This is a genomic window from Actinocorallia herbida, assembly GCF_003751225.1.
Classification (GTDB): Bacteria; Actinomycetota; Actinomycetes; order Streptosporangiales; family Streptosporangiaceae; genus Actinocorallia; species Actinocorallia herbida.
In genome coordinates this window covers 8,056,528-8,166,769 of the sequence record NZ_RJKE01000001.1, presented here as the reverse complement: position 1 = coordinate 8,166,769, position 110,242 = coordinate 8,056,528, and the positions used below count along the sequence as shown (strand labels likewise).

Annotated in this window: 118 protein-coding genes and 1 tRNA gene (2 of these 119 running past the window's edge); 59 read left to right on the top strand and 60 right to left on the bottom strand. The window is 71.9% G+C overall.

Annotated features, from left to right (window positions below):
• Positions 1-47: the beginning of a DUF4230 domain-containing protein gene (locus tag EDD29_RS37090; RefSeq protein ID WP_123668866.1), read on the bottom strand. 640 nt of this gene lie to the left of the window's left edge; 47 of the gene's 687 nt are visible here — the first part of the coding sequence; it begins with the start codon at positions 45-47; its stop codon lies beyond the left edge, outside the window.
• Positions 48-128: 81 nt separating this feature from the next.
• Between EDD29_RS37090 and EDD29_RS37085 the strand changes: the two genes are divergently transcribed.
• A complete protein-coding gene (locus EDD29_RS37085; protein ID WP_211360129.1) occupies positions 129-428 on the top strand; it encodes a DUF3817 domain-containing protein in 300 nt (99 codons plus the stop codon).
• A gap of 95 nt (positions 429-523) precedes the next feature.
• Here the strand turns inward: EDD29_RS37085 and EDD29_RS37080 are convergent, their stop codons facing one another.
• Both EDD29_RS37080 and EDD29_RS37075 read right to left on the bottom strand, forming a co-directional pair.
• Entirely contained in the window at positions 524-1,738 is a 1,215-nt protein-coding gene (locus EDD29_RS37080; protein WP_123668864.1) for a hypothetical protein, read from the bottom strand.
• 51 nt (positions 1,739-1,789) lie between these two features.
• Complete coding sequence (locus EDD29_RS37075; RefSeq protein WP_123668863.1) at positions 1,790-2,572, bottom strand: ATP-binding cassette domain-containing protein; 783 nt, start codon at positions 2,570-2,572, stop codon at positions 1,790-1,792.
• Positions 2,573-2,801: 229 nt separating this feature from the next.
• Here EDD29_RS37075 and EDD29_RS37070 point away from each other — a divergent pair, with 229 nt between their 5' ends.
• Together EDD29_RS37070 and EDD29_RS37065 are read left to right on the top strand one after the other, a co-directional pair.
• Entirely contained in the window at positions 2,802-3,701 is a 900-nt protein-coding gene (locus tag EDD29_RS37070) for a co-chaperone YbbN (protein WP_246053197.1), read from the top strand.
• 123 nt (positions 3,702-3,824) lie between these two features.
• Entirely contained in the window at positions 3,825-5,237 is a 1,413-nt protein-coding gene (locus tag EDD29_RS37065) for an NAD-dependent malic enzyme (protein ID WP_123668862.1), read from the top strand.
• 16 nt (positions 5,238-5,253) lie between these two features.
• Here the strand turns inward: EDD29_RS37065 and EDD29_RS37060 are convergent, their stop codons facing one another.
• The 4 genes from EDD29_RS37060 to EDD29_RS37045 all read right to left on the bottom strand — a co-directional run bounded on the left by EDD29_RS37060 (position 5,254) and on the right by EDD29_RS37045 (position 7,799).
• A complete protein-coding gene (locus tag EDD29_RS37060; protein WP_246053196.1) occupies positions 5,254-6,240 on the bottom strand; it encodes a zinc metalloprotease in 987 nt (328 codons plus the stop codon).
• A 69-nt stretch (positions 6,241-6,309) separates the two neighbouring features.
• Complete coding sequence (locus EDD29_RS37055) at positions 6,310-6,555, bottom strand: DUF3039 domain-containing protein (RefSeq protein WP_211360402.1); 246 nt, start codon at positions 6,553-6,555, stop codon at positions 6,310-6,312.
• A 97-nt stretch (positions 6,556-6,652) separates the two neighbouring features.
• Complete coding sequence (locus tag EDD29_RS37050) at positions 6,653-7,231, bottom strand: YqgE/AlgH family protein (protein WP_123668860.1); 579 nt, start codon at positions 7,229-7,231, stop codon at positions 6,653-6,655.
• Between the two features lie 124 nt (positions 7,232-7,355).
• Entirely contained in the window at positions 7,356-7,799 is a 444-nt protein-coding gene (locus tag EDD29_RS37045; protein WP_148086221.1) for a hypothetical protein, read from the bottom strand.
• Here EDD29_RS37045 and EDD29_RS37040 point away from each other — a divergent pair.
• The 3 genes from EDD29_RS37040 to EDD29_RS37030 all read left to right on the top strand — a co-directional run bounded on the left by EDD29_RS37040 (position 7,783) and on the right by EDD29_RS37030 (position 10,767).
• Complete coding sequence (locus tag EDD29_RS37040) at positions 7,783-8,193, top strand: hypothetical protein (protein ID WP_148086220.1); 411 nt, start codon at positions 7,783-7,785, stop codon at positions 8,191-8,193. The two genes, EDD29_RS37045 and EDD29_RS37040, sit on opposite strands and share 17 nt — an antisense overlap.
• Before the next feature lie 44 nt (positions 8,194-8,237).
• Complete coding sequence (locus EDD29_RS37035) at positions 8,238-8,924, top strand: hypothetical protein (RefSeq protein WP_123668857.1); 687 nt, start codon at positions 8,238-8,240, stop codon at positions 8,922-8,924.
• A gap of 112 nt (positions 8,925-9,036) precedes the next feature.
• Entirely contained in the window at positions 9,037-10,767 is a 1,731-nt protein-coding gene (locus EDD29_RS37030; RefSeq protein WP_123668856.1) for a DEAD/DEAH box helicase, read from the top strand.
• Here EDD29_RS37030 and EDD29_RS37025 read toward each other — a convergent pair.
• Positions 10,753-12,435, bottom strand: coding sequence for a DUF1349 domain-containing protein (locus tag EDD29_RS37025; protein WP_123668855.1), 1,683 nt, complete (start codon positions 12,433-12,435; stop codon positions 10,753-10,755). The two genes, EDD29_RS37030 and EDD29_RS37025, sit on opposite strands and share 15 nt — an antisense overlap.
• Before the next feature lie 110 nt (positions 12,436-12,545).
• On the opposite strand from EDD29_RS37025, the gene EDD29_RS37020 reads away from it, so the two are divergent.
• Positions 12,546-13,865: a sensor histidine kinase gene (locus EDD29_RS37020; RefSeq protein ID WP_123668854.1), complete on the top strand. Its 1,320-nt coding sequence runs from the start codon at positions 12,546-12,548 to the stop codon at positions 13,863-13,865.
• A complete protein-coding gene (locus EDD29_RS37015) occupies positions 13,862-14,524 on the top strand; it encodes a response regulator transcription factor (protein ID WP_211360128.1) in 663 nt (220 codons plus the stop codon). The genes EDD29_RS37020 and EDD29_RS37015 overlap by 4 nt, the downstream gene beginning before the upstream one ends.
• On the opposite strand, the gene EDD29_RS37010 is transcribed toward EDD29_RS37015, so the two are convergent.
• On the bottom strand, positions 14,521-15,096 hold the full coding sequence (locus EDD29_RS37010) for an isochorismatase family protein (RefSeq protein ID WP_123668853.1): 576 nt from the start codon (positions 15,094-15,096) through the stop codon (positions 14,521-14,523). The genes EDD29_RS37015 and EDD29_RS37010 overlap by 4 nt on opposite strands.
• A 12-nt stretch (positions 15,097-15,108) precedes the next feature.
• On the bottom strand, positions 15,109-16,404 hold the full coding sequence (locus EDD29_RS37005; RefSeq protein ID WP_281280979.1) for a nicotinate phosphoribosyltransferase: 1,296 nt from the start codon (positions 16,402-16,404) through the stop codon (positions 15,109-15,111).
• A 73-nt stretch (positions 16,405-16,477) separates the two neighbouring features.
• Between EDD29_RS37005 and clpS the strand changes: the two genes are divergently transcribed.
• From clpS to EDD29_RS36980, 5 genes are all read left to right on the top strand, one after another.
• On the top strand, positions 16,478-16,768 hold the full coding sequence (clpS, locus tag EDD29_RS37000) for an ATP-dependent Clp protease adapter ClpS (RefSeq protein ID WP_123668851.1): 291 nt from the start codon (positions 16,478-16,480) through the stop codon (positions 16,766-16,768).
• Positions 16,768-17,301: a DUF2017 domain-containing protein gene (locus tag EDD29_RS36995; RefSeq protein WP_211360127.1), complete on the top strand. Its 534-nt coding sequence runs from the start codon at positions 16,768-16,770 to the stop codon at positions 17,299-17,301. The genes clpS and EDD29_RS36995 overlap by 1 nt, the downstream gene beginning before the upstream one ends.
• 76 nt (positions 17,302-17,377) lie before the next feature.
• A complete protein-coding gene (locus tag EDD29_RS36990) occupies positions 17,378-17,800 on the top strand; it encodes a M67 family metallopeptidase (RefSeq protein ID WP_123670917.1) in 423 nt (140 codons plus the stop codon).
• 122 nt (positions 17,801-17,922) lie between these two features.
• Positions 17,923-18,195, top strand: a complete 273-nt coding sequence (locus EDD29_RS36985) for a MoaD/ThiS family protein (RefSeq protein WP_123670916.1) — start codon at positions 17,923-17,925, stop codon at positions 18,193-18,195.
• A 3-nt stretch (positions 18,196-18,198) separates the two neighbouring features.
• Positions 18,199-19,146 (top strand): PLP-dependent cysteine synthase family protein, encoded by a 948-nt coding sequence (locus EDD29_RS36980; protein ID WP_123668849.1) that lies wholly within the window; start codon positions 18,199-18,201, stop codon positions 19,144-19,146.
• Between the two features lie 64 nt (positions 19,147-19,210).
• Here EDD29_RS36980 and EDD29_RS36975 read toward each other — a convergent pair whose 3' ends face one another.
• Entirely contained in the window at positions 19,211-20,092 is an 882-nt protein-coding gene (locus EDD29_RS36975; RefSeq protein WP_170201734.1) for a DUF3825 domain-containing protein, read from the bottom strand.
• A 63-nt stretch (positions 20,093-20,155) separates the two neighbouring features.
• Here EDD29_RS36975 and EDD29_RS36970 point away from each other — a divergent pair, with 63 nt between their 5' ends.
• The 5 genes from EDD29_RS36970 (at position 20,156) to rdgB (ending at position 23,951) form a co-directional block, all read left to right on the top strand.
• Positions 20,156-20,947 (top strand): thioesterase family protein, encoded by a 792-nt coding sequence (locus EDD29_RS36970; protein ID WP_123668847.1) that lies wholly within the window; start codon positions 20,156-20,158, stop codon positions 20,945-20,947.
• A 72-nt stretch (positions 20,948-21,019) separates the two neighbouring features.
• Entirely contained in the window at positions 21,020-21,844 is an 825-nt protein-coding gene (gene murI / locus EDD29_RS36965) for a glutamate racemase (RefSeq protein WP_123668846.1), read from the top strand.
• 25 nt (positions 21,845-21,869) lie between these two features.
• A complete protein-coding gene (locus EDD29_RS36960) occupies positions 21,870-22,613 on the top strand; it encodes an MBL fold metallo-hydrolase (RefSeq protein ID WP_123668845.1) in 744 nt (247 codons plus the stop codon).
• A 22-nt stretch (positions 22,614-22,635) separates the two neighbouring features.
• Positions 22,636-23,355: a ribonuclease PH gene (gene rph / locus EDD29_RS36955; RefSeq protein WP_123668844.1), complete on the top strand. Its 720-nt coding sequence runs from the start codon at positions 22,636-22,638 to the stop codon at positions 23,353-23,355.
• Positions 23,352-23,951, top strand: coding sequence for an RdgB/HAM1 family non-canonical purine NTP pyrophosphatase (gene rdgB, locus EDD29_RS36950; protein WP_123668843.1), 600 nt, complete (start codon positions 23,352-23,354; stop codon positions 23,949-23,951). Before rph ends, rdgB begins: the two co-directional genes overlap by 4 nt.
• Before the next feature lie 490 nt (positions 23,952-24,441).
• On the opposite strand, the gene EDD29_RS45070 is transcribed toward rdgB, so the two are convergent.
• The 6 genes from EDD29_RS45070 to bcp form a co-directional block, all read right to left on the bottom strand.
• Positions 24,442-25,371 carry a sensor histidine kinase gene (locus EDD29_RS45070; protein WP_170201733.1) on the bottom strand — a complete coding sequence of 310 codons (930 nt, stop codon included), beginning with the start codon at positions 25,369-25,371 and terminating at the stop codon, positions 24,442-24,444.
• Complete coding sequence (locus tag EDD29_RS36935) at positions 25,368-26,282, bottom strand: MEDS domain-containing protein (RefSeq protein WP_123668842.1); 915 nt, start codon at positions 26,280-26,282, stop codon at positions 25,368-25,370. Before EDD29_RS36935 ends, EDD29_RS45070 begins: the two co-directional genes overlap by 4 nt.
• A gap of 168 nt (positions 26,283-26,450) precedes the next feature.
• Positions 26,451-27,404, bottom strand: a complete 954-nt coding sequence (locus EDD29_RS36930) for a sensor histidine kinase (protein WP_123668841.1) — start codon at positions 27,402-27,404, stop codon at positions 26,451-26,453.
• Positions 27,404-28,258, bottom strand: coding sequence for an MEDS domain-containing protein (locus EDD29_RS36925; protein WP_170201732.1), 855 nt, complete (start codon positions 28,256-28,258; stop codon positions 27,404-27,406). The genes EDD29_RS36930 and EDD29_RS36925 overlap by 1 nt, the downstream gene beginning before the upstream one ends.
• Positions 28,259-28,458: 200 nt before the next feature.
• Positions 28,459-28,532 (bottom strand) — tRNA-Leu (locus EDD29_RS36920).
• 40 nt (positions 28,533-28,572) lie between these two features.
• Positions 28,573-29,058 (bottom strand): thioredoxin-dependent thiol peroxidase, encoded by a 486-nt coding sequence (gene bcp, locus EDD29_RS36915; protein WP_123668839.1) that lies wholly within the window; start codon positions 29,056-29,058, stop codon positions 28,573-28,575.
• A 104-nt stretch (positions 29,059-29,162) separates the two neighbouring features.
• Between bcp and EDD29_RS36910 the strand changes: the two genes are divergently transcribed.
• Positions 29,163-29,498 carry a DUF3618 domain-containing protein gene (locus tag EDD29_RS36910; RefSeq protein ID WP_123668838.1) on the top strand — a complete coding sequence of 112 codons (336 nt, stop codon included), beginning with the start codon at positions 29,163-29,165 and terminating at the stop codon, positions 29,496-29,498.
• 7 nt (positions 29,499-29,505) lie between these two features.
• On the opposite strand, the gene EDD29_RS36905 is transcribed toward EDD29_RS36910, so the two are convergent.
• From EDD29_RS36905 to EDD29_RS36890, 4 genes are all read right to left on the bottom strand, one after another.
• Positions 29,506-30,768: a family 4 glycosyl hydrolase gene (locus EDD29_RS36905; RefSeq protein ID WP_123668837.1), complete on the bottom strand. Its 1,263-nt coding sequence runs from the start codon at positions 30,766-30,768 to the stop codon at positions 29,506-29,508.
• Positions 30,765-31,814, bottom strand: coding sequence for a carbohydrate kinase family protein (locus EDD29_RS36900; RefSeq protein WP_123668836.1), 1,050 nt, complete (start codon positions 31,812-31,814; stop codon positions 30,765-30,767). The genes EDD29_RS36905 and EDD29_RS36900 overlap by 4 nt, the downstream gene beginning before the upstream one ends.
• A gap of 16 nt (positions 31,815-31,830) precedes the next feature.
• Positions 31,831-33,018: an amino acid deaminase/aldolase gene (locus tag EDD29_RS36895; RefSeq protein WP_123670914.1), complete on the bottom strand. Its 1,188-nt coding sequence runs from the start codon at positions 33,016-33,018 to the stop codon at positions 31,831-31,833.
• A gap of 70 nt (positions 33,019-33,088) precedes the next feature.
• The gene (locus EDD29_RS36890) at positions 33,089-33,952 is read right to left on the bottom strand and encodes a CE1 family esterase (RefSeq protein WP_123668835.1); all 864 of its coding nucleotides are present in this window, start codon (positions 33,950-33,952) and stop codon (positions 33,089-33,091) included.
• Positions 33,953-34,092: 140 nt separating this feature from the next.
• Here EDD29_RS36890 and purU point away from each other — a divergent pair, with 140 nt between their 5' ends.
• From purU to EDD29_RS36855, 7 genes are all read left to right on the top strand, one after another.
• Complete coding sequence (purU, locus tag EDD29_RS36885; protein WP_123668834.1) at positions 34,093-34,935, top strand: formyltetrahydrofolate deformylase; 843 nt, start codon at positions 34,093-34,095, stop codon at positions 34,933-34,935.
• 54 nt (positions 34,936-34,989) lie between these two features.
• A complete protein-coding gene (locus EDD29_RS36880) occupies positions 34,990-35,607 on the top strand; it encodes a YdeI/OmpD-associated family protein (protein WP_123668833.1) in 618 nt (205 codons plus the stop codon).
• Between the two features lie 92 nt (positions 35,608-35,699).
• Positions 35,700-36,302, top strand: coding sequence for a DUF6286 domain-containing protein (locus EDD29_RS36875; RefSeq protein WP_123668832.1), 603 nt, complete (start codon positions 35,700-35,702; stop codon positions 36,300-36,302).
• Positions 36,302-36,826, top strand: coding sequence for an alkaline shock response membrane anchor protein AmaP (locus EDD29_RS36870; protein WP_123668831.1), 525 nt, complete (start codon positions 36,302-36,304; stop codon positions 36,824-36,826). Before EDD29_RS36875 ends, EDD29_RS36870 begins: the two co-directional genes overlap by 1 nt.
• Positions 36,827-37,153: 327 nt before the next feature.
• Positions 37,154-38,299 (top strand): glycine cleavage system aminomethyltransferase GcvT, encoded by a 1,146-nt coding sequence (gene gcvT, locus EDD29_RS36865; RefSeq protein ID WP_123668830.1) that lies wholly within the window; start codon positions 37,154-37,156, stop codon positions 38,297-38,299.
• Positions 38,296-38,682: a glycine cleavage system protein GcvH gene (gene gcvH, locus EDD29_RS36860; protein ID WP_123668829.1), complete on the top strand. Its 387-nt coding sequence runs from the start codon at positions 38,296-38,298 to the stop codon at positions 38,680-38,682. Before gcvT ends, gcvH begins: the two co-directional genes overlap by 4 nt.
• Positions 38,679-39,938 (top strand): serine hydroxymethyltransferase, encoded by a 1,260-nt coding sequence (locus tag EDD29_RS36855; protein ID WP_123668828.1) that lies wholly within the window; start codon positions 38,679-38,681, stop codon positions 39,936-39,938. The genes gcvH and EDD29_RS36855 overlap by 4 nt, the downstream gene beginning before the upstream one ends.
• 86 nt (positions 39,939-40,024) lie before the next feature.
• Here the strand turns inward: EDD29_RS36855 and EDD29_RS36850 are convergent, their stop codons facing one another.
• Positions 40,025-40,864, bottom strand: a complete 840-nt coding sequence (locus EDD29_RS36850; RefSeq protein ID WP_123668827.1) for a helix-turn-helix domain-containing protein — start codon at positions 40,862-40,864, stop codon at positions 40,025-40,027.
• A gap of 62 nt (positions 40,865-40,926) precedes the next feature.
• Between EDD29_RS36850 and EDD29_RS36845 the strand changes: the two genes are divergently transcribed.
• A complete protein-coding gene (locus EDD29_RS36845) occupies positions 40,927-41,508 on the top strand; it encodes a TIGR03086 family metal-binding protein (RefSeq protein WP_123668826.1) in 582 nt (193 codons plus the stop codon).
• Positions 41,509-41,653: 145 nt separating this feature from the next.
• On the top strand, positions 41,654-42,211 hold the full coding sequence (locus tag EDD29_RS36840; RefSeq protein WP_123668825.1) for a 3'-5' exonuclease: 558 nt from the start codon (positions 41,654-41,656) through the stop codon (positions 42,209-42,211).
• A 64-nt stretch (positions 42,212-42,275) separates the two neighbouring features.
• Here the strand turns inward: EDD29_RS36840 and EDD29_RS36835 are convergent, their stop codons facing one another.
• The 8 genes from EDD29_RS36835 to EDD29_RS36805 all read right to left on the bottom strand — a co-directional run bounded on the left by EDD29_RS36835 (position 42,276) and on the right by EDD29_RS36805 (position 51,658).
• Positions 42,276-43,283, bottom strand: a complete 1,008-nt coding sequence (locus EDD29_RS36835; protein WP_123668824.1) for a polyprenyl synthetase family protein — start codon at positions 43,281-43,283, stop codon at positions 42,276-42,278.
• A 14-nt stretch (positions 43,284-43,297) separates the two neighbouring features.
• Complete coding sequence (locus EDD29_RS36830) at positions 43,298-45,631, bottom strand: terpene synthase family protein (RefSeq protein WP_123668823.1); 2,334 nt, start codon at positions 45,629-45,631, stop codon at positions 43,298-43,300.
• A gap of 74 nt (positions 45,632-45,705) precedes the next feature.
• Positions 45,706-47,094 (bottom strand): family 2B encapsulin nanocompartment shell protein, encoded by a 1,389-nt coding sequence (locus tag EDD29_RS36825; protein WP_123668822.1) that lies wholly within the window; start codon positions 47,092-47,094, stop codon positions 45,706-45,708.
• A gap of 112 nt (positions 47,095-47,206) precedes the next feature.
• Complete coding sequence (locus EDD29_RS47905) at positions 47,207-48,058, bottom strand: hypothetical protein (RefSeq protein ID WP_211360126.1); 852 nt, start codon at positions 48,056-48,058, stop codon at positions 47,207-47,209.
• Entirely contained in the window at positions 48,055-48,804 is a 750-nt protein-coding gene (locus tag EDD29_RS36815; RefSeq protein WP_123668821.1) for a bestrophin-like domain, read from the bottom strand. Before EDD29_RS36815 ends, EDD29_RS47905 begins: the two co-directional genes overlap by 4 nt.
• 105 nt (positions 48,805-48,909) lie before the next feature.
• Positions 48,910-50,232, bottom strand: a complete 1,323-nt coding sequence (locus tag EDD29_RS36810) for a M50 family metallopeptidase (RefSeq protein ID WP_123668820.1) — start codon at positions 50,230-50,232, stop codon at positions 48,910-48,912.
• Between the two features lie 104 nt (positions 50,233-50,336).
• Positions 50,337-50,891, bottom strand: a complete 555-nt coding sequence (locus tag EDD29_RS45065; RefSeq protein WP_148086218.1) for a hypothetical protein — start codon at positions 50,889-50,891, stop codon at positions 50,337-50,339.
• Positions 50,879-51,658: a bestrophin-like domain gene (locus tag EDD29_RS36805; RefSeq protein WP_123668819.1), complete on the bottom strand. Its 780-nt coding sequence runs from the start codon at positions 51,656-51,658 to the stop codon at positions 50,879-50,881. The genes EDD29_RS45065 and EDD29_RS36805 overlap by 13 nt, the downstream gene beginning before the upstream one ends.
• 220 nt (positions 51,659-51,878) lie before the next feature.
• On the opposite strand from EDD29_RS36805, the gene cds1 reads away from it, so the two are divergent.
• Entirely contained in the window at positions 51,879-52,946 is a 1,068-nt protein-coding gene (cds1, locus tag EDD29_RS36800) for an L-cysteine desulfhydrase Cds1 (protein ID WP_246053595.1), read from the top strand.
• A gap of 23 nt (positions 52,947-52,969) precedes the next feature.
• On the opposite strand, the gene EDD29_RS36795 is transcribed toward cds1, so the two are convergent.
• The gene (locus EDD29_RS36795; protein WP_123668817.1) at positions 52,970-53,293 is read right to left on the bottom strand and encodes a hypothetical protein; all 324 of its coding nucleotides are present in this window, start codon (positions 53,291-53,293) and stop codon (positions 52,970-52,972) included.
• A 152-nt stretch (positions 53,294-53,445) separates the two neighbouring features.
• Complete coding sequence (locus EDD29_RS36790) at positions 53,446-54,516, bottom strand: hypothetical protein (RefSeq protein ID WP_123668816.1); 1,071 nt, start codon at positions 54,514-54,516, stop codon at positions 53,446-53,448.
• A gap of 224 nt (positions 54,517-54,740) precedes the next feature.
• Here EDD29_RS36790 and EDD29_RS36785 point away from each other — a divergent pair, with 224 nt between their 5' ends.
• Positions 54,741-56,030, top strand: coding sequence for a M50 family metallopeptidase (locus EDD29_RS36785; RefSeq protein WP_123668815.1), 1,290 nt, complete (start codon positions 54,741-54,743; stop codon positions 56,028-56,030).
• Positions 56,031-56,034: 4 nt separating this feature from the next.
• Here the strand turns inward: EDD29_RS36785 and EDD29_RS36780 are convergent, their stop codons facing one another.
• Positions 56,035-57,585 (bottom strand): ATP-dependent DNA ligase, encoded by a 1,551-nt coding sequence (locus EDD29_RS36780; protein WP_246053195.1) that lies wholly within the window; start codon positions 57,583-57,585, stop codon positions 56,035-56,037.
• Positions 57,586-57,696: 111 nt separating this feature from the next.
• Here EDD29_RS36780 and EDD29_RS36775 point away from each other — a divergent pair, with 111 nt between their 5' ends.
• The gene (locus EDD29_RS36775; protein ID WP_148086217.1) at positions 57,697-58,476 is read left to right on the top strand and encodes a hypothetical protein; all 780 of its coding nucleotides are present in this window, start codon (positions 57,697-57,699) and stop codon (positions 58,474-58,476) included.
• 318 nt (positions 58,477-58,794) lie between these two features.
• Here EDD29_RS36775 and EDD29_RS36770 read toward each other — a convergent pair whose 3' ends face one another.
• From EDD29_RS36770 to EDD29_RS36760, 3 genes are read right to left on the bottom strand one after another with little or no spacing between them, the layout of a single operon-like run.
• A complete protein-coding gene (locus EDD29_RS36770) occupies positions 58,795-60,012 on the bottom strand; it encodes a PQQ-dependent sugar dehydrogenase (protein WP_123668812.1) in 1,218 nt (405 codons plus the stop codon).
• Positions 60,013-60,052: 40 nt separating this feature from the next.
• A complete protein-coding gene (locus EDD29_RS36765; RefSeq protein WP_123668811.1) occupies positions 60,053-61,486 on the bottom strand; it encodes an integrin alpha in 1,434 nt (477 codons plus the stop codon).
• Positions 61,483-63,177 carry a serine/threonine-protein kinase gene (locus EDD29_RS36760; protein WP_246053594.1) on the bottom strand — a complete coding sequence of 565 codons (1,695 nt, stop codon included), beginning with the start codon at positions 63,175-63,177 and terminating at the stop codon, positions 61,483-61,485. Before EDD29_RS36760 ends, EDD29_RS36765 begins: the two co-directional genes overlap by 4 nt.
• An 82-nt stretch (positions 63,178-63,259) precedes the next feature.
• Here EDD29_RS36760 and EDD29_RS36755 point away from each other — a divergent pair, with 82 nt between their 5' ends.
• Positions 63,260-63,877 (top strand): 4'-phosphopantetheinyl transferase family protein, encoded by a 618-nt coding sequence (locus EDD29_RS36755; protein WP_123670913.1) that lies wholly within the window; start codon positions 63,260-63,262, stop codon positions 63,875-63,877.
• Here the strand turns inward: EDD29_RS36755 and EDD29_RS36750 are convergent.
• Entirely contained in the window at positions 63,864-64,520 is a 657-nt protein-coding gene (locus EDD29_RS36750; RefSeq protein WP_246053194.1) for a TetR/AcrR family transcriptional regulator, read from the bottom strand. The genes EDD29_RS36755 and EDD29_RS36750 overlap by 14 nt on opposite strands.
• Before the next feature lie 82 nt (positions 64,521-64,602).
• On the opposite strand from EDD29_RS36750, the gene EDD29_RS36745 reads away from it, so the two are divergent.
• Both EDD29_RS36745 and EDD29_RS36740 read left to right on the top strand, forming a co-directional pair.
• The gene (locus EDD29_RS36745; protein WP_123668809.1) at positions 64,603-66,036 is read left to right on the top strand and encodes a flavin-containing monooxygenase; all 1,434 of its coding nucleotides are present in this window, start codon (positions 64,603-64,605) and stop codon (positions 66,034-66,036) included.
• 61 nt (positions 66,037-66,097) lie between these two features.
• Complete coding sequence (locus EDD29_RS36740) at positions 66,098-66,793, top strand: dienelactone hydrolase family protein (RefSeq protein WP_123668808.1); 696 nt, start codon at positions 66,098-66,100, stop codon at positions 66,791-66,793.
• 73 nt (positions 66,794-66,866) lie between these two features.
• Here the strand turns inward: EDD29_RS36740 and EDD29_RS36735 are convergent, their stop codons facing one another.
• Both EDD29_RS36735 and EDD29_RS36730 read right to left on the bottom strand, forming a co-directional pair.
• Complete coding sequence (locus EDD29_RS36735) at positions 66,867-68,315, bottom strand: AAA family ATPase (RefSeq protein ID WP_123668807.1); 1,449 nt, start codon at positions 68,313-68,315, stop codon at positions 66,867-66,869.
• Positions 68,316-68,423: 108 nt separating this feature from the next.
• Positions 68,424-69,011 (bottom strand): TetR/AcrR family transcriptional regulator, encoded by a 588-nt coding sequence (locus tag EDD29_RS36730; RefSeq protein ID WP_123668806.1) that lies wholly within the window; start codon positions 69,009-69,011, stop codon positions 68,424-68,426.
• A gap of 57 nt (positions 69,012-69,068) precedes the next feature.
• On the opposite strand from EDD29_RS36730, the gene EDD29_RS36725 reads away from it, so the two are divergent.
• On the top strand, positions 69,069-69,719 hold the full coding sequence (locus EDD29_RS36725) for a TetR/AcrR family transcriptional regulator (protein WP_123668805.1): 651 nt from the start codon (positions 69,069-69,071) through the stop codon (positions 69,717-69,719).
• An 81-nt stretch (positions 69,720-69,800) separates the two neighbouring features.
• Here EDD29_RS36725 and EDD29_RS36720 read toward each other — a convergent pair whose 3' ends face one another.
• The 4 genes from EDD29_RS36720 to EDD29_RS36705 form a co-directional block, all read right to left on the bottom strand.
• On the bottom strand, positions 69,801-70,199 hold the full coding sequence (locus EDD29_RS36720) for a hypothetical protein (protein WP_123668804.1): 399 nt from the start codon (positions 70,197-70,199) through the stop codon (positions 69,801-69,803).
• Positions 70,196-70,492: a hypothetical protein gene (locus EDD29_RS36715; protein ID WP_123668803.1), complete on the bottom strand. Its 297-nt coding sequence runs from the start codon at positions 70,490-70,492 to the stop codon at positions 70,196-70,198. Before EDD29_RS36715 ends, EDD29_RS36720 begins: the two co-directional genes overlap by 4 nt.
• Positions 70,493-70,657: 165 nt before the next feature.
• The gene (locus EDD29_RS36710; RefSeq protein ID WP_123668802.1) at positions 70,658-70,987 is read right to left on the bottom strand and encodes a carboxymuconolactone decarboxylase family protein; all 330 of its coding nucleotides are present in this window, start codon (positions 70,985-70,987) and stop codon (positions 70,658-70,660) included.
• Positions 70,984-71,991: a nitroreductase/quinone reductase family protein gene (locus tag EDD29_RS36705; RefSeq protein WP_123668801.1), complete on the bottom strand. Its 1,008-nt coding sequence runs from the start codon at positions 71,989-71,991 to the stop codon at positions 70,984-70,986. Before EDD29_RS36705 ends, EDD29_RS36710 begins: the two co-directional genes overlap by 4 nt.
• A 69-nt stretch (positions 71,992-72,060) precedes the next feature.
• Here EDD29_RS36705 and EDD29_RS36700 point away from each other — a divergent pair, with 69 nt between their 5' ends.
• On the top strand, positions 72,061-72,654 hold the full coding sequence (locus tag EDD29_RS36700) for a TetR/AcrR family transcriptional regulator (RefSeq protein ID WP_123668800.1): 594 nt from the start codon (positions 72,061-72,063) through the stop codon (positions 72,652-72,654).
• A gap of 7 nt (positions 72,655-72,661) precedes the next feature.
• On the opposite strand, the gene EDD29_RS36695 is transcribed toward EDD29_RS36700, so the two are convergent.
• Together EDD29_RS36695 and EDD29_RS36690 are read right to left on the bottom strand one after the other, a co-directional pair.
• On the bottom strand, positions 72,662-73,054 hold the full coding sequence (locus EDD29_RS36695; RefSeq protein ID WP_123668799.1) for an SCP2 sterol-binding domain-containing protein: 393 nt from the start codon (positions 73,052-73,054) through the stop codon (positions 72,662-72,664).
• Between the two features lie 18 nt (positions 73,055-73,072).
• Entirely contained in the window at positions 73,073-74,458 is a 1,386-nt protein-coding gene (locus EDD29_RS36690) for an AarF/UbiB family protein (protein WP_123668798.1), read from the bottom strand.
• 99 nt (positions 74,459-74,557) lie between these two features.
• On the opposite strand from EDD29_RS36690, the gene EDD29_RS36685 reads away from it, so the two are divergent.
• Positions 74,558-75,964: an ABC1 kinase family protein gene (locus EDD29_RS36685; RefSeq protein ID WP_123668797.1), complete on the top strand. Its 1,407-nt coding sequence runs from the start codon at positions 74,558-74,560 to the stop codon at positions 75,962-75,964.
• A 7-nt stretch (positions 75,965-75,971) separates the two neighbouring features.
• Here the strand turns inward: EDD29_RS36685 and EDD29_RS46585 are convergent, their stop codons facing one another.
• The gene (locus EDD29_RS46585) at positions 75,972-76,622 is read right to left on the bottom strand and encodes an aggregation-promoting factor C-terminal-like domain-containing protein (RefSeq protein ID WP_211360125.1); all 651 of its coding nucleotides are present in this window, start codon (positions 76,620-76,622) and stop codon (positions 75,972-75,974) included.
• Positions 76,623-76,677: 55 nt separating this feature from the next.
• Positions 76,678-77,868 (bottom strand): M20 metallopeptidase family protein, encoded by a 1,191-nt coding sequence (locus tag EDD29_RS36675; protein WP_342774464.1) that lies wholly within the window; start codon positions 77,866-77,868, stop codon positions 76,678-76,680.
• 239 nt (positions 77,869-78,107) lie between these two features.
• On the opposite strand from EDD29_RS36675, the gene EDD29_RS36670 reads away from it, so the two are divergent.
• The 10 genes from EDD29_RS36670 to EDD29_RS36625 all read left to right on the top strand — a co-directional run bounded on the left by EDD29_RS36670 (position 78,108) and on the right by EDD29_RS36625 (position 87,728).
• A complete protein-coding gene (locus EDD29_RS36670) occupies positions 78,108-78,911 on the top strand; it encodes an MlaE family ABC transporter permease (protein WP_123668795.1) in 804 nt (267 codons plus the stop codon).
• Positions 78,912-78,923: 12 nt separating this feature from the next.
• Complete coding sequence (locus EDD29_RS36665; protein WP_123668794.1) at positions 78,924-79,778, top strand: ABC transporter permease; 855 nt, start codon at positions 78,924-78,926, stop codon at positions 79,776-79,778.
• Positions 79,775-80,836, top strand: coding sequence for an MCE family protein (locus EDD29_RS36660; protein ID WP_123668793.1), 1,062 nt, complete (start codon positions 79,775-79,777; stop codon positions 80,834-80,836). Before EDD29_RS36665 ends, EDD29_RS36660 begins: the two co-directional genes overlap by 4 nt.
• Entirely contained in the window at positions 80,836-81,957 is a 1,122-nt protein-coding gene (locus tag EDD29_RS36655) for an MCE family protein (RefSeq protein WP_123668792.1), read from the top strand. The genes EDD29_RS36660 and EDD29_RS36655 overlap by 1 nt, the downstream gene beginning before the upstream one ends.
• Positions 81,957-82,973, top strand: a complete 1,017-nt coding sequence (locus EDD29_RS36650; RefSeq protein ID WP_123668791.1) for an MlaD family protein — start codon at positions 81,957-81,959, stop codon at positions 82,971-82,973. The genes EDD29_RS36655 and EDD29_RS36650 overlap by 1 nt, the downstream gene beginning before the upstream one ends.
• Positions 82,970-83,980: an MCE family protein gene (locus EDD29_RS36645; RefSeq protein WP_123668790.1), complete on the top strand. Its 1,011-nt coding sequence runs from the start codon at positions 82,970-82,972 to the stop codon at positions 83,978-83,980. The genes EDD29_RS36650 and EDD29_RS36645 overlap by 4 nt, the downstream gene beginning before the upstream one ends.
• A complete protein-coding gene (locus tag EDD29_RS36640; protein ID WP_170201729.1) occupies positions 83,977-84,972 on the top strand; it encodes an MCE family protein in 996 nt (331 codons plus the stop codon). Before EDD29_RS36645 ends, EDD29_RS36640 begins: the two co-directional genes overlap by 4 nt.
• Complete coding sequence (locus tag EDD29_RS36635; protein ID WP_170201728.1) at positions 84,969-86,261, top strand: MCE family protein; 1,293 nt, start codon at positions 84,969-84,971, stop codon at positions 86,259-86,261. Before EDD29_RS36640 ends, EDD29_RS36635 begins: the two co-directional genes overlap by 4 nt.
• 17 nt (positions 86,262-86,278) lie before the next feature.
• A complete protein-coding gene (locus EDD29_RS36630) occupies positions 86,279-87,184 on the top strand; it encodes a hypothetical protein (RefSeq protein ID WP_123668787.1) in 906 nt (301 codons plus the stop codon).
• Between the two features lie 88 nt (positions 87,185-87,272).
• Positions 87,273-87,728, top strand: a complete 456-nt coding sequence (locus tag EDD29_RS36625; RefSeq protein ID WP_123668786.1) for a MarR family winged helix-turn-helix transcriptional regulator — start codon at positions 87,273-87,275, stop codon at positions 87,726-87,728.
• 52 nt (positions 87,729-87,780) lie between these two features.
• On the opposite strand, the gene EDD29_RS36620 is transcribed toward EDD29_RS36625, so the two are convergent.
• Both EDD29_RS36620 and rpsD read right to left on the bottom strand, forming a co-directional pair.
• Positions 87,781-88,668 (bottom strand): TauD/TfdA dioxygenase family protein, encoded by an 888-nt coding sequence (locus EDD29_RS36620; RefSeq protein WP_123668785.1) that lies wholly within the window; start codon positions 88,666-88,668, stop codon positions 87,781-87,783.
• Between the two features lie 204 nt (positions 88,669-88,872).
• Positions 88,873-89,481, bottom strand: coding sequence for a 30S ribosomal protein S4 (gene rpsD, locus EDD29_RS36615; protein ID WP_123668784.1), 609 nt, complete (start codon positions 89,479-89,481; stop codon positions 88,873-88,875).
• A 61-nt stretch (positions 89,482-89,542) separates the two neighbouring features.
• Between rpsD and EDD29_RS36610 the strand changes: the two genes are divergently transcribed.
• Positions 89,543-90,316: a DUF2470 domain-containing protein gene (locus tag EDD29_RS36610; protein WP_246053192.1), complete on the top strand. Its 774-nt coding sequence runs from the start codon at positions 89,543-89,545 to the stop codon at positions 90,314-90,316.
• Positions 90,317-90,498: 182 nt separating this feature from the next.
• Here EDD29_RS36610 and EDD29_RS36605 read toward each other — a convergent pair whose 3' ends face one another.
• The 4 genes from EDD29_RS36605 to EDD29_RS45985 all read right to left on the bottom strand — a co-directional run bounded on the left by EDD29_RS36605 (position 90,499) and on the right by EDD29_RS45985 (position 94,990).
• Entirely contained in the window at positions 90,499-91,077 is a 579-nt protein-coding gene (locus tag EDD29_RS36605; protein ID WP_148086216.1) for a hypothetical protein, read from the bottom strand.
• Between the two features lie 316 nt (positions 91,078-91,393).
• Positions 91,394-92,572 carry a trans-sulfuration enzyme family protein gene (locus EDD29_RS36600; protein WP_123668781.1) on the bottom strand — a complete coding sequence of 393 codons (1,179 nt, stop codon included), beginning with the start codon at positions 92,570-92,572 and terminating at the stop codon, positions 91,394-91,396.
• 119 nt (positions 92,573-92,691) lie between these two features.
• A complete protein-coding gene (locus EDD29_RS36595) occupies positions 92,692-93,474 on the bottom strand; it encodes a lysophospholipid acyltransferase family protein (RefSeq protein WP_123668780.1) in 783 nt (260 codons plus the stop codon).
• Positions 93,475-93,586: 112 nt separating this feature from the next.
• On the bottom strand, positions 93,587-94,990 hold the full coding sequence (locus tag EDD29_RS45985) for an NAD(P)/FAD-dependent oxidoreductase (RefSeq protein WP_170201727.1): 1,404 nt from the start codon (positions 94,988-94,990) through the stop codon (positions 93,587-93,589).
• Between the two features lie 151 nt (positions 94,991-95,141).
• Between EDD29_RS45985 and EDD29_RS36585 the strand changes: the two genes are divergently transcribed.
• The gene (locus EDD29_RS36585; protein ID WP_211360124.1) at positions 95,142-95,918 is read left to right on the top strand and encodes an iron-containing redox enzyme family protein; all 777 of its coding nucleotides are present in this window, start codon (positions 95,142-95,144) and stop codon (positions 95,916-95,918) included.
• Between the two features lie 208 nt (positions 95,919-96,126).
• Positions 96,127-97,572 (top strand): WS/DGAT/MGAT family O-acyltransferase, encoded by a 1,446-nt coding sequence (locus tag EDD29_RS36580; RefSeq protein WP_123668779.1) that lies wholly within the window; start codon positions 96,127-96,129, stop codon positions 97,570-97,572.
• 29 nt (positions 97,573-97,601) lie between these two features.
• Here the strand turns inward: EDD29_RS36580 and EDD29_RS36575 are convergent, their stop codons facing one another.
• The 3 genes from EDD29_RS36575 to EDD29_RS45975 all read right to left on the bottom strand — a co-directional run bounded on the left by EDD29_RS36575 (position 97,602) and on the right by EDD29_RS45975 (position 98,887).
• Positions 97,602-98,276 (bottom strand): uracil-DNA glycosylase, encoded by a 675-nt coding sequence (locus EDD29_RS36575; RefSeq protein ID WP_123668778.1) that lies wholly within the window; start codon positions 98,274-98,276, stop codon positions 97,602-97,604.
• 156 nt (positions 98,277-98,432) lie between these two features.
• Entirely contained in the window at positions 98,433-98,741 is a 309-nt protein-coding gene (locus EDD29_RS45980; RefSeq protein WP_170201726.1) for an ATP-binding protein, read from the bottom strand.
• Positions 98,738-98,887: a hypothetical protein gene (locus EDD29_RS45975; RefSeq protein WP_170201725.1), complete on the bottom strand. Its 150-nt coding sequence runs from the start codon at positions 98,885-98,887 to the stop codon at positions 98,738-98,740. Before EDD29_RS45975 ends, EDD29_RS45980 begins: the two co-directional genes overlap by 4 nt.
• Positions 98,888-98,946: 59 nt before the next feature.
• Between EDD29_RS45975 and EDD29_RS45970 the strand changes: the two genes are divergently transcribed.
• Positions 98,947-99,141 carry a hypothetical protein gene (locus EDD29_RS45970; protein WP_170201724.1) on the top strand — a complete coding sequence of 65 codons (195 nt, stop codon included), beginning with the start codon at positions 98,947-98,949 and terminating at the stop codon, positions 99,139-99,141.
• A gap of 167 nt (positions 99,142-99,308) precedes the next feature.
• Positions 99,309-99,740, top strand: coding sequence for an N-6 DNA methylase (locus EDD29_RS36565; protein ID WP_281280978.1), 432 nt, complete (start codon positions 99,309-99,311; stop codon positions 99,738-99,740).
• 455 nt (positions 99,741-100,195) lie between these two features.
• Here EDD29_RS36565 and EDD29_RS36560 read toward each other — a convergent pair whose 3' ends face one another.
• Positions 100,196-101,725, bottom strand: a complete 1,530-nt coding sequence (locus EDD29_RS36560) for an N-acyl-D-amino-acid deacylase family protein (protein ID WP_123668777.1) — start codon at positions 101,723-101,725, stop codon at positions 100,196-100,198.
• 149 nt (positions 101,726-101,874) lie between these two features.
• On the opposite strand from EDD29_RS36560, the gene EDD29_RS36555 reads away from it, so the two are divergent.
• The 4 genes from EDD29_RS36555 to menC all read left to right on the top strand — a co-directional run bounded on the left by EDD29_RS36555 (position 101,875) and on the right by menC (position 106,293).
• A complete protein-coding gene (locus EDD29_RS36555; RefSeq protein WP_123668776.1) occupies positions 101,875-103,230 on the top strand; it encodes a serine hydrolase domain-containing protein in 1,356 nt (451 codons plus the stop codon).
• The gene (locus EDD29_RS36550; RefSeq protein WP_246053191.1) at positions 103,220-104,302 is read left to right on the top strand and encodes a M20 family metallopeptidase; all 1,083 of its coding nucleotides are present in this window, start codon (positions 103,220-103,222) and stop codon (positions 104,300-104,302) included. Before EDD29_RS36555 ends, EDD29_RS36550 begins: the two co-directional genes overlap by 11 nt.
• A gap of 109 nt (positions 104,303-104,411) precedes the next feature.
• The gene (locus EDD29_RS36545) at positions 104,412-105,194 is read left to right on the top strand and encodes a GNAT family N-acetyltransferase (protein ID WP_123668775.1); all 783 of its coding nucleotides are present in this window, start codon (positions 104,412-104,414) and stop codon (positions 105,192-105,194) included.
• Complete coding sequence (menC, locus tag EDD29_RS36540) at positions 105,181-106,293, top strand: o-succinylbenzoate synthase (protein WP_123668774.1); 1,113 nt, start codon at positions 105,181-105,183, stop codon at positions 106,291-106,293. The genes EDD29_RS36545 and menC overlap by 14 nt, the downstream gene beginning before the upstream one ends.
• A gap of 27 nt (positions 106,294-106,320) precedes the next feature.
• Here the strand turns inward: menC and EDD29_RS45965 are convergent, their stop codons facing one another.
• Both EDD29_RS45965 and EDD29_RS45960 read right to left on the bottom strand, forming a co-directional pair.
• A complete protein-coding gene (locus EDD29_RS45965; protein WP_170201723.1) occupies positions 106,321-106,473 on the bottom strand; it encodes a hypothetical protein in 153 nt (50 codons plus the stop codon).
• Positions 106,467-106,904, bottom strand: coding sequence for an ATP-binding protein (locus tag EDD29_RS45960; protein ID WP_170201722.1), 438 nt, complete (start codon positions 106,902-106,904; stop codon positions 106,467-106,469). The genes EDD29_RS45965 and EDD29_RS45960 overlap by 7 nt, the downstream gene beginning before the upstream one ends.
• 102 nt (positions 106,905-107,006) lie before the next feature.
• Here EDD29_RS45960 and EDD29_RS45955 point away from each other — a divergent pair, with 102 nt between their 5' ends.
• From EDD29_RS45955 to EDD29_RS36525, 3 genes are all read left to right on the top strand, one after another.
• Positions 107,007-107,822: a helix-turn-helix domain-containing protein gene (locus tag EDD29_RS45955; protein WP_170201721.1), complete on the top strand. Its 816-nt coding sequence runs from the start codon at positions 107,007-107,009 to the stop codon at positions 107,820-107,822.
• A 5-nt stretch (positions 107,823-107,827) separates the two neighbouring features.
• Positions 107,828-108,004 (top strand): DUF397 domain-containing protein, encoded by a 177-nt coding sequence (locus EDD29_RS36530; RefSeq protein WP_123668772.1) that lies wholly within the window; start codon positions 107,828-107,830, stop codon positions 108,002-108,004.
• Positions 108,005-108,073: 69 nt separating this feature from the next.
• Positions 108,074-109,669 (top strand): helix-turn-helix domain-containing protein, encoded by a 1,596-nt coding sequence (locus tag EDD29_RS36525; RefSeq protein WP_123668771.1) that lies wholly within the window; start codon positions 108,074-108,076, stop codon positions 109,667-109,669.
• Between the two features lie 312 nt (positions 109,670-109,981).
• On the opposite strand, the gene EDD29_RS47900 is transcribed toward EDD29_RS36525, so the two are convergent.
• A protein-coding gene (locus tag EDD29_RS47900; RefSeq protein WP_281280977.1) for a DUF397 domain-containing protein crosses the window boundary here: on the bottom strand, positions 109,982-110,242 show its 3' portion. Its footprint extends 87 nt past the window's final position; the window shows 261 of its 348 coding nt (coding positions 88-348); the start codon falls outside the window, past its right edge — the gene reads right to left on this strand; it ends in the stop codon at positions 109,982-109,984.

Sequence of the window (110,242 nt, the reverse complement as noted above, 5' to 3'; positions counted from 1 at the left end):
GACTCCTTGTCCGATCTGTCTGCCCGCTCTGATTTCGTGGGGTTCATGGGTGAAGTCTCCCCGCCCCGGGGCACGCTCATTCAGGGGTCGGATGACCATCTCGTGATCATGGCCCTACCTTGGGACCCGTGATCCGTGTCTTTCGTTACGTCTCCCTGGCCGAGGCGACCTCGTTCCTGCTCCTGCTCCTCGTCGCGATGCCGCTGAAGTACCTCGCGGACCTCCCGATCGCGGTCTCCATCGTCGGCGCCGCCCATGGCGCCCTGTTCATCGCCTATGTCGGGCTGGTCGCGCTGTGCTTCCGGCCGCTCCGCTGGAGCCTGGGCAAGGCCTTCCTCGCCCTCGTCGCCTCGGTCCTGCCCGTCGCGCCGCTCTTCGTCGAGAAGCACTGGATCAAGGAGCCCGTCGCCGGGATCGCCAAGGCCTGACGGCGCGCGGCGCCGGTAAGGACAATGTCACCTCCAGGACAGTGCCGGCCGAAGCGCGACGGCACCGCAAGGACAGGGCGGGCCGGGCCGTCGCGTCACATGAAGTGGGCGCGGCCCAGCTCGCAGGCGCGGAAGAAGCGGTAGTTGCGGGCGAACCACTCGCGCCGCTGTCCCTCGGCCCAGTGCCCGAACGGGGTGACGGGCCGGACGGGCATCGGCTCGTCCAGCAGCCAGGACACCACCTGGGCCTGGTAGCCCGCCGAGGCGGCGGAGCCCGGACCCGTGCGGCAGCCGCCGAGCGCCGCGCCGAGCTCGCGCACCACCCGGCGCTCGTAGCCGGGGGAGAGGTCGGCGAGGTGGAAGCCGACGGTCCCGCGCCCGATCCGGACCGGCTCGCCGCCCGGGATCTGCTCCATCCGCTTGATCGCCCCAGGGGTTCCCGCCAGCCGGGTCGCCAGCGGGGCGATCGCCGCGCCGAGCGTCGGCAGGGCCTCGCGCAGCGCCGGGTGCACGCACACGCTCACCGGCCACTCCCGGCAGACGTAACTGGGCTGCGCGGGCTCGGCGACGACCCCGCCCGCGGCCTCCAGCCAGGCGGTGCAGCCGAGCACCGCGCCGAGCGCGAGCCCGACCGGGCCCAGCAGCCGGGACCGGCGGGTGAGCCACGCGGTGTAGGCGAGCACCAGGGCCAGGGCCAGGCCCGCGGCCCAGCCCGCCTGCGCGGCAGGGACCCCGACGAGCAGGTCCTCGAACGGATCGACGGGGCCCAGTCTGGCCGGTGGCAGCAGCGCCCACGCCGGGGCGGGCCGGAACGCGCACCACGCCCAGGCCGCGGCGGCCACCGCGGGCACCGCGGCCGCGCGCGGCCAGATCCGCCCCACCAGGTATCCGGCGACGACGAGCAGCCCGGTGGCGCCGGCGCCCGCGGCGACCGCCGCGGCCTGCGCGGCGCCGAAGCCCCCGTCGCCGAGCAGTCGGCCCGCCACCAGTGCCCAGCCGCACAGGTGCGCGGCGAGGGCGACGACCAGCAGCAGGGCCAGGTCGTGCAGGGGCGCGGCGGCCGGGGAGCGGGCGGCGAGCGAGCGCAGGTAGTCCAGCCGCCTGCCGCGCACCCCCGTCCAGGCGGCCAGGGCGGCGGCGGCCGGCCCCGCCCACCGCACCGAGGCCTCGGCCGCGCGGACCGTGCCGTCCCAGTCGTGCAGGCCGACCGGCAGCGACCGCCAGCCCGCGACCGCGCCGATCCCGGCGAGCGCGGGCAGCGCGACGAGCAGCGACCAGCGCTGCGCGTCGACCCGCATCACCCGGGCCACGCGTGCGATCCGTGCGGGCCGTACCGCCCGAGCCAGGTCACTCACGCCGCGTCAGCCGATGGGCAAAGGGGCCTGGCCGCGGACGGCGCCGGGAAGGGGCCGGCGCGGAGCGCCGCCCTGTGCCGCGGCCCTCGCCGCCGCCCCCGGTTCCACGGGAGAGGGGGAACGGGAGAGCGAGGGGGCCGGGGCGCGGTCCGCGGGGGTGAGGCGGCAGTGGTGCAGCACGAGGACGCTGTCGCACCAGGGGCTGAGCGGGCCGGTCTCGGCGGCGGTGACGACCACGGTCGGCGCGGCCGCGGCGATCAGGGGGCCGAGTTCGGCGGCCTGAGTGTCGGAGAGGCCCGCGAAGGGCTGGTCGAGGAAGGCGATGTCGGGCTCGTGCACGCACGCCGCGGCGAGCCCGGCGCGCACCCGGAGGTCGGGAGGCAGGGAGCTGAGCGGCCAGGTGGCCACGTCCCGCAGGTCGAGGCCGTCGATGACCTTCGCGACGGACGTCGCGGGCCGGCGCTGGTAGTAGGCCGCGTAGGCGACGAAATCGCCGACCGTGGAACTGGCGGCCCAGGGGGACTCGGCGGGCAGGAACCCGATTCGGGAGCGCAGAAGCCGCAGGCCGCCCCGGGTGCCGGAGTCGTGGCCCAGCACCTCAAGGCGGCCGGTGTGCGGCCGGCGCAGTGTCGCGAGCGTGGCGAGCAGGTCCGACGTGCCGGAGCCGGCGGGGCCGGCGATCCCGACCGCGCCTTCCGGCAGGCCGAAGGAGACAGGCCGCAGCACCCACCGTCCCCCACGGCGGACGCCCAGTCCCTTCGCCACGATCGCGGATGTCTCCACGATCACTTTCTGTTTCCCCCTGAGTTCTCGGCGACGCGTGACGGGCTGGCGGCATTCCGGCGTCATCCCCAGGCGGCCGGGCCTTTTGCCGTCGCAACACGCATCGACAGCGGAACTATAACGGTCCTTTGGTATCGCTGTCAGCAGCCTTTTGGTCACTCGCCGCAATGTCCGCTGTGTGACCGGGCCGCGCCGACGCGTTCGGGTTCCCGCCCGCATGAGGCAGGATGGACCCATGCAGAAGCGTGATTTCTCCCTGCACGGCGCCGTCGACCTGGGTGCCCGCGCGGCGGCGGCCAAGAGGCAGCAGGAGCGCGCCGAGCGGCCGGCCGGGCCGGGCGGCCAGTACCTGATCGAGGTGAACGACGCGACCTTCGGGTCCGAGGTCGTCGAGCGGTCCATGCGCGTACCCGTGATGGTGGCGTTCGTGGTCGACAAGGAGCCGTCGTGCGACGCGCTCATGGGCGATCTGGAGAAGCTGGTCGCCGAGGGCGCCGGCTCCTGGCTGCTCGCCCGGGTCGACATCGAGGTCAACCAGCAGCTCCAGGGCTACCTCCAGCAGATGCGGGTGCAGCGCCTGCCGTTCGTCGGCGTGGTGGTGCAGGGGCAGATGATGCCCTTCCTCAACAGCGTCCCGCCGGAGGCGGAGCTGCGCACCGCCCTCAGCGAGCTGTTCGCCGCGCTCAAGGAGCAGGGCCTGATGGGCGACGCGCCCGCCGGGGGCGAGGAGCCCGCCGAGGAGGCGGAGCCGGTCGACCCCGCGCACGCCGCCGCCGAGCAGGCCCTGGCCGGAGGCGACTTCGAGGCCGCCGCGACGGCGTTCCGCGAGGTGCTCGCCGCCGACCCGCGCGACGAGGTGGCCAAGCGCCGCCTCGCCCTCACCGAGCTGACCATCCGGGTCCAGGGCTACGACTCCGAGCGCGTGGAGTCCGACCCCCTGGCGGCGGCCGACGTCCAGCTCCTCCAGGACGACGCCGAGGGCGCCTTCGCCCGGCTCGTCGCGGTGGTCCGCACGACCGCGGGCGACGACCGCGACGCGGCGCGGGTGCACCTGCTCGCGCTGTTCGAATGCCTGCCGAGCGATGATCAGCGCGTAGCAAAGGCGAGGCGGGCTCTGCAAGCCGCGTTGTTCTGAAATTTTCGCAATTTTTTGCGGTCGCTTACATCCGCTCGCCTTGACGGCGTATTCTCAGGAGAGCCCTGACATGTCAGAAGGCATGTCAGGGCTCGTTCTTTTCTCTGGCATGAGGAGTCACACGTGGGCGCGCCGAGCGTGTCATATTCGATCACGGTCCGGTTGGAGGTCCCCGCGGGCGGCAGGGCCGTCAGCGGGATCACCCACCACGTCGAGCACGCGGGCGGCGTCGTCACCGCCCTCGACGTCAACACCGCGGCCACCGACATGCTCGGCATCGACGTGACCATCGCCACCCGGGACACCGCGCACGCCGAGGCGATCGTCGGGGTCATCGAGGGCATCGAGGGCGTGAAGGTGCACAAGGTCTCCGACCGCACCTTCCTGATGCACCTCGGCGGCAAGATCGAGATGAAGTCCAAGGTGCCGCTGCGCAACCGCGAGGAACTCTCGATGGCCTACACGCCGGGCGTGGCGCGGGTCTCGATGGCGATCGCGCGCAACAAGGAGGACGCCCGCCGCCTGACGATCAAGCGCAACAGCGTCGCGGTCGTCACCGACGGCTCGGCCGTGCTGGGCCTGGGCAACATCGGCCCCGAGGCCGCCATGCCGGTCATGGAGGGCAAGGCGGCGCTGTTCAAGCGGTTCGCCGGGATCGACGCCTGGCCGATCTGCCTGGACACCCAGGACCCCGACGAGATCGTCCGGATCGTCCAGTGCATCGCGCCGGGCTTCGGCGGGATCAACCTCGAGGACATCTCCGCGCCCCGCTGCTTCGAGATCGAGGCCCGGCTGCGCGAGCTGCTGGACATCCCGGTCTTCCACGACGATCAGCACGGCACCGCGATCTGCGTGCTCGCCGCGCTGACCAACGCGCTGCGGGTGGTCCGCAAGGACCTGTCCCAGGTGCGGATCGCCATGGCGGGCGCGGGGGCCGCGGGCACCGCGATCCTCAAGCTGCTGCTGCACGCCGGCGCCCGGGACGTCATCGTCTGCGACATGCACGGAGCGGTCCACGCGGGCCGCGCCGACCTCGACGAGTCGCTCGGCTGGATCGCGGCGAACACCAACGCCGCGGGCTACGACGGCGACCTCAAGGGCGCGGTGAAGAACGCCGATGTGTTCATCGGCGTGTCGGCCCCCGGCATCCTCGACGGCGACGACATCGCGGGCATGGCCTCGGACGCGATCGTGTTCGCGCTGGCCAACCCCGAGCCTGAGGTCAGCCCCGACGAGGCGCGGGAGCACGCCGCGGTGGTCGCCACCGGCCGCAGCGACTACCCCAACCAGATCAACAACGTGCTGGCGTTCCCCGGGGTCTTCCGCGGCCTGCTGGACGGCGGGGCCCGGGTCGTCAACCGGGACATGCTGGTGGCCGCGGCGCGCGCCCTCGCCGGTGTGGTGACCGACGCCGAGCTCGGCCCGAACTACATCGTCCCGAGCGTGTTCCACCCGGACGTGACCACGGCGGTGGCCGCGGCCGTGCGCGAGGCGGCGGGCGGCGGCACCGAGCCCGTCGAGGAGCCTTCGGCCTGATCCCGGGCGCGGGCCGCTAGCGCAGCGAGCCCGCGCCGCCGTTGCGGTAGGCGGTCCAGCTGCGCCGCAGCCGGTCGGCCTGGCCCCGGGTGAACTCCTTCATGCAGGCGTCGTAGCTGTAGTCCATGTAGTTGTGCACGGGGTCGGCGCCGGGCGTCGTGCAGGTGTCCTTGCCTTCCGGGCACCCGTCGGACGCCGTCGCCTGGTCGGGCGTGTCGGCGACCCCGTCGCCGGGCGCGTTGCAGCCGTTCTCGAACGTGTGGAACAGGCCGAGCCAGTGGCCGACCTCATGGACCGCGGTGAACCCCAGGTCGTAGTTGGCGTAGGTGCCGCGCGGCATGCTGCGATGGTCGATGACGACCCCGTCGAGGGCCGGCTTGTCCTTGACGGTCTGGGGGAACGTCGCGTAGCCGAGGACGGCCTGGCCGACGTCGGCGCTGTACAGGTTGAGGGTGCCCGTGCCGCCCTTGCGCAGCTGGGGCTTGTAGGCGGTCTCATGCCCTATCGGATCGCGGAACCAGGCGGCGTTGACCGTGGTGTCGGTGGAGGCCAGCCGGAACCGGAAGCCGGTGTCGACGCCGCCGCGCACGCCGCCGTAGGCGTCGTTGAGGATGCGGATCTGGGCGTTGATGGTGGCCGCGGTCGGCCGTCCGGTGGCGGTGCCGTCGGGCGCGAGGACGTGGAACGCGACGGGTACGGTGATCCGCGCGGCCGCGGGCCGGTTGGGCCGGTCGGGCCGCCGGAAGGGCGCGCGGAGGGCGAGATCGGCGAGCATCTCGCGGACCTGCGCCGGGGTCGGGTCGACGGTGTCGCGGGGGCGCAGCGAGGTGTCCAGCGCGGGTCTGGCGGGCCGCGCGGGCACGGGCAGGTCGACCGCGGGGCGGAAGCAGTCTCCGGCGGAGGGCGCGGACCGCACCGGGTCATCGCCGGGATTCGCGTTCGCCGTGCCTCCGGTCAGCGCCAGTGCCGTCACCGAGACCATCGCCGCCAGGCGTCGCCGCATCCGTCCCCCGAACCGTGTGCTGATTGGCGGTCCAGCGTAGCGGTCGGGGGACGTTGCGTGTTGAGATGATTACTCTTTGTTGTTGTCGCCGCCGCCGGGGGCCATGCCCTCGTAGATCTCCTTGCACTCGGGGCAGACCGGGAACTTCTTCGGGTCGCGGTTGGGCACCCAGACCTTGCCGCACAGCGCGATGACCGGGGTGCCGGTCAGCGCGCTCTCGGTGATCTTGGCCTTCTTGACGTAGTGCGCGAAGCGTTCGTGGTCGCCGTCTCCGTGGGAGAGATCCGGGCGGACGTCGGCATCCGGCTTGATCATGGTCCCGGTGCCGCCCTGGCCCGGCGTGAAAGTCGGCTCACTCATGCGTTCAGTTTAGGGCGGGTCGGCGGGGTTGGTTCAGCGTCGGCCGGAGGGGTCAGTTCAGCGTCGGGTCGTCGGGGAAGGTCGCGAGGAAGGCCAGCTCCCCGCCCTGCCGGTGCAGGACGCGCCGCCACAGCTCCGCTGGCTCGGCCGAGAAGACGTCCGCGGTCTGCCCCGAGACCACCAGCCACGCGTCCTCGGCGATCTCCGACTTGAGCTGGTCGCGGCCCCACCCGGCGTATCCGGCGAACACCCGGAACTGCGCGGCCGAGTCGGCCAGCAGCGCGGGCGGGCTGTCGAGGTCGACCAGGCCGACCCGGGCCACGGCCGGAATCCCCTCCAGCGGGCGCCAGCCGAGCGGCTCCCCGGTGCCCGGCACGTGCGCGAGGGCGAGGGCGCTGTCGAGGGCGACGGGCCCGCCCTGGAACACCACGTCCTCTCCGCCGCCGGCCAGTTCGGCCCACGGTGGCAGGATCCGGCCCACCCTGACCTCGGTCGGCCGGTTGAGGACGACGCCGACCGTCCCGTCCTCGGGCCCGTGGTCGACCACCAGGACCACGCTGCGGCGGAAGTTCGGGTCCTCCAGCATCGGGGTGGCCACCAGCAGTCGGCCGGGCCGGATGTCGTCATCCATGGCCTCCATCATCTCTTGTCCCACAAGTCCAGGACACGCCGGTCCAGCAGTGGGCACGCCAAGCAGCCCCCGCAACGCGGGCGTAAGCCGCACAATGGGGGGTAAAGAAACGATCAATTGATGCCTAGGGGAGGCGCGGGATGCAGCCGGTCAGGGCGATCATTGCGGCGATCTTCATCGTGATCGGGGCCTTGATCATGATCCCCGCGTTCATGAACGACAACGACACGTCGAACGCCTCGGGCACGCCCAGTCCGTCGGGCGCGACCTCGTCGGCCGATCCGTCGGCCGATCCGACGGCGACGTCGACGAAGCCGCCGACCAAGAAACCCTCGGGCACCCCCTCGGCGACGCCGACGAAGACCCCCTCGAAGTCGCCCTCCACGTCGCCGACCAAGGACCCGGAGCCGACGAAGTCGCAGTCTCCGGCGCCCGCCCCGTCGGCGACCAAGCCCCCGGCGTCCGCGACCCCGTCGGCGAGCCAGACCAAGCCCCCCGCGGCCCCGCAGCCGACGACCCAGGCCGGCGGCATCGTCGTGGCGTTCGGCGGCATGGACTGCCCGGCCAAGGACATCACCGTCCGGGTGACCAACGAGGGCGCCGAGAGCCAGGGGTACTCGATCACGAAGAACGGCGGCCTCGTGCTCGCCGACCGGCTCGGCGCCGCCGCGTCCCGGACGAGCGAGGTCCGCCTCACCGAGGACAAGAACGTCGTCGTCCGGGTCACCCAGGACGGCAAGACGATCAAGAGCCGCACCTACAAGCTCAACTGCGCGAAGGGCGGCGGCGCCAAGCCTTCGGAGAAGCCGGAGCGGCTGCCGGAGACCGGCGCGGACTCGAGCACCCTCGTCGCCCGGGTGGCGACGGGCGCGGCGTCGATCATCACCGGCGCGATCATCCTGTGGTGGGGCGGGTTGTGGCCGCGCCGCAAGGAGGGAATGTTCGGCCCCGATCGCGGGTAGGCGACCCGGTGTGATCGGTCGATCACGTTCCGGGGGAGGTCGCGGTGTTCGGGGAACTGCTGCTGCTCGCCGTGGCCGGGGACGGTCCGGGGACCGCGCTTCAGGCCACGTTCGGCGAGGTGCGATGCCCGGACCGCGTGGTGGAGGTCCAGGTCGTCAACCCGGGCGGCGCCGACGCGTTCTACGAGCTGCGGACCGGCGACCAGGTCCTGCGCACGGAGTTCATCGCGGCGGGCACCCGGCTGGACAGCCGGGTCTTCCTCACCGGCGACGGGGTCCCGCTGCGCATCTCGGTCCACGACGGCCAGGGCGCCGAGATCGGCGCGGCCGAGCGCACCGCGTACTGCGGCACCGCCGCGACCGAGCCCTCCGCGCCCGCGCAGGAGGCGGCCCAAGCGCCTGAGGCGCCCGCAGAGACCGTGCCGGTCCCCACCGGGGCGTCGCCCCAGGGTCCGGCCGAAGAGGGCGCTGCTCCCCAAGAGGAGGCCCCGGAAGGGGAGGCGGCGAAGGGTGGCGAGCCCGGGAAGGCCGAAGGCGAGGGCGGGGGCAAGGGCAAGCCCAATGCCCGTCCTGACGAACTGCCCTATACCGGCCAGGACACCGCGGCCATGGGACGGACGGGCGCGGCGATCCTCCTCACCGGAGGACTCCTTTTCTGGTACGGCAGGCTGTGGCCCAGGACGTCGGCGAGGCCCTGTGCGCCGGGCGCTCCGCGCAGGCGCGGCGCCTGACCGAGGGCCCCGGGAAGGCGCGGCGTGAGATCCCGCACGCTTCAAGTCGGCCCGCATTGTCGGTGGGGGTCGGTAGCCTCTCTGGATCGTGAGTACCTTTGCCGCCTCCAACATGCCCCCCGCCTACCCCGAGAGGGCCGCGTGGGGCACCGCGGGGTCGCTGCGCGCCTGGCAGCAGCAGGCGCTGGAGCTCTACTTCCGCGACGTCCCGCGCGACTTCCTCGCCGTGGCGACCCCCGGTGCGGGCAAGACGACCTTCGCGCTGCGCCTCGCCCGTGAGCTGCTCGACCGCCGGGTCGTCCAGAACCTCACCGTGGTCTGCCCGACCGAGCACCTGAAGCGCCAGTGGGCGGAGTCCGCCGCGCGTGTCGGCATCAAGATCGACCCCGAGTTCACCAACTCCCAGGGCAAGGTGGGCAAGGAGTTCCACGGCGTCGCCGTCACCTACGCGACGGTCGCGGCCCGGCCCGCGCTGCACCGCAACCGCACCGAGATGCGCAAGACGCTGATCATCATGGACGAGGTCCACCACGCGGGCGACGGCCTGTCGTGGGGCGACGCGGTGCGCGAGGCGTTCGAGCCCGCGGCGCGCCGGCTGTCCCTGTCGGGCACCCCGTTCCGCACCGACATCAACCCGATCCCGTTCGTGGAGTACGAGGAGGGCCCGGACGGCATCCGCCGCAGCCGCGCCGACTACACCTACGGCTACGGCCCGGCGCTGTCCGACGGCGTCGTCCGTCCGGTGATGTTCATGGCGTACGCGGGCGAGATGCGCTGGCGCACCCGCGCGGGCGACGAGATCGCCGCGAGCCTCGGCCAGCCGATGACCCAGGACCAGAACGCGCAGGCGTGGCGGGCCGCGCTCGACCCCAAGGGCGACTGGATCCGGCAGGTCATCGCCGCTGCCGACAAGCGGCTGACCGAGATCCGCAAGGGCATGCCGGACGCCGGTGCGATGGTCATCGCCTCCGACCATGAGGCGGCCCGCGCCTACGCCAAGATGATCCGCGGGATCACCGGGCAGGGCGCGACGATCGTCCTGTCCGACGACCCGAACGCCAGCAAGAAGATCAAGCAGTTCGGCGACTCGGAGGACCGCTGGCTGTGCGCGGTCCGGATGGTCTCCGAGGGCGTCGACATCCCGCGCCTGGCCGTCGGCGTCTACGCCACCTCGACCGCGACGCCGCTGTTCTTCGCCCAGGCGGTCGGCCGCTTCGTGCGCGCCCGCAAGCGCGGCGAGACGGCGTCGGTGTTCCTGCCGAGCGTGCCGACCCTGATGGGGCACGCCGCGGAGATGGAGACCGAGCGCGACCACGTGCTGGACCGCAAGCAGCGCGAGCAGGACGGCCTGGACGACGACGCGCTCGCCGAGGCCAACCGCAAGAACGACGGCGCCGACCTCTCGGAGGAGATCCCCTTCGAGACGATGGAGGCCAGCGCGACCTTCGACCGGGTGCTGTTCGACGGCGGTGAGTTCGGCGTCGGCGGGGAGATCGGCTCGGAGGAGGAGCAGGACTTCCTGGGCATTCCGGGCCTGCTGGAGCCCGAGCAGGTCACCGCGCTGCTGCGGCAGCGCCAGGCCGAACAGGTCGCCGCACAGCGCAAACGCGGCAGCGACGCGGCGGCCCCCAAGGAGACCACCGCGTCCGAGGACCTCCGCACGCTGCGCACCGAGCTGAACGGCCTGGTCGGCGCGTGGAGCCACCGCACGGGCAAGCCGCACGGCGTCGTGCACACCGAACTGCGCCAGGCGTGCGGCGGGCCCGCCGTCGCCCAGGCCAGCGAGGCGGACATCAAGCGCCGGATCGACAAGATCCGCGAATGGGCCTCACGCCGCGCCTGACGCCCCCCGCCGCGCCGCGCGCAGGGCGAGCCCGAGCGCGAGGCCGGTGAACGCGAGCAGGACGGCCAGGCCCGCCCACGGAGCCAAGGGCAGGTATCCGTTCGCGGGGGAGTACAGAGCCGTCACCTGCGGGTAAGGCGGGAGGCTCTGCTGCGCGGCCATGCCCGCCGCGGGCGTGACCCGCAGCAGCCAGGACGCGGCCCCCGCGGGCAGCACCCCTGTCGTGGCGAGCGCGTAGGGCAACGGCAGCAGCGCCGCGCCCGCCGCCGCGCCGCGCCATCCGCCGCCCAGCAGCACCGCCAGGCAGCCCGCGAGCACCGCCGCCGCGGCACAGACCATCGCGCACCCCACGACCACCCGCGCTTCGGTGCCTACGGGCACCGCCACCATCGCCGTCCCCCGCGCGATCCCCGGTCCGGCCCAGACCGCCGCGGCACCGCCGAGCAGCCCCACCGCGGCCCCGACGGCGCCCAGCACCGCGGCACGTGCCCTGAGGCGCGCTCGGACCGCGCCGGTCCCCGTCCCCCCGGCGTGCGCCGCAGGAGAGCCGCCCGGCGCGATGCCGCCCGGCCGCGCGGGGGCGTGACCGGCGGGCGCGAGGCTTTCCGGCGTCATGGCCGGGAAGGGGCCTTCGAGGCTCACCCCGGATGCGGCGGGACGCGCGGTGGGGGAGCCCTCGGAGCGGGCCGGGGGCTCGGCGGGGGACGGGGCCGGGCGGGAGGTGAAGGCGGCGGCCGCGCCGATGAGGACGAGGAGGGCCGGGAGGGCGCCGGTGAGGAGGGATTCGAGGCGGCGGCCCGCTTCGGTCGGGGTGGGGGCGATGTCGCCGGAGCCGGAGACCTTGAGGGCGGCGGGGGACTCGACGAGGCCCGGCGGGTTGGTTCGGCGTTCCCAGTCGGTGACCGCGCCGGCGCCGCCCACCTGGGTGGCGGTCCAGGTCCGCGTGAGGTCTCCGGAGGTCGTGACGGAGTCGAAGAGGCCGACGGCCTGGGTGAAGCGGACCTGGGTCGTGGCGGGGCCGAACGAGCGCGGCACGACGGTGAGGTCGCCGGGGGACGTCGTGAAGAGCCCGATGGGCACGTCGTCCGGCAGGCCGGGGAGGCGGGCGGAGCCCACGGGGTGCCAGGTCCGTCCGTCGGGGGACTCCTCGGCGGTGAGGAGGTCGCCGGAGCGGGTGAGGCGCAGCCAGCGGGGCAGCTCGGCGGGGCTCGGGCTGCCGGGCTCGTCGGCGGTGAAGGAATGCTGGAAGCGGACTCCGTGGTTTCCGGTGAGCATCACGGCCGCATAGGGGGCGCCGGGTTCCAGGGACGCCTTCACGAGGAGGCCCGCCTTGGCCCAGGGGACGAGGCCGGAGACGATCCGGTCGTGCCGGGGCGGCGGGTAGGTGATCGTCCCGGTGAAGGACGAGAGGCGGGCCGTCATGGAGCCGTCGCCGTGGAGGGTCCGGTGGGCGAAGGTGAAGGCGTCGGTCACGGAACGGCCGTCAGGGGTGCGCGGAGCTTGAGGGCACGGTGTCTCGACCGTCCCTTCGGAGCAGGTGGAGCGGTCGGTCCAGGCCAGGAAGGGGCCAACGAAGGCGGTGAGCGCAAGCGCGCACACGAGGGCGACGACGTAGCGGCGCGTCCGGAAGAACTCGGAGAAGGCGGCGTGGAGCGGAGTGGGTGGCATGGACGGTTTTCTAGGGAATCGCCCGTGACGCCGGCCGAACGGAGGCCGTCATCCCCGTGTTAGGTCGGACCGGGCATCCTGGGGGAAACCGACCAGCGAGGGGGTGGCCGATGCGGGCTCTGACCGACCGCCCGGTCCGGGGGCGCTTCACGCTCCTGTACGGGCTGCTCTTCTTCGCGTCCGGGGCGGTGCTCCTGGCCGTCGCGAACGCGGTGGTGCTGGGCACGTCGCCGCGCTCGGAGAGCGTTCCGGCCTTCGGCCCGCCGACGCGGCCGGTCGAGGAGGCCGCGCTGCTGCGGGAGCGCCTGGCCGCGATGGGCGCCGACCAGGACCGGCGGCTGCTGTTCGGGTCGTTCGTCGCGCTCGTGCTGCTCGCCCTGGCGTCGGTGCTGCTCGGCCGGATCGCGGCGGGCCGGGCGCTGGCGCCGCTCCGCGCGATCACCGCGGCGACCCGGCGGGTGTCGGCCGACACGCTGCACGAGCGGCTCGCGGTCGCCGGGCCGCACGACGAGGTCAAGGAGCTCGCCGACACCATCGACGGCCTGCTGGCGCGGCTGGAGGAGGCGTTCGCCGCGCAGCGCAGGTTCGTCGCCGACGCCTCGCACGAGCTGCGCACCCCGCTCACCACGATGCGCGCCGCCCTCGACGTGGCCTCCGCCAAGCCGCAGGTCGCCGCCCAGACGCTGGTGCTCGCCGGGCGGATGCGCGCCGAGCTGGACCGCACCGACGGCCTCCTGGACGGCCTCCTCGTCCTCGCCCGCGCCCAGCACGGCGCGCTGGAGGGCACGGCCCGCGCCGACCTGGCGCGCGAGGCGGCCCGCTCCCTCGCCGACCGGTCCGCCGCCCTCGACGGCCTCGTGGTCACCGCGACCCTGGACCCGGCTCCGGTTCGCGGCGACGCCGCCCTGCTGGCCCGGCTCGTCGACAACCTCGTGGACAACGCCGCCGCCCACACCCCGTCCGGCGGCGCGGTCCGCGTGACGACGGGCCGGACCGGCGCGGCCGCCCATCTCACCGTCGAGACCGACGGCCCCGTGCTCGTCCCGTCGGAGGTCGCCGAACTCGTCCGCCCCTTCCGTCGTCTGGGCCCGGCCCGCACCGGCGGCTCCGACGGCGGCTCAGGTCTCGGCCTCGCCATCGTCGCCGCCGTCGCCGCGGCCCACGGCGGCTCTCTGAGCCTCACCCCCCGCCCCGAAGGCGGCCTCCGCGCAACCGCCGCCTTCCCCGCCACGAACCCCCCACCCGCCCCCGCACAAGACGCCTCGCCCGCAGACGTGGTGCCCCCTGCGGGGAGCGCGGAGCCTGCCGAAGGCGCTTCGCGTGCCGGCGCGGTGCCCCCCGCTGGGAGCGCCGTGTCCTTCCGCGGCGAAGGCGCTTCGGGTGGGGACGGGGCGTCGGGGGAGGGGGCGTCGGGGGAGGGGGCGCGGTGAGGGTGCTCGTGGTCGAGGACGCGCGGACGCTGGCCGAGGTGGTCGTCGAGGGGCTGCGGGATCAGGGGATGGCCGTCGACGTGGCCTATGACGGGTTGGCGGGGGCCGAGAAGATCGCGGTGCACCGGTACGACGTCGTCGTGCTGGACAGGGATCTGCCCGGACTGCACGGAGACGTGCTGTGCCGGATGGCGGCCGCCGAGGCGGATCCGCCGATGGTGCTCATGCTCACCGCGGCGGGGGAGCCCGGCGACCGGGTGCGCGGGCTCGCCCTCGGCGCGGACGACTACCTGGCCAAGCCGTTCCACTTCCCCGAGCTGGTCCTGCGGGTCAGGGCGCTCGCGCGGCGCCGGCCGCGGGCCAGGCCGCGGGTGCTGCGGGCCGCCGGGATCGACCTCGACCCGCTGGCCAGGACCGTCCGGCGCGACGGCGTGCCGGTGGAGCTGTCGGTGAAGGAGTTCGCGGTGCTCGCGGCGCTGCTCGCCGAGGCGCCCGGCTTCCTCAGCGCCGAGGACCTCCTGGAACGGGTCTGGGACGAGCACGCCGACCCGTTCACCAACACGGTCGCGGTCACCGTGGGGCGGCTGCGCCGCAAGCTCGGCGCGCCGCCCGTCATCACCACGACCCCCGGCGTCGGCTACCGGATCGGCGACGCCTAGCGGACGACCGGCTCCCCGGTGAGGGTGACGCCCTCGGTGCGCAGGAGCTCCAGGGCGCGCTCCGTGGTGTCGGCGGAGACGCCCGCGGTGAGGCCGAGCAGGACCGTCGTGTCCAGGCCCGCGCGCGCGGCGTCCTCGGCGGTCGCCCGGACGCAGTGGTCGGTGGCGATCCCGACGACGTCGACCGCGGTGACGCCGTGCCCGGAGAGCCAGTCGCCGAGCGAGGTGCCGTCGTCGGTCGCGCCCTCGAACCCGCTGTAGGCGGCGGAGCTGCGGCCCTTGGAGAACACCGCCTCGATGCCGCCGAGCGCCAGCGCCGGGTGGAAGTCGGCGCCGTCCGTCCCGATGACGCAGTGCGCGGGCCAGGTCGCGGCGTAGTCGGGCTGCTCGGAGAAGTGCTCGCCCGGGTCGAGGTGGAAGTCGCGGGTGGCGACGATGTGGGCGTAGTCGCCGCCGTGGGCCGCGACGTGCGCGGAGATCGCGGACGCGACCTCCGCGCCGCCGTTCACCGCGAGGGATCCGCCCTCGCAGAAGTCGTTCTGGACGTCGACGATGATCAGAGCGCGGGACATGGGTCCTCTCCCTTACACGAGGAGCGTGGGCAGGGCTGGGTCGCCCTTCGACAGGTGCAACGCGTGGGCGGGCAGCTCCGATAGCGCCCGGCGGTGGCGCTCGCGCGCCTCGGTGAGCGGTTCCCGGCCGACGATCTCCCCGTCCCGCACCAGCGGCACCTGGAGCGGCCGGTCCTCGGGGGTGAGCCCGGCCTCGGTGACCGTGACGAGCTCGGCGGTGGCGACCCCGTCGGCGAAGCGGCGGTGGGCGTGCTTGCGGCCGCCCCGGCTGGGCTTGCCGGGCGACGCCTTGGCCACCGGCTTCAGTTCCCCTGAGGAGTCCTCGCGGGCGACGAGCTTGTAGACCATCGACGCGGTGGGCGCGCCGGAACCCGTCACGAGGGACGTGCCGACGCCGTACCCGTCGCAGGGCGCGACGGCGAGGGCGGCGATGGAGTACTCGTCGAGATCGCCGGTGACGACGATCCGGGTGCCCGGCGCGCCGAGGGCGTCGAGCTGGGCTCTGACCTCCTCGGCGACCACCCGCAGGTCGCCGCTGTCGATCCGGACCGCGCCGAGGTCCGGCCCGGCCAGCTCGACGGCCAGCTTCACCGCCTCGGGGACGTCGTAGGTGTCCACGAGAAGCGTCGTGCCCGGTCCCGCGGTGGCGAGCTGCGCCGCGAAGGCCGCCCGCTCGTCGTCGTGCACGAGGGTGAACGCGTGCGCGGCGGTCCCGGCCGTCGGGACCCCGTAGGTGCGCCCGGCCTCCAGGTTGGACGTGGTGGCGAAGCCGCACAGGTAGGCGGCGCGGGCGGCGGCGACGGCGGCGCGCTCGTGGGCGCGCCGCGACCCCATCTCGATCAGCGGCCGGTCGCCCGCGGCCTGCGTCATCCGGGACGCGGCGGCGGCGATCGCGCAGTCGTGGTTGTAGATCGACAGGGCGAGCGTCTCCAGGACGACGGCCTCCGCGAATGGCCCCTCGACGCGCAGGATCGGCGATTCGGGGAAATAGCAGTCGCCCTCGGCATAGCCCCACACATCGCCGGAGAAGCGGAAGTCGGCGAGCCAGGCCGCGGTGTCGTCGTCGACGACCCCGGTGGCGGTGAGGAACGCGAGATCCGCCGCGTCGAACGTGAAACGTTCCAACGCGTCGAGGAATCTGCCGGTCCCGGCGACGACGCCGTAGCGCCGCCCGCGGGGCAGCCTCCGGGCGAAGACCTCGAAGACCGACCGCCGCGCCGCCGTGCCGTCGCGCAGGGCGGCCTGGAGCATGGTCAGTTCATAATGATCGGTGAGCAGCGCCGTGCCCACGCCAGGTCCGACGTTCACACCGGCAGCGTAACGGGCAGGGTCTCGAAGGCCGTGCGCCCGGTAGGTTCGTAGGGAGGGGAGGGAGTTTCCGATGAGCACCGCGCCCGCCGAATTGCACAGATCCGACGCGGACGAGGATGTCCGGCCGGATCTGCCCTGGTTGACCATAGTTTGGAATGATCCGGTCAATCTGATGTCGTACGTGACGTACGTCTTCCAGTCGGTCTTCGGCTACGCCCGGGAGAAGGCGGAGAAGCTCATGATGGACGTGCACCACAAGGGCCGGGCCGTCGTGGACTCCGGCACCCGTGAGGAGATGGAGCGCAACGTCGAGGTGCTGCACTCCTACGGCCTGTGGGCCACCGTGAAGCGGGACGACTAGTGACCGGATTCCGGCGGACGCCCGACGGCGGTCTCTCCCTGCGCCTGGAGCAGGTCGAGGGACAGGTGATCGAGAACCTCCTCGGCCAGCTCGGCCAGCTCTACGACGAACTGCCCAAGGGCGATCCCGGCCTCGCCGAGCTGGGCATCTCCGAGAGCACCGAGGCCCCCGACGATCCCGTCCTCGCCCGGCTCTTCCCCGACGGCTACCGCGACGACGACGACGCGTCAGGCGAGTTCCGGCGCTACACCGAGGCGTCCTTGCGCGACGGCAAGGAGCGGGACGCCGCCACGGTGCTCAAGTGCCTCGCCCAGGGCGCCGAGATGCGGCTGGACGACGAGCAGGCCCACTCCTGGCTCCGCGCCCTGAACGATCTCAGGCTGGCCCTCGGCACCCGGCTGGAGATCACCGAGGACGACCGGGAGCGCTTCGAAGAGCTGGACATCGGCGATCCCGCGTATGCCATGTTCGTCACGTACCACTGGCTGAGCGAGCTCCAGGACGGGCTCGTCCAGTGCCTTTTCCAGGACTGACCGGCCCCGGGCGGGGGAAGCGGCGAGGCCCGCCCGGCCCCCGGAGGCGGCGGGACGCCTGGGTAATATGCGGCTCATGCTGACCGTTACCCGCGACATCGTCGACAAGATCGTGGCGCACGCCCGCGCCGACCACCCCGACGAGGCCTGCGGCGTGGTGGCGGGGCCGCTGGGCTCCGACCGCCCCGAGCGGTACGTGCCCATGGAGAACGCCGAGCGGTCGCCGACCTTCTACCGGTTCGACTCCCTGGAGCAGCTCAAGGTCTGGCGGGAGATGGACGACCGGGACGAGGAGCCCGTGGTGATCTACCACTCGCACACCGCGACCGAGGCCTACCCCTCCCGGACGGACATCTCCTACGCGTCGGAGCCGAACGCGCACTACGTTCTGGTGTCCACCCGGGAAGAAGATGACGCCGAGTTTCGTTCGTACCGGATCGTGGAGGGCGTCGTCACGGAGGAAGAGGTCCAGATCGTGGATGTTTACGAAGCTGGGTAAACTCGTCGTCATGGTCCAGAGCTTCCTGTTCGCCCACTCGCGTGCCGAGGTCGTCTACGACTGTCGGTGAGCGTTCGTCCCGACAACCCGTTAAGCGACTTTTGTGAATGGAGATCACCGAGATGGCGATCGAGGTCCGGATCCCGACGATCCTGCGGAACCTCACCGACGGCGCGAAGGCCGTCGAGGGCAAGGGCTCCACGCTGGACGAGCTCTTCGCCGACCTTGACGCGGCGCACCCCGGTCTGCGCGCCCGCCTGGTCGACGAGAAGGGCCTGCGCCGGTTCGTGAACGTGTACCTGAACGACGAGGACGTGCGCTTCCTCGGCGGGCTGACGACCGAGGTCTCCGACGGCGACACGGTCACCGTGCTCCCCGCCGTCGCCGGCGGCTGAGCCGTGCGTTACGAGTCGCTGATCGACGCGCTGGGCCACACCCCGCTCGTCGGCCTGCCGCGTCTTTCGCCCTCCGCCGAGGTGCGGATCTGGGCGAAGCTGGAGGACCGCAACCCGACCGGGTCCATCAAGGACCGGCCGGCGCTGCGGATGATCGAGCAGGCCGAGAAGGACGGGCTGCTGACGCCCGGCTGCACGATCCTCGAGCCGACCTCGGGCAACACGGGCATCTCCCTGGCGATGGCCGCGAAGCTCAAGGGCTACAAGATCATCTGTGTGATGCCGGAGAACACCTCCTCCGAGCGCCGGCAGCTGCTGCGCATGTGGGGCGCGGAGATCATCTCCTCCCCGGCGGCGGGCGGCTCCAACGAGGCGGTCCGGGTGGCCAAGGGGCTCGCGGCCGAGCACCCCGACTGGGTCATGCTCTACCAGTACGGGAACGAGGCCAACGCCCGCGCCCACTACGAGACCACCGGCCCCGAACTGCTCGCGGACCTGCCGACGATCACCCATTTCGTCGCGGGTCTCGGCACCACCGGCACCCTCATGGGCACCGGGCGGTACCTGCGCGAGAACGTCCCGGACATCAAGATCGTCGCCGCCGAACCGCGGTACGGCGAGCTGGTGTACGGGCTGCGCAACGTGGACGAGGGCTTCGTGCCCGAGCTGTACGACCCGACCGTGCTGACCACGCGGTTCTCCGTCGGCTCGCACGACGCGCTGCGCCGCACCCGCGAACTGCTGGAGTCCGAGGGGATCTTCGCCGGGATCTCCACCGGCGCGGTCCTGCACGCCGCGCTCGGCATGGCGGCCAAGGCCGTCAAGGCGGGTGAGCGGGCGGACATCGCGTTCGTCGTCGCCGACGGCGGCTGGAAGTACCTCTCCACCGGGGCCTACGAAGGCACCCTGGAAGAGGCCGAGGCGAGGATCGACGGCCAGCTCTGGGCGTGATCGGGCTTCACCGAGGCGTCAAGGACCCGCCGTGCGCGCACCGCGTCGGCGGGTTCCGCCTTTCTCAGGCGGCGATCCAGTCGGCGAGCCGTGAGACGAGCCGGGCCCGGGCCCGCGCGACATCGAGGGCCAGGATCGCGGTGCCCCGGTAGACCTGCCCGTCGAGGGCCGTGACCAAGGCGACGTCCACCGAGTCGGGCGCGCTGAGCGCGAGCGGCAGCAGCAGCCGCACCTTCTCGGCGGCCGGGTCCCAGGCGGGCACCGCCCAGCGCGGGTCGCGCCGCGCCCGCTCCTCGGCCCGCCGCACCGCGCCCTCCATGACGAGGCCCGCGAGGTAGGGGTTGGTGCGCAGTTCCCCCGGCAGGACCGCGACCGACTCCCGGTTGTCCAGCAGCGCGCGGGGATGCACGACGAGCGGGTGCCGCCAGTCGTAGACGAGTTCGGAGGGGTCGGCGGCGTAATCGGCGCGTCCGGGCGGCTCGGGGAAGTGGTCGGCGATCCGCGGATCGCCCTCGGCGACCCAGCCCTGGAGGGCCCAGGGGGCGCCGTCGGCGCTGACGCCGGGCAGGCACAGCCCGTAGACCGTGGCGTCCTCGGTGGTGACGAGGCCGGTGTCGAACACGCTGCGCGATCCGTCGGCGGCGACCGCGACCCGGCGCTGGGCGTGCAGCCGCTCGTAGGTCTGCTCCACGTACTCGCGCAGCAGCCACGTCTCGTCCCTGCCGTGGACCGTCCACGGCTCGGGCGCGGCGACCCGGGCCAGCCTGTCGAAGCAGTCCTCGACGGTGGTCCCGTCGATGCGCAGAGGGCCGATCTCCACCTGTTCGTACAGCGCGCGGGCGGGTCGGACAGGGCGCGCGGCGGAGGCGGAGGCGGAGGACGGAGGGTCGCCCAGCAATCGTCCGAAGTCCGGGAACGACGAGGGCTTCGACTCGTGCAGCGTCACAGGGGCCAGGCTAACGGATCTCGCTTTCGTCCGAGATTTATGCGGTATGTAGGCTTACCTGCCATGACGACCTACCACGAGGCGACCTCGGTCACCCCCCTGGGCGAAGGCAAGTACGCCGCTCGCCTGGCCGAGGAGTACAGCTTCGGCGAGGCGGTCAACGGCGGCTACCTGATGGGCGTGCTCCTGCGCGCCGCGGTCGCCGAGTCCCCGCACGCCCACCCCCTGACGACCGCCGCGAGCTTCCTGCGACCCGGCCAGCCGGGCCCCGCCGAGATCGTCGTCGAGACCCGCAAGACCGGCAGGACCGCGGCCACCTCGCGGGTGTCGCTCACCCAGCACGGCCGCCCGATCGTCGACGCCATGGTCACCACCGGCACCCTCGACCCGGCCTCCGAGCCCGCCTACCAGGGCGCACGCCCCGCCATGCCGCCCGTCGAGGAATGCCGCCCGTCCGGTCACGACACCAGCGGCTTCGTCGCCCAGGTCGACATGCGCTTCGACCCCGCGGTCATGGGCTGGCTGGACGGTGAGCCCAGCGGCCGCCCCGAGATGCGCGCCTACTTCCGGCTCGCCGACGGCGCCGACCCCGACCCGTACGTCCTCGCGATCGCCCTCGACGCGCTCGTCCCCGTCGTCGCCAACACCGGGCACACCGGCTGGTCCCCGACCGTCGACCTCACCTGGCATCTGCGCGCCCTGCCCGCGCCCGGCTGGCTCACCGTCCATGGCTCGGGACGGCTCGTGCGGGACGGCTGGAACGACGAGGACGTGGAGATCTGGGACTCCGCGGGCACCCTGGTGGCCCAGAGCCGACAGCTCGCCCGGACGGCCAGGGCCCGTACCCGTAAGTAACACCAACATGTCAGGCACATGTATTGAGCGTCACACAATGTGCTTCGGCCAGTTCGCATAGCCTAGGGCGTCATGTCAGACGCGCCTATCGGAATCTTCGACAGCGGCTTCGGCGGGCTCACCGTCGCACGGGCCGTCCTCGACCAGTTGCCAGGGGAGCCGATCCTCTATCTCGGCGACTCGGCGCGTCAGCCTTACGGTCCGAGGCCCATCGCCGAGGTCCGCGAGTACGCCCTGGAGATGCTGGACCAGCTCGTCCGCGAAGGCGTCAAGATGCTCGTCATCGCCTGCAACAGCGCGAGCTCGGCCATGCTGCGGGACGCCCGCGAGCGGTACGCGGGAATCCCCGTCGTCGAAGTGATCTTCCCCGCGGCGCGGCGGGCCGTCGCCGCAACCCGCAACGGCAAGGTCGGCCTCATCGCCACCCACGCGACGGTCACCAGCCGCGCCTACGACGATGCCTTCGAGATCGCGCCGCACATCGAACTCACCAGTGTCGCCTGCCCCAGATTCGTGGAGTTCGTCGAGCGGGGGGTGACGATGAGCCCCGAACTGCTCGACGTCGCCCGCGCTTATCTGGCTCCCATCATCGAGGCGGGGTGTGACACTCTGATTCTGGGTTGCACCCACTATCCGCTGCTGACCGGGGTGATCTCCTACGTGGTAGGCGACGGCGTCACCCTCGTCTCCAGCGCCGACGAGACCGCAAAAGACGTCTACCGACTGCTGCACGACAGGGGTATGGCCCGCGCGGAGGCCGCCGCCCCACCCGTCCACCGGTTCCGCGCGACCGGCGATCCCGACGTGTTCTCCGCGATAGGAAGACGGTTCCTAGGGCCGGTGATCGGTTACGTGGAGTCCCCGTCCGACACCAGCGTCTTCCGCCTCACCCCATGACCCACAGCCAGTAGAGGAGCTCCCCGTGCGGGTGACCGTCATCGGCTGCTCTGGCAGCTTCCCGGGGCCGGACAGCCCCGCCTCCTGCTATCTCTTCGAGGACGAGGGCTACTCGCTGCTCCTCGATTTCGGCAACGGCGCGCTCGGCGCGCTCCAGCGCCACCACGACCTTTACGGCATCGACGCCATCGCCATCTCCCACCTGCACGCCGACCACTGCATGGACCTGTGCGGCTACTACGTCGCGCGCAAGTACTGTCCGGCGGGGGAGAAGCCGCGCATTCCGGTCTACGCGCCGCCGGCGGCCGACAAGCGGATGGCCGAGGCCTACGATCTGCCGATCAACCCGGGCATGACCGACACCTTTGATTTCACCCCGCTCGCCCCGACCCTGCACGCGGGGCCGTTCGAGATCACGGTCAGGCCCGTCAACCACGTCATCGAGTCGTACGGCTTCCGGATCACGTCGAACGGCAAGTCCGTCGCCTACTCCGGTGACACCGGCCGCACCGACGTGCTCGTCGACCTCGCCCGCGACGTAGACCTCTTCCTGTGCGAGGCGTCCTTCCTCGACGGCGACAACCCGCCCGACCTGCACCTCAGCGCGCGCGAAGCCGCCGAGTACGCGGCCCGTGCGGGGGCCGGAAGGCTCGTCCTCACCCACCTGGTGCCGTGGAACGACTCGGAACGCTCGATGGTCGAGGCGAAGGACGCGGACTACTCCGGACCTATCGACCTCGCCCGCAGCGGAGCCGTCTACCGGCTCTGATCCCGGCGGTAGGGTGGGCGGTATGCCTCGCCCTGACGGTCGTGTGAACGACCAGCTCCGTCATGTCCGTATCCAGCGCGGCTGGCTCGACCATGCCGAAGGCTCGGTACTCGTCGAGTTCGGCGGCACCAGGGTCCTGTGCGCCGCCTCGGTCCAGGACTCGGTGCCGCGCTGGCGTCGCGACAGCGGCATGGGCTGGGTGACCGCCGAGTACGCGATGCTGCCGCGCGCCACCAACACCCGCAACGACCGCGAGTCCGTCAAGGGCAAGCTCGGCGGCCGCACCCAGGAGATCTCCCGGCTGATCGGCCGCTCCCTGCGGGCCTGCGTGGACTTCAAGGCGCTCGGCACCAACACCGTCACCATCGACTGCGACGTGCTCCAGGCCGACGGCGGCACCCGCACCGCGGCGATCACCGGCGCCTACGTGGCGCTCGCCGACGCCGTCACCTGGATGCGCGACAAGCGCCTCACCAAGGGCGACCCGCTGCTGACCTCGGTGAGCGCGATCAGCGTCGGCGTCGTCGAGGGTGAGGCCCGCCTCGACCTCTGCTACGCCGAGGACGTCAAGGCCGACACCGACATGAACGTCGTCTGCACCGGCGACGGCCGCCTCATCGAGGTCCAGGGCACCGCGGAAGGCGTCCCCTTCTCGCGCGAGGAGCTCAACCAGCTCCTCGACCTGGCCCAGCTCGGCTGCGCCGACCTCACCATGATGCAGAAGGAAGCCCTCGCCCGATGACGACGCTGGTGCTGGCCACTCGCAACCAGGGCAAGGTCGTCGAGCTCCGTGATCTCCTCACCGCCTTCGACGTCGTCGGCCTGGAGTCCTTCCCCGACGCCCCCGAAGTCCCCGAGACCGAGCTGACCTTCGCCGGCAACGCCCTGCTCAAGGCCCGCGCGATCGCCGCCCACACCGGCCTGACCGCGGTCTCCGACGACAGCGGCCTCTGCGTCGACGCGCTCAACGGCATGCCCGGAGTCCTCTCCGCCCGCTGGTCGGGCCGTTACGGCACGGCCGCGCCGGAGGGCGTGGACCGCGCGAACCTCCACCTCCTCCTGGACCAGCTCGCCGACGTCCAGGACTTCGACCGCGCCGCCCACTTCGTCTGCGCCGCGGCCCTCGTCCACCCCGACGGCCGCGAAGAGGTCTTCGAAGGCCGCATGGAAGGCCGCGTCATCCGCGCCCCCCGCGGCGCCAACGGCTTCGGCTACGACCCCATCTTCGAGGTCGCCGGCCAGGGCCGCACCGCCGCGGAGCTGGCCCCCCACGAGAAGTCGGCCCTCAGCCACCGAGGCCACGCCTTCCGTGCCCTGGCCGCCTCCCTGGGCGCCTGACCTCCCGCTCTCCACGCCGACCCCGTCCCTCCCCAGGACGGGGTCGACGCGTCTCCGCACAACGCCCGTGTCTGATCATGCCCGCCATGTCACGATCAGTGCTCGGTGGATCATGCGCGGGGAGGCGTAATGACGGGCACGCTCGGGCTGCGGGCTGCGGGCTGCGGGCTGCGTCTGCGGAGGGCTGGGCGATGGAGGCCGTCATCCCGGTGCGGGGCGGGCACCGGTCGCTGCGAGAACCGCGGGCCGGGGAGGTCATCGAAGATCCTGGAAGAAGGCGGTGGACCCGCCGCCGACGATCACCCTGACCGATGGTTCGAACCGGCGGCACCCCTTCGGGCGATGGCTGCGCGCGCACGCCGTGCGAGGTCGCGGGACCGTCCGGCGATCTTCACCAGCCTGTGGAAGTCGGTTCTTTCGCTCGTGAGCCCGTCCTCGGATCCGGACCGGGACCCGCCCGCCGCGTCGGTGCGGCTGCGGCCGGAGGACGTCAGTCGGTGAGGCTGGAGCGCAGGCGGACCTGGGTGCCGTTGTAGCCCGCGCGGATTTCGACGAGGTCGACGAGCATGCGGGCGCTCCAGAGGCCGAAGCTCGGGGCGTTGGCCGACTCCGGGGGGAGGTAGCTCTCCAGTTCGTCGGGGTGCCAGAGACCTATGTCGGCTATTTCGCAGAAGGCCAGGTCGTCGGTGTGCCAGAAGGTGATCTGGACGGGTGGGGTGCCGTGGGTGAGGGCATTGGTGGCGATCTCGTTGACGGCGGTGACGAAGCGGCCGGTGGCGAGGGGGGACATGGCGATGCGGGTGCAGTGGTCCTTGACGAAGGCGCGCATGCCGGCGAGGTCCGGGGAGGTGACGGCGCGGCGGACCGCGTTGTCGGGGATGGGGGACAGAGGGGTCTTGTCCACCCGGGAGTTGTAGAGGTCGGTGTGCTCGTAGGCGTCGTTGTAGGCGGGGAAGAGGCCGCCGTCGAGGAGCTTGGGGTGGGTGCGGCGGGCTTCCGCCTCGATGTCCTCACCGATGACGCGGCGGTCGTAGGAGCAGATGACGCTGACGCCGCGATTGTCGAAGACCGTGTTGACGAGGGACTCGTAGCGGCCCCATTCGCGGGCCTCCCAGGAGGCGCGGCCCTGCCAGGCGACCTCGGCCAGGGCACGGACGGGGCGGCCTTCGGCGGCGCGGACGATGTCCATGTACTGGGCGATGGTACGGACGGGGTGGCGGTAGAAGTCCTCGGCCGGGGCGAAGACGGAGATGACGTCGCCCAGCACGTCGCGGACCGCGGTGTAGCAGCGGCGCGGGATCGCGGCGATGATCATCGCGTCCTCGGCCAGGCCCTCCCGGACGTAGGGGACGGCGGTGGCGAGGTACTCCTCGTCCTTGCCGTACAGGAGCGCCTGGTGCAGGAGTTCCTTCCCGCTCACATCGTCCTCCAGCCCTTGCCGCGGGTGATGCCGGGGAACAGGTGGAAGCCCACCATCCGGATGACGTTCTCGAGGTCCGGGGTCGGATTGTCCAGGACGAGTCCGTTGCCGCGGGTGAGTTCCAGCGCGTGTGCGCCGAGCATTTTCAGGGCTCCCAGGTCGATGAACTTCAGTCTGCCCAGCTCCAGGTGCACCTCGGCGCGCGGGGTGCTGACCGTGGTCAGCGCCTTGGTGAAGACAGGGTGCCGGGCGCTGTCGATCTCGCCTTCGAGGCGCAGGCCGTGCGGGGCGTAGGTGCGGACCATGCGCAGCACGCCGTCGTCGTAATCGGGGTTCACTTCGACTAGGACCTCGTGGTGATTCTGCAACGCGTTGAGCGCGTCCGCCGAACGGGCGGCGCGCATGTCTACCTGGCAGACGGCCATCGCCTGCGTGCTGGGCCCGACGAGGCACTCCATCGCGCCGTCGCAGGCCAGCATGAATTCCATACCGCCGGGCAGGGCGGCCGCCCAGGTCATGTCGGCGGTGATCCGGATCGCGCGGAACCTGCCTTCGAAGGCGCGGTGGATCTCGCGTTCCAGGGTCTTGCCGAGCATCTCGGGGTCGGCGCGGCCATGCCGGGCGCAGGCCTGCCGCCACGGGATCACCTCGAGGTGTCCCGCCTCGGCGAACGGCCTGGCGTCGATGTTGTGCCTGTCCAGTAGGCCGGGCAGGTACTGCGGCGCCGTGTCGGTGACGCAGACGACGCGCTGGGCGGCGCTCAACCCGTCGAAGACGAAGTCGCCCATGACGCGGTGTTTCTCGTCGGGGTGGGTGGAGGCGAGCCATGCGTGGTCGCCCGGGCGCAGGTCGCCCACCGACCGGACCGTGCTCCAGCCGGGGCGAGGCGTTCCGTACTCAGTTACGTCCATGGTGCTCCGCGGTGGTCCGCGATGTGCGTGCTGGGTCGTCTGTGGTAGCCGTTGGTGTCGACCAGACTACGCCGCCGGACGGAACCTCGCGGGCAGAGTGACCGGTTCTGTGGATTTCTTCCTCCGGGTATCTGAAAAGTTCCTCTTGCGGGAGGAAGAACCTTCACGTCAGACGGGGAGGCGCAGTCCGTCGGCCCGGCAGACGGGGGCGTGGATGCGCACCCGGGTACCGTGCGGGCCGGTGCGCACCTGGACCGCGCCCGAGAGCATCCGCACCGCCCACAGCCCGAGCTTCGCCCGCTCGTGCGGACGGGGCGGGACGTGTCCGGTGTGCTCGGGGCCGTCGGGCGCCCAGGTGCCTTCGTCGGAGACCTCGCAGACGAGTCCGCCGGCCTCGGGCCACATCCGCAGCGTCACCGGGGGTTCGCCGTGGTCGAGCGCGTTGGTCGCGACCTCGGTGACCGCGACGAGCAGCTGGTGCAGGAGCGCGCCGCCGAGGCCGTGCCGCCGCGCGTGCACGCTGACGAGGGCGCGCAGGTCGCGCAGGTCGCGGGAGCGGACGGCGACGAGCGCGGAGTCGCGGGGCGCGGGCTCCAGCGGCTGGCGGTCGGCCGAGGACAGATAGTCGTGCGGGTCCTGGAAGGCGGGGTTCGGCCTGCGCTCGGTGCCTTCGGCGAGCTCCGGGTGGGTGAGCTTCGAGGTGCGCAGGAGGTGCTCGGGCAGCCGCCGGTCGTAGGCGCACAGGATGTGCGCGCGGGTGTCGGCGAACAGGAGGTTGACGAGCGCCTCCACCCGCTGCCACTCCTGGTTCTCCAGCGGGGTGCGGGCGTCCCACATCTGCTCGCCCAGCAGCCGGATGCCGCCGCCCGACCCCGTCTCGCGCTCGGCGAGGTCGAGGATCCGCGCGACGATCCGGGCGGGGTGCTGGTAGAAGGCGGCGGAGTCGATGTAGGTGATCGCCCCGTCGTGCGCGGCGAGTTCGCGGCGCAGCAGATCGGTCTTGCCGACGGTGACGGCGAGGACGGGCACGTCGTCCCGGACGCCGTCGCGCAGGAAGGGGACGGCCGCCGCGAGGAACGCCTCATCGTCCGGATAGGGCAGGGCCGCGTGTGTAAGAGACATCAGCTGTCACCAAGCTCGATTCCGGGCAGCCTGGTGCGGCCGACCACGTCGATGACGGAGCGCACGACCGGGTCCACGTGGCGCAGGATGACCCGGCACCGGGGGCCGCGCCTGCGGGTGAACCCGGTGAGTTCCTTGAACGCGTCGAGGCTGACGAACGTGACCTCGGCGAGGTCGAGTTCGAACGTCTCGGCTTCGCGGGGGAGGTTGTCCAGCGCCTCGCCGAAGCGGATGCGGCGCGAGTCGTCGATCTCGCCGCGCAGGTGGAGGCCGACCGGTCGGAACGTGCGCGTGATGGTGAGTTGCGGGTCGTCGAAGTCGGGGTTGGGCAGGACCCTGACCTCGTGGTGGGAGTCCAGGAGGCCGTACTGGCCGCCGCGGCACTGCCGCACGTCGGTCTGGCAGATCGCGGTGACCGAGACGCTCGGGGCGACCCTGGCGTTGAGGCGCTGCTCGCAGAAGTCGATCCGGGAGTCGCCGAACGGCTGGGCGAGGGCCCAGGAGTTCTCCGCGGTGATGCGGATGCCGCGGAACTCCTGTTCCTCCGCCTTGGCGATCTCGTCGGCGAGGGTGCCGAGCAGCTTGTTCGGGTCGAACATGCCCTTGGTGAGGCAGGCCTCGCCGATCGGGATCAGGGTGAGCAGGCCGAGCCGTACCTGGTGGGAGAGGTCATGCCCGTACAGGCCGGGGAGCTGCCAGTGCTCGGCGTCCGTGACATAGATGATCTTGTCGCGGATCTCCAGGCCGTCGGCGATCCAGGGGCCGATGACGCAACCCTGCTCCTCGTCGGAGGCGTAGGGGAACCACGCGTGGTCGCCGGGCAGAAGATCTCTGACCGGCCGGAAGACCTGCATGGCGTTCCGCATCCTTAACCGCGCCCCCACGACGTCGATCCACCCAGGGTACGCGTCGGGACCGCGATGCGTCCCGCCGATATTTCACATATTGACGGTCGTGCGTCCGGCGTCCGATCCGGGTTCCGCCCGCGGCTGGCCGGACCCGGCCGCCGACGCGAAAGGCGGCTCCGCCGATGCGCGATGCCGCCTCTCCGAGGTGGGGCCGGTGGGACTCGAACCCACAACACGACGGACCTAAACCGCCGGCCTCTGCCAATTGGGCTACGGCCCCTTCGGGAGCCCCGACGATATCAGCGGGACGCCCGAGGTGTTCAGAGGGCGAGTTCCCGCCGGATCCGGGCGACGTGCCCGGTGGCCTTCACGTTGTAGTACGCCTTCTCGACCTTGCCTTCGGCGTCGATGACGAACGTGGACCGGATGACGCCGACGGTGACCTTCCCGTAGAGCTTCTTCTCGCCGTAGGCGGAGTAGGCCTGGAGGACCTCCTTGTCGGGGTCCGACAGGAGCGGGAAGGTGAGGCCGTCGCGTTCGGCGAACTTGGCGAGCTTGGCGGGGGCGTCGGGCGAGATGCCGACGACCTTGACGCCGGCCTCGGCGAGCGCGGGGAGGGCGTCCTCGAAGTCGACGGACTCCTTGGTGCAGCCCGGTGTCATGGCGGCGGGGTAGAAGTAGAGGATCACCCGGTCGCCCCGCAGGGAGGACAGAGTGAAGGGCTTGCCTTCCGCGTCGGTGAGGGTGAAGTCCGGAGCTTCATCGCCTGGTTCGAGACGATTTGTCACCTTGGATCCTTTCGCCATGAGTGCCGCCGGTCCAATTTACCGGGCCTCGCGGCGGCACGCGCTGGTGCGACCTGCGAGACTGATCGACACACCTGACACTACGCCGAACATGGGGACGCGGGATGGCCGACAGGAATCCTGACCTGATCAAGCAGGAGATCGAAGGGGAGCTGGCAGACCTCGCGCGCAATGTCGACGCGCTGGCCAAACGCGTCGCGCCCGCCGCGATCGTGCACCGGACGGGAGAGCGCGCCCGCGAGGAGATCACCCATGTCGCCCAGGCGCTCGGCTCCGTCGTCTCGCCGAAGGAGGGGCAGGAGTCCCCGATCTCGGAGGAGCAGCGCAAGCGGCTGCTCATCGTCGGCGGCGCGATCGCCGCGGGCGTCACGCTGCTGCTGGTGCTCGGCTCGCGCCGCTCGGCCAAGCGGACGCGGCTGGAACTGACCCTGCCCCTCTGAGCACGCCTCAGCGGAACTGCGGCAGATCGGCGGCGTGCGCCGCCAGGCCCTCGGTGAGGATCGCCTCGGCCGCCCGCTTGCCCGGCACGAACGGATGCGCCATCAGCGCCTGGAGCGCCACCGCGCGGTCGCCGGTGGTCGCCGCCCGCGAGGCGAGCCGCTCGTAGCACGCGGCCGCCTGGGTGAGGCCGCGCACCGGCAGCGGAAGGTCGCCGACGGGCAGCGGCGCCGCGCCCCGGGCGTCCACCAGGCAGGGCATCTCCACCACGGTGTCCGCGGCCAGCGACGGGATCGCACGCCCGGTGTTCGGCACGTTGAGCACCATCCTCCGGCCCTCGTCCCCGGCGATCGCGCAGATGACGTCGATCGCGAACTCGCCGTGCTCCCCGCCGCCCCGCTCGCGTGACGGGTCGGGATCGGCCTTGCGTGACTCGGCTTCGACCTGGGCGTAGAACGCGGGGAGCGTCCCCATGATGTCCTGCGCTCGGGTGGTGCCCTTCTTGCGCAGCTCGGCGACGACCTCGTCATGGAAGAAGTAGTACTTGGCGTAGGAGTTGGGGAGGAATCCCAGTGCCTTGCCGAGGTCGGCCATCCGGGAAGGGTCCCGCCAGGGCGTCGCGCCGCCGTCCGGGGGCTCCAGCGCGGCGAGCAGGGGCGCGAGGTCGAGGGGCATGCCGCGGTGGCGGACGGTGTCGGCCCAGGTCAGGTGGTTCAGGCCGATCCAGTCGGGCTCCAGCCCTTCGAGGCCGAGGAGGTCCTCCCACATCTCGGTGTCGCCGACGCTCTGGTCGCACAGGCCGAGGAAGCGGCGCCCCGGGAAGCGCTGGAGCACCGCGTCGGTGACGACGCTGGTCGGGTTGGTGTAATTGACGATCCAGGCGTTCTCGGGCGCGAGCTCGGCGAGCTCCAGCAGCACGGGCACCGACCGGCAGGCCATGAGGAACCCGCCGGGCCCTGCCGTCTCCTGGCCGACGACGCCGTGCCCGAGCGGGATCGCCTCGTCGAGGTGGCGGGCGGGCATCCCGCCGGGGCGGAACGTCGTGAAGACGAAGTCGGCCCCGTCCAGGGCGGTCTTCAGCGCCGGATGCTCGGTGACCCGGCACAGGCCCTTGAGCATGCCGCGGGCGAGCCGCGCCATCAGCTCCATCGCCGGGACGTCCGGGTCGTGGAAGGCGAGTTCGGCGCCGCGCAGGTCGTCCGCCCGGTGCAGCACCCCGCGCACGACCCCCGGCAGGTAGCCGCTTCCCGCGCCCACGACGGCGATCTTCACTGGCGTCCTCTCAGGGTCGGCTGGGCCCGCGCGACGGACTCGGGCCCGCGGTCCAGCTCGGAATCGGGGATGTGCTCGACCACGAACGCGTAGTTCTCCAGCACCTCGCCGGGGACCTCTCCGGTCTCCCCGAACGCGGCGATCTCGCCCCAGCAGGGCGCGCCGAGCGAGCCGCTGTAGTGCCGCACCGACAGGCCCGCGCACAGGTTGGCGAACCGCAGCCGCTGCGGCAGCCCCCACCCGGCGAGGGTGCCGTAGACGAACGCGGCGCAGAACACGTCGCCCGCGCCCGTCGGGTCGAGCGCGTCGACCGGCAGCGCGGGCTCGGCGGCGCGCTCCCGGCCGTGCGCGGCGAGCGCGCCCTCGGCCCCGCGCTTGACGACGACGGTCGGCACGAGCCGGGCCAGGTGCTCCAGCGCGGCGGAGGGGGTCGAGGTCCGGGTGTAGGCCATCGCCTCGACGGCGTTGGGCAGGAAGATGTCGACGTGCCTGAGCCGGTCGAGCACGTCGGCCGACCAGGTCTCGGTGGGATCCCAGCCGAGGTCGGCGACCACGAGGCCGCCCGCGGCGCGCAGCTCCACCGCCCACGGCGGCACGGGCTGGGCGATGTCGATGACGCAGGTCCTGGCCGGGGGCGGGGCGCCCACGGGCGCGAGCGGCGGGAGCGGATTGACGTACGTGACCATGCTGCGGTCGGCGTCGTAGGCGAGCGAGACGGTGACGGGGCTCGACCAGCCCGGCATCCGCCGGGACCAGGCGAGGTCGACGTTCTCCTGCTCGGCCAGGGTGTCCCAGAGATAGGTGCCGAAGATGTCGTCGCCGAAGGCCGCGGCGAGGCCGACGCGCAGGCCGAGCCGGCTCATCGCCACCGCCATGTTGGCGACGCCGCCGGGGGCCGAGCCCAGGCCGTCGGTGATGACCTCGCCGCCGGGAGGGGGCGGACCGGGCAGCCCGGTGAAGATCATGTCCATGTAGACCTGGCCGGACAGGAAGACGTCGAGGCCCGCGGTGGTCGGCTCGGGGCGCCCGCCGCACGGGTCGCTCATCGGCCCACCTCCGGCGTTAAAGGAAGGTCTGTCCCTCGCCACGATAGGTCGGGACGGTGCGAACGGTGCGCTCGCCCGAGATCAAATGTACGGCCTCGAACCGCTCGCACAGTTCGCCGGCCTTGGTGTGCCGGAACCAGACCCGGTCGCCGATCTCCAGCCGGTCGGCGGCGGCCCCGGTGAGCGGAGTCTGGACCTCGCCCGCGCCCTCCAGCGCGGTGAACTTCAGGCCGGGCGGCAGGTACGGCTGGGGCAGGCGCAGCGCGTCGGCGGGGCCGGACGCCAGGTAGCCGCCGCCGAGGCAGGTCGCGACGCCCGGGCCGGGCCGCCGCACGACGGGCAGCGCGAACAGCGCGGCGGGGATGCCGTGGAACGCCGTGTAGTGGTCGAAAAGGTGCGGGTGGAAGAGCCCGGAGCCCGAGGCGACCTCGGTGATCGCCCGTTCCGCGACGGTCCACTCGACGCTGCCGGTGCCGCCGCCGTTGACGAACTCGACGTCGGCGACCTCGCGGACCCGCCGGACGATCTCGCCGCGCCGGGCCGCGAGCTCGAGCCTGGACCGCGACTGCATGGCCCGGATGATCCGCGCCCTGGCGGGCTGCCCGGCCGGTGCGTCGCCGACCCCGGCGATCTGCGACTCGTAACCCATGATGCCGACCAGCCGCAGGTTCGGCCGCTTGGCGATCTCCTCGGCGAACGCGCGGGCCTGGGCCGGCGTGACGATCGGGGACCGCTGCGCGCCGACCTTGATCCGGCCGCCGAGCACCCGGTATCCGGCGTCGATGTCCATGCACACCCGGATCGGGTGGCCGTCGGACGGCATCAGTTCGAGGTGCTCGACGCAGTCCACCATCAGGGTGACGACGGAGGCGGCGTGCTCGTCGTCGGCGAGCCTGCGCAGCGCGCCGCGGTCGGCCGTGGGGTAGGCGACGAGGATGTCGTCGCTGGTCCCGTGCGCGGCGAGCCAGAGGGCCTCGGGCAGCGTGAACGCCATGATCCCGGCGAACCCGTCCATCTTCAGGACCTCGTCCAGCAGCGCCCGCACCCTCACGGACTTGCTGGCGACCCGCACGGGTTTGCCCCCCGCCCGGCGCACGAGGTCGGCCGCGTTCGCGCGGAACGCGTCGAGGTCGACTATCGCGAACGGCGCGTCGAACGCGGCGGTGGCCGCGTCATAGCGCGCCTTGAGCTTCAGGGGGTCCATGCCGTCCAGCCTGCCACAGAACATGAAACGTGAAAAGACTTCATGTCCATTTCGCCCAGTGGGGCGCCGGTCACAGGGCCGCGAAGAACCTCCACAGGTCCCGGGCGGCGTTCTCGGGCCAGACATGTCCGCCGCCGTGCGGGCAGAACCGGACGGCGATCCCCTTCCGCTTCCCCGCCCGGCACCCCTTGTCGGACGTCAAGGCCGCAATGCCCGCGGCCTTCCGGAAGAAGGTGACGGCCTTCGACACCGGCGCGTACGGCCGGGAGTCGTCGAAGTCCCGGCGTCCCCCGCCCTGGAACGGCACCGACGTGTCCTTCCGCCCGTGCACGATCATCGCCGACACCGGCCGCTCCGGCTCGCACCCGATCACCAGTGACGCCGACACCACCCCGATCCCCTTGACCCGTCCCGGCCCCTCGCACGCCAGCCGGTAGGCCATCCCCCCGCCGTTGGAGAACCCCGCGACGAACACCCGCTCCGGGTCGGCGACGCCCGCCCTGACCAGGCGGTCGATCAGGGTGCGCAGGAAGCCCGCGTCGTCGGCCTTGGCGACCTTGGCCGGGCCGCAGCAGGGACCCGCGTTCCAACTGCGCAGGAAGCCCTCCGGGTAGGCGACGAGGAAGCCTTTGTCGTCGGCCACCGCGTCGAAGCCGGACTCCTCCTGGAACCGCTCCGCGGTGGAGGCGCCACCGTGCACGGCGAGCACCAGCGGCAGCGGCCCGTCGAAGTTCCGCGGCACGCGCAGGCGGTACTCGCGGTCGCGGAATCCGGGCTGGTCGAGCCGCATGACGTGCGTGCCCTGCGAGACGGGGATGCCGCCGCGCTCGGCAGACGGCGTGCGCGGTCCGGGATCCTCGAGCTGTCCGATGTCACCGCCGGAACAGGCGGTCAAGACCGAGCAGAGCAGAACCAGTGCCGTAAGTCGCTGCATACGTGGTGAATCTAGCGCCTACCGGCCGGGCCGTCCGGGGGTCCGCGACCAGCGCATAGACTCGGGGGCTTACGTGCGGCCGCGGAGTCGGGGCGGGACGCCCCGCGTTCGAGCCGGCCGAATCGAGCAGGCTGTGAGGGTTGGGCTTGAGTTACATCCTGGCGCTGTCGTGTCCGGACCGGCCCGGGATCGTGGCGGCGGTCTCGGGGTTGCTGGCCGAGAAGGGCTGCAACATCCTGGAGAGCCAGCAGTATGGGGACCAGTCGACGGGGCGGTTCTTCCTGCGGGTGCAGTTCGACGCACAACTGCCGTTGGGCGAGCTCCAGACTCTGCTGGCGCCGATCGCGACCGAGTTCGCCTTCGACTGGCACCTCGGGGACGCGGCGAGCCGGATGAAGGTGCTGATCATGGTGTCCCGGGAGGGGCACTGCCTCAACGACCTGCTGTTCCGGGTGCGGTCGGGGCTGCTGGACATCGACGTCGTCGCGGTGGTGTCCAACCATCCGGACATGCGGCCGCTCACCCAGTCGTACGGGATCGACTACCACCACCTGCCCATGTCGATGGGGAAGGCGGCGCAGGAGGCCGAGATCCTGACCCTGGTGCAGCACTACCGGGCCGATCTCGTCGTGCTCGCGCGGTACATGCAGATCCTCACCGACGACCTGTGCGCGAAGCTCCAGGGCCGGGTGATCAACATCCACCACTCGTTCCTGCCGTCGTTCAAGGGCGCGAAGCCCTATCACCAGGCGCACGCCCGGGGCGTCAAGCTGATCGGCGCGACCGCCCACTACGTCACGCCCGACCTGGACGAGGGGCCGATCATCGAGCAGGAGGTGGGGCGGGTCGACCACACCCAGACGCCCGAGGACCTGCGCCGGGTCGGCCGCGACATGGAGTGCCTGGCGCTCGCCCGCGCGGTGCGCTGGCACGCCGAGCACCGGGTGGTGCTGAACGGCGACAAGACCGTCGTCTTCCGCTGACCGATCCGCGCCGGCGACCCGGAACTGTCGTACCCCGCGGCTAGCGTCGGGGGCATGGACGGGGAGACGGGTGTGCGGGAACAGGCGGCCGGGGCGGCGGGCGGCGATGGCCTGCCGACGCTGGAGTTCGCGACGGCGGCGGATTTCGAGGCGTGGCTGGAGGCCGAGCACGGCACGGCCGCCGGCGTCTGGATCAAGGTCGCCAAGAAGGGCAGCGGCGTCGCCTCGGTGACCACGGCGGAGGCGCTGGACCACGCGCTGTGCTTCGGCTGGATCGACGGCCAGCGCAAGGCCCTGGACGCCGTGCACTTCCTCCAGAAGTACACCCCGCGCCGACCACGCAGCCGCTGGTCGAAGATCAACACCGAGAAGGTGGCGGCCCTGGAGGCGCGCGGCCTGATGCGTCCGGCGGGCCTGGCCCAGGTCGAGGCGGCGAAGGCGGACGGCCGGTGGGCCGCGGCGTACGCGCCGCAGTCGAGCCGGGAGGTGCCGCCCGATCTCCAGGCGGCGCTCGACACCGAGCCGGAGGCCGCGGCCTTCTTCGCCACGCTGAGCTCGCAGAACAGGTTCGCGATCGTCTTCCGGATCGAGGAGGCGAAGCGCGCCGCCACCCGTTCCGCCAGGATCGAGAAGTTCGTCCTGATGTTGAAGGAGGGTAAGACGCTCCATTGAGGGGCGGGCGGGCCGGTCCGGCACCCGGCTTTTCTTGATCATGGACCTGTCGGGCATGCCTCAATACGGCCGGGCCGTTACTGTGCGTGTCCATGGCTGAGACGCTGGTCACAGAGCTGTTCGGGGATACCGCCCTGCGCAGGCAGACCCGGCTGCGGGCGGAGGAGGAGTTCCAGCCGCGCCGGACCGTCGCCGCGCTCTTCACCGCCGCGGCCACCGCCGCACTGTGCGCGGCGGCGGCTGCCGAGATCGTCGCGCGAAGACACGGGATGCACGCGGTGCCGCCGGAGTTCGTCGAGGCGATCGCCGCCGATCTGCGCGCGACGCCCTGGGCCGATCCGTCCGTGGCGGCCACGGGCTGGGGGATGCTGCTCGGCGGCCTCGCGCTGCTCGCGCACGCCGTCTGGCCCGCCCGCCGCCCGATGGAGGCGATCGGCGCGGCGGATCCGGGGAGCTCGGCGGCGCTGAGCCGCGACGCGCTCGCCAGGTCCGTGGAGAACGCGGCGTGCGGCGTGGCAGGGGTCACCGGCGCGCACGCGGTGATCGGGCGCAGGATCGAGCTGGAGATCGCCACCGGGTACCGCAACCCGGGCAATCTCGCCGATCTCGTGCGCCGGGCGGTCATGTCCCGGCTCGGCGAGATCGAGCCGGTGCGCGACCGTCCGCTCGCCCTCTCCGTGGTCTGGCGGCGCTGATGGCGCGCCCCGGACTCCTGCTGACCGGCTTCGCGCTGTGCGCCGCCGGCGGCCTCGTGCTGCGCCTGTGCGCCGACGGCGGCGCCAAGCCCGTCCTCGGCGCGGACCTCGCGTCCTTCGCGGCCGACCACGCCTGGTTCTGGCCGCTCGTCACCGCCGTGCTGACGGTCGCCGCGGGCGCCGGGCTGTACTGGCTCGTCACCGAGGGGCGGGCCGCCGCGCTGCGCAGGTTCCCGCTCATGCGCGGCGCCCGCCGGGTGCGCACCCGGGCGGCCCTGGCCGACCTGACCTCCGAACTCCAGGACCTGCCCGGCGTCAAGGAGGTCGAGCTCAGGCTGACCGGTTCGCGGTCTCGCTCCCGGCTCGTCCTGCACGTCTCGTGCGAGGAGAGCGCCGACCTCGGCCTGCTGCTCGGCATGATCCGGGAGGCCCCGCTCGCCCGCTTCCGCGAGGCCGTCGGCCTCGTCGGCCTGCACTCGGTCGTCAGATTCCGCCTCGTCTACCACGAGACCCGCCTCGCCTGACGGGCGCGGCGGGCCGGAAAGCGGCCGAAGGTCGTTAAAGAGTGCTCTACCGGTATTTGCCGGGTTCGCAGGTGTCTCGGGGGAGAGTGCTCCGTATCGTTCATAGCAAGTCGCTCCTCACGGAGTGACGGAAGCGAGGAGAGGGGACTTCGATCATCCGAGACGAACTGGCTGGACCTTCTGCTTGAGACCGGCGCCGCGGAACCGTCCGCGCCGCCGGTCTCGCCACGGCGATAGAGTGCGGGGGCAGGTCACGGGCCCCATACCCGTGGATGGGACGATGGGTTCCGTCCGACGCACTCACGGTCACCAAGGAGCCAGCCCACCGTGTCCGCCACCTCTTCGGCAGAGCCCGCCAAGACCACGCCGCTTCTGGAGATCCACCGGGAACTCGGCGGTACCCTCGTCGACTTCGCGGGCTACCTCATGCCGCTGCGCTACGGCTCGGAGACCGTCGAGCACAACGCGGTGCGGACCGGTGCCGGGATCTTCGACATCTCCCACATGGGTGAGATCTTCGTCACCGGCGCCCAGGCCCCTGAGGCCCTCGACCACGCGCTCGTCGGCACCCCTTCCGGGCTGACGAACGGCCGGGCCCGCTACACCATGATCGTCAACCCCGAGGGCGGGGTGCTGGACGACCTCATCGTCTACCGCCTCAGCGACCACGGGTTCATGGTCGTCGCCAACGCCGCCAACCGCGAGGTCGTCGCCGCCGAGCTGACGGAACGGGCCAAGGGCTACGAGGCCACCGTCTCGGACGATTCCGACTCCTGGGCGCTGATCGCCGTCCAGGGCCCGAAGTCCGCCGAGATCGTCGCCCGCCTCACCGACGCCGATCTGTCCGGCCTCAAGTACTATGCGCTGGTCAGCGGCACCGTCGCGGGCCGGTCGGCGTTCATCGGGCGCACCGGCTACACCGGGGAGGACGGCTTCGAGCTGTTCGTCGCCGCCGAGGACGCGGCCCCCCTGTGGCGGGCGCTCACCGAGGCGGGCGGGGCCGACCTCGTCCCCTGCGGGCTGTCCGCCCGCGACACCCTCCGGCTCGAAGCCGGAATGCCGCTGTACGGGCATGAGCTGACCGCTCAGACCACCCCGTACGACGCCGGTCTCGGCCGCGTCGTCCGGCTGGAGAAGGAATTCGTGGGGCGGGACGCCCTCGCCGCGGTCGCCGAGGCCGGACCGGAGCACGAGCTGGTCGGGCTGGTCGCCGTGGGGCGCAGGGTCCCGCGCGCCGGATACGCCGTGATCGGCGAGGACGGCGAGCCGTGCGGCACCGTCACCAGCGGGGCGCCGTCGCCGACCTTGGGCAAGCCGATCGCGCTGGCCTCGGTCCGGAGGGGCGCCCGGCCCGTCGCCGTGGACATCCGCGGCAAGCACGAGGCGGTCGACGTGGTCGACCTGCCGTTTTACCACCGTGAACACCGCCCTGCCGGGGCCGGTGAGGATCGCAACAAGAGGACGAACAAGTGAGTGTTCCTGAGCAGCTCCGTTACACCGAGGAGCACGAGTGGGTCTCCGGCCTGGAGGGTGAGGACGGCGTCGTGACCGTCGGCATCACCGACTACGCCGCCGACGCCCTCGGCGACATCGTGTTCGTTCAGCTGCCCGAGGAAGGCCAGTCCGTCACGGCGGGAGAGCCGTGCGGCGAGGCCGAGTCGACCAAGTCGGTCTCCGACATCTACTCGCCGCTGTCCGGCGAGATCGTCGCGGTCAACCAGGCGGTCGTCGACGACCCGGGCATCATCAACGCCGACGCCTACGGCGAGGGCTGGCTGTTCCGCATCAGGATCGACGAGGACCAGCCGGACCTGCTCGACGCGGAGTCCTACAACAAGATCATCGAGGAAGCATGAGCACCCTTTTCCAGCATCTGTCGGACGTCGACCCCGAGGTCTACGACGCGGTCCGCGCTGAGCTGGGCCGGCAGCAGCACACCCTCGAGATGATCGCGTCGGAGAACTTCGCCCCCGTCTCCGTCCTTGAGGCGCAGGGCTCGGTCCTCACCAACAAGTACGCCGAGGGCTACCCCGGCAAGCGCTACTACGGCGGCTGCGAGTACGTCGACGTCACCGAGCAGCTCGCGATCGACCGGGCCAAGGCCCTGTTCGGCGCCGAGCACGCCAACGTCCAGCCGCACTCGGGCGCCCAGGCCAACACCGCGGTCTACTTCGCGCTGCTCGACCACGGCGACACCATCCTCGGTCTCGACCTCGCGCACGGCGGCCACCTGACGCACGGCATGCGCATCAACTACTCCGGCAAGTTCCTCAACGTGGTGCCCTACCACGTCAGCCCCGAGGACGGCCGGGTCGACATGGCCGAGGTCGCGGCGCTCGCCGCCGAGCACCGGCCGAAGATGATCGTCGCGGGCTGGTCGGCCTACCCCCGCCAGCTGGACTTCGCGAAGTTCCGGGAGATCGCCGACTCCGTGGGCGCGCTGCTGTTCGTGGACATGGCGCACTTCGCGGGCCTGGTCGCGGCCGGGCTGCACCCGTCGCCCGTGCCGCACGCCGACATCGTCACCACCACCACGCACAAGACCCTCGGCGGTCCGCGCGGCGGTCTGATCCTCGCCCGCGAGGAGCTCGGCAAGAAGATCAACTCCGCGGTGTTCCCCGGCATGCAGGGCGGCCCGCTGGAGCACGTGATCGCAGCCAAGGCCGTCGCGCTGAAGATCGCCGGGTCCGAGGAGTTCAAGGAGCGCCAGCAGCGCACCGTCGAGGGCGCGAAGATCCTCGCCGAGCGCCTCCTGGCCGACGACGCCGCCAAGGCGGGCGTCAAGGTCCTCACCGGCGGCACCGACGTGCACCTGGTCCTGGTCGACCTGGTCGACTCCGAGCTGACCGGCCGCGACGCCGAGGACCGCCTGCACGGGATCGGCATCACCGTCAACCGGAACGCCGTCCCGAACGACCCGCGCCCCCCGATGACCACCTCGGGCCTGCGCATCGGCACCCCGGCCCTGGCCACCCGCGGCTTCACCGCCGACGACTTCACCGAGGTCGCCGACATCATCGCGCTGGCCCTCCAGCCGGAGTTCGACGCCGAGTCCCTCGCGGCCCGCGTCAAGGCCCTGGCGGACAAGCACCCGCTCTACCCCGGCCTGTAAGCCCCGAGAGCAGTTCCACCCGCGCCCCGTCCGGACCCTTCCGGGCGGGGCGCGGCCCTTTGCGGGGCCGGGCGCCCGAACACCGATCAGCCTCGCGGCGAGGCGGCGGCCGAGTACCTGGCGGGGCTCTCGCCGACCGCGCCGGTGAAGTCGCGGATGAGGTGGGACTGGTCGGTGTAGCCGAGGTCGGCGGCCAGAGCGGGCCAGTCGATGCCGGCGCCCGCGGCGGCGCGCTGGGCGACCTCGTGAAGGCGGGCGCGGCGCAGCACCCACTTGGGGGAGGCGCCCACGTACTCGGCGAAGAGCCGCTGGAGGCCCCGGACGGAGAGGCCCGCTTCGTCCGCGGCGTCGTCCACCCGGACGAGGGACGGCTCGGCGGTGAACCGGGCGACGAGTCCGGCGGCCCGGACTGCCTGCGGATCGGGTTCGGCGGGAAGCAGCGGGCCCAGGAAGGACTCGGCGTCCGCTGTCATGTCCGCCAGGTCGGTCCTGGCCTGGACGGCGGCGTTGACGGCCAGGACGGAGGGGCCGAAGACCGCGGCGGCGTCGATCCTCCGGTCGGCGAGATCGGCGACGGGGCCGTCGAGCAGGGCGCGGAAGGCTCCGGGCCGGAACTTGACGCCCAGTACATGTCCCGCCCCGTTCAGACGCCGGACGAACACGCTCCGGTCGACGCCGTACACGAACGGCCCCTCCGGCTCGAAGGCCAGGTGGACGTTCGGGTGGCTCAGCACCTTGGCGTCATAGGGCTCGGCGACCCGCCACCGCACGCACCAGTGGTGCTCCACGAACGCGGCGAGGCCCGGATCCGGCGGCCGCTGGTCGAGTGCGATGTGCCGGGCCATCTCGGCGGGGCGCACGACCCCGCGCGCCTCCCGCAGTCCGCGCCCACCAGTCCCCGCCTGCGGGTTCGCCGTCTCTGCCATCGCCCCAGGCTATGTCGCGTTTGTCCAAGACCGCAGGGGAACACGTGATTAACCTCGAACACATGAACGAAGATCTCTTCAAGGCCATCGCAGAGACCGCCGCCGAGGCCGCCCGGGTCGCGGCGCTCGTCCCGCAGGACGCGCTCGGCGGCCCCACCCCGTGCACGGAGTTCGACCTGCGCACCCTGGTGAACCACTGGATCCTGTGGGGCTCGCACGCCCTGGAGCACCGCGCGCTGCGCCAGGAGCTCCCCGAGGCGCTCACCGAGGTGGACTTCACCGCGACCCCGTCCTGGCGCGCGGACTTCGCCGCGGCCCTCGACCGCGCCGTCGCCGCCTGGTCGCGGCCCGAGGTCTGGGAAGGCGACATCACCTCCGGCGCGGGCGCTACCCCGGCCCCTCAGATCGCCGCCCTCCTCTTCGCCGACCTGGCCCTGCACACCTGGGACGTCGCCCGTTCCGTCGGAGCCGACCTCGACCTCTCCGACCCCGCCGCCGCCCTCCTGCACACCGGCGTCGCCGAAGTCGCCGAGATGTACCGCCAATACGACGGCTTCGCCGCCCAAGTCCCCCTCCCGGAAACCGCCTCCCCCCTGCACAAGGCCCTGGCCGCCTCCGGCCGCGACCCCGGCTGGACGGCCTGAACCGGCGGACCCGGTCTCCGGCACGGGGCGCGGCCACCGCCGTGCTCCCGGACCCGGAGCGCCGTCGTCGCGGGGCCCGGAACGGGTCTCCTGGGGGACCCTGGTCCCTGGTCCGGCCGTCGGCCGCGGTTCTAGCGTCTCCCGTATGGGAGCGCTGCTGCTGAACGTGGTGGACGTCGAGGCGACCTGCTGGCCGGGCCGGATGGCACCGCCGGGTGAGACCGCCGAGATCATCGAGATCGGCGTCTGCGTGGTGGACCTGGCCGCCGGGGTGCGGCTCGCCCGCGACCGCCTCCTGGTCCGGCCCGGACGCTCCCGAGTGTCGCGGTTCTGCACGGAGCTGACCGGGCTGTCCGCCGCGGACCTCGCAGCGGCCCCGCCCTTCGGGTGGGGGTGCGCGGAACTCGCGCGCGCCCACGACGCGGGGCGGCGGCCGTGGGCGAGCTGGGGCGGGTTCGACCGGGAGATCTTCCGGAGCCAGTGCGCAAGGGACGGCGTGCCCTACCCCTTCTCGGACCGGCACACCGACGCCAAGGCGGTGTTCGCCGAAGCGCACGGGCTCGGGCACCGCCCGTCGCGGCCCGAGGCGCTGCGGCTCGCCGGCCTCACCGGCGACGGGACCGAGCACAGGGGCGCCGACGACGCGTGGAACGCCGCCGCGCTGGTGCTGCACCTCGCGGCGCTCGGCAGGTGGCCCGGTTGAGAAAAGGGGAGGACGGAGGGCGGCTGGGGGTCGGGGGCGCCGCGCTCCGTCCGGCTCGGGGGTACTAGCGGGTGCGGTCGGTGGCCAGGTGGGTGAGGGTGATGAGGGAGGCGGTGGGGGCGGGGGCGAGGGTGAGGGCGGTGAGGGTGGCGGTGGCCTGGTTGCGGAGCTGGGCGAGGCGGTCGAGGGTCCAGGAACGGCCGCCGGCGGCTTCGACGAGGCGGGCCAGGTGGGCGGGGTCCTGGGGGGCGGGGGAGTGGTAGGACTCGGCGAGGGCGGCGGCGGTGCGGGTGCCCGCGGTGAGGGCGGCGACGACCGGGAGTGACTTCTTGCGGTTGAGAAGGTCGGAGTGGGCGGGTTTGCCGGTGGCGGCCGGGTCGCCCCAGATGCCGAGGAAGTCGTCCATGTACTGGAAGGCGAGGCCGAGGTGCTCGCCGAACAGGCCGAGGGAGGCGATCTGCTCAGGGGTGCCGCCGCCCGCGGTCGCGCCCAGCGCGCAGGCGCAGCGGACCAGGGCGCCGGTCTTGTTCACCGCCATCGCGACGCACTCCGAGAGGGTGACGTCGGTGCGCGACTCGAAGGTGAGGTCGGAGTTCTGGCCGTCGAGGAGGTCGAGCACCGCCGAGGTGACCATCCGGGCGGGCAGGCCGTTGGACGCGACGAGCTCGATCGCCAGGGCCAGCAGGACGTCCCCGGTGAGGACCGCGGGACCGTTCCCGAAAAGGTGCCAGGCCGTCGGGCGGTGGCGGCGCAGCACGTCGCCGTCCATGACGTCGTCGTGCAGCAGTGAGAAGTTGTGGACCAGTTCGACCGCGACGGCGGCGGGCACCGCGTCCTCGGCCCGGCCGCCGACCGCCTCGGCGGCGAGCACCGCGAGGGTCGGGCGCAGCGCCTTGCCCGCGGACGGGGTGGACGCGCCCTCGCGGTCCCACCAGCCCATGTGGTAGCCGGTGATCAGACGGACGGGGTCGGGCAGGGAGTCGACGGCCTCGCGCATCGCGGGCTCGACCAGGGTCCTGCCGCGCGCCAGGACCTCCGCGGCCTGCTCCGCCACCTCGTGTACGGCTGTCATGGGTGCCTGCCTCTCTAGCTCTGCGGTCGGGGAAGGTGGGCGGCCGCCGTGCCCAGGCCGCGCGGGTAGAGCGGCAGCGGCCGGTGCTCGACCGCGGGCGGCGCGGCGCTCGCCGCGGCGGGCCGGCCGCCGCGGCCCGGGGTCGCCGTCCCGGCGGAGCCCGCGCCGGTGGGCACGGGGAGCTCTGCGGACGGACGGCGCCCGGACGGGCGCGGTGCGGAGGCGCCCGCCGTCCTGAGGTGGGCCAGGGGCTTCAGCTCGGACTCCAGGTAGCGGCTGGTGTGCCGGTGCCAGTGCACGATGCCGACCATCCAGTCGCGCAGCTCGTCCAGGTAGGCGGCCACCGCGGTGCGCGCGGCGGCGTCCAGGCCGAGCCGGTCGGACACGACGGGCAGCTCGGCCGCGACGAGGTGCTCGAACTGCCGCAGCCGGTCGGCCATGAGCCGGGCGACCGTCGAAACCGCCTCATCCTTTCCGATGTTCAGGAAATTCTCCAGGATGAGGACGATGTTGTGCAGCTCGTCGTCGAATTCGATCTCCTTTTGATAGGAGTACAGGTCATTGGTGAACATTCCAAAATCAGAAACCGCATTGTTGATCGAGAGAAGTGTCCGGCTTTCAAAGAACTCGTCCGGGATGTCCTTCTCGTGGGCGAGCCGGGAGAGGAACATGGTGAGCTGCGAGCCGAACGTGGCCCGGCGCATCTCCACATAGTCGACGGGATCGGGCAGCCGGTGCTGGACGAGGTTGCCGACCTCCCAGGCCATCGCGTCGATCATCATCGAGATCGCCCTGTGGAAGCCCGCCCGCCGGCGCTGCGACATCGGCTCGGCGGTCCGCCGCCACAGGTCGGCGAGGCCCGCCTCGACGGGATTGAGCGGCTGCGGCGTCTCGCCGAGGTCCAGCGGCATGAAGTCCGCGAGCCGCACCGCGAACGCGCGGGCGCCCAGCGCGTCCTTCGCGCCGCCGTAGAGGCGCGGGAACCAGTCGTCGATGTAGGTGCCCCACGTCAGCCACTGCGAGGAGAGGACGAGTTCGTCCGCGGTCGCGTCGGGGTCGAGCCCGGCCGAGCACAGGGGGAAGTCGAAGCCCTTGAGCTGCCGCTCGGTCCACAGCGAGCCCGGCGCGCCGATGCCCGTCGCCAGGCTCCACGAGTCGTTCGCGCTCCGCGCGTGGTCGAGGTGCGGGCTGAGCCGCAGCGGGTAGGGCGGGTCGAGGTCGGGGATCGCCGTCGGGCCGACCCGCCGGAACGGGACGTGGGTGTAGGCGCGGAACCTGCCGGCGCCGAGGTTCTGCGGCGACGGGAACATCCGGGCCGCCGATGTGCCGAGGCCCGAAGGCGAGTAGCGCAGGCCCGCGCCGGAGTTCATGTACCGGCTGGAGCGCAGGTGCCATTCGTGGCCGCCGGACTGCCAGTCCTGGAGACCCTTGATCCAGGCCGCGACCTTCGCCGCGCCGTCCGCGCCGACGCCGTGCTCGGCGAGCAGCAGCGGCATCTCGGTGACCGCGGTGTGGTCGAACTGGTAGAGCCGGGAGCTGAGCAGTTCGTTGGTGAGCTCCGCCGCGGTCTGGGTGTCGTGGCCGAAGAAGTCCTCGAAGACCAGCACCGCGTTGGACAGTTCGCCCTCGTCGCCGACCTCGCGCTCGTAGGAGAACAGGTCGTTGCGCAGGTGCACGGCGTCGGCGAAGGAGTCCCGCAGGACGTTGACGGGCCGGGCCGCGGCGATCGCGGCGGGCACCTCGGCGTCGGCCGCGTACTCCACGAGGTCCGACGACCAGGGCGCGCCGCCGACCCTGCGGCGCATCTCGACGTACTCGATGGGGTTGGCGATCCGGCCCGCGTTGATGTTGACCAGCTCCCACAGCGACTCCTCGAGGAGCGCCTCGGTGTTGGCCGCGAACCGCGCGCGCCACTCCCGGGACATCGCCGGGACGGTCCTGGCCCACAGGTCGGCGAGGCCCTTCTCGACGGGGTTGGCCGGCTCGGGGAACCCGTCCTCGAGGTCGACCGGCATGAACAGCGCGAGCCTGTCGAGGTAGGCCTGGGCGCCCGCGACGTCGCCGGTGCGCTTGAACAGCTCGAGGAAGTGGTCGTCGAAGTAGAAGACCCAGACGTACCAGTCGGTGACGGTGTCGAGGACCGGCCCGGGGGAGTCCGGGTGGGTGTAGGCGCACAGCAGGGCGTAGTCGTGCGCGTCGTACTCGGCCTCCGTCCACACCGGCGAGCCGAGGATGCCCGTCTCCCACGCCCATTCCTTGGCGTGCGCGCGGGCGGATTCGACGTGCCCGTTGAGCCGGGCCGGGTAGGGCAGGTAGAACTCGGGCAGGTCGAAGGGCTGCTGGGGCATCCGGGGGTTCCTCCGTCGTCGGGCGGGTGCGCACGGGTCCGGCGCGGGCCCCGGGCGGCCCGCGCCGGGGGGTGTCAGGTGTGCGCGATCTCGACGTTCTCCAGGACGCCCAGGGCGTCGGGCACCAGCACCGCGCAGGAGTAGTAGGCGCTCACGAGGTACTGGATGACGGCCTGGTCGTTGATGCCCATGAACCTGACGGACAGGGACGGCTGGTACTCGTCGGGAATGCCGGTCTGGTGCAGGCCGACGACGCCCTGCTCCTCCTCGCCGGTGCGCATGACCAGGATGGAGCTGGTCTGCTGCGGGGTGATCGGGATCTTGTTGCTGGGGAAGATCGGGACGCCGCGCCAGGCCGGGATCTGGTGGCCGCCGATGTCGACCGTGGTCGGGTACAGGCCGCGCTTGTTGCACTCGCGGCCGAAGGCGGCGATGGCCTTGGGGTGGGCGAGGAAGAACTTCGAGCCCCGGCGGCGCGACAGCAGCTCGTCGAAGTCGTCGGGGGTGGGCGGGCCGCTGTGGGTCTGGATGCGCTGGCGGAGGTCGGCGTTGTGCAGCAGGCCGAAGTCGCGGTTGTTGAGCATCTCGTGCTCCTGGCGCTCGCGCAGGGCCTCGATGGTCAGCCTGAGCTGCTGCTCGACCTGGTTCATGGGCTCGTTGAACAGGTCGGCGACGCGGGTGTGCACCTGCAGGACGGTCTGCGCGACCGACAGGTCGTACTCGCGCGGTGAGCCCTCGTAGTCGACGTAGGTGCCGGGCAGGATGGGCTCGCCGGAGTGGCCCGACGACAGGTCGATGGACTTCTCGCCGTAGTGGTTCTGCTCGGGGACCGGGCTGGCGAGGAAGGCGGCCACCTGGGCCTGGAGGGCGGGTGAGGAGTCGCGGATCTGGCGGAAGTCCGACCGGGCGAGGGTCAGCACGGTGACCGGGGTCTGCGCCCGCAGCGTGTACTCCCACTCGTGCTCGCCGACCAGCGCGTCCGAGCCGATGAACTCGCCGTCGGCGTAGGTGCCCAGGCGGGCCTCCTCGCCGTATTTGGAGGTGCCGATCTTCTGGATCTTGCCGTGCGCCACCAAGACGACGTGGTCGGCGGCCGCGCCGGACTCGGCGAAGACCTCCCCCGGCGCCAGTTCGCGCTGGACGCAGCGGTCGGCGAGGGCCTGGAGCACCTCGGGCTCCTCGAATCCGCGCAGTACCGGCAGTTCGGCCAGCTCCGCCGGGATCACCTGGACGCGGGCGCCGGTCGAGACGAACTCGATCCGCCCGTCGCCCAGGGTGTAGGTCAGCCGCCGGTTCACCCGGTAGGTGCCGCCGGAGACCTGGACCCACGGGAGGGTCTTGAGCAGCCAGCGGGAGGTGATCTCCTGCATCTGCGGCGGGGTCTTGGTGGTGGAGGCCAGATTCTTGGCCGCCGCCGTGCCGAGGCTGAGCTGCTGCTGGGTGCGGTCCACTGTCTCGGTCATGCGTTACCGCTTTCGCTCGGGGAGCTTGCCAGTTGGGAAGTTACTAACGGTAACTTGATGATCGCAATAGGTTGCGATCTATCTGACTGGTGACAGTGCGGAGACCTCTGCGTCACCTGATGCGGAAGACGGTTCCCGTGCCTGCTGAGACGACCGCCGTCACCACGGTCACCGCGAGCACGGTGCCGAACGGGTTGCGCTCCTCCTCCAGCGGCGTGAAGGCCGCGCGGGGGCGCGCCCGCACCGGCTCGGCCGCCTCCGGGGACGCCGACGGCGACGCCGGGGGCGACTCGGCCCGTGGGTCCGTGGACGGCTCGGCGGGCGGCGGTCCGGCCAGGGAGACCGGCGGCGGCATGTCCGGGAAGGCGGGCGGCGCGGGGTCGCCCGGCTGCGCGACGGGCTGGCCCGGCTGCGGCACCGGAGCGCCCGGCGCCGGCGCGGGTGCGCCCGGTGCGGGTGCGGGCGCTCCGGGTGCGGGTGCGGGTGCCCCGGGTGCGGGTGCGGGTGGTGCGGGCGCGGGCGGTGCCGGGGCACCGGGAGCCGGCGCGGGGGCGGGCGGGGCCGGAGCGGGCGCCGGGGCCTCGGGAGCGGGCGCGGGCGCCCCGGGTTCCGGCGCGGGTGCCTCGGGCGCGGGTGCGGGCGCTTCCGGCGCGGGCGCGGGGGCCTCCGGTTCGGGCGCCGGCGGTTCCGGCTCTGGCGCCGGGGGCTCGGGTTCCGGGGCGGGGGCCTCCGGTTCGGGCGCGGGCGGCTCGGGTTCGGGCGCGGGCGGTTCCGGTGCGGGGTCGGCGCACTCGCCGGGGCCGATGATGATGACGATGTCGAGCTTGATCAGCACGAGGTCGGCACCCAGGCAGAGGACGATTCCGGGGTCGGCGTGGGCGGGCGCGGGGGCCAGCGCCATCCCGCCCAGGACTGCGGCGCCGAGCCCGGCGGCGGCCAGCGCCGCGGCGGGGCGGCGCCTCATGGGACCCGCGCGAATTCCTGCTGGGCGGTCCGGAACGCGTCGTTGCCGACGCCGAGCGGCCCGGTGAACGTGTGGTTGATCGAGAAGACCAGGTAGACGCTCACGGCCATGGCCAGGGCCATGAGCAGGTACGTCAGCCGGACCCTGCCACGTGGGCGGGCCCCCGACAGGACCGGGAAGGCGAGGACGAGCCCTGCGGTGACCACGGTCAGCACGAGCACGCCGAACGGGAGCGGCGCCCCGGCGTCCACGGCCCGCTGTCTGCGCGCGGCGAACACCGTGGTGAGCTGCTCGTCGACGGCGTCGCGGGCGTCGATCTGGTCGCGGTCCTTCAACGGGAGCTCACCGAGGTCGTGCCGGAGCGCGTCGAGTTCGGCCCAGCCCGCCTCGTCGAGCCGCCCTTCGGCCATGGGCGCCCACTCGGCGTCGGCGACGAAGGCGGTGTACTCGCGCAGGGCTCCGCGGACCATCAGCGCGTCGGTCTCCGGCAGGTCGCCCGCCGCCCAGAACGCCTCGGTCAGGGCCTGCGCCTCGGCGTAGGTGTTCTGCCGGGCGGAGTCCGCGACGGTCCACGGGACGATCACCGCGATCGCGAAGACCACGAGGAAGAGCGCCGAGAGCATGGCCCCGGCGTAACCCGCGGTGGGGCCGTCCGGGGCGTCGTCCAGGGGGGCGTCGTCGTGGCGGGTCCGGTGGCCTTCGTCCTGCCCGCCGTCGCGGCGTCGGGTCGAAGGAAGTTTGAACATGGCCGACTCCCGGAGCAGGGGCTGACTTCAGGTAGTCAACGCTAACCCCTGCGTAGGGCCGGAGACACGCAAAGTGATCGAACAGTTCCGATCTGGTGAGAAGGCTCAGGTCAGGCGAACCGGGTTGATCAGGTCGGCGTAGACCAGCAGCGCGCCCATCACCAGCAGCACGAGGCTCATCGCGTAGGTGAGCGGCAGCAGCTTGGCGACGTCCACGTAGCCGGGGTCGGGCCGCCGCAGCACCCGGGCCGCGCCGCGCTTGACGCCCTCCCAGAGCGCGCCGGCGATGTGGCCGCCGTCCAGGGGCAGCAGCGGGATGAGGTTGAACATGCCGACCGCGAAGTTCAGCGACGCGAGCAGTCCGATGAACCAGGTGAGCTTCTCGATGCCGGGGTTCTCCGAGGCGAGGATCTCGCCGCCGAGCCGGGAGGCGCCGACGACGCCGATCGGTCCCTCGGGGTCGCGCTCTTCGCCGCTGAACGCGGCCTGCCAGACGCCGACCATCTTCTCGGGCAGGTTGACGAACGCCTCGAGGGTGCGGACGGTCATGTCGCCCATCTGGGTGGCGACGTCCACGGGGCCGCCCTGGACCCGGTCGGTGAGCGGGGTGATCCCGACGAACCCGACGGTGACGGTCTTCTCCGGGTCCTTCAGGTCGGGGAGCTGGTTGGCGGTGACCTGGAGCGTGATCGGGACCTCCCTGCCGTCCCGCTCGACGACCGCCGCGACGCTTCTGTCGGCCGACTCGCGGATCAGGCCCTGGAGCTCGGGGTAGTCGTCGATCTTCTGGCCCGCGAAGGAGACGAACACGTCGCCCGGCTGCAACCCGGCCTTGGCGGCGGGCGTGGAGCGGGCGGTCTCCTCGGCGGTGCACTCGCGCGCGGTGCCGTCGGCGTTGTAGGCCTCGGCCGCGGGGATCGTGCACTTGGCGACCGAGGAGATGGTCGGGGTGGCCTGCATGGTGCCGAAGCCCATGATCAGCACGGCGAAGAAGACGAAGGCGAGGAGCAGGTTCGCGGCGGGGCCGGCGAACATGATCAGCAGCTTCTGCCACCACTGCTTGGAGTAGAAGACGCGGTCGCGGTCACCGGGGCCGACCTCCTCCAGGGCGCCTTCGCGCGCGGAGTCGATGAGCATCTGGAACCGGCCGGTGGAGGAGTTGCGCAGCATGCCCTCGGGGTCGTCCTTGCGGGGCGGCAGCATGCCGATCATGCGGATGTAGCCGCCGAGGGGGATCCACTTGATCCCGTACTCGGTCTCGCCCCGCCGCCAGGACTTGAGGGTCGGGCCGAATCCCACCATGTACTGCGGGACGCGGACCTTGAAGAGCTTGGCGAACGACAGGTGCCCCAGCTCGTGGAACGCGATCGAGGCCATGAGCAGCACCAGGAACAGCAGTGCGCCGCCCAGCACGATCAGTGTTTCCATTGCCCGTCCCCACTCCACACTGCCGTGCGCGGCCCGAAAGGCGGCCACATCCCCAGGATTCCCTGACAAACGTACCGGCCCCCGGGAACGGTTCCCAGCGGTTCCTAGCGGAGGGCGGGGAAGACCGCGCCCACGAGCCCGGTGAGGACGACCGCCACGACGACCACGACGAGCACCGCTTTGAGCGGTTCCTGGCGCGTCCGCAATGGCTGGAAGCCCGAGGCGTCGATCCGCGCGGGCCGCGCCCGGTCCCGCGGCACGGTCCCCGGCGCCGGCTTGTCCGCTCTGGGCGAAGAGCGGGCCGGGCGGCCGGAACGGCGAGGCCCCGCGCCGCCAGGGGACGCCGCGGAGGCGGCCACCGAAGCGCGCGGGGAGCCCGCCGCCGTCGACCCGACCGCCCCCGACGGCTCCGGACGCCCGATGACGGGCGGGGGCACAGGAGCAGGCGGAGCCATCGGAACCGGTGCGGGCCGGGGCCGCGTGCCGGTGGCGGAAGGCTCGGGCAGCCCGGGTGCGGGCAGCGGCATCGGCGAGGTCCGATGCGGAAGAAGATCGATCTGCAACCAGTGGCTCGGCGCGGGCTCCGGCGGCTCCGGCCGGAACCCCGTGACCGTCGCCGCCGCCAGGGCGGCCAGCGCCATCGCGCTCAGCCTGCCCACGGGACCCGGTCGAACTCGGCGACGGCGGTCTGGAACGCGGTCGGCGCGACGCCGAGCGCCCCGGCGAACACGTGGTCGATGTCGAAGACCAGGTAGACCCCGACGCCGAGCATCGCGGCCATGAGGGCGAGCGGGAGGAGGGCGCGGCCCTGGGGGCGGGCGCCGAGCAGGAACGGCAGGACGATCATGGCGAGACCGGTGAGCACGGTGAAGAACAGCACCCCGGACGGGAGGGCGGCCTCGACGTCGGAGGCCCGCTGCCTGCGCGCGGCGTAGACGTCCCTGACCTGGTCGCGGATGTCGTCGAGGGCGTCCTTGCGGGCGCCGTCGGTGAAGGAGAGGGCGTCGAGGCGCCCGCGGAAGTCGTCGAGCCGGTGCCAGCCTTCGGCGGTGAGCCTCGACTCGTCGCGCATCACCGGCCACTCGTCGTCGATCACGAAGGCGGTGTAGGACCGCAGGCCGTCCCGGATCGTGTCGCGGCTCCCGGCCGGGAGGAGGCCCGCGGACCAGTAGGCCTCGACGAGGGACTGCGCCTCGGCGTGGGTGTTCTGCCGGGCGGAGTCGGCGGCGGTCCACGGGACGATCACCGCGATCGCGAAGACCAGGAGGAACAGCGCGGACATGGTGGCTCCGGCGTGGCCCGCGGTCGGCCCGTCGGGGGCGGAGTCGCCGTCGCGGTCCCAGGAGCCGCGCCGCTCCGTCAGCTTGGCGAGCAGGAGGACGAGTGCGACGGCGGCGAGGGCGCAGAGGATCGAGCGGACAACCATGCGCCCATCCAAGCCCTCCTGCCCCCGCGTCCCCGCATGGACACGCTCGGTGACGGCCGGTCTTTGTGCGGGGCGAGCGCGCCCACGTGCGCGAATAGTCTGATGCCCGGGATCACGGTGAAGGAGATGTCCGATGGGTTCGGTCGAGCGGGACGAGTCGGAGCGCAAGCCGCGTAAGCCGAAGAAGGCGCGGGCGGGCGGGCCGCAGCCGGTGCACGCGGTGGACCGCTGCGAGCCCTCCCGCAGGGCCTGGATCGCCGAGGCGATCCGCAAGGTCGAGGCGGACGCCAACCGGAGCGCCGACACCCATCTGCACGTCTTCCCGCTGCCGCCCGAGTGGGGCGTGGAGCTCTATCTGAAGGACGAGTCCGTCCACCCGACGGGATCGTTGAAGCACCGCCTGGCACGGTCGCTCTTCCTCTACGCGCTGTCCAACGGCTGGATCCGGGAGGGGACGCCGGTGATCGAGGCGTCCAGCGGCTCGACCGCGGTCAGCGAGGCGTACTTCGCGCGGCTGCTCGGGCTGCCGTTCATCGCCGTCATGCCGCGCACGACCAGCCCGGAGAAGTGCGCGCTCATCGAGTTCCACGGGGGCCGCTGCCACTTCGTGGACGACCCGGCGACGATCTACGCCGAGGCGGCGCGGCTCGCGGCGGAGACCGGCGGCCACTACATGGACCAGTTCACCTATGCCGAGCGGGCGACGGACTGGCGGGCCAACAACAACATCGCGGCGTCGATCTTCGAGCAGCTCGCGCTGGAGCCGCACCCGGAGCCCGCGTGGATCGTGGTGAGCGCGGGCACGGGCGGCACCGCCGCGACGATCGGGCGGTACGTCCGCTACCGCAGGTTCCAGACCCGGCTCGCCGTGGTCGACCCGGAAGGCTCGGCGTTCTACGAGTCCTGGGTGAGCGGCGATCCGTCCCTGACGGCGAAGGGCTCGCGGATCGAGGGCATCGGCAGGCCCCGGGTGGAGCCGTCGTTCCTGCCGACGGTGATCGACCGGATGTACCGGGTGCCGGACGCCGCCTCGCTCGCCTGCATGCGCTGGACGGCGGAGGTGACGGGCCGCAGTGTCGGCGGCTCGACCGGCACCAATGTGTGGGGCGCGCTCCAGATCATCGCCGACATGCGGGCGCGGGGCGAGCGCGGCAGCGTCGTCACGCTGATCTGCGACGGCGGCGAGCGCTACACGCACACCTACCTGTCGGACGCGTGGCTGGCCGCCCAAGGCATCGACATCGCTCCGCACCTTAAGGAGCTGCGCGCCCTTCTGCCCCCGGCCTAGCGCGCTTGCTCGGTGCGCCTGCCTCAGCCCACGCCGTTGTCGCGGAGCAGGCTGAGGTAGGCGGCGAACGCCTCCATGGTCCTGACCTCGGGCGGCGCCCACAGGTAGTAGCGCCGCTCGTACGACCTGACGTCGCGCTCCTCCAGGGGCCGTCCCCGCAGATCGAGGTCGACGGGGTAGTGCGCCCGGAGTTCCGCCATGCTGAACGGCTCCCGCCCCGAGGTTGCGCGCTGCTCGGCCACGCGGGCCGCCTCGTCGGCCTCCCGCCGCCGGACCGCCTTCGCCAGTGTCGCGTGCATCTGCACGGGGTCGTTCGCGTCGACCCCGCGTCCCAGCTCGAAATCCACAGCACCTTCCCTTTCTGGACGTCCCCGCCGGGTCCCCCGACCCATGCGTCTTCCGCTTTGAGACGTTCGTTGCCTTCTGATCGGTTCGTGTACGGCTGCTTAAGGCCCGACGAGGAAAGGACCGCAGATGGTTCCCCGCCGGGCCTCAATGGTCAGCCCAGTGACACCGTCGGCGGCGTCGCGGGGAGCATGCGGCCGGTCGTGAGCGGCGCGCCGTACGTCTCGACGTAGACCTCGTTGGTGGAACCCGTCGCGAAGGTGTCGGAGCCGCCGCGGAACTCGGCGGCGAACGAGGAGTCGCAGTAGGTCTTGGCCTTGATCTTGAAGTGACCGCGCTTGTCGGTGCGGCCCTTGGCGCTCAGCCACCAGTTCTTCTTGCCCTTGCAGTGGAAGATGACCTGGATCTGCCGGTCCGGGTAGCCGAACTTGTTCTTGCGGCCCTCGGCGTACCTGGTGAGGCGGCCGGTGACCGTCACCTTCTTGCCGACGTCGGTCTTGCGCGGCGAGACCTTGATCTTGTTGATCTCGGTACGCCAGCGCAGTGCCCTGCGGACCGTGCTGACGGCCGAGGGGTACACGGCGTCGGCCTTGGACTTCAGCCGCCAGTAGCCGGAGCGCGGCCAGGTCGCCGCCACCCACTGGCACCCGCGCTTGCCGGTGGCCTTCGTGGCCCACCCGGTCCTGCCGTCGGCGGAGTACTGGAGGTACACCGGCCCGGCGGGAGCGGGTCCCCCGGTCCGGGTGCCGGTGCAGTAGTTCGCCTCGAGTCGGCCGAAGGCGTCGTAGGTCATGCGCGCGAAGGTGATGTACGCCTCCGGCTTGAGCGTGACGCGGTGCTCCACCGGCGCCGCCCAGAACATGCCCGGGTGGTCGGTGGTCCCGCCGGACCACCCTTCGGCGAGGAAGGTGTACGGCGCGGTGATCTCGTAGCGGAGGGAGAACCCGCCCGCTGCGTCGAGATCCGGGTACACCTCGCCGTCCGGGGTCTCCAGCCTGACGTCGGTCTGGTAGTCGCCCGGATATCGCCACGTGTCGCCGATGAGGTACTGGATCCGGCCGCTGAACTGGAGCGTGTCGCCATAGGAGACCTGTGCGGGCATGGGATCCAGGACGACGCGCATCGCCGTCGTCCCTTCCGGGGCGGCCGTGGCCGGGGCGGACAGGCCGAGGGACGCGGCGAGCACCGCGAGTGCGGCGGCGGCGCGGAGGAGCGTGTGACGCATGGACTCGCAATCCGAGATGTGGGGGGAAGTCTGTGATCTTACCTAGTCCAAGATCGCGAAAAAGGCCAAATCGGGCATGAACGGCGATCGGTGGTGCCGGTTCGGTCGTCGGGTGGGCCGGCGGGGCGCTGACTCGGGTGCCGGCACCGAAGCGGTCAGCGGGCGGTCAAGATCATTCGCGCCGGGTTGGGCGGGGGAGGGGGCGGGGGTAGGGCGCGGGTGTGATGACGGTGTTGGGGATCGTGCTGTTCTTCGGCTTGCTCATGGCGTCGATCGCGCTGCACGAGCTGGGCCATCTGGTCTTCGCCAAATGGTGCGGGGTGCGGTGCCCGCAGTACATGGTCGGGTTCGGGCCGACCGTGCGGTCCTGGCGGCGGGGCGAGACCGAGTACGGCGTCAAATGGATTCCGTTCGGCGGCTACGTCCGGATGATCGGGATGCTGCCGCCGCGCGCGGGCGACCCCGAAGGCTCGCTCCGCAGGTCCTCGACGGGCCGGTTCGCCCAGCTCATCGACTCCGCCCGCGAGAGCGCGCTGGAGGAGGTCGGGCCGGGCGACGGGAACCGGGTCTTCTACGCGAAACCGTGGTGGCAGAAAGCGCTGATCTCCTTCGCAGGGCCGCTCATGAACTTCGTGCTCGCGCTGGTCTTCCTCGGCGCGGCGCTCATGGGGATCGGTGTGCGCGAGCCGTCCACCACGATCGGGACGGTCGCGGCGTGCGTCGTCCCGGCGACCGAGACCGGGCGGGCGTGCACCCCGGCCGACGCGCCGACGCCCGCCGCCGCGGCCGGCCTGCGCCCCGGCGACAGGGTGCTGGAGTTCAACGGAGCGCCCGTCACCGCCTACCGGCAGTTCCAGAGGCTGATCCGGGAGTCCGCGGGCCGCCCGGTGGCGCTGCGCGTCGAGCGGGACGGCAAGACGCTCGATCTGACCGCGATGCCCATCGCCAACCAGGTCAACGATCTGGCGCATCCCGAGAAGACCGTCACCGCGGGCTTCCTCGGCATCACCCCGGTCCGCCCGTTCGTCCGGCAGGGGCCGGGCGACGTGCTCGCCCAGTTCGGCACGATGGCCGCGGTGACGGTCAAGGCGTTCGCGCGGCTGCCGGAGAAGATGGTCGGCGTCTGGAACGCCTCCTTCCACCACGCCGAGCGCGATGTGAACGGCCCCGTCGGGATCGTGGGCGCGAGCCGGATCGGCGGGGAGGTCCTCGCCTCGCACGAGGAGGCGCTGGGCAAGGCCGCGCTGTTCCTCATGATCCTCGGCTCGCTCAACTTCGGCATCGCCGCGTTCAACCTGGTCCCGCTGCTGCCCCTGGACGGCGGCAACATCGCGGGCGCGCTCTGGGAGGGCGTCAAGCGCGGGTTCGCCGCGGTCACCGGAAGGCCCGCGCCCGCCCCGGTGGACGTGGCCAAGGCCCTGCCGCTCACCTACATCGTCGGCGTGGCCCTGGTGTTCATGGGCCTGCTGCTGGTGTACGCCGACCTGGTGAACCCGATCCGGCTCCGAGGCTGACCGCTCAGCCCGGGACCGGCGGCACGGCTCCGGCGAGCGCGCGGACCGTCTGGAAGGTGTCGGCCTCGGCCGCGCTCTTGTCCGCCCGGTACCGCAGCACCCGTGCGAACCGGAGCGCGAGCCCGCCCGGGTAGCGGGTGCTGCGCTGGAGCCCGTCGAACGCCACCTCGACGACCTGGACGGGCTCGACCCTCACCACGAACCCGTCGTCCGACGTCTTCAGCCCGAGGAACCGCTCGGTCTGCCAGTCCAGGAGCGCGTCGGTGAGGCCCTTGAAGGTCTTGCCGAGCATGATGAACTCGCCGGACTCGGCGTCGCGCGCCCCGAGGTGCAGGTTCGACAGCTTGCCGGTACGCCGCCCGTGCCCCCACTCGACGGCCAGGACGACGAGGTCGAGGGTGTGCCGCGGCTTGACCTTCACCCAGCCCGCGCCGCGACGTCCCGCCGCGTAGGGGGCGGTCAGGGACTTCAGCACGACGCCCTCGTGGCCGCGGGAGACCGCGTCGGCGAAGAACGCGGACGCCTCCTCCGGCGAGGCGGTCACCAGGCGCGGCATCCGGACCGCCTCCGGGACGGCGCCGGCCAGCGCCTCGTGCCGGACGGAGGCGGGCTCGTCGAGGAGGTCGGCGCCGGACAGGTGCAGGACGTCGAAGAAGAACGGGCGCAGCGCGCCCAGCGAGGTGTTCGACGCGGTCACCTGGAACGACTCGGGGGAGCCGTCCTGGCGCAGCGCGATCACCTCGGCGTCCAGCACCGCCGCGTCGAGGCCGAGGGCGCGGGCGGCGTCGGCCACCTCGGGGACGCGGACGGTGATGTCGTCGAGGGTCCTGGTGAAGATTCGGACGTCGTCGCCCCTGACGTGCACCTGGGCGCGGATCCCGTCCATCTTCCACTCGACGCCCATCTCGCCGGACAGGCCCGCCGCGACGTCCGGCGCGGAGGAGGCGAGCATCGGCCGTACCGGGCGGCCGACCTGGAGGGTGAACCCGGCGAGCGCGGCGGCGCCGCCCGCGAGCGCGGCCTCGGCGACCGGGCCGAGCGCGCCGCGCAGCATGACGGCCCGGCGCACGGCCGGCAGCGGCACCTCGGCGGCCTTGGCGATCGCGTCGACCATGAGGCCCTCCAGCGCGCCCTGGCGCAGCTCCCCGGCCAGCAGGTGGACGAGGAAGCCCTGCTCCGCCGCGGTGGCCCGGCCGAAGACCCCGTGCAGCAGCGCCCTGCGGGCGGCCACCGAGCCCGGCCCGGTGGTCTCCTTGATCCGGGTGAAGGCCGCGTCGACCTCCGCGACCGTCAGGCTCGGCGCGGCGGCGGGCGGCGGGGCCGCGCGCAGGGCCGCGTAGCCGACGCCGATCTGGCGCTGCGGCAGTTCCCCGGCCAGCCAGTGCACGACGACGGAGGCCGCGCCGGGCCCGGCCCCGCGCAGCGCGTCGGCGATCAGCGCGGTCTTCTGGCCGCGCGCCGACGTCCCGGCGACCGCGCGCCAGGTGGCGGCGAGGTCCGCGACGGTGATCGGCGGGCCGCCCGCCGGGGTGAGGGTCGCATCACTGGGCAGCACACTTCCCTCCTTTCCCCGCAGCAGCGGGACAATCCGGAATGGAGGCAAGGGACGCGGTGATATCCCCATCGGGTACTGACAGAAGCCCCGCGGGTCCGTAGTTTCGGGGGCGTGCGCGCAGATTTCGACAGGGTCTACTCACCGCCGGAACCCCCCTCCGGGCGGGGCCGGATGCCGCGGCCCCGCGGCTGGCAGGTCGCCGTCGTCTTCGTCATGATCGGCGCGGGCGCGGTCTTCTTCACCGCCCCGCTCGTCCTGGACGGCGACGAGGCGGCCAAGACGTCGACCATCACGCCCTCCGAGGCGCCGTCCGAGACGGCCTCCGAGACGGCTTCAGAGGTGCCTTCCGAGGCGTCGTCCGAGCCGCCCTCCGAGCCGCCGGCCGAGGAGCCCTCGCCGGAGTTCCTCCAGGCGCTCCCCAAGGAGGTCTGCGAGACCGTCGCGGAGGAGACGTTCCTCAAGTGGGTGCCCGATGGCACCCGGGAGTCCTACGGCAGCGCGTGGGCCGGGTCCTGCGGCTACGGGGGGCCGGACGGCGCGCCGTACCTGCGGCTGGAGACCCGGCTCGGGAACACCGTCGACGGCGCGGACCCGGTGGGCACGACCAAGTGGTCGTTCGACCAGGACTTCCAGAGCGACAGCACGGACAAGGAGTCCAAGACCCTTCGGCTGGAGAAGGCGCCGGGTCTCGGCGACGACGCCTACCGGCGGGTCTTCGTCGAACCCGGCACGTCGAAGGCCACCGTGGCCAGGATCGAGCTGCGGGTGCAGAACGTGATCATCACCGTCGCGTACGCCCGGCCTTACGAGGGCAAGCCCGAGGAACAGGTGGACGCCTGCCTGGAGGGCGCGGAGGCGGTCGCGCGGGAAGCGCTGGAGATGTACACCTGAGCACACTTTGACCACCGAGCAAATCTGACTACCCGCTGGTACGAGATTATTCGTCGAGATTTGCGGTTGTGGTTAGCTTTCTCGGCGGTCCGCTTCTACTGTTATGCCTGGTATTACGGGGTTAGGGGGCACCGACCACGTAATGCAATGGTTTGGCTACATTAGTTGCTGGTTAGTACGACATGACCAGTCTGTAAGAGGAGGCGAAGGACATGGCCGCCAATGGCGCCGGAGTGTCCTGGACATAAGCCAGGTACGCGTGAGAAAGGCCGGCACCCCTCAGCGGGGGCCGGCCTCCGTCGTTCTCCGGGCCGGTGTTCAGGCGGGCGCGAGCCGCTGCACCGTGCCGTTCAGGCTGAGGACGTACAGCTCACCCGCGGCGTCCACGCCGAACGCCGAGACGCTGTTGACGTTCTCCAGCAGCGTCACCGGCTCCCCGTCCCGGGTGCGGGGGAGCGCCTTGACCCAGCCCGCGCAGAAGTCGGCGAAGACGTACCGGCCCGCCAGGCCCGGGATGGCCGATCCCCGGTAGGCCTGGCCGCCGATGACCGAGCACTGGTTGTTCTCGCGCAGCGGGTACTCGTGCACGGGCTCGACCCCGACGGGCTCCTGGGAGTGGTAGGCGTGCGAACCTTCGCGCGCGCTCCAGCCGTAGTTCTCGCCGCCATGAGAAGCGCCGGGCTGGAAATTGACCTCTTCCCATTTGTCCTGCCCGACGTCGCCGATCCACAGATCCCCGCTCTCGGCGTCGAAGGAGAAACGCCACGGGTTGCGCAGTCCATACGCCCAGATTTCGGGCTTGGCGCCGCTCTTCTCAACGAAAGGGTTGTCCTTCGGCACCGTGTACGGCTTTCCGCCCGACGCGGCGGGGTCGATCCGCAGGATCTTGCCGAGCCAGGTGCCGAGGTCCTGGCCCGTCCGGTCCGGGTCGCCCGCGCCGCCCCCGTCGCCGAGCCCGAGGTAGAGGTGCCCGTCGGGGCCGAACGCGAGCTGGCCGCCGTTGTGGTTGGTGCGCGGATGCGGTTGTTCCAGGACGACCCGGCGGCCCCGCGCGTCGATCGCGCCGTCCGCGGCGACCGGGTACTCGGCGAGGATGATCTTGCCGTCCTTGGCCGTGTGGTACAGGTACAGGCGCTTTCCGTCCGGCGCGAAGGCGATGCCGAGCAGGCCGCGCTCGCCGCCCGATCCCGTCAGGGCGACGAGGTCGAGCACCGGCTCCGCCGCGCCGTCCCGGACGGCGAGGACCCGGCCCTCCTGCTCGATCACGTACAGGGCGTCGTCGCCCTTGCGGACCGCCATCCCGACGGGCTGGACGGCCTCGGCGACGTCGACCAGTTTCACCTTCCCGAGGGGGGCGGAACCGGGGGCGGCGGCGGAGGAGGGGGACTTGGCAGGGGACGACGCGGGGGCGGACGCCGGGGCGGACGCCGGGGCCGACGCCGATGGGGTGGAGGCGGCCTCGGTCGGGGAGGTGTCGGCCGCGCATCCCGCGGCGAACAGGCACGTCAGGGCGGAGAACCAGATCCGTACACGCATGGCCCCATCGTCCCCTCTGCGGCGCGGCCCCCGCCAGGCTTCAGCCGAAGGCCCCGCCGAAGTCCGACTCGTCGGCCGCGGAGTCCGGCGGCAGCTCGACCGACTCGCCGCCGTCCAACGGCTTGATCATGACGGCGCCGCCGGGGTTCTCCTGGTCGTCGGGCACGCCGATGAGCAGGGCGCCCTTGGTGAACCCGACGGCCCTGCCGAACCTGTCGTACGGGCCGGCGTCGCCCGGCATGAACTCCTTTTTGTTGAGCGCGTCGATCAGCTTGGCGGCCTTCCGGTCGGCCAGCGGCACGAGGTGCACCCAGCCGTTCTCCGGCCGGGTCTGCTCCGACCCGTCGAAGGGGACGCCCACGGCGAGCAGGACGCCGCCGCCGGTGATCGAGGGGCCCGCCAGGGCCACCGACCAGCCGTACCGGTCCTCCGCCTCGGCGAAGGGCGTCCCGGCGGTGAGCTGGGCGGCGGGCTCCAGGGCCGCCAGCCCCGCGCCCGTCGAGCGCAGCAGGGCGACGACCCCGACGCGCGGCTTGCCCGCGAACGTCTGGCCGGGCACGCCCGCCGCGACATAGGAGTCGGTGCCGTCCTCGGCGTACGCGAGGCTCCACCCGATCCGGCCGCCCTCCGACGGGTCGCCGATCCCGAGGTTGCCGTAGTGCCAGTGCTGGCCCTTGGCCGTGCCGGGCGCCGTGACGTCCTCCACGACGCTGAACGAGCCCGCGTCCACGGCCTGGCCGTCGACGTCCTCGCCGGGCTCGCTCACGATCAGGTCGGGCGCGTCCCGGTCGCCCATGATCGCGCCGAGCGCCACCGCCCAGCCGAAGAGGTCGCCCGCCTCCGCGACGCCCTCGGCCTGCTCGTCGTCCTGGGTGATGAGCCGGGCCGTCGGGTCGGTGCCCCGGTCCGTGACGGAGTACAGGTGCACCGCGCCCGCCGACGCGAGGCCGCCCACGTCCTCGTACGGCGCGCCGATCGCGATCGTGGCCGGGTGGCTCCCGTGCGCGGCGCGGACCGCGACCGAGCTGCCGAAGGTCCGGGACGCGCCTTCCGGTTTCAGGATCCGGCCCGGCTTCAAGCCGTCGGGGGAGCCGTAGAAGACCTCGGCCGCGCCCGCGCCGCCGTCCGCCCAGGGGGCGCCGACCACGAGGTCGAGGCAGCCGTCGGCGTCGAGGTGGCCGGTCGCCAGGGCGTGGCCGAAGCCCGCGCCCGCCTGCGGCTCCTTCGCGGTCAGGAACGCCTGCTCGCCCTTGCCGAGATCGCCGTCGCCGTAGACCACGGTGACCTGGCCCGCCCCCGCCGCGTAGCCGACGCCCGCGCCGGGGTCGCCGATGACGAGGTCCTCGTGGCCGTCGCCGTCGAAGTCGCTGAGTGAGGAGGAATCGCAGTCGTCGGCCTGGGCCGCGGGGCTCAGCAGGACGAGGGACGCCGCCGCGAGCACCGCGCCGGCCGCGGCGCCGATCACGCGCTTCACACCACCACCTCCACGCCCTGCGAGTCGTTGGCGCCGTACACCCGGAACGACTTCAGGGTGGCGCCCTTCGGCACGTCGAAGATGAGCATTCCCGAGATCCGGTCGCCGGGCCGGAGCGAGGGGTTGTCGTTGAGGAACCCGCCCGGGTGCTCGGTGGCCGGGATCTCCTGGCCGTCGCCGTCGTAGGCCACCTGGCGTTCTCGCGGAATGCGCGGGGACTCGGTGGCCGCCGGGTTGCGGACGGTGAACTGCACGAGGCAGAACTGGCCCTTCGCGGTCAGCTCGTCGTAGGCGGTGCCGCCGCAGCGCGGCGTGTCGACGCTCAGCTCGACGCCCCCGTCCTCGCGGAACTGCCCGATCCCGGTCTGGCGGCTGAGCGGGAGCGCCGCGTAGCCGTCCTTCTCCATCACGTTGGCGGCGTCCCCCTGGTTCCCCTTGTCGGCGTCGCCGTCGCTCAGCGCGAACAGCAGCGCGACCCCGGCGGCCACCGCGACGAGCACCCCGCCGGACGCGGAGGCGACGGTCCGGTTCCGGCGGCGGGCCGGCGGCATGGTCGGCAGGGGAGGGGGACCGGGCGGCGGGGCGGCGTTCCCGTACGGGACGGCCGGTCCGTACTGGCCGTGCGGGCCCGGCGGACCGACCACCGGCCGGCCCTGCCCGCCCTGGCCGGTCGGCGGGCCCGGGAACGGCTGCGGCGTCACCTGCGGCCTGCCCGCCTCGGTGGGCGGGCCGGGGAAGGGCGGCGGCGTCGGCTGCGGCCTGCCCGCCGCGGTCGCCGGGCCGCGCAGGTCGGCCGGGGCCCAGCCGCCATGGACGCTCTCCTCGACCAGCGCGGTCGCCGCCGCGTCGAGGTTGCGCGGCGCCTCGCCGCCGACCAGCGCGAGCAGCAGCTGCTGCGCGGTCGGCCGCAGCGCCGGATCCTTGGCCATCGCCGCCCTGACGTGTCCGAGCAGCGGCTCGGGCACCCCCGCCAGGTCGGGTTCGCCGTGCAGGACGCGCGAGGCCATCGCGATCGGGGCGCCGCCGCCGAACGGGTGCCTGGCCTGGGCCGCGAACGCCACGAGGCAGCCCCAGGTGTAGACGTCCACGGCGGTCGTCGCCCGGTCGGACAGGAGCTGCTCGGGCGCGATCCAGCCGGGCGTGCCGATGAGCTGGCCCGTCCGGGTGACGCCCGTGGTCGCGTCCAGCGCGCGGGCGATGCCGAAGTCGATGACGCGCGGCCCGGACACCGACAGGATGACGTTCGACGGCTTCAGGTCGCGGTGCACCAGGCCCGCGCCGTGGATGGCGGTCAGCGCCGCGGCGACCCCGACGGCGAAGCCCTGGAGGGTGCCCTCGATGAGCGCGCCGTGCCGGAGCACATGGTCGTGCAGGGTCGGGCCGTCGATGAACTCCGTCACCAGATAGGGGTGGCCGACGTCGTCCACCCCGTGGTCGAGCATCGCCGCGGTGCAGAACGACGCGACCCGCAGTCCGGCGGCCACCTCCTGGGCGAACCGCTGCCGGAAGCCCGGATCCGCGCCCAGTTCGTCGCGGATGACCTTGATGGCGACGGTGCCGCGCGGACCTCTGCCGAGGTAGACGGCGCCCATGCCGCCCTGACCGAGCTTGCCGAGCACCGTGTGCGCCCCGATGGCACGGGGGTCGTGAGGTCCCAGCGGCTGCGCGCCGCCGGGCAAAGGCTGATCCATGGCCACGGGCTCCAACCTAGAGTCGCCGGGTAACCGGCCCACGCGCTGCCGAATAACCGGTAGATGACGTAATTTGATGGCCATGTCCCATCCGGAGTTCGCCAGTCGCGTCCTGTGGCGTCGGACGTCAGACCCCGAAGCCGACGATCTCACCCTTCTCGACATCGTCGAACGCGGACGACGGGCCCGCTACCTGCGGGAAGACGACAGGCGCAGGTTCACCCTCGGGGTGGTGCTCGCCAAGCGGGAGATCGCCGAACGCACGGGCCTGCGGCCGAAGGACGTCGTCCTGGACCGGACCTGCCCCGGATGCGGCGCGCCGCACGGGCGTCCGCTCTATCCCGGATGGCATCTGTCGGTGAGTCATTCGGGCGGGCTCGTCGGCCTCGCGATCGCGGACGTGCCGGTCGGGCTCGACGTGGAGGAGCGCGGGCGGTCGCTCGCCGATCTCGCCGACGCGATCCTCGCCGGAGAGCCGGAAGGCGACCTGCACGTCTACTGGACGCGCAAGGAGGCCTTGCTGAAGGCCACGGGCGACGGCCTCAAGGTGCCCATGACCGAGGTGGAGGTCACCGGGGCGTCCGCGCCGCCCGCGCTGCTGAGGTGGAAGGGCAGACCGGATCTTCCGGCCCGGACCGTCCTGCGGGACCTCGACCCCGCGCCGGGCTACGCGGGCGCGCTGGCCTTCATCCGTCCGTAGCCGCGCGGTCGTACAGGCCCTGGAGGCCGAGCCAGCAGAAGTCCAGCGTGTAGTGCGCGGCCTGTTCCGGCGTGACGTCCGGCCGGGTCGTGCACCACAGCGAGATCCGCTCGCACGCGCCGATGATGATCTCGGTGTACGCCTCGATGGCGATCTCCGGCAGCTCGGGCGCCCACTGGGCCATGATCGGCGCGATCAGCCCGTGCTGCTGCCGCCGGGTCGCCTCGACCGCCTCGACCGCGGCGTGCGGCAGTCCGATCGCCTCGTTCTGCAGGATCGCGAACGAGTTCCGGTGGCTCTCGGTGAAGCCGTAGTAGGCGACGAGGCCGCGGTGCAGCGTGTCGAGCGGATCGGTGCCCTCGGCCATCGCGGCCGCGGTGACCTCGTGCAGCTCGGCCCTGGCCCGGGTCAGGCAGGCGAGCAGCAGGCCGTCCTTGGACCCGAAGTACTCGTACAGCATCGGCTTGGAGACGCCGCAGCGCTCGGCGATCTCCTCCATGGCCGCCGCGCGGAACCCGCGTTCGGCGAAGACCTCCTCGGCGACGGCGAGCATCTGCCGCTCCCGGTCGGCGCGCGACATCCGCTTGCGCCGGGGGGCGGGCGCTTCCTGGCCGGTGGCGTCCTGGCCTGTGGTCTGCGTCACGTCGATATACCCTACCATCGGTAAGTTACCCGAGGTAACTTACCCCCAGTAGTAGACGGTTCGACTAATAAGGGCAGGTTCGATGAGCCAGATCGTGATCATCGGCGCGGGCTTCGCCGGCCTCGGCATGGGCATCAAGCTCAAAGAGGCGGGCCACCACGACTTCGTCATCCTCGAGAAGGCCTCGGATCTCGGCGGCACCTGGTGGGAGAACACCTACCCGGGCTGCGCCTGCGACGTCCCGTCCCCGATGTACTCGTTCTCGTTCGAACTGAACCGGAACTGGACCGAGCTCTTCGCGCCCCAGCCGGAGATCCAGCGCTACCTCGCCCACTGCGCCGAGAAGTACGACGTGAAGAAGCACATCCGCTTCGACTCGCACGTCGAGGCCGTCGAGTACGACGACGCGGCCGCGCGCTGGAACGTCGCGCTCGGCGACGGCGAGGTGCTCCGGCCGCGCGCGGTCGTGTCCGGCGTCGGCGCCCTGCACGTGCCGAACTTCCCCGAGGTCCCCGGCCTGGAGACCTTCCAGGGCAAGGCGTTCCACTCCGCCGAGTGGGACCACTCCTACGACCTCTCCGGCAAGCGGGTCGCGGTCATCGGCACGGGGGCGTCGGCGATCCAGTTCGTCCCGCAGATCGCGAAGAAGGCCGCGCGCACGACCGTCTTCCAGCGGACGCCCGCGTGGATCCAGTCGAAGCCGAACATCAAGCTCCCGGCCGCCTTCAAGCTGCCCGGCGTGCCGCGGGCCGTCCGGAACGTCGTCTACTGGGTGCTCGAGGCGCGGGCCGTCGGGTTCGCGCTCGACCCGCGGCTGTCCGGGCCGATGAAGTGGATGGCCACCAGCCACCTCAAGCGGCAGGTCAAGGACCCCGAGCTGCGCCGCAAGCTCACCCCCGACTACACCATCGGCTGCAAGCGGGTGCTGCTGTCCAACGACTACTACCCGGCGATGGCCCGCGACGACGTCGACCTCGTCACCGACGGGATCGCCGAGGTCAGGGCGAACTCCGTCGTCACCAGGGACGGCCGCGAGATCGAGGTCGACGCCATCGTCTTCGGCACCGGCTTCAAGGTCGTCGACGCCATGGACAGCTGGGTCATCACCGGACGGAACGGGCAGAAGATCCAGCAGGCGTGGGAGAACGGCATCGAGGCCCACCACGGCACGACCCTCCCCGGCTTCCCCAACTTCTTCATGCTGCTCGGCCCGAACACCGGCCTCGGCCACAACTCCGTGGTCTTCATGATCGAGACGCAGGTCGCGCACATCCTCAGCCTGCTCAAGCTGCTGTCCGAGACCGGCGCGACGACCGTCGAGCCCAAGCCGGAAGCCCTGCGCGCCTACAACGACAAGCTCCACAAGCGGCTGCGCAGGGCCGTCTGGAACGAGGGCGGCTGCGATTCCTGGTACCTCGACAAGGACGGCGTCAACCGGACCATCTGGCCCGGCTTCACCTTCGAGTTCTGGTCGGACTCCCGCAAGGCCCGCCGCGAGGACTACATTCTCCGGTGACCGCTTCTCGCGCCGCGGCCGCCGCCCTCGGCCGCGGCGCGCATCTCCCCATGCAGGAGGAATGATGCGCAAAGGCCATTTGTCCGTCCCGTCCGGTGCGGGACCCTTCCCCGGTGTGATCGTGCTGCACGACGCGTTCGGCCTGACCGGGGACGTCGCCCGGCAGTGCGCGCACCTCGCCGCGAACGGCTACCTCGCCTACGCGCCGTCCCTCTACGAGGGCGGCAATCCCCGCTGCGTCAAACAGGTCTTCCAGGGCGCCCTGAAAGGCACCGGCCCGGTCTTCGACCGCATCGCCGAGGCCCGCGGCGCCCTCACCGCGCGCGACGACTGCACCGGTTACGTCGCCGTCGCCGGTTTCTGCCTGGGCGGCCAGTTCGCCCTGATCGCGGGCGGCCGCGGCCTCTTCGACGCCGCCGTCGTCAACTACGGCCTCGTCCCCAAGGACCTGGATCCCCTCCTCACCGCCCCCTGCCCCGTCGTGGGCAGCTTCGGCGGCAAGGACACGATCGTCCCCGTCGCCGACGTCGAGCGGTACCGCGAGGCCCTCACCGCGGCATCCGTCCCCCACGACATCAAGCTCTACCCCGACGCCCCCCACGGCTTCATCCAGTCCCACGGCGACCCCTACAAGACGATGATCCGCGTAGGCGGCATGCACCACGTCCCCGAAGACGCCCAAGACGCCTGGACCCGAATCTTCGCTTTCCTGGACACCCACCTGGAACCGGAATTCGTCTCCGACCCAGGATTCTGATCCCCCACCCCGCCCACCGATCCGGGGCAGCCGTAACGAGGCCGTCGGGACCCCATGTGTCCCCTCCGGATCGTCAGCGGCGCCAGGCGTCGAGGACGTCGCCGGGGGTCCACACAAGGTCCACGGAGCGAGGGTCGAGGTCTGGGGAGATGCCGCTCAGGGTGGCCACGACCAGGCCCGAGGTGGCGGAGTCGTAGCCCGGTATCTGCCTGGCGGAGCGGTGCAGGGCGTCCAGGTCGTGAGTGCCGAAGGGGGACGCGAGCCACTTGGTGGATCCGGCGAACAGGACGCGTCCTGCGACGGGTGCGCGGTCGGCCCCGACGAGGTCGACCTCGGGGTCGAAGCGGCGGTTCCACCACCCTCCGACGGCCTCCACTTCGGGCCAGGGGAGCGCGCCGGCCAGTGCGGAGAACTCAAGGGAGGTCCGTACCAGGGGTTCGACGGCACGACCGCGCCAGGTCGTCCACCGCCGCTCGATCAGCCGGGTTCCGGCGTCGGGCAGTCCACGGCGGGCCTGCTCCTGGACGGCGCGCAGGATGCCGAGGTAAAGCCGGAGACTGCTGTCGGCGACCCGGTACAGGGCGGGTTTGCCGGGGCGTGTGGACACCGGTTCGTCGATGGCGAGGATGCGCTTCTCCTCGGTCATCCGGTGCAGGAGGGGCGAGAGCGTGCCCGAGGGCAGGGCGCCTTCGCGGCTGCCCGCGGTGGCGGCGATGTTGGCGTGGGTCCGGTCGCCCGCCCCCACGGCCTCGATGACGCGCCGGGAGAGGTCGGGATTCGGGAACTCCGCGGCCAGGGCCGCCTCCGGGACACCGAACACCGGCGCGGCGGGATCGTCGGCCTCCTGCCGGAGGAAGTCCAAGGCGGGCATCGCGTGCGGCCACGTGCGGACGACTCCCGGGAGGCCGCCGGTGATCAGGTGGGCGTCGACGGCGTCCGCGGCGGGCAGGCCCAGGGCGTCGGCGAGGTCGGCCGGGTTCAGCGGGCCGAGCACCGTCGTGTCGGCACGGCCGTAGAACGGCCTGTCGTAGGCGGTCAGCCGTTCCATCATGTGCAGGTCGCTGCCGAGCAGGAGCAGCAGGACGGGCCGGGACGACAGCAGGCGGTCCCACGCGGTCTGGAGCGCCCCGTCGAACAGGCCGTCCTGCTCGCTGAGCCAAGGCAGTTCGTCGAGGACCACCACACACGGCCGCGCGGGCAGGACGGCCGCGAGCGCACGGAAGGCGTTGGGCCACGACCCGTCGGCGGAGGTCGGGACGAGTGCGGTGTCCGTCGGCAGGTCCGACTCCCGCAGATCCCTGAGGAAGTTCGCTACGGCCTCTACGGGGGAGGCGCCCTTCGTCGCGGCGGAGAAGACGTAAGGGATTCCGGCCCGGTTGCAGAACTCCTGGACCAGCCGGGACTTCCCCACCTGGCGTCGGCCGCGCAGGGCGACCGCAGCCCCCTTGCCGGTGCGTTCCACGAGCGCGAGCCGTTTGCGCAGCAGCGCGAGTTCCGCCGCCCGGCCGATGAAATCGTCCACGTCCGTCCCCGCATCTATGTAGATGAGATCTACGTAGATTCAATCTACCTCTTTGGGTCGCCGGGGTCCGGCAAGGCGAGGAGGTTCGCGCGGGCGCGGAGGGCGGGGTCAGCGGGCCAGGCGGGTGAGGATCTGGGTCGTCTGGTGGATGAGGGTCTGGGCTTCCTCGGGGGAGTCGGCGATGGAGACCTCGCGGCCGGCTTCGCCGATGGCGGTGGTGAGGATGAGGGCGAGCATCTTGTTCTGGTCGGCCAGGAGGCGGGTGTTCTGGGCGAGCCACTGGCGGAGGCGGGAGCGGCGCATGAGGCCGAAGCCGGAGGGGCCCTCGCCGGCGACGAACAGGCGGCTGGTGTGGCGGTCGGTCCAGCAGACCTCGAGGAAGGCCTCGGTGCCCTTGATGAACAGGGTGATGGAGTCCTTCTCGCCCGCCGCGCGGGCCGACTTCACCGCGTGGGTGGCCTTCCGCTCCTGCGCGGCGGTGTGCTCCTCCCACAGCGCGAGGAACAGACCGGACTTGCCGCCGTAGTGGTGGTAGAGGCTCCCGACGGAGATGCCCGAGCGCTCGACGATCTCGGCGATCCCGGCGGCCTCGTAGCCGCGCGCCGCGAAGACCTCGCGGGCGGCGTCCAGCAGCGCCTGGCGGGTGGCGTCGGCGCGCGCCCACTGGGTGCCGGTCCGGACCCGGTTCTCGCTCATGGGGTGACTCTAAACGGTGACGGGCCGTACCCGTACAGGCCCACTAGGATTGCCGCGATGCCTACTTCGACGTGGTTCCGCCTGAATCCCGCCAAGCGCGAGCGTGTGCTCCAGGCCGCCCAGCGGGAGTTCGGCGAGCACGGATACTCGACCGGAAGCCTCAACACGATCGCCCGCGAGGCCGACATCGCCAAGGGCTCCCTCTTCCAGTACTTCGACGACAAGCTCGAGTTCTTCACCTATGTCGCCGAGGAGACCGCCAAGCGCATCCGCGACGAGATCGTCAAGGGCATCGCCGGAAGCGACTTCGACCAGCCGTTCACCCACTGGCTCGGCGACATGTGCTGCCTCTGGGCCGACTACTTCGCCGCCCACCCGCTCGAGCGCGCCGTGACCGCCGCGATGCACCTGGAGATCGACAACACCGTCCGCGTCCTGGTGCGCGAGCCGTCGAACCTGCACTACCGCGAGTCGATCACCCCATTGCTGGCCGGCTGGCGCGACCGCGGCGAGATCCGCCCCGACCTCGACGACGAGGCCGCCCTCGCCCTCCTCATGCTCGTCCTCCCCCACCTGGCCCTGGCCCCCTACTACGACGGCCTGGACCCCGTCCTGGGGCTCCGCGGCAAAACCCCGGAGGAGCAGTACCCCATCATCCGCTCCTTCGTAGCCACCCTCACCCCCATGTTCGAGGCACCCCGCCTGTGACCACCGCGCCCCGGAGCCGCCCAGGAGATGACGGCCTGGACGTGCGCCGACGCCCGTCCGAGGGCGTCGTCACGTCGGCTCCTAGGCGAGGTCGTCGGCCTGCCAGAAATCGCCGAGGGCCTGCCGCGTCCGCTCGCGGACCTTCGCGAACAGCGCCTCGGTGACGCCCCCGGTGGGCTTCGCGCCGACGACCACGCCTTCGGTCAGCCGGACAGGCCGGCCGTACCGGTCGAGCACCGGAGCGCCTTCAGCGCCGACGTCGCTCTCCGACAGCACCGAGACGCGGTAGACGAGCCACAGCTCGGCGCCGTCCGCGCCGGTGACCTTGCGGACACGGGCGTGCGGGCCGATGTCGTCCACCGTCCCCTCGGAAAGGACCGAGGTCGCCCCGGCGCCGATGAGCGCCCGCGGGGCGATGACCGTCCGGTAGCCGTGCCCGCGGCTCCGGGTCACCGCGAACGGCCACACGACGCCGTTCACAGAAGGAACCTCTCGGTGAGCCGGGACTCCGGGTGGTTCTTCTCGAAGTCGCGCAGGGTCACCTCGAAAAGTTCGACGAGCGCGCGCAGCGCCTCCTCCTCGGTCAAGGCGTTCTTGGCGCGCTTGCGCAGATCGGAGACGCTCCGAGCCGGCCACGCGTCCCCGTTCTTGAGCGCTTCCTCGGCCACGGCTGCGCAGACGCTCGTGACGGCTGCGGGAATCTTGGTGAAGACGGACGTCCGTCTGATCGACGCCTCGATGAGGGGCAGCGCCGTGCGGATCAGCTTGACCACGCCGAGCAGGCGCTCGCGCCGCTGGATGGGTCTGTCGGCATGTCACCGAGAGGGAGGACCTGAGGTTCCTGCTCTTGGGCTGGCGGAGCACGGTGATCCAGGGGGCAGACCGATGCTAGGTCCACAAGAGTGGGGATCTCTCTAATTTGTCGGAATTGGTGAGGGTCAGGGGAAGGTGGTGGTTCGGGTGAGCATGGCGGTGGTGGCTCGGTCGCCTACGGCCAGGCAGAGGGTGGTCAGTTGTTCGGGGGTGTAGTGGGGGAGGAGGGCGTCCCAGGTGGTGGGGGTGATCATGCGGGTGGTGCAGAGTTGGTCCACGGCCTCCAGGAGGAGGCGGGTCCGGGCGTTCGGCGGTTCCGGGTCCGGCCAGGGGGTGGCTTCGAGGTTCGCGGCGGTGCGGCGGAGGGCCAGGTTCAGGTCTTCGGTGGGGAAGGCGCGGCGGATGGCGGCGTCGAAGTGGTGCCAGCGGCGGAGGAGCCTGCGGGGGACGGTCATCGGGGGTCCTCGATTTCGGCGACGAGGATCTTGGTCAGGCGGAGGAGGGGGCGGGCGGAGGCGGGGACGAGGTCGCCTGCGCTCGGGACGTCGGTGACGCGGACGGCGCCTATGCGGTGCAGGCGGCCGAGGCGTTCGACGCCGCCGCGGTCGGCGTGCAGGAGGTTGCGGACCCAGTCCGCGCGGTCGCCGTACGGCAGGGCGACGATCAGGTGGCGGCCGTGCCGGAGCGCCATGACGGGGGTGCGGTACACCTTCCCGGACGTGCGGCCCCGGTGCACGATGACGGCATAAGGCGGTAGATAAGGCGCGTAGTGGATCTGGATCCGGTTGAGCAGCCGCCGGTTCAGGGCGGGCAGCGACGCGGGGGCGAGCCTGTCGGAGTCGTCCTCGCGGCGGAGCCAGCGCAGCGGCCCCCGCTCGAAGGCGCCCTCCTCCGGGACCGCCCCCGCGCTCTTGAGGAACATCGCGAGCATCTCGTAGTGCCCGACGAGCAGGCACAGTTCGGCGACGCGGTACTCGTCGAGGAACCCGCGCAGCTCCGCGAGCGTGCCGGGGGCGACGGCGCGGTCGGCGTGCAGTTCGTCGGTGGCGCGCAGCAGCGCGCGCTGGCGCGGGTGCAGGCCCGGCGCGTCCGGCCCCGCCGCGATCCGCTCGACGGTGTCGATGGACAGGCCGCCGAAGCGGGAGAGCGCGGCGTGGTGCGCGAACTCGTACCAGGCGCCGCAGTTCCAGGCCGTCCGCAGGGTGACGAGTTCCGTGGTGGCCCTGCCGAGCCCGGAGGAGACGATCGCGGCGCTGTAAGGCAGGTAGGCGCGGAAGACCGCGCGGTCGCGTCCGGTGAGGTCGGCGAAGCGAATGCCGCGGGTGCCGAAGAGAGGGGCGACGGCCTTGACGTACAGCCAGGTGCGCGGCCCCAGCGCGCGCAGGCCGCCCGGGGCGATCTTGGGCGGATCGGCGTGCGCCCAGTGCGGCGACGCGGCGAGTCTGGCGACGGCGTTCAACGGGCTGCCCCCCTCTGACGCTTACACCGTACTACGTCAGTTTCTGCGACAAACCAGTAGCATTGTTGCGTGAAGGCGGAACAGCAGCAGCTAACGGGCACCCTGCCGCCCGCGCCGGGACCCGCCCTCGACCCCTATCTCGACGCCGCCGCGCGCTGCTTCACCCGGTTCGGGGTGGGCCGCACCTCGGTGCAGGACATCGCCAGGGAACTCGGCGTCAACCGCACGACCGTCTACCGGCAGGTCGGCAACGTCAGGTCGGCGGCGCTGCTGCTGGTCTCCCGCGAGATCGACCGGATCCTCGCCGTGCTGCCCGGCCGGATCGCCGGGCTGACCGGCCCCGAGGCCGTGGTGGAACTGCTCGCGACGGTCATCGAGGACAGCCTCGCGCACCCGGTGCTGCACAAGATGCTCACCGACGAACGGGACATGGTCGGCGCGCTGCTCGCCGGGGAGATCCCGCGGCTGTTCACCGAGATCACCGACCGGATGGCCCCGCTCGTCGGGCTGCTCGTCGGGCGGGGCGCGATCGCCGACCGCGATCCGGTCGTGGTCGCCGAATGGCTGACCCGGATCGCGGTCACCGTGGTGGTGGCCGAGCCGCGCGGGCCGCTGCGCCGGTTCCTCGCCGAGCTGCTGGTGCCCGCGCTGCGGCCCGCCTGAGCGACGGTCAGGCCGTCAGGTCCTGGATCTTGCGCTGGAAGGCCAGCTGCTCGGCGGTCGGCTCGCCCTGGACGCCGATCAGCGCCATCACCTGGGCGGAGTCGCCCTCGATGGTCAGGTCTCCCGACATGATCGCCGTCATCACCAGCGACGGGTCGTTCTTCACGTAGAGCCGCTCGGCCACCTCGAACGGGACGGTGACGGTCGTCGTCGCGGAGGCGTCGAGGCCGCGGGCGACGACCCCGGAGTTGGTGTGCACCTGGACGTCGCCGTCCGGGCCGCCCTTGACGATGAGGTTGATGAGCAGCCCGGCGAGCTCCGCGGGGGGCTCGGGCCATTCGGGCCGCAGCGCATCGACGGCGTCGAGCCACGCTGCGGAAAGGAAGGCGTGCTTGGCCATGGGATCTCCTCGGGGGATCTAGCCGGACTCGGCTGCGGTGAGGCGTCGGTTGATCTCGCCCAGGCGGGGCACCAGTGGCAGCAGCGCCTGGATGAAGGGCATATCCGGGACAAGATGCCGAGTCAGCGCCCGGTAGGTCAAGAGGGCGCGCGCCCAGCCGAGCAAAGGGGAGGGAAGCCGCAGGTGGTGCCGGGACGCGAGGTCCCCGAGGACCTTCGCGGCGTCGCCGCCGCCGCGCAGCAGCCGCAGCGGCGAGAGCTCGGGCGCGGCCCGCAGGTCGGCCTCCAGCGCGGCCCGGTCGGTGGCGTCCGGGACGGCGCCGAGCCTGCCGAGCGCGTCGACCTGGCCCGCGAAGTCGCCGCTGAAGAGGGCGGTCACATAGTCCAGGAAGGCCCGGCGGACGTGCGGGGCGAGCCGTCCGGCGGTGGTGCATCCGGCGAGCAGGAGGGTGCCGTCGGGCAGCGCGAACAGGTGGTCGGCACGCAGGTCGGCGTGGAAGACCCCGTCCGCGAGCGCGGTCTCGACGACGAGGGCGAGGAATCCGGGGAGCGCGGCGCGCACGTTCGCGTCGGCCTCGGCGAGGGGGACCGCCCCGTCGGGGAGCGCGTAGGCGACGGCCCCGCGCGACTCCAGGACGGGTTCGGCGAGCCGCAGCCCCTTGAGCCGCCCGTCCAGGAGTTCGGTGAGCTCGGCCGCGTTGCGGGCGTCGTGCCGCAGGTCGGTCTGCTCGGCGGCGCGGCGGGCCGCCGAGCGCAGCACGGCCATCGGCTGGACGGTCTCGGCCTGCGGGAGCAGCGTGAGGGGCGCGACGAGGTTGGCGGCGAGGCGCAGGTCGTCGCGGAGCCCCGACCGGGCGCCGGGCCGCAGCACGCGCAGGAAGACCGCCTGTCCGTCGCGGAGCACCCCGGTGTGGGTCTGGTGCAGCGGCGACACCGCGAGGGGCGCGGCGTCGAACTCGGTGACGGCCCCGGGAAGGTGCCGTTCCAGGGTGCGGCGGACGGCATGGGCCGGGACGGGGTCGGGCAGCACGGGCTCGGCGTGCAGGAGGTCGGCGAGACCGCGCGGGGTGAGGCCGGCGGCGTCGTGGAGGAGCCCGGCGAGTTCGGCGCCGGCGGGGCCGAGGGCGGCGAGCTGGTCGCGCAGCCAGCCGGTCGCGGCGTCGCGGGCGGTGTTCTTGAGCGCGTCCAGCGCGTCGGAGGGGTCGAGGGCGCCTTCGCCGGAGAGCCCGTCGAGCGCGGTGCCGGGGAGCCGGCCGAGCGCCCAGCGGATCTGCCCGGCGGGGAGCGCGAAGGCATGCCGGGCGAGCCTGCCGAGGGAGGGAGCGCCCGGGGACGCCCAGACGCGGGCGAGGGCTTCGAGGTCCGCGTCGCGGTGCCGTCCGTCGGACGGGATGTCGGCGTCCATGGGCGGACCCTAGACCAGGGTCCGAGTGAGATGCAACATATCGACGCTTTTGTCGCAGTGAGCTAGCTTGGCCTTACTTCCCACCCCCGGAGGCAACGCATGACCTTTCGTGGCCCATACGCCGACGGTCCCAGCCCGGCCGATCTGGAGATCGTCTCGCCACGACTGGACAGGCTCGCCTGGAAGGATCCCGCCCGCCTCGTCGTCGTCTTCTTCGCGCTGTTCTGGCACACCGTGCGGCGCCTCGCGCTCTGGGCGGCCCGCCGAGGCGAGAAGGACTGGCGGGACGGCGCCGCGCACGGCGTCGTCGACGCGTTCGAGGCGCTCGGCCCGACCTACGTGAAGCTCGGCCAGGTCGTCGCCTCCTCGCCCGGGATCTTCCCGCAGCAGCTCGCGGACGCCGCGCTGCGCTGCCTGGACGAGGTGCCCCCGATCGCCGGCGCCGAGGTGCGCCGGATCCTCGCCGAGGATCTCGGCGGCCGCCCTGAAGACCTGTTCGCCGCCTTCGACGACGCCCCGCTGTCGGCGGCGTCGATCGGCCAGGTCCATGCGTGCAGGCTGCCCGACGGACGTGACGCGGTGGTGAAGGTGCAGCGGCCGGGGATCGCCGCCCTCATGGCCACCGATCTGCGCGTCGCCTACTTCTTCGCCCGGCGGCTGGAGCGGATCTCCAAGGTGATGCGGGCGGCCAGGCCGTCGGCGATGATCGAGGACCTGCACTCGGTCACCTTCCAGGAGTTGAACAGCGCGCTGGAGGCCAAGCGCCAGCACGACTTCCTCCAGCGGCTGCACTCCTTCGGCGACAACGAGGGCGTCACCGCGCCGGAGGTCTACTGGGACTACTGCGGCCCGCGCGTCATCTGCATGCAGCGCATGTACGGCATCCCGCTGGACGCCATCGACGCCTCCGCCTCCGGCGCCCGCGAGATCGACGGCCCGGACCTGCTGCGCCGGGGCGTCAAGGCCTGGGTGGAGGCCGCCCTCGTGCACGGGGTCTTCCACGGCGACGTCCACGCCGGGAACCTGTGGATGCTGGACGACGGCAGGATCTGCTACCTGGACTTCGGGATCATGGGCGAACTGCACGGCCCGTGGCAGGAGCTGATGAAGGACATGTTCTACACCGGCATGTTCGACGCCGACTTCGGGCGGATGGTCCCGCACTACCGCAGCCTCGGCATCATTCCCGAGGGCACCGGCACCGACGCGGAGATCGCGATGCGGCTCCAGCTGGTGTTCGGGCCGCTGCTGAAGTCGGGGATGGCCGGGATCAGCATCGGCAAGACCATCACGATGCTGCTGGACATGGCCAAGCAGTACGACGCCGAGTCGCCCCGCGAGCTCGTCCTGATCAGCAAGCAGCTGCTCTACTTCGAGCGCTACTCCAAGAACCTCGCGCCGAACTGGGTGCTGTTCGCCGACAAGTCCATCGCCCGCAACGTCTTCCCCGAGGCCGTCGCCGCGGCCGAGGCGAAGGAGGCCGAGGCGGCGAAGGCCGCGGAGTGAGCCCGGCTCAGTACCAGTGGTTGTTCTGCCAGAAGGTCCAGGCCCCGCACGGGTCCTTGTAGCGCGCCTGGATGTAGGACAGGCCCCAGACGATCTGGGTCGCCGCGTTGGACTCCCAGTTGGGTCCGGCGGAGGACATCTTGGAACCGGGCAGCGCCTGCGGGATGCCGTAGGCGTCGCTCCACGGGTTGTCGGCCCGCTCGTTCCAGTTGCTCTCCTTGGTCCACATGATCTTCAGCGCGGGCCAGCACGCCGCCCAGCCCTTGGCCGCGTTGAGCTTCTCGCCCGCCGCCATGTTCTGCTCGGCGCTGGGGTTCGGCATCTGCGCGAGCTTCTCCTTGGCGAGATTCGCGTCGATCTCCGTCTTGTGCTTGCGGTACCACTCCTTCTTCTTGCGGGCCGCCTCCTTCGCCTTCTGCTCCTTGATGTAAGCCCGCTTCTTGGCCGCGGCGACCGCGTCGGCGACGAGGGGGTCCATGTCGTTGGACTGCACCATGAGCAGTGCCTCGTTGGCCGACAGCAGGCCGTCGGCCGCGATCGGGGGCGGGTCGGGCTCGCCGAACTCCACCTCGACCATGGCGTAGGCGAGCGCGCCCATCACGAGGGCACCGATGGTGATGTTGCTCGTGAGGACCCGGCGCACGACGGATTGGCTCATGGACAAAGAGAATGCCTGCTCTCGGCGACTGCTGGAACCACGTGCCGGGATTTTCCTAGGGACGGGCCAGCCGGTCCAGGGCGAGCGCGGCATACAGGGCGCCGCCCCGGGAGAGCACCGCGTCGTCGAACTCGGCCTCCGCGGAGTGGTTGCCGGGGGCCGTCGCCGCGTCCCGGTCGGCCGGGGTGGCGCCGACCATCGCGAGCGCGCCGGGCACGTCGGCGAGGATGAAGGAGAAGTCCTCCGACGCGGGGACCGGCTGCGGGACGTCGAAGTAGTACTCCTCGCCGAGCAGGGCGCGCGCGGAGGAGGCGAGGCGGGCCGCCTCCCCGAAGTCGTTGACGGTGACGGGGTAGTCGATCCGGTAGTCGATCTCGACGTCCACCCCGTGCGCGGCGGCGATGCCCTGGAACACCCGGTGCAGGCCCTCGCGGACCCGCTCCTGGGAACCGCTGGAGAAGGAGCGGACGGTCCCGGTGAACACCGCGTCGTCGGGGATGACGTTGGCGGCGGCGCCCGCGTGGACGCTGCCGATGGTCACCACGACGGGGTCGAACACGTCGAAGGACCGGGTGACGAAGGTCTGGGCGGCGAGCACCATCTCGCAGGCGGCCGGGATCGGGTCGCGGGCGTGCTGCGGCATCGAGGCGTGCCCGCCCGCGCCCCGGACCGTCACGGTGACGGTGTCGGCGGCCGCCATGATCGGGCCGCCCTTGCTGATGACGTACCCCGCGGGCAGCATCGACGCCGTGACGTGCAGGGCGTAGGCGGCGATGGGTTTCTGCCAGGTCGCCTCCAGCACGCCCTCGTCGATCATGTGCTTGGCCCCGGCGTGCCCCTCCTCGCCCGGCTGGAACATGAGGATGACGCTCCCGGCGAAGTCCTCGGCCGACAGCAGCCGGGCCGCGCCGACGAGCATCGAGGTGTGCAGGTCGTGGCCGCAGGCGTGCATGGCGCCGGGGGTGCGGGAGCGGTAGGCGATGTCGGTGTGCTCGGTGAGCGGCAGCGCGTCCATGTCGGCGCGCAGCAGGACGGTGGGGCCGGGGCGGCTCCCGTGCAGGACCGCGGTGACGGAGCTGAGCGCCCGCCCCTTGGTGATCTCCAGGGGGAGGCCGTTCAGCGCGTCGAGGACCTTGTCCTGGGTGGCGGGCAGGTCGAGGCCGGTCTCGGGCTCGGCGTGGATCGCGCGCCGCAGGTCCACGAGGTCGTCTTGGAGGGCCGCCGCTGCGGCGAGCGTCACAGTCACAGACCGATCCAACCCTGCCCGGACGCGGGAGGCAACGCCCCGGTAGATATGAAGGTTCCTCACTTTTTCTCGTGCGACAAGACAGCGGTTCACGGGACGGATCGGGCGATCTCACCAATCTGACAACGCCTATTCCCATTTTGGACTTCGTGCCAGTAGAGTGCGGCGACCCCGCCTGATGTGACGCAAGTCGCCCCGCGGGGCGCCGTCCGCACCAGGTGTGAAGGGGGTCTCGACCGATGGCCGTAGTGGTGCGGCGGGGACCCGAACTCCTCGCCAAACGCGGCCTCGCCCTCCTGGACGAGGCCGGAGAACTGTTCGTCACCCTCCTCGAAGGACTGCGCCGCACCTGGGATCTCAAGACCTGGTGGGGCGAGTTCATCGAGCAGGCCTGGTTCATCATCCGGGTCACCAGCATCCCGCTCCTGCTCATCGCGATCCCGCTCGGCGCCACCATCTCCCTCCAGGTGGGCGACGTCGCCCGCCAGATCGGCGCCCAGTCCAGCACCGGCGCGCTGGTCGTCGCCGGAATGGTCAGGCAGATCGCCCCGCTCGCCTCCGCGCTGCTCATCTCCGGCGCGGGAGGCAGCGCCATCACCTCCGACATGGGCGCGCGGCGCATCCGCGACGAGCTGTCCGCGCTGGAGGTCATGGGCATCAACCCCACCCACCGCCTGGTCACCCCGAGGCTGTGGGCCGCCGCCGTCGTCAGCGTCCTGCTGTGCTCCCTGGTCATCCTCTCGGGCACCGCGGGCGGCTTCTACTTCAACGTGATCCAGCAGGGAGTCACCCCCGGCGCCTACTTCGACGGCGCCGCGTCCCTGCTCCAGCTCTCGGACCTGGGCATCACCCTGTTCAAGGCCTTCGTCTTCGGGCTCGTGGCGGCCGCCGTCGCCTGCCACATGGGCATGACCTGCGACTACGGGCCCGCCGGGGTCGGCCGCGCCGTCACCCGCGCGACGGTCGCGACGTCGCTGCTCGTGTTCTTCCTGAACTACGTACTCGAAACGCTCTACCTCGTCCTCGTCCCACCCAAGATCTAGCGAGGAACCCCCTTGGCCGCCATCCTCCCCGGGCGCAAACTGGGCGCGGTCGTCCAGGATCGGGTGAGCCGGTTGCCCGAGCTCGCCGCCCTGCCGATCTTTCTCGGCCGCGTCTTCTACCACCTCTTCGCCGACGTCATCCTCCGCCGCAAGTACGGCAAGACCGTCGTCCGCCACATGAGCGACATGACGATCGGCGTCAACGCGCTGTTCGTCGGCGGCGGCATGGTCTTCGTCATCTTCGCCATGTCGTTCTTCACCGGCGCGATCGTCGGAGTCCAGGGCTACCCCTCCCTGGAACGGCTCGGCGTCGAGTCCTTCACCGGGCTCGTCTCCAGCTTCTCCAACATCCGCGAGCTCGGCCCGGTCATCACCGGCATCGCGCTGATCTCCCAGGTCGGCAGCGCCTGCACCGCCGAGATCGGCGCGATGCGCATCAGCGAGGAGATCGACGCCCTGGAGGTCATGGGCATCAACTCCATCGCCTACCTGGTGTGCACCCGGATCGCCGCCACCGTCGTGGCACTCGTGCCGCTGTACCTGCTCGCCCTGTTCGCGAGCTTCTTCGCCACCCGCTTCATCACCGTGCAGTTCTTCGGGATGTCCGCGGGCGTCTACGACTACTACTTCGACCTCTACCTACCGCCCCAGGACGTGCTCTACAGCGTCGTCAAGGTGGTCGTCTTCGCTTTCATCATCATGTTCATCCACTGCTACCGCGGCTACTACGCCGCGGGCGGGCCGGTCGGCGTCGGCGTCGCCGCGGGACGTGCCATCCGCGAGTCCAGCGTCTCGATCGTGCTGGTGAACCTGCTGCTGTCCTACATCTTCTGGGGCAACGGAGGATCGGTGAGCCTCACCGGATGAGCGGATCAGACCTCTCCCTGTCACGCGCCTCCCGCGTCCGCTTCGGACTCGCCGGGACCGCGGTCCTCGCCGCGGCGGTCTGTGCCGCGGCCGCCGGGGCCATGCCGTCCGAGCCGCCGGCCCGCGAGTACACGGCGGTGTTCCACCGGGCCGGCCAGGGCCTGGACGCCAAGTCGCGGGTCAAGGTCCGCGGCATGACCGTGGGCACCGTCTCGTCGGTCACCCTCGACGCCCAGGGCCGCGCCGTCGTCCGGCTCCGGGTCGAGAAGGGCGTCCGCGTCCCCGAGACCGTCACCGCGAAGGTCGAGCCCCTGTCGGTGTTCGGCCCGAAGGACATCTCGCTGGACCTCGGCACGGGCGAGGGCACCGGCCCGTACCTGCCCGACGGCTCCGCGATCACCAGGACGACCGACCCCGCCGAGCTCGCCGAGACCGGCCGCCCCCTGGCCGAGCTCGCCGACGCGATCGACCCCGACGATGTCGCCACGGTCCTGCACACCCTCGCCGCCGCCCTCCGCGGCAACGGCGCGACCCTGCACCGGACCACGACCGACGCGGCGGCGATCCTCGACACCGCGCACGGCGACCTCGACCGCACCCGCCGGACCCTCAAGGACCTCGCCGTCCTCGGCGACGTCCTGGGCAGCAGGTCCACGAAGATCGGCCGGCTGATCGAGGACGCCGACACCGTCAGCGACACCCTCGCCGAGCACCCCGAGGACTTCGAGGCCACCCTCGCCAACGCCCGCACCCTCGCCGGGACGCTCTCGCGCACCCTGGAACGTGACGGCGACGCGATCGGCGGCCTCATCGACCGGGGAAGCCTCGTCAACGACACCCTCTACCCCCGGCAGGACGAGCTGGGCGAGCTGATCGGAGGGCTCAACGGGTTCTTCGGCGGCCTCGCCGCGATCCTCCAGCTCCCCGGCCCGGAAGGCACCAAGATGGGCGCCGTCAACCTCTTCGTCTCGCTCAACCTGTGCGACATCTTCACCGAGGAGTGCCCGGCCGGCTGGATGTACGGCGGCAGCCCCTCGGCCGGGAAGGAGCCGAAGTGATGGCGCGCGGCGCACGCGAGGCACGCGGCGGCGCGAAGCGCGGCCCGGCCCTGGGCGTGCTCATCAAGTTCACCGCCTTCGCGATCGCGACGTCGCTGCTGACCTATGTCATCGGGGCGCAGATCGTCGGCGCGGACTACGGCGACAAGTACGAGCTGAAGGCGTCCTTCGAGGACGTCGGCGGGCTCATCAAGGGCGACCTGGTGAAGGTCGCGGGCGCTCCCGTCGGCAAGGTCTCGGCCGTCGAGGTCGCCGCGGGCAGGGCCGTCGTCACCATGGAGGTCGAGAAGGACCTGCGGCTGCCCGCCGACAGCACCGCCGAGATCCGCTGGCGCAACCTCATCGGCCAGCGCCTCGTCTACCTCGTGCCCGGCGCGCAGACCGGCAGGTACCTGGAGGACGGGGCGACCCTCGCGGCGACCAAGGCGGTCGTGGACCTCGGCGAGATCGTCAACTCGCTCGGCCCGCTCACCGGCAGCCTCGACCCCGACCAGCTCAACAAGATCCTCCAGGCGACCGCGGCGATGCTCGACGGCAACGGCGACGACATCGGCCTGATGACCGTCGGCCTCCAGAACCTCGTCGGCTCCCTCGCCACCCGCAAGGACGACCTGACCTCGATCCTCGACAGCTACTCGACCCTGACCGAGACCGCCGTCCGCCGCGACGAGCAGATCGCCGGCGTCATCGACGACCTCGTCGCGATCAGCGAGGCGTTCGCCGGGAACACCGACGTGCTCGGCTCGGCCGGCACCGAACTCGCCCAGGTCAGTGAGGTGCTCGACCAGGTCATCAGCGGCAACCAGCGCGAACTCGACAGGACCGTGGCCAACCTGGACACGGTGGTGAAGACCGCCGTCGGGAACATCGACGAGCTCGACCAGATCGTCACCGGCCTGCCGCCCGCGCTGCGCTCCCTGTTCGCCGTCACCAACGGCGGCCACTACGTCCGGATCAACGCCATGTGCCTGAACATCGTCCAGGGCGAGTGCCCGACGCAGATGAAGCTCTCCGGCCCCGGCAACACCACGAGCAGGCAGCAGATGCTCGACGGCCAGGAGACGCTGGCCGACCTCGTCGCCCGGCTCACGGGCTCGGCCCCCGAAGGGGGGAACGGCTGATGGCGCTGCCTTCGCTGCGCGACCTGAACCGGCGGATCGTCGCGCTGGTCTCGCTGTCCCTGCTCATCGGATGCATCGGGTTCGCCTTCCTGTACGGCCAGGTCGGCCTGTTCCAGGGCGGCTACCACGTCACCGGCGTGTTCACCGAGACCGGCGGGCTCAAGGAGGGCGACGACGTGCGCCTGGCCGGGGTCAAGGTCGGCAAGGTCACCGCGATCGACCCCGACTTCGACCGCGGCAAGGTGCGGATCACGTTCCGCGTCGAGTCCGGGATCGACCTCGGGCCGCAGACCCGCGCCGACGTCCAGCTCGCGAACCTCCTCGGCGGCCGGTACCTCAAGCTCACCGGTCCCGTCCAGGAGCCCTACCTCGCCGACCTCTCCGAGACCAAGCGGGAGATCCCCGAGGACCGGACCGGGACGCCGTACACGGTCGTCGCGGCGCTCAACAAGACGACGGGCGACCTCGGCAGGCTCGACATGAAGTCGATCACCAGGATCCTCGAGGAGACCGAGAAGATCGACCTGCCGTCCCGGGAGAACCTGAACAGGCTTCTCACCAACGTGAGCACGCTGAACGCCGCGCTCAACGCCAAGAGCCCGCAGTTCCAGCAGCTCATCGCGGACGCCAACCGGCTCACCGGGGTCCTCGCCACCAAGAACGACGACCTGGCCCGGCTGCTGGAGGCGTCCCAGACCCTCCTGGAGACACTGACCGAGCACAGGGACGAGCTCGCCTCCTCGCTCGGGAACAACGCCAGGGTCGTCGACACGCTCGCCGACGTCGTCGGCAAGCGCGGCAAGGAACTGGACGACCTGCTGGCGAACCTGCACACCCTGACCCGGCGGCTGGAGCCCCGCATGGCCGACCTGAACACCGATCTCGCCCTGCTCGGCCCGACCTTCCAGGGCCTGGCCAACGCGGGCAGCACCGGCGACGGGCTCGCCGCGATGATCACGGGGCTCGGCATCCTTCAGGGCACCCAGACGATCCTGCCCCCGGAGGCCCGGCCGTGAAGACCCGTCTCGCGGCGCTCGGCGCCGCGCTCCCGCTGCTCCTGTCCGGAGGCTGCTCGGCGCTGCCGGGCGGCGGCACCTCGATCACCGTGTACTTCGACCGCGCGACGAGCTTCTACGAGGGCTCGCACGTCATGGTCATGGGCGTCGACGTCGGGACCGTGGACGAGGTGGAGATCCAAGGGGACCGGATCCGGGTCACCGCCACGGTCGAGTCCGGCGTGCCGCTCCCTGCCGACGTCAAGGCGTCGATCATGCCGCTCAACCTCGTCGGCGAACGCAACCTCGTCCTGTATCCGGCGTACACGCCGGGCAAGCCGAAGGCGAAGGACGGGCACGTCATCGAGCAGGCCGACACGACCCTGCCGATCGAGACCGACGAGGCGCTCGCCGCGTTCACCGAGGTGCTCGACGCGATCGACCCGCTCCAGGCCCGGCGCGTCACGCAGAAGGCGGCGGCCGCGTTCGAGGGCAACGGGCAGGCGTTCAACGCCGCGCTCCAGCAGACCGGCCAGCTCACCGAGACCCTCGGCGGCCAGGCCGACGCGCTCGCCGAACTCGCCGACAACCTCGCGTCCGTCGCGAAGGTGGTCGAGGGCAAGGAGGACGCGCTCGGCACGATGATCGAACAGGTCTCCTCGGCCACCGAGGTCTTCGCCCAGGAGCGCGACGCGATCAAGCAGCTGGTCGAGGGGCTGGTCCGGCTCGTCCGGAGCGGTGACGTCCTGCTGGAGAAGTACGAGGGCACCCTCGCCGACGACGTCCGGGTCCTCACCCAGGTGTCCCTGATCGTCAAGGGCAACAGCGGACGGCTCGCGCAGCTCATCGAGGCGCTGCCGGGCGTCGCGCGGGCGTTCCTCAAGTCCTGGAACCGCAAGAGCCACATCGCGGAGCTCCAGTTCGCGGTGGACCCCTCCCTGCGCGCGCTGATGAAGCAGCTCGGCATGCCCGAAGAGTGCCTGCTGCCTTCACCGACGTTCTCCAACTGCCCCTGGGAGGACAAGTGAGACGGCTCGTCCCGCTGCTCGCCGCGGCCGCGCTCGTCGCGGGCTGCTCGCCCTCGACCCTCGGCGCGCCGACCGGCGACGTCACGCTCGTCGCGACCTTCCCCGACGTGCAGAACCTCGTCGCCGGGCACAGCGTGCAGATGAGCGACATCCCGATCGGCAGCGTCGTCAGCGTCAAGCGGGTCGGATACCAGGCCGAGGTGCGGTTCTCCATCGAGGACGACTACCGGATCCCCGAAGGGGCCGCGGCCGAGATCGCGCAGACGTCACTGCTGGGCGAGAACTACGTCGAACTGACCCTTCCCGACGGATCGGACATGACGACCGGACCGTTCCTCCGCGACGGCGCCCGGATCACCCGCACCAGCGTCGCGCCGCAGTTCGAGCAGGTCGCCGGGGACGCGGGCCGGATCCTGGAGGCCATCAGCGGCGACGACCTCGCCACCCTCGTCAACGAGACCGCGACCGCCCTCGACGGCCAGGGCCCGGCGCTCAACAAGATGGTCGCCCAGTCCGCCGACCTCGTCGCCGCGTTCGCCGAGCAGCGCGACGACCTGGGCCGGGCCATCGGACGCCTCGCCGACCTCGGCGAGACCCTCAAGGCGCACAACGGCACTCTCCGGACCAGCCGGATCAACGAGACCATCGGCCTCATCGAGCGGAACAAGACCGAGATCCTCGGCACCGTCGAGGACCTCACCAAGACCGCGCGCAGGCTCAACGACAAGGTCTTCGCCGGGCGGGCCGAGAAGATGCGGCTGCTCATCAAGCGGCTCGACCCGACCCTCGCGACCCTCGGCGGCAGCAGCGACAAGATCTCCGCGCTGGTGAAGAGCCTCGTCGGGTTCCAGGAGGTGCTGCCGAAGGTCGTCTGGGACGGGCAGCTCATGGTCTACGGGGCGCTCAAGCTCGGGCTCTACAACAACGCGTCGGAGGAGGCCAGCGACGTGCTGCCCTTCCTCGACCAGATCATCCAGGGGGGCGGCCGGTGAACGGGCGGCGCATCCTGATCAACGTCGCGGTCTTCGCGCTGCTGTCCGTCGCGCTGACGGGCTGGGCGCTGGCCGGCGTCGTCCGGTTCGACTTCGTCGAGCGGCCGTACACGATCAGCGCGGAGTTCACCTCCTCGCCGGGCCTGCACGAGAACTTCGAGGTCGCCTACCTGGGCATCCGGGTCGGCAAGATCCGGTCGCTGCGGCTCGACGCGCCGCACCACATGGTCGTCGCGGAGCTGGCGATAGACCGGGGAGTGCGGATCCCGGCCGAGCTCACCGCGGCCGCCGGGCGCAAGTCGGCGGTCGGCGAGCCGTACGTCGACCTCGCGCCCCGGCCCGGCACGGACCTCGGCCGGCACATCGAGCCGGGCGGGCGGATCACCAAGGAGCACACCTCGGTGCCCGTCGCGTACGGCGACCTGTTCGCGCAGGTCATCGACGGGCTCAAGGCGATCGACCCGGCATCCACCAAGATCCTCTTCCGGGAGCTCGCCGCCGGATGGGAGGGCCGGGAGGACTCGCTGCGCCAGATCGTCGACGGCAGCGCGGCGCTCACCGAGGCGTTCGTCGGCCGGACCGAGCTGATCGACGGGCTCACCGGGGACCTGTCCGAGCTCACCCGATCGCTCGCGGGGCGTCCCGAGGCGCTCGGCTCCAGCATCGACAACGCCGCGGCCCTGCTCGGCCCGCTGTCGGATCTGCGCGCCGAACTGCGCGAGGTGCTGGAGCGCTCACCCGCCCTCACCACCCGCCTCGCCGACCTCACCACCGCGACCGACCCCTACCTCGGCTGCGCCGTCGGCGCCCTCGACGACGCGCTCGGCACCATCGCCACCCCCGCGAAGATGAAGGACGTGCGCGAGACCCTCGGCATGGCCGGGACGCTCATCAGCGCGCTGGACGACATCATCCGGCCCACCTCCGCCGGCCCCGCGCTCAACCTCTCCGCGGTCATCTCCACCAAGGGAGAGGCGCCCCTGGAGTACCGGGACCCGATTCCGCAGCCCACGGTCCCGGAGATCCCGGAGTGCGCGAGCGGCGCGGATCCGTTCAAGGCACCCGCGCCTAGTGAGAAATCTGAGCAAAAGCGGCAGACTGAGGCGGCCGCGCCGTCACCCACCACCCCGGCCACGACGAGCACGGCCGTCGCCAGGCCCGTCGCCGAGGCGTCGCCGGGCGGGCCGCCCGGCTGGCTCGTGTGGCTCCCGCCGGTGCTGGCCCTCGCCGTGCTGGCGCGGGTCGCGGCCAAGACCCTGCCCGTTCTGATCCGGCGCCGGAGCCGGTGACCCCCCGAGGAGGACCGATGAGCACGACCAGCGGAAAGAAGCCGGTGCGGCGGGTCCGCGTCATCGAGATCGTCGATGAGGACGACACCGGCGCCGAACTGGACGAGGCGACGGTGCGGGCGGTCCTCGCGGCGGCGGACGCGGAGGAGGCGGCGGAGGCGGAGGCCGCGGCCGGGAAGGCCGCGGAGACGGACGACGTCGAACTCGACGACATCGAGGAGATGGAGGCACCCGAGAAGGCGGAGGCGTCCGAGAAGGCGGAGGCCCTGGAGAAGGCCGAGGAGCCCGCGAAGGCTCCCGCCGAGAAGAAGGGCTCCGGCGGGGACACCAAGGCGTCCGGGCGCCTTGTGCAGATCCTCTCGGCCGCCGTCGCGGTCCTCGCCGTGCTCGCCGCCGTCGGGCTCTTCCAGTGGCGGTCGGCCGCGGCCGCCGACGCCGATCGCGCCGAACTCGTCAAGCGGATCGCGGCCTTCGGCGACGTCATGGCGACGTTCTCCTACGCCGACGTCCAGGCCGCCAACCACAAGACGCTGTCCTATCTCACCGGGGACGCCAGGACCGAGCGCGAGAAGCTCGATCTCGCGGAGTTCGGGAAGCGCCTCACCGCGCAGAAGGCCGACCTGACGTCGAAGACCTACGCCGTCTACGTCGGGAGCGTCGACGGCATGATGGCCAGCGCCGTCCTGGTGTTCGACCTGTCGATCGAGGCCCCCGCGCTGAGCCAGTCCCAGACCATCTCGCGCAGCCACCTGACGCTCGGCCTCATCAAGGTCGACGGCACCTGGATGATCAGCTCGATGGTCCCGGCCGGCAGCGAGAGCGCCACCGGAACCGCGGTCCCGGGCGTCGAGGGCGCGACGGAGACGCCGGCGCCGGTCCCGTCAGCTCCGGCCGACACGGAGTCACCGAAGGCCGGTGACTAGGGCGGACGCGGTTTTGGGTCAGGACCGGCTCGGGGTATCGGCTGTCCGGCGGCTGTCAACGGGGCGGACCGTGGATGACAATGGCCCGGTGGAGAGCGAGGAAGACACGCTGATCGGCGAGTTCGGGCTGCTACTGAGCGTCAGCTCGCGGCTGGAGCGGATCGCCGGGCGGGCACTGGAACGGCGGGCGGGGATCTCCCACGTCATGCTCGAGGTGCTGCTGCGCCTGGAGCAGGGTTGCGTGTCGATGAGCCACATGGCCCAGGAGATGATCCTCACCAGCGGCGGCATGACCCGGCTGATCGACCGGATGGAACGGGCGGGCCTGCTCACCCGGCACACCTCCGAGACCGACCGGCGCGTCCAGAAGGCGTCCCTCACCGCGAAGGGCCGCGAGACCCTGGCCCGCGCCAGGGCCGTCCACACCCAGACCCTCCAGGAGTTCTACGCGGGCCCCCTCGACGACGCCGAACGCGCCGTCCTCCGCACCGCCCTGGAGCGCCTCGACGCCAAGGGCCGCGCCGAACTCCCGTCCCTCGGCTAGTCGCGCGGGACACCCCGGGGGCGGGCCTGGTCGCCGCCCCCGGGATCGCACGTCACAGGTAGCGGGCGGCGTTCGCCTCGGCGGGGGAGTCGTCGCCGGTGACGCCGTTCGGGCCCTTCGGCACGCCGTCGTCGATCGCCTCGGGCGCGTTGATGGTGACCCGGTGCATCTTGCGGCGCTGGACGTAGTCGGCGACGGCGTAGTGCTGCGTCGGCCGGTTGTCCCAGAACGCCATGGTGCCGACCCGCCAGTTGAGCCTGACCTGGAACTGCGGGTCGCGGACCGCGTCGAACAGCAGCGGCAGGATCGCCTCGTTCTCGCGCCGCGACAGCCCGATGAGCCGGGTGACCGAGCTGCGGTTCACGTACAGCGCCTTCCGCCCGGTCTCCGGGTGCACCCGCACGACGGGGTGGACGACCGGCGGGTTCTTCTCCTGGAGGTCCCGGAGGTCCATCCGGTGCCCCTTGTCGATCGCCTTGGAGACCGACATCGTCAGGTCGTGCTCGGCGTAAAGCTCGTCGACGAGCCTGCGCAGCCACGGCGCCAGCGACTCGTACACGAGGTACATGTTGGCCCACAGGGTGTCCCCGCCGACCTCCGGCAGGATGACGGCCCGCAGCATCGACCCCATCGGCGGCGTCCGCATGAACGTGTTGTCACTGTGCCACTGGTCGCCGCCCTCCCCCTTCGGGTCGGTCTGGTCCAGCACGTGCACCGCGGACCCGCTGGTGTCCATCGGCGGCAGGTTCGCCGTCCCGAACTGCTTCGCGAACGCCACATGCTGCTCGTCGGTGATGTGCTGGTCCCGGAAGAACAGCACCCCGTGATCCAGCAACCCCGTCCGGATCGCCTGAACCTGCTCCGGCTCAAGCCCCTCCCGCAGATCCACCCCCGAGACCTCAGCCCCGATGTTCCGCGTGACCTTCCGAAACTCCACCATGCGCCGAGCCTCTCCCTGAACGATCAGACACAAGCACTTGCTTGGTTGAATGTACCGCGCACACATTTTTTTGCCCAGACCCGTTTTCCCCGGACGGGGTCGCCGTTCGGCGGGGTGCCCTGGGCATGACGACGGCCAGGGCCGCGGGGGAGCGGGCCTGGCCGTCGTTGTGTGGCGTTCGCGTCGGTTCGCGATGATTTTGGGTTATCGGCTGTAGAACTCCACCACCTGCTGTTCGTCGCACACCACGGGGATCTCGCGGCGTTCGGGGAGGCGTTCCAGTTTGGCGATGAGGGCGTCGGTGCGGACGTCCAGGTAGGGGGCGTTGGCCGCGGGGGCGTAGCCGCCCTGGGCCGCCGTCTGGAACGGAAGCATGGGCTTGCTGCGCTCGTGGACGGAGATGAAGTCGCCCGGGCGCAGGCGGTAGGACGGGCGGTCGACCCGCTTGCCGTTCACCAGGATGTGGCGGTGCACCACGAACTGGCGCGCCTGGTAAATGGTGCGGGCGAAGCCCGCGCGCAGCACGATCGCGTCGAGCCGGCGCTCGAGGTCGACGACGAGGGCCTCGCCCGTCTTGCCTTCGACCTTGCGGGCCCGCTCGAACGCCAGGCGCAGCTGCGCCTCGCGGATGTTGTACTGCGCGCGCAGCCGCTGCTTCTCCAACAGCTGGTCCTTGTAGGGCGAATCCTTCTTGCGGCTGCGTCCGTGCACACCAGGCGGGTAGGGACGGGCCTCGAAGTACTTGACGCACTTCGGCGTCAGGGGGACGCCGAGGGCCCGGGAGAGCTTCGCCTTGGGGCGGGGGTTGTTCAACTTTCCTCCTTCGTGATTAGGTTAGCCTTACTAAGGCTAGCCTAACCTAATGGAGTCTACCGTGACCAAGGGTCCCAGTGCGGCGGAACGGGTGCGCACTCTCGCCTACGGCGTGGCCGGCGCCACGCTGGCGGTCCTCGGCCTCGACGAGGAACTGACCGTCGCGGCCCACGCCACCGGTGACGATGGCGTGCCCCTGTTGCTCATGCCGACGGAAACCGCCATCGTGCAGGCGCTCAGGCAGGAGCCCGACCTTCCGGCCACCCTGTGCGTGAACGACCTCGCCCCCGTGCCGCTCGCCGACCGCGTCCGCGGCACCGCCTGGCTGCACGGCTGGGTCAGCGAGGTTCCGCTCGAAGGGCGTCGTGAGGCCGCCATCCGCATCTCCCGGCTGCACCCGCGCGCCGACCTCCTCGACATCGGGGCCCGTATCCCCGCCGAGCAGGAATGGACCGTGCTCAGCCTCGACATCGCCGAAGCCGAGATCGACGACCTGTGGGGTGAGGAGTCCATCGAGCCCGAGGACTACGCCGCGGCCCGGCCCGACCCGTTCGTCGCGGTCGAGTCCGGCATGGTCGCCCACCTCGACGCCGAACACCGGACCGAGCTCGTCGCCCTGTTCCGGGCCCGGTACGGACGGGTGGTGCCCGAACCCGTCGTCCGGGCCGTCGGCCTCGACAGGTTCGGCCTGCGCGTCCGCTGCTCCCCGCCCGCGAGCGGCGGCCCCGCCCCCTTCGACCTGCGCTTCGACTTCCCCAAGCCCGTCCGCGACCTCAACGGGCTGCGCTGCGCCTACCGCAAGATGTTCGGTTTCGCCCGCGACAGCGCCGCCTGAGACCCCCGAACGCGGCGAAGCCGCCCTCCGGCGCGGTGAGGGCGGCTTCGCCGTATCTCTTCGTCCTGCCCGGCCGTCCCGCACGGCGCGCGGTGCGGGCGGCCCCTATCCCTTCCGCGTGGCGCGCGCGGAGAGGGCACTTCCCCGGCCCTTTCCGCGCTCGCGCGCGGCGGGCCCCGGCCTCAGCGGCGCTCGACGCGGAACGACATCACGCGGCCGTCCAGCTCGCGCTTGCCGCCCTCGTTGCAGTCGTCGTTGCGGATGATGACGTTCTCGCTGAACAGCAGCGTCGCCTCGACCGTGGAGCCCTTGTAGCGGCCGCCGACGATCTTGGCGTGCTGCAGGCGGAGGTTCGCCAGGCTGCCCCACAGTTTCCCGTGGTTGACCTTGGAGTGGCTGCCGTCGTCCCAGCGGATGAAGCCGCCCGCGTGCCCGTGCCGCACGGTGCCGCTGGTGTGCCGGTGCGAGTCGCACGACACCTTCGCGCCCGCCTTCAGGTGGAACGTCCCGCTCGTCACCGACGGCCGCCCGTGCGTGATGCACGTCCCGAGGTCGAGGTCCCCGTTCACGTGCGTCTTGCGCAGATCCCCGTTCCGCGCTCCCGGGTGCAGGAACAGCTCGGCCCCGCCGCCTCCGCACGCGACCCGCACCCCACCGGGCCCGGCCGCCGCCGCGGCCTCCCCCGCGGAGGCCACCCCCCCGACCCCGACCGCCAATGCCAGCCCGCCACCAGCCAGCATCGCCTTCAGCCGAGCATCCATGCGTCCCCCTCTTCCTCGGGCCGCCCCCGCGACCCCTCGCCGCCTCACCTACCCCCGCAAGATCATCACCATGGAATCCCGCACACCAAGATCACTTCAACCCCTCACCGGGTCCCCCCGGCCGATCGGTCATTCCCGCTCGTACTCCTCGGGAAGAACGGCGGAGCGAACCGCTCGGGCACGTCGGCCGCGTCGAATCCCGGCTCGCGCAGGCGTCCCGCGGCCTCCTGCGGGCTCCACCGGATCCGGTCCGCGGCGGTGCCGGCGCGGCACGCGGAGACCGCCCTGCCGATCTTCGGGAGGGCGGCCGGAAGCGTCAGAGGGATTCGAGGGTGGTGTAGAGGTCGTTCCAGAGGTCTTCGGGGTGTTCGATGCCGACGGCGAGGCGGATGGTGCCCTCGGTGAAGCCGGCGGCGGCCAGGGCCTCGGCGGAGTACATGCGGTGGGAGGTGCTGGCCGGGTGGATGGCGAGGGTCTTGGCCTCGCCCAGGGACGCGGTGAGGGCGATGAGCTTCGTCGACTCGATGAAACGGCGGCCCGCGTCGCGGCCGCCGGTCAGGTCGAAGGCGAGGACGCCGCCGGCGCCGTCGGCGAACTGGTGGGCGGCGATCTTGTGGTCGGGGTGGGTGGGGAGGCCAGGGTAGGAGACGGAGGCGACCTTCGGGTGGGCCAGGAGGCGCTCGGCGAGGAACTGGGCGTTGGAGCTGTGCCGGGCGACGCGCAGGCCGAGGGTGGAGAGGCCGCGCAGCAGGAGGTAGGCGGCGAAAGGGTCAAGGGTCGGGCCGGTCTCGACGACCTCCGCCCAGACCGCGCGCTCGTCCTCGGGCGTGGCCAGCACCACGACGCCCGCGACGGCGTCGCCGTGTCCGCAGATGTACTTGGTGGCCGAGTGCAGCACCGCGTCGGCCCCGAACTCCAGCGGACGGCACAGCAGCGGCGTCGCGAAGGTGTTGTCGACGATCTTCTTGACGCCTTCGGGCACCGCGTCGAAGAGGGGCCGGAAGTCGGGGACCCGGGTGGTGGGGTTGGCGATGGTCTCCAGGTAGAGGACCTTGGTGTTCGGCCGGACCGCGGCCGCGACCTCCGCGGCGTCCTCGCCCGAGACGTAGGTGACCTCTACGCCCCACTTCTCCTTGAGCGTCTCCAGGGTGCCGTAGGTGCCGCCGTACAGGCAGCTCTGCGCGATGACGTGGTCGCCGGAGCGCAGGAACGCCTTGAGGACCGCGTTGACGGCCGCCATGCCGGAGGCGGTGGCGACGGCTCCCGCGCCGCCTTCCAGGTCGGCGAGCGCCGCTTCGAAGGAGCGGACCGTGGGGTTGCCGAGCCTGCTGTAGAAGGGCGGCTGCGCCGGGCCGTCGAACGCCGCGGCCATGCCCTCGGCGCTGTCGAAAGCGAAGAGGTGCCCCTGATAGATCGGCATGCCGAGGGGAGTGCTGCCCTGCGGCTGGATGATCGGGGTGTGGACGGCTCGGGTCTCCGGACGAAGGTCGCTCATGCCTCAAGTGTGACCCCGGGCGACCAGGGCAAACAGCGCCAATCCCGAAGAAGTGGCCTATTTCGCCTGTGATATTCCCGGCACCCGTTCGGCGCCCGGCCCGCGCGGAGCCCAGGGCGTCAGGAGCCGGAAGAACCCTCGGCCGCCTCGCGGGCGGCCCGCTTGGCGGCGCGCTCGGCCTGCTCGGCCGCGTCCAGGGCCGCCGCCTGCTCCGGGGTGGGGGCGGTGCCGCCGCGGTGCGCGGGCTGCCACCACTGGCCCGTGCCGTCGGTCGGGTAGGCGCTCTCGGCCTTGTCCACCAGCTGCTGCATCCGGGTGCGTAGCTCTTTGGTGACCTGGTCGTAGTCGTCGCCGCGCTTGGGGTACATCGGCTCACCGACGAGGATGGTGATGTGCGTGCCGCGCTGCCACAGCTTCCGCTTGCGGCCCTTGGTCCACAGGATCTGGGTGCCCCAGAGCGCCACGGGGATCAGCGGCACCTTGCCCGCGACGGCCATCCGCACCGCGCCGTTCTTGATCTCCTTGACGGTGAAGGACTGGCTGATCGTGGCCTCGGCGAACACGCCGACGACCTCGCCCTCCTTGAGCGCCTTCAGCGCCGCGATGTAGGAGGACGCGCCGTTCTCCCGGTCGACGGGGATGTGGTGCATGCCCCGCATGAGCGGACCGGCGATCTTGTTGTCGAAGACCTCCTTCTTCGCCATGAAGCGAACGAGGCGGCCCGCCGGGTTCGCGCCGAGCCCGGCGAAGATGAAGTCCAGGTAGGAGATGTGGTTGCTGCACAGCACAGCCCCGCCCGTGGCCGGGATGTTCTCGTGCCCTTCGACCTTGAGCTTCAGGCCGAGCACCTTGAACATGATCTTCGCGGCACGGATGACCGGCGGGTACACGATCTCGCTCATACGGAGAAACCTAACCTACGTCGGCGTAACCCCCGAAACGGCGAGGGCCACAAAACCCCGGGACGAGTTTTGCAGCCTCTCACCTTGCGGCGGCTCCCGTGCCCTTTCCGGATCACCGGGCCTCGGCGTCGGCCCGCGACGTCCGGCGGCGTGCCTCCGGGTTCGCGATCACCGGGGGCGGCCCGTCCGGCAGCGGGACGTTCCGGGACCCGAGGATCCGGCGCAGCATCCCGGGCCGGAACAGCGCCGTCGGCTCGACGCCGAGGCCGAGCGCGTCGATGAGCCGTCCGCAGACGACGGGGTCGACGTTCGCGGCCCGCACCGCGTGGTCCACCGCGGCGTTGAGCGCGCGGGTGTGCGCCCGGACGGGCGGGCCCTGGGTGTCGGTGTAGCGGCGGTCCTCGCCGGTGGAGATCAGCCAGGCGCCGGACCCGGCCCGGTGGGCGCGCTGCTGGTACCAGCGGGTGGTGCGGTCCTCGGCGAGCATCCGCCCGAGTTCCAGGGCGCTGCGCGCCGCGACGGTCATGCCCTGGCCGTAGATGGGGTTGAAGGCGCAGACGGAGTCGCCGATGGCGGCGAAGCCGGCGGGCCAGTCCTTCATCCGCTCGTAGTGCCTGCGATGTCCCGCGGTGTGCCGGTAGGAGACGATCGGGGTCAGCGGCTCGGCGTCCTTGATCGCGTCGTACAGGACGGGATGGCGCAGTCCGCGGGCGAAGCCGAGGAACCCGTCGTCGGTGGTGGCGGGGTAGTCCCGGCCTGCGCCGCTGAGGCTGCAGATCCAGGTGCCGTCCTCCTGGGGGAAGAGGCCGCCCGTGCGCTTGTGGAGGGGGGCGCCCGCCTGGATGTAGAGGGCCCGCCAGTCGGCGTCGAAGCCTTCGGGGACGGCGAAGCGGCGGGAGGCGTAGCCGAGAAGGGGGTCGATACGGGTCTCGTCGGGGAAGGGTCGGCCGAGTTTGGCCAGCCACTCGGGCGCCCGGGAGGAGCGTCCGGTGGCGTCGACGACGAGGTCGGCGTCCATGGGCTGGGCGATGGCGTGCGCGCCGCGCTCGCGCCAGCGGACCCCGGTGACCGCCCGGTTGCCGCGCGAGGCGGTCAGCTCGGTGACCTCCACGCCGGTGCGGACGGTGAGGCGCTCGTGCGCGAAGAGCCGTTCCCGGACGGCGTGGTCGAGCATGCCGCGGCTGAACGTGAGCAGGCGGCTGACGCCGTCGAACCTCTTGCGCCAGCCCTGGGAGGTGAGCCAGAGGAGATCCGCGGGCAGCCGGAGGTCGGGGACGCCCCGCTCGACGAACTCCTGTTCCAGCCCGGGGAAGAGACCCTCCAGGAGGCCGAGGCCGTGGTTCCACAGGACGTGCAGGTGACGTCCTTGCGCGACGCCCGGACGGTCGGCGGGACCTTCCGGGTAGGTGTCGCGTTCCAAGAGGGTGACCTGCGCGAAGTGGTCGGTGAGGACGCGGGCGGCGAGCAGGCCCGCCATGCTTCCTCCGACCACGATGGCGTGTTCGCGTGACTCCATGCTGCGATTTTCGATGCTCTGTGCCACTCTCGCCACCCGATTGCCTGTCCAATTTGTCCATTCAGGACGAACCAGAAATAAAGTAACAAAGATCTCGTATTTACAGTTGCTGGGACAAAAGAGAATAGTGGACTGGGTCATGATCCACGGCATGGAGGGAGTCACCATGACCGTCACCGCGGGGACCGAGGGGCGCACGCGCCCGCCGTCGCGCACTCAGCACCACCGCACCGTGAAGAAGGAGCTGTCCGAGACGCCCCACCCGGCCTGGGTCGAGCGGATGATCGCCGACCTGCGCCCCGACTGGGAGGGTGTCCTCGCCTCCCCGGTCTTCACCGCCACCGCCGCCGACGGAGTCTCCGACGAGACGTGGCGGACGATCGTGAAGGAGTTCTTCTGCGTCGTCGAGGCGTTCCCCAAGTACATGGGGGTCCACCTCGGCCGCACCACCTACGGCAAGCGCGACGGAGACCTGCTCGCCCGCGACTGGCTCATCGGCAACATCCGGACCGAGGCCCTGCACGCGCAGTGGTTCATCGACTGGGGCGTGTCGCTGGGCCTCACCGAGGAGGAGATCATCTCCCACCGGCCCGGTCCGGAGGTCGCCTCGCTGTACGAGTTCCTGTGGTCGGTGGCCTACCGCGGCTCCGTCGCCGAGGCGTTCGGCGCGGTCAACTACGCCATCGAGGGCACGACGGGCGAATGGACCCGGCTCGTCATGCCGGCCTTCCGGGAGCGGCTCGGCGACGACAAGTACGGCCTGATGTGGCTGGCCGAGCACGCCGAGTACGATGACGCGCACCCGCGGGAGGCACTGGAGCTCATCAAGCTCACCGTCCGCGACGATGACGACCGCGTCGCCGTCACGGACGCCGTCCGCCGCTCGCTGGAGTTGTTCCGGCGGGGGTTCGACGCCTGCGCGCGTTGACGGACGCTTCAGGCCGTGACCGTGCGTACCGGACGGCCCCCCTCGGGGGAGTCCGGTACGCACGGTTATGGCCGAATGAGGCCGATTTGTTATTGCGCCCCCAAGTTAAGACCTGGTTATTAATCTGTGACCTCGGTTGACCCGATCAGGCCTGACGGCATAGCTGTAGGGAAAGCGCTCAGGGCGACGAGGACGGGGACGTGACGTAATGAGCCAGCTGACCGCGGTGGACGCCGGTTTTCTCAACATCGAGGGGGACCGGACCCGAGCGCACATCGGTGGTCTCGGGATCATCGACACCACACTGTGCCCGGGGGGCAAGCTCACCCGGGCGGACATGGTCGAGCTGGTGCGGGAACGGGCCCATCTGGCCCGGCCGCTGCGCAGCAGGCTCGTCCAGGTCCCGTTCGGCCTCGACTTCCCTTATTGGGAGGACGATCCGGCGTTCGACGCCGAGCGCCACGTGCACGAGGTGGCGCTGCCCTACCCGGGCGACGACCGGCAGCTCGGCCTGGAGGTCGCCCGGATCCACGAGCGCCCCCTCGACCGCCGCCGCCCGCTGTGGGAGCTGTACCTGATCCAGGGTCTGGAGGGCGGCCGCGCCGCCATCTACTGCAAGGTGCACCACGCGTGCGTCGACGGGGTGCTCGCGGCCGAGACCCTCGCCGCGCTGCTCGACCTCTCGCCCGAGGGAAACACCCCGCCTCCCTTCACCGGTGAGCGCCTGACCCCGCCCGGCCTGGTCCCGATGCTCACCCAGAGCGCCCGCCGCGTCGCGCTGCACCCGGTCCGCACCGCCGAGGCGCTGGCCAGGACCGTGCCCTATCTCGACCAGTTCCCGCTCGTCGGCCACCTGCCGGGCGTCCGGGAGATGTCGAGCGCGCTGCGCAAGGCGCTCGGCCGGGAGAACCCGCAGCCCGCCGACTTCGGCGCGGCCCCGCGCACCCCGTTCAACGCGCCGATCTCCCAGCACCGGACCTTCGCGTTCGGCTCGCTCCCGCTGGAGGACGTCAAGAAGGTCCGCCGGGCGCTGGGCGTCTCGGTGAACGACGTGGTGATGGCGATGTGCACCGGCGCGCTGCGGCAGTGGCTGCTGGACCACGACGCGCTGCCCGACCAGCCGCTCATCGCGGTCGTCCCGGTCTCGCTGCGGCGCAAGCACGGCAGGAGTGACGGCAACGCGCTGTCCGCGATGTTCGCCCCGCTGCCCGTGCACATCGCCGACGCCGAGGACCGCTTCTACGCGGTGCGCGGCGCGATGCGCGGCGTCAAGCGCAGGTTCGCGGTCTCCGGGCACTCCTGGTTCGAGGAACTGAGCGGCCTGCTGCCGCCCGCCGTCGCCGCCACGGTGACCCGGCTCGCCATGCAGGCGGCCCCGGCCCTGAACCCGGTCAACCTGCTCATCTCCAACGTGCCGGGCCCGCAGCAGCCGCTGTACGCCCGCGGCGCCCGCGTCCTGGCGTACTACCCGGCCTCGGTCATCACCGACGCGACGGGCGGCGTCAACATCACCGTCTTCTCCTACGACGGCAACCTCGACATCGGGATCATCGCCTGCCCCGACCTCGTCCCGGACGCCTGGAACATGGTCGACTACCTGCGCGACTCGCTCAACGAACTCCTCAAGCTCACCCGCGTCACCGTCGACGCCTGACGGCGTCCAGGAACGGGCTGGCGGCTGCGTCAGGGCAGCCGCCAGTCCACGGGCTCGGCCCCCTGCTGCGCCAGCGCGGCGTTCGCGCGGCTGAACGGGCGGGAGCCGAAGAAGCCGCGGTCGGCCGACATGGGGCTCGGGTGGGCCGAGGCGAGGCACGGGTAGTCGGAGAGCATCGGCTGGAGCGACTGCGCGTCGCGGCCCCACAGGATCGCGACCAGCGGCTTCCGCCGTTCGGCCAGCGCCCGGATCGCCTGCTCGGTCACCTTCTCCCAGCCCTTCCCGCGGTGCGCGGCGGGCTTGCGCGGCTGGACGGTGAGGCTCCGGTTGAGCAGCAGCACGCCCTGGCCGGTCCACGGCGTGAGGTCCCCGTTGGCCGGCCCCGGCAGCCCGAGATCCTGCATGTACTCGGTGTAGATGTTGATCAGGCTCGGCGGCAGCGGCCACACGTCCGCCGCGACGGAGAAACTGAGCCCGACCGCATGCCCCGGCGTCGGATACGGATCCTGCCCGACAATGAGCACCTTCACCTCATCGAACGGCTGCTGGAACGCCCGCAGCACATGCGCCCCCGCGGGCAGATACTTCCGCCCCTGCGCCAGCTCATTCCGCAGAAAGTCGCCCATCCCGGCGACGTCGGACTCCACGGGGGCCAGGGCCTTCGCCCACCCCTCTTCGACGATCTCACTCAGCGGCCGTGCCATGAGACGTCACCCTAACGAGTCAGACCGACAGAGACGCCCCACTCGCCCGAGCTGATGGGCTTTCGGGGAGCTCAGAACGCGACGCCGAAACGCACCCGGAACCGCCCATCGGGCAGATGCAGGTACGCCCACTCCTTGGCGATCAGGCTCACGAGCTCAAAGGCCCCGCCCGCTCTCGGCATCGTCCTCGGCATGCCCCGGTACGAGCTCGGCGGCCCCGCCCCCGTCATCGGTGATCTCGATCTCGAGGAGCCCCCCGTGCGGCGTCACGGCCACCTCGACGACGCCTCCCGGTAGCGCCGACCGGCTGTGCAGGCACGCGTTCGCGAACGTCTCCGACAGCAGCAGCACCGCGTCGTCCGCGGCGGGGCGCCCCTCCCCGAGCCACCCGCCCAGCCACCGCCGCGCCACCCCGGCCTGATCGGTCCGGCCGGGAAAGCAGGCCGTGACCCGCCCGCCCGTCACGCCGCCACCACCCGCGCGATGTGCTCCGCCACCCGCTCGACCTGCCCAACCGCGGCCCACTTCCCGCCCCACGCGAACACCCACCCGTCGACCCGCTCCACGGCGGTCACCCGGAGCTTGTCCCGAGGAGACAGCGGCCGATCCACGCGCAGCACCGGACACCCGGCCGCCGGATTCACGAGGTCTGAGGCACGAGCCGCTGCTCGTGCCGGACGGCGCCTCCGCCGAGGCGTACGTCCTCAGCGATACGGACGCTTCCCTCGGCAAGGCGCGCCGTTTCACCGAGATCCTGGCCAGGCTGCTGCTGCGCGTCACCCGGACATCGGTCAGGGGCAAGGAGACGCAGCACGCGCGGTTCGGAGCGCTGGCCGCCGCCGGTGTGCCGGTGCCCGAACGGTGAATCGCTGATCGAGGTCGGGACGCGCTCGCCAAGCCTGCCTCCCGCTTCCCCAGCGTGGTGCCGGCCGACCCGCCGTTCGGGCGCAAGTCGTCCATCTCGGTCGTCGCCGATGACGGGCGGGCGAGCAATGCTCGGGATTCCGGGCCGGGCCGCTCCGCCGCGCACCGTTGCTCCGGCTCCCGGCGGGCATCTTCTACGCGGGCGGTGTGAAGGCGAACGTCCTGTTCCTCGACAAGAGGCCGGCCCGGCCCGACGTGCCGTGGACGACGAAGCTCTGGGTCTACGACTTCCGCACCGGGCAGCGCTTCACCCTGAAGCAGGACCGGATGACGCGCGAGCACCTGGACGACATCGCCGAGGGCTACCGCCCCGGCGAACCGCGCGAGAACCGCGTCGAGACCGAACGCTTCAAGGCGTTCACCTACGACGAGCTGGTCGCGCGGGACAAGGCGAACCTCGACATCACCTGGCTCAAGGACCCGCGCCTGGAGGACGCCGACAGCCTCCTGCGGCCCGAGTTCACCGCTATCGCCGAAGCCTCGAAGACCGCAAAGGCTGATGCCGGGACCGGCTCCTCGATGCGCGTTGATGATCGGTGAGATGGGTCCTGCCCGAACCTACGGGTGGAAAGCTCGACCTCGGATGATCCGAGGCCGGGGCTTGCTCGTCTGAAGGCGGCCTGCTGGTTCGTCATGGACGCACGTGGACCTGGGCGGTTCGGTGCTGCGGGGCGGGTCGGATCCAACGGTGCGCAAGTTCGCGCACGTTCGAGGAGAGGGCGGCGGCTGTGGCTCGACGCTTCATCGGGAAGGACGACGAGTCGAAGGTGGGTGGGAGCCCTGCTGTAGTCGTGGACGAGACCGGTGATCTGGTCTTCCAGGGATTCACGATCACGGATGCGGAAGAGCTCGCCGTGATCGACGGGTGCAGCCGGACGATGCCCGGGGAGCCGTCGTTGAGGACGCCGGCGGGCCGGCGATTCGGCGAGGTGCGGATCACGCCTGTCCGGACCCGCGAGAACCGACCTCTTGCCGGTGCCGATACCCGACGCGGGTCAGCGGAGGATGCGGCCTTTGCGGGTGCCGGTGAAGGTGCCCTCGGTGATGACGGGGTCGCCTTCCAGGAGGACGTAGGGGATGCCGGTCGGGGGGAGGGAGGGGGCGGTGTAGGTGCCGGGGTGGGAGACGGTGGCGGGGTCGAAGCAGGTGATGTCGGCGTAGGCGCCCGGGGTGAGGAGGCCTCGGTCGCGCAGGGCGAAGGGGCGGGCGTTGGCTGAGGTGATCTTGCGGATGGCTTCGGGGAGGGGGAGGAGGGCGGCGTCGCGGACGTAGGCGCCCAGGAAGTGGGGGAAGCAGCCCCAGGTTCTGGGGTGCTCCAGGCCTACGGGCATGCCGTTGTCGGAGCCGATGCCCAGGAGGGGGTCGGCCAGCAGCCGGCGGACGTCGGGTTCGGCCATCATGGTGATGACCATGGTGGCGGCCGGGTCGGCGGCGATGAGGGCGCAGGCCGTCGCGAAAGGGTCGCCGGGGAGGTCGGCGAGGGTCTTGCCGACGACGGTCTGGTCGGTGTGGCCGGTGATGAGGACGCCCGCGGGGGTCGTGTCGCGCCAGAGGCCGGTGCCGCGGATCGGGGCGGGGTCCTCGGCGGCGGCCCGCAACGCCGACGGATCGCCCGCCAGCCGGTCGCGCAGCGCCTCGATCCCGCCCGCCAAGACCGACGGGGGAAGCAGCGCCGACAAGGTGGTGCCGCCCGCGAGGTACGGGTACACGTCCCCCCGGACGTCGAGGCCCTCCGCTCGGGCGCTGCGCAGTCTGTCCAGGATCATCCCCGCCCTGCCGTGGTTGCGCGGCCCTGCGGTCTTGCAGTGCGACACCTGAAGGGCGACGCGTGCCCTGCGGGAGATCTCTATGGCCTCGTCCAACGCGTCGGACAGGCCCGCGCCTTCGTCGCGCAGGTGCGTCGTATACGGCCGCCCGTATCTGTGCGCGACCTTCGCGAGCGCGACGAGCTCGTCGGTGTCCCCGAAGGATCCGGGCGGATAGATGAGCCCGCTGGACAGCCCGCAGGCCCCCGCCTCGAACGCCTCGGCGGCCAGCGCGCACATCTCGGCGAGCGCGGCCTCCGAGACCTCGGGCTCCCAGCCGGCGACCGCCATCCGCAGCGTCGAGTGTCCGACGAGCGTCGCCATGTGGTTGGTCGGCCCGGCCGCCTCCATCGCCGCGAGGTGTTCGGCGAAGGTCCCCGCGGTGACGGGCGCGCCCGCGTACCCCGACATCACCTCGACGTCGCGCTCCCGCACGGGGGCGAACGAGAAGCCGCAGTTGCCGTTCACCTCGGTCGTCACGCCCTGGAGCAGCTTGAACGGTTGCGGCCCCGGCAGCACCGGCACCAGGTCGGAGTGGCAGTGCGGATCGACGAACCCCGGCGCGACCACCAGCCCCGCGACGTCCAGGACCCGGCGAGCGGGCCCGACCGAGCCCCCGATCGCGGCGATCCGGCCCCCCGAGACCGCCACGTCCGCCCGGACGCCGGGCGAGCCCAGCCCGTCGTGGACCTCACCGCCGCGCAGAACGAGATCGTGCATGGCCGACCACTGTAGAGATCTGCGGTTCGAGGCGCGCGAGCAGAGATGACAAATCCTTACGCGAGGATTGTGAACATCTCTGATGAGCCCCGACGTCCTCCCGCGCTAGGTTGCGTCAGTTCCCTCCCGAAGGCAGTGAGGAGTCCCCGGTGGACTGGGGTGGACGGCTCGCGGAACTCGCCGCCGCGCACGGGGTGCCCGGGGCGTCGCTGGCGCTGCGGCATCGCGGCGTGACCGCCGAGCACGCCACGGGGGTGCTGAGCACCGCGACGAACGTGCCGGTGACGCCCGGGGCGGTGTTCCAGATCGGCTCGGTCACCAAGGTGTGGACGGCGACCCAGGTCATGCTGCTCGCCGAGCGCGGCGACCTCGATCTCGACGCGCCCGTGCGGGACGCGCTCCCGGAGTTCGCCGTCGCCGATCCCGTCGTCTCGGTGGAGGCGACGATCCGGCAGCTGCTCAGCCACACGTCCGGCATCGACGGCGATCTGTTCCTCGACACCGGGCGCGGCGACGACTGCCTGGAGAAGTACGTCGCGGCCTGCGCCGAGCTGACCCAGCTGCACCCGCCCGGCGCCACCCAGTCGTATGTGAACGCCGCCTACAGCGTGCTCGGCCGGATCATCGAGAAGGCGACGGGCGGGGTCTGGGACAGGGCACTGCGCGAGATGGTCCTGGATCCCCTCGGCCTCGACGGCGTCTGCACCCTCCCGGAGGAGGCGCTGCTGCGCCGCGCGGCGGTAGGGCACCTCGGCAAGGGCGAGAAGCTGCGGCCGACCCCGGTGTGGGGGCTGATGCGCTCGATCGGGCCGGCCGGGCTGATCTGCGCGACCGCCGCCGACACCGTCGCGTTCGGCGCGGCCCACCTCGCCCCTGGCCTGCTCACCGAAGCCTCCCTGACGGCCATGCGCGCCCCGCAGATCGAGGTGCCCAACCCGCACGGCCTCGGCACGCACTGGGGCCTCGGCTGGATCCTCGACACCTGGGACGGCCACCCCGTGCTGTGGCACTCGGGCAGCACGATCGGGCAGAACGCGTCCCTGTGGGTGGTGCCGGACGCCGACCTCGTGGTCGCCCTCCTCAGCAACGGAGGAAACGACGGCGCCCTGGCCGCCGATCTGGCCCGCGAGATCTTCGCGGAGGTCGCCGGGATCGCCGTGCGGGAGACGCCCGAGCCGTCGGCCGGGCCCGTCGCGTTCGACCCGGCCGACTACACCGGCCTGTACGAGCGCAGGCACGTCATTACCACGATCACCGAGGGGCCGCGCGGCCTGCACGCGCGGATCGAGGTGACGACCCCCGCGCTCGCCGACCTCGCCGAACCGCTGGAGCTGGCACTCAGCCCTGTCGACGAGGTGACGTTCGTCGGCACCGCGGAGGGGAATCCCGCCAAGGTGCCCTTCGTCTTCCACCGACTGCCCGACGGGTCCCCGCACGTCCACTACAGCGCGCGGACGAACCCCCGGACGAAGCCGGCGGACGGGACGGGCCGCAGTGCCGGCTGAGGCGTTCGACCGCTCGGCGATGACCGCCGACCTCGCCGCGCTGGTCTCGGCGGAGTCGCCCAGCGGGGACGCCGCCGCGCTCGCCGGCTGCCGCGCGGTCGTCGCGGAGCTGGGCGAGCGGCTGATCGGCGCCGCGCCCGCCGAGCACGGCGAGCATCTGCGGTGGGGCCCCGAGCGGCCCGAGCTGCTGCTGCTCGGCCACTACGACACGGTCTGGCCCGTCGGGACGCTCGCGCGGCGCCCGTTCGAGGTCGCCGGGACCCGTGCGACGGGGCCCGGCTGCTTCGACATGAAGGCGGGGCTCGTCCAGCTCTTCCACGCGCTCGCCGCGGTCCCGGCGCGGGCCGGGGTCGGCGTGCTCGTCACCTCGGACGAGGAGACCGGATCGCGGACGTCGCGTGAGCTGATCGAGGCGACGGCCCGGGACGCCCGCGCGGTGCTGGTCGCCGAGCCGAGCGCGGACGGAGCGCTCAAGACCTCACGCAAGGGCCTCGCCCGGTACGAGCTGCGCATCTACGGCAGGGCCGCGCACACCGGCCTCGACCCCGAGCGCGGGGTGAACGCCGCGCTGGAGCTGGCCCACCAGATCCGCGCGATCGCCGCGCTCACCGCGCCCGCGCGCGGCACGACCGTCACCCCGTCGGTCTGCTCGGCGGGCACGACCGTGAACACCGTGCCGGCGAGCGCGACGCTCGCGGTGGACGTGCGCGCCTACGACGCCGCCGAACTCGAGAGGGTCGACCGCTGGATGCACGCGCGCCGTGCCGTCCTGCCGGGCGCGCGCATCGAGGTGCGCGAAGGTCCGCGCCGTGGACCGCTCCAGCGCTCGGCGTCGTTCGGCCTGTTCCAGCAGGCGGCGCGCGCCGCCGAGGAACTCGGGCTGGCCGCGCTGCGCGAGGCGTCCGTCGGCGGCGGCTCGGACGGCAACCTCACCGCCGCGCTGGGCGTGCCGACCCTCGACGGGCTCGGCGCGGTCGGCGGCGGGGCGCACGCCGAGGAGGAGTGGGTGGACCTCCGCGCGATGCCGGACCGGGCGGCGCTGCTCGCCGAACTGCTGCGGCGGCTGTGCTGATCCGACATGCCGGACAGGCTCCGGAGGCTTGGCTGATCGCACCAAAAACCGACCTCCGGTTGGCTCCGCCGACGATGAGCGCGGGCCGGGCGGCGGGCAGGCTTGTCCCGTGAGCGAGATCGACGCGAGCGGGATCGAGGTGCGCGAGACGCACGACCCCGCCGAGCACCGGGCCGCGACCGAGCTGATGGCCCAGGTGTGGGGGCAGTCCCTCACCGAACCGGGGCTGCTGACGGCTCTCGCGCATTCCGGCAACCATGTGGCGGGGGCGTATCGCGCGGGGGAACTCCTCGGGATCTCGTTCGGGTTCCTGACCGCCGACGGGATGCTGCACTCGCATGCGACCGCGGTCCGGCCGGACGCGCACGGGCTGGGCCTCGGGCGGGCGTTGAAACTGCATCAGCGGGACTGGGCGCGGGCCCGCGGGCTCGGCGGGATCGTTTGGACGTTCGACCCCTTGGTACGGCGTAACGCGCACTTCAACATGCATGTTCTCGGGGCGCTTCCGGTGGAGTACCTTCCGGACTTCTACGGGGCGATGCGGGACCGGCTCAATGACGGGGTGCCTTCGGATCGGCTGTTCGTGCGTTGGGCTTTGGACGCCGTGCCCTTGGCGGTGCCGGACAGGTCGGGCCTTGAGGACGCGGGGGCACGGGTGCTTCTGAGGCCGGGGGCGGACGACCCGGAACCAGGAGACGCTCGCTCGGGGGTCCTTCTCGTGGCGGTGCCGCCGGACGTCGAAAGGCTGCGGGAAGAGGACGGGGGGCGGGCGCTCACGGCGCGGTACGCGGTGCGGGCCGCGCTCGCCGGGGCGCTCGCGGCGGGCGCCCGGATCACCGGGATCACCCGTGACGGGTTCTATGTGCTGGAGGAGAAGGATGACCGAGCTTGAGGGCCTGGAGCTGCGCTGGATAGACATCCCGCTCGTCTCCCCGTTCCGCACCTCGTTCGGCACCGAGACCGCGCGCCGGGTGCTGCTGGTGCGCGCGGTCACCGGCGACGGCGAAGGGTGGGGCGAGTGCGTGGCCATGGACGAGCCCGTCTACTCCGCCGAGTACGTGGAGGGCGCGGCCCAGGTCATCCGCGACTTCCTGCTGCCGCGGCTCGGGCGCGGCGCCGACCCCTGGAAGGCCGAGGAGGCGTTCCGGCCGGTGCACGGCCACCCGATGGCCAAGGCCGCCGTCGGGGCGGCGCTCCTCGACGTCTGGCTGCGCGCCCGCGACACCTCGTTCGGCGAGTTCCTCGGCGCGGTCCGCCCCGCCGTCCCGTCCGGGGTGTCGGTCGGGATCATGGACTCGGTCCCGGAGCTGCTCGACGCCGTCGACGGGTACGTGGCGGAGGGGTACCGGCGGATCAAGCTCAAGATCGAGCCGGGCTGGGACGTCGCGCCGGTCCGCGCGGTCCGCGAACGCCACCCCGACCTCCCACTCCAGGTGGACGCCAACACCGCGTACACCCTCGCGGACGCCAGGCACCTCGCGCGGCTCGACCCGTTCGACCTGCTCCTCATCGAGCAGCCCCTGCCCGAGGACGACATCGCCGGGCACGCCGCGCTCGCCCGCCTGGTGGCCACCCCGATCTGCCTCGACGAGTCCATCACCTCCGCCGCGATCGCCGCGGACGCGATAGTCCGGGGCGCGACCTCGGTGGTGAACATCAAGCCGGGACGGGTCGGCGGCTTCCTCGAGGCCCGGCGCGTCCACGACGTGTGCGCCGCGCACGGCGTCCCGGTCTGGTGCGGGGGCATGCTGGAGACGGGGATCGGCCGGGCCGCCAACGTCGCCCTGGCCGCATTGCCGAACTTCACCCTCCCCGGCGACACTTCCGCTTCCTCCCGATACTTCGCCACCGACGTCACTGAGCCGTTCGTCCTGGAAGACGGCGCTTTGCTCGTCCCGACGGGCCCCGGCATCGGCGTCGCCCCCGACGAGGCGGTGCTGCGGGCCCTGACCGTCCGGACCGAGTTCCTACCGGCCGGCCCGGCCCGCTGAGCGCGGGTCCGTCCGCCGCGCCCGCCGTCAGGCGCGGTGATGGCGGCCCTTGGGCTGGAAGTCCTCGTAGACGATGGTGCCGAGCGCGGCGAGGACGCCGAGCGCGGTGGTGGCGAGGGCGGCGAATCCGGCAAGACCCCAGGGGGTGCCGGTGACGGCGGCGTAGAAGGCGTTCACCACGCGAGCACCGCCCAGACGACCTTGCCGCCGCGGGCCGAGGGGCGGACACCCCAGCTCTCGGCGAGCGCGGTGACGATCGTGAGACCGCGGCCGCTCTCCGCGCCGTCGGGGGACCCGGCGGCCTCCGCCGTCGCGCGAAGGTCCTGCCAGGGCAGGTGGTCCCACACCTCCAGGACGCATCGGCCGACGCCCATGCGTATCGAGCAGGTCGGGTGGGGCATCCCCGGACCGCGAGCGTGGAGATGGGCGTTGGTGCACAACTCGCTCACCACCAGGCCGAGAGCGATCCGGGCGTCTTCGGGCACCCCGAACTCGCGCGCGAGGGACGCGGCATGGGCACGCGCCGCCCGCGGCCCGGACCCGTCCGGCAGCGCGAGCGGCGACCTCCGCGGGGACCTCCGAGAGGGGAACTGCCTTTCCATCGCGGCCATGTCGCCGTCCTTCATCCAGGTTGCCGATGTCGAGGACAGGTCTAGCCCCGCGCGGCTAGCATCGGCGCGTAAAATCTTTACTCTCTTTACTCTGGAGTTCCGGTGACGCAGCGTGCGGACATCGATCCGGAAAGATCGATTCGCGAGCGTATAGCCCATGACCTGCGCTACTTCCGAGAACGGAACGACCTCTCGCAGACCGATCTCGGAGACAGAATCGGTGCTGTAAAGCAGTACGTCTCCGGGATCGAGAGAGCGGACCCGAGGTTCAATCTCCAAGAGGGGCACGCGAAGGCCGCCGACGAACTGTGGGGGCTCCCCGGTCACTTCCTGCGGCTGGTGCGGGCGGTGAGAGAGCGTTCCGAGGAGGATTGGTACGCGGAGCACTTGCCCCTGGAGGCGAAGGCTGAGGAGTTGTTCCTCGCGCAGCTTGGGATGCTGCCGGGTCTTCTCCAGACCGAGGACTACGCGCGGGCCGTCATGTTGAAGGCGACGGGGCCCGCGAGCCTCGACCAGGGGCTCGCGGAGCGGATCGAGCGCCAGCGGATCCTTGCCCGACCTGATCCGCCGTTGGTCTTCGTCCTCCTCGACGAGGCGGCGCTCCGTCGCGTCGTGGGCGGCCGGGAGGTCATGATCGGCCAGCTCGGGCGGCTGGTCGAGCTGTCGCGCCTGCCCAACTTCTCGATCCGGGTCGTTCCGTTCAGCGTCGGATGGCATCCCGGAGTGACGTCTTCTTTCAAGATCATGCAGGTGAAGGGGCGGCGTCACGCCTACAGCGAGAGCACGGGCGGCGGTCGCCTCACGAGTCGGCCCGATGAGGTGCGACACTTTGAGCTGCGATTCCGACAGACAGGTGAAGAAGCCCTGAATCGTGATGATTCGCGGTTGCTGTTGAGCTCGGTAGCGGAAGGGTTCTGATCGATATGGAACTGGCGTTCTTCAAGTCCTCCTACAGCGAAGGGGCGCACACCGACTGCGTCGAGGCCGCGTTCGGTGAGCAGGCCCGGCACTTCCGGGACAGTAAGGATCCGGAGGGTGGGGTGCTGTCCTTCGGTCCGGTGGCGTATCGCGTCTTCATCGCGGCTCTGAAGGTGGAGTAGCCGGCGGGGTCGGCCGGTTTTCCGCTGCCGGGATACACGGCTGAAAGAGGCGGGCCTTACGGTTGCCCCATGGGGTCCGGTGTGAAACGACTGCTGGAGGATCTGGGGTCGACGGTCGTGGGCTTCGCCGTGCTCCCCGAGGGCGGCGGCGAGGTGAGCGGGGTGCACATCCACGACCCGCTGGAGGGTGAGCCCGGACTCGCGCCCGGCGCCCTCGTGCTCGGTGTGGGGCTCGACGGGTCCGCCGAGGAGCCCGTCGCGGCGCTGCTCGCGGAGCTGGCCCGCTGCGGCGCGGCGGGGCTCATGGTGAAGGCCGCGGCGCCGCCCGGCGAGGAGCTGCGCCAGGCCGTCGCCGAGACCGGGGTGGCGCTGCTCGGTCTGACCAGGGCCGCCTCGTGGGCGCAGATCGCCGCGCTGGTGCGGTCGCTGCTCGGCGAGGGGGAGACCGGGGGAGACGAGAGCGAGGCCGATCTCTTCGCGGTCGCCAACGCGGTCTGCGCCCTCCTCGACGCCCCGGTGACGATCGAGGACCGGTCGTCCCGCGTCCTCGCGTATTCCGGTCGGCAGGAAGAGGCGGACGAGTTCCGGGTCGAGACCATCCTCGGCCGACGAGTCCCGGAGCGATTTATCCGCCTTTATGAGGAGATGGGGTTCTTCCGGACGCTCTACCAGAGCTACGAACCCGTCCACCTCGACGTCCCCGGCATGCTGCCGCGCGCGGCCGTCGCCGTCCGCGCGGGCGACGAGATCCTCGGCTCGATGTGGGCCGCCGTCCGCGAGCCCCTCACCGCCCAACGCGCGGCGGCCTTCGCCGACGCCGCCAAGATCGTCGCCCTGCACCTGCTGCGCCGCCGGGCCGGCTCCGACGTCCAGCGCAGACTCCGCGCCGAACTCCTCACCACGGTCCTCACCCGCGGCGAACAGGCCGCGGAGGCCGCCGCCCGCCTGGACCTCGCCACGAACCGCGTCTGCGTCCTGGCCGCCCAGCTCACCGCCGCGGGCGAGACCCTCAGCGCCCGCGCCGAAAGCGAACGCCAGCGCTTCTGCGACGCCCTCGCCCTCCACGTGGGCGCCATCCACCCCCGCGCCGCCGCGGCCCTGGTGGGCAACGTCGCCTACGCCGTCCTCCCCCTCCCGGGCGGCCAATCCCGAGCCGTCCAGGTGGCCGAGGACTTCCTGGCGCGCGTAGGCGCCCGCCACCCCGCCAACATCGGCATCGGCCGCCTGGCCCGCTCCCTGGCCGACATCACCCGCTCCCGAGACGACGCCGACCGAGCCCTCCGCGTCCTCCGCGAACGCGGCACCACCGGCAAGGCCGTCCACTTCCGGGACGTCCACTTCGACTCCCTCCTGCTCCAGCTGGCCGACCTGGCCGCCCAGCAGGACCAGCCCCCCACCGGCCCCTACCGCCGCCTCCTGGAACACGACCGAGAACACAACACGGACCTCTGCGCCACCCTCGCCGCCTACCTCGACGCCTTCGGCAACGTCAACGAAGCCGCCGCCGCGGTCCGAGTCCACCCCAACACCTTCCGCTACCGCCTCCGCCGCCTCACCGAAATCTCCTCCCTGGACCTCACCGACCCCAACGCCCGCCTCGCCACCATGCTCCAACTCCGCCTGTACGCTCGACCCTCCCCGCCCCGAACCCCAGACGAAGCCTGACGTTCAGGGCAGCACGCCGGGCCGCCGAGAACCTCGCCGCCACCGGCCGCCTCCCCGCTCTCGCCGACCACATGCTCTGCGTGCCCACCGCCGCCCCACCCACTGGAACCCGGAAAACACCCCCTTCGCGGTCACAACCACCACTGCCCTGGACCCCGCACCCTCCTGGGCCACAACCACGCCGCCGACCTGGCCGTCTCCGCCCTGGCCCCCGGCATCACCCCCACCGACCACCGCCTCTGGCCGGACGCCCCCACCGACATCCTCCGCCCGACCACGGCGACCTGACGAAACGAGCAACGGCCCCGCCCATCAGGTGAGGCACGGGGCCGTCGGGTCTTCGGGGCAGGCTCGGTGGGCGAGTTCGGAGGTGAGGTCCTGCCAGGCGGCGCGGGCGAAGGTGAGGGCGGGGCCTTCGACGTTCTCGCTGTCGCGGACGGCGACCACGGCGCGGAGGTTCGCGTGCAGTTTCGCGGTGGCGGATCCATCCGCGTGAGGACGAGTTGGCGGGACATCCGGCCACGTAACCAGGAATCCGGGGGGTCGTCCTCGTTGGCCTCGCGCCCTGCCCGG

Bases quoted from the DNA above. Each gene is read 5' to 3' on its own strand.
- EDD29_RS36770 (WP_123668812.1), bottom strand. From the start codon at position 60,012: ATGCGTGTACGGATCTGGTTCTCCGCCCTGACGTGCCTGTTCGCCGCG.
- EDD29_RS36575 (WP_123668778.1), bottom strand. From the start codon at position 98,276: ATGGCACGGCCGCTGAGTGAGATCGTCGAAGAGGGGTGGGCGAAGGCC.
- EDD29_RS36605 (WP_148086216.1), bottom strand. From the start codon at position 91,077: ATGGATGCTCGGCTGAAGGCGATGCTGGCTGGTGGCGGGCTGGCATTG.
- EDD29_RS36650 (WP_123668791.1), top strand. From the start codon at position 81,957: ATGGCGCTGCCTTCGCTGCGCGACCTGAACCGGCGGATCGTCGCGCTG.
- EDD29_RS36690 (WP_123668798.1), bottom strand. From the start codon at position 74,458: ATGGACGCCGACATCCCGTCCGACGGACGGCACCGCGACGCGGACCTC.
- EDD29_RS36970 (WP_123668847.1), top strand. From the start codon at position 20,156: ATGACGACCTACCACGAGGCGACCTCGGTCACCCCCCTGGGCGAAGGC.
- EDD29_RS36525 (WP_123668771.1), top strand. From the start codon at position 108,074: ATGGGGTCCGGTGTGAAACGACTGCTGGAGGATCTGGGGTCGACGGTC.
- EDD29_RS36685 (WP_123668797.1), top strand. From the start codon at position 74,558: ATGACCTTTCGTGGCCCATACGCCGACGGTCCCAGCCCGGCCGATCTG.
- EDD29_RS36730 (WP_123668806.1), bottom strand. From the start codon at position 69,011: ATGAGCGAGAACCGGGTCCGGACCGGCACCCAGTGGGCGCGCGCCGAC.
- EDD29_RS36805 (WP_123668819.1), bottom strand. From the start codon at position 51,658: ATGGTTGTCCGCTCGATCCTCTGCGCCCTCGCCGCCGTCGCACTCGTC.
- EDD29_RS46585 (WP_211360125.1), bottom strand. From the start codon at position 76,622: ATGAGCCAATCCGTCGTGCGCCGGGTCCTCACGAGCAACATCACCATC.
- EDD29_RS47905 (WP_211360126.1), bottom strand. From the start codon at position 48,058: ATGAGGCGCCGCCCCGCCGCGGCGCTGGCCGCCGCCGGGCTCGGCGCC.
- bcp (WP_123668839.1), bottom strand. From the start codon at position 29,058: ATGGCGAAAGGATCCAAGGTGACAAATCGTCTCGAACCAGGCGATGAA.
- EDD29_RS37010 (WP_123668853.1), bottom strand. From the start codon at position 15,096: ATGTCCCGCGCTCTGATCATCGTCGACGTCCAGAACGACTTCTGCGAG.
- EDD29_RS36580 (WP_123668779.1), top strand. From the start codon at position 96,127: ATGAGCCAGCTGACCGCGGTGGACGCCGGTTTTCTCAACATCGAGGGG.
- EDD29_RS36875 (WP_123668832.1), top strand. From the start codon at position 35,700: ATGGCTGAGACGCTGGTCACAGAGCTGTTCGGGGATACCGCCCTGCGC.
- EDD29_RS36990 (WP_123670917.1), top strand. From the start codon at position 17,378: ATGCTGACCGTTACCCGCGACATCGTCGACAAGATCGTGGCGCACGCC.
- EDD29_RS36620 (WP_123668785.1), bottom strand. From the start codon at position 88,668: ATGGTGGAGTTTCGGAAGGTCACGCGGAACATCGGGGCTGAGGTCTCG.
- EDD29_RS36725 (WP_123668805.1), top strand. From the start codon at position 69,069: ATGCCTACTTCGACGTGGTTCCGCCTGAATCCCGCCAAGCGCGAGCGT.
- EDD29_RS36745 (WP_123668809.1), top strand. From the start codon at position 64,603: ATGAGCCAGATCGTGATCATCGGCGCGGGCTTCGCCGGCCTCGGCATG.
- murI (WP_123668846.1), top strand. From the start codon at position 21,020: ATGTCAGACGCGCCTATCGGAATCTTCGACAGCGGCTTCGGCGGGCTC.
- EDD29_RS36695 (WP_123668799.1), bottom strand. From the start codon at position 73,054: ATGGCCAAGCACGCCTTCCTTTCCGCAGCGTGGCTCGACGCCGTCGAT.
- EDD29_RS36890 (WP_123668835.1), bottom strand. From the start codon at position 33,952: ATGCAGCGACTTACGGCACTGGTTCTGCTCTGCTCGGTCTTGACCGCC.
- rph (WP_123668844.1), top strand. From the start codon at position 22,636: ATGCCTCGCCCTGACGGTCGTGTGAACGACCAGCTCCGTCATGTCCGT.
- EDD29_RS37055 (WP_211360402.1), bottom strand. From the start codon at position 6,555: ATGATCAAGCCGGATGCCGACGTCCGCCCGGATCTCTCCCACGGAGAC.
- EDD29_RS36840 (WP_123668825.1), top strand. From the start codon at position 41,654: ATGGGAGCGCTGCTGCTGAACGTGGTGGACGTCGAGGCGACCTGCTGG.
- EDD29_RS36835 (WP_123668824.1), bottom strand. From the start codon at position 43,283: ATGACAGCCGTACACGAGGTGGCGGAGCAGGCCGCGGAGGTCCTGGCG.
- EDD29_RS36845 (WP_123668826.1), top strand. From the start codon at position 40,927: ATGAACGAAGATCTCTTCAAGGCCATCGCAGAGACCGCCGCCGAGGCC.
- EDD29_RS36595 (WP_123668780.1), bottom strand. From the start codon at position 93,474: ATGAGCGAGATCGTGTACCCGCCGGTCATCCGTGCCGCGAAGATCATG.
- EDD29_RS37025 (WP_123668855.1), bottom strand. From the start codon at position 12,435: ATGCCACCCACTCCGCTCCACGCCGCCTTCTCCGAGTTCTTCCGGACG.
- EDD29_RS36630 (WP_123668787.1), top strand. From the start codon at position 86,279: ATGAGCACGACCAGCGGAAAGAAGCCGGTGCGGCGGGTCCGCGTCATC.
- EDD29_RS36895 (WP_123670914.1), bottom strand. From the start codon at position 33,018: ATGGACCCCCTGAAGCTCAAGGCGCGCTATGACGCGGCCACCGCCGCG.
- EDD29_RS36855 (WP_123668828.1), top strand. From the start codon at position 38,679: ATGAGCACCCTTTTCCAGCATCTGTCGGACGTCGACCCCGAGGTCTAC.
- EDD29_RS36910 (WP_123668838.1), top strand. From the start codon at position 29,163: ATGGCCGACAGGAATCCTGACCTGATCAAGCAGGAGATCGAAGGGGAG.
- EDD29_RS36825 (WP_123668822.1), bottom strand. From the start codon at position 47,094: ATGACCGAGACAGTGGACCGCACCCAGCAGCAGCTCAGCCTCGGCACG.
- EDD29_RS36600 (WP_123668781.1), bottom strand. From the start codon at position 92,572: ATGAGCGACCTTCGTCCGGAGACCCGAGCCGTCCACACCCCGATCATC.
- EDD29_RS37030 (WP_123668856.1), top strand. From the start codon at position 9,037: ATGCCCCCCGCCTACCCCGAGAGGGCCGCGTGGGGCACCGCGGGGTCG.
- clpS (WP_123668851.1), top strand. From the start codon at position 16,478: ATGAGCACCGCGCCCGCCGAATTGCACAGATCCGACGCGGACGAGGAT.
- EDD29_RS37060 (WP_246053196.1), bottom strand. From the start codon at position 6,240: ATGCGGCGACGCCTGGCGGCGATGGTCTCGGTGACGGCACTGGCGCTG.
- EDD29_RS36925 (WP_170201732.1), bottom strand. From the start codon at position 28,258: ATGCAGGTCTTCCGGCCGGTCAGAGATCTTCTGCCCGGCGACCACGCG.
- EDD29_RS36585 (WP_211360124.1), top strand. From the start codon at position 95,142: ATGGAGGGAGTCACCATGACCGTCACCGCGGGGACCGAGGGGCGCACG.
- EDD29_RS36760 (WP_246053594.1), bottom strand. From the start codon at position 63,177: ATGGATCAGCCTTTGCCCGGCGGCGCGCAGCCGCTGGGACCTCACGAC.
- EDD29_RS37040 (WP_148086220.1), top strand. From the start codon at position 7,783: ATGGACTGCCCGGCCAAGGACATCACCGTCCGGGTGACCAACGAGGGC.
- EDD29_RS36985 (WP_123670916.1), top strand. From the start codon at position 17,923: ATGGCGATCGAGGTCCGGATCCCGACGATCCTGCGGAACCTCACCGAC.
- EDD29_RS36660 (WP_123668793.1), top strand. From the start codon at position 79,775: ATGAGCGGATCAGACCTCTCCCTGTCACGCGCCTCCCGCGTCCGCTTC.
- EDD29_RS36670 (WP_123668795.1), top strand. From the start codon at position 78,108: ATGGCCGTAGTGGTGCGGCGGGGACCCGAACTCCTCGCCAAACGCGGC.
- EDD29_RS45960 (WP_170201722.1), bottom strand. From the start codon at position 106,904: ATGGCCGCGATGGAAAGGCAGTTCCCCTCTCGGAGGTCCCCGCGGAGG.
- EDD29_RS36900 (WP_123668836.1), bottom strand. From the start codon at position 31,814: ATGAGCGACCCGTGCGGCGGGCGCCCCGAGCCGACCACCGCGGGCCTC.
- menC (WP_123668774.1), top strand. From the start codon at position 105,181: ATGACCGAGCTTGAGGGCCTGGAGCTGCGCTGGATAGACATCCCGCTC.
- EDD29_RS36850 (WP_123668827.1), bottom strand. From the start codon at position 40,864: ATGGCAGAGACGGCGAACCCGCAGGCGGGGACTGGTGGGCGCGGACTG.
- EDD29_RS37020 (WP_123668854.1), top strand. From the start codon at position 12,546: ATGCGGGCTCTGACCGACCGCCCGGTCCGGGGGCGCTTCACGCTCCTG.
- EDD29_RS36655 (WP_123668792.1), top strand. From the start codon at position 80,836: ATGGCGCGCGGCGCACGCGAGGCACGCGGCGGCGCGAAGCGCGGCCCG.
- EDD29_RS36560 (WP_123668777.1), bottom strand. From the start codon at position 101,725: ATGCACGATCTCGTTCTGCGCGGCGGTGAGGTCCACGACGGGCTGGGC.
- EDD29_RS36710 (WP_123668802.1), bottom strand. From the start codon at position 70,987: ATGACCGTCCCCCGCAGGCTCCTCCGCCGCTGGCACCACTTCGACGCC.
- EDD29_RS36810 (WP_123668820.1), bottom strand. From the start codon at position 50,232: ATGGAAACACTGATCGTGCTGGGCGGCGCACTGCTGTTCCTGGTGCTG.
- EDD29_RS36880 (WP_123668833.1), top strand. From the start codon at position 34,990: ATGGACGGGGAGACGGGTGTGCGGGAACAGGCGGCCGGGGCGGCGGGC.
- EDD29_RS36870 (WP_123668831.1), top strand. From the start codon at position 36,302: ATGGCGCGCCCCGGACTCCTGCTGACCGGCTTCGCGCTGTGCGCCGCC.
- EDD29_RS36935 (WP_123668842.1), bottom strand. From the start codon at position 26,282: ATGGACGTAACTGAGTACGGAACGCCTCGCCCCGGCTGGAGCACGGTC.
- EDD29_RS45985 (WP_170201727.1), bottom strand. From the start codon at position 94,990: ATGGAGTCACGCGAACACGCCATCGTGGTCGGAGGAAGCATGGCGGGC.
- EDD29_RS37050 (WP_123668860.1), bottom strand. From the start codon at position 7,231: ATGGATGACGACATCCGGCCCGGCCGACTGCTGGTGGCCACCCCGATG.
- EDD29_RS36755 (WP_123670913.1), top strand. From the start codon at position 63,260: ATGTCCCATCCGGAGTTCGCCAGTCGCGTCCTGTGGCGTCGGACGTCA.
- EDD29_RS36830 (WP_123668823.1), bottom strand. From the start codon at position 45,631: ATGCCCCAGCAGCCCTTCGACCTGCCCGAGTTCTACCTGCCCTACCCG.
- rdgB (WP_123668843.1), top strand. From the start codon at position 23,352: ATGACGACGCTGGTGCTGGCCACTCGCAACCAGGGCAAGGTCGTCGAG.
- EDD29_RS36930 (WP_123668841.1), bottom strand. From the start codon at position 27,404: ATGTCTCTTACACACGCGGCCCTGCCCTATCCGGACGATGAGGCGTTC.
- EDD29_RS36740 (WP_123668808.1), top strand. From the start codon at position 66,098: ATGATGCGCAAAGGCCATTTGTCCGTCCCGTCCGGTGCGGGACCCTTC.
- EDD29_RS36530 (WP_123668772.1), top strand. From the start codon at position 107,828: ATGGAACTGGCGTTCTTCAAGTCCTCCTACAGCGAAGGGGCGCACACC.
- EDD29_RS36815 (WP_123668821.1), bottom strand. From the start codon at position 48,804: ATGTTCAAACTTCCTTCGACCCGACGCCGCGACGGCGGGCAGGACGAA.
- EDD29_RS36785 (WP_123668815.1), top strand. From the start codon at position 54,741: ATGACGGTGTTGGGGATCGTGCTGTTCTTCGGCTTGCTCATGGCGTCG.
- EDD29_RS36790 (WP_123668816.1), bottom strand. From the start codon at position 54,516: ATGCGTCACACGCTCCTCCGCGCCGCCGCCGCACTCGCGGTGCTCGCC.
- EDD29_RS37070 (WP_246053197.1), top strand. From the start codon at position 2,802: ATGCAGAAGCGTGATTTCTCCCTGCACGGCGCCGTCGACCTGGGTGCC.